Origin of the sequence: Oculatella sp. FACHB-28 (assembly GCF_014696015.1) — a bacterium.
Classification (GTDB): domain Bacteria; phylum Cyanobacteriota; class Cyanobacteriia; order Elainellales; family Elainellaceae; genus JAAUTN01.
Map to the genome: position 1 here is coordinate 1 of NZ_JACJPJ010000041.1, position 115,343 is coordinate 115,343.

92 protein-coding genes, 1 tRNA gene and 1 pseudogene (1 of these 94 running past the window's edge) are annotated in these 115,343 nt (G+C 49.5%); 49 read left to right on the forward strand and 45 right to left on the reverse strand.

All coding sequences use genetic code 11. The annotated features are described in order from the left end of the window. The 3 genes and pseudogenes from H6F88_RS33140 to menD all read left to right on the forward strand — a co-directional run. Positions 1-97 (forward strand): annotated as a pseudogene (locus H6F88_RS33140) (IS982 family transposase); the annotation flags it as partial. 273 nt (positions 98-370) lie between these two features. Continuing rightward, on the forward strand, positions 371-4,714 hold the full coding sequence (locus tag H6F88_RS04890) for a DUF2157 domain-containing protein (protein ID WP_190641631.1): 4,344 nt from the start codon (positions 371-373) through the stop codon (positions 4,712-4,714). 32 nt (positions 4,715-4,746) lie between these two features. After that, entirely contained in the window at positions 4,747-6,471 is a 1,725-nt protein-coding gene (gene menD, locus H6F88_RS04895) for a 2-succinyl-5-enolpyruvyl-6-hydroxy-3-cyclohexene-1-carboxylic-acid synthase (RefSeq protein ID WP_190641857.1), read from the forward strand. Positions 6,472-6,484: 13 nt separating this feature from the next. Here the strand turns inward: menD and H6F88_RS04900 are convergent, their stop codons facing one another. Continuing rightward, complete coding sequence (locus tag H6F88_RS04900) at positions 6,485-8,113, reverse strand: ATP-dependent DNA helicase RecQ (protein ID WP_190641632.1); 1,629 nt, start codon at positions 8,111-8,113, stop codon at positions 6,485-6,487. Between the two features lie 139 nt (positions 8,114-8,252). Here H6F88_RS04900 and H6F88_RS04905 point away from each other — a divergent pair, with 139 nt between their 5' ends. From H6F88_RS04905 to H6F88_RS04935, 7 genes are all read left to right on the forward strand, one after another. Next, complete coding sequence (locus H6F88_RS04905) at positions 8,253-9,608, forward strand: lipid-A-disaccharide synthase (RefSeq protein WP_190641633.1); 1,356 nt, start codon at positions 8,253-8,255, stop codon at positions 9,606-9,608. A gap of 104 nt (positions 9,609-9,712) precedes the next feature. Beyond that, positions 9,713-10,435: a rhomboid family intramembrane serine protease gene (locus H6F88_RS04910; protein WP_190641634.1), complete on the forward strand. Its 723-nt coding sequence runs from the start codon at positions 9,713-9,715 to the stop codon at positions 10,433-10,435. Between the two features lie 81 nt (positions 10,436-10,516). Continuing rightward, positions 10,517-10,714: a 50S ribosomal protein L35 gene (gene rpmI, locus H6F88_RS04915; protein WP_190641635.1), complete on the forward strand. Its 198-nt coding sequence runs from the start codon at positions 10,517-10,519 to the stop codon at positions 10,712-10,714. A gap of 111 nt (positions 10,715-10,825) precedes the next feature. Then, on the forward strand, positions 10,826-11,194 hold the full coding sequence (gene rplT / locus H6F88_RS04920; RefSeq protein ID WP_190641636.1) for a 50S ribosomal protein L20: 369 nt from the start codon (positions 10,826-10,828) through the stop codon (positions 11,192-11,194). 124 nt (positions 11,195-11,318) lie between these two features. Next, the gene (locus H6F88_RS04925; protein WP_199333465.1) at positions 11,319-12,071 is read left to right on the forward strand and encodes a transporter substrate-binding domain-containing protein; all 753 of its coding nucleotides are present in this window, start codon (positions 11,319-11,321) and stop codon (positions 12,069-12,071) included. 103 nt (positions 12,072-12,174) lie between these two features. Then, a complete protein-coding gene (locus tag H6F88_RS04930; protein ID WP_190641637.1) occupies positions 12,175-12,708 on the forward strand; it encodes a tetratricopeptide repeat protein in 534 nt (177 codons plus the stop codon). Positions 12,709-12,788: 80 nt separating this feature from the next. Beyond that, positions 12,789-13,688 carry an EamA family transporter gene (locus tag H6F88_RS04935; RefSeq protein ID WP_190641638.1) on the forward strand — a complete coding sequence of 300 codons (900 nt, stop codon included), beginning with the start codon at positions 12,789-12,791 and terminating at the stop codon, positions 13,686-13,688. Here H6F88_RS04935 and lexA read toward each other — a convergent pair. Next, positions 13,685-14,314, reverse strand: coding sequence for a transcriptional repressor LexA (gene lexA / locus H6F88_RS04940; RefSeq protein ID WP_190641639.1), 630 nt, complete (start codon positions 14,312-14,314; stop codon positions 13,685-13,687). The two genes, H6F88_RS04935 and lexA, sit on opposite strands and share 4 nt — an antisense overlap. A gap of 99 nt (positions 14,315-14,413) precedes the next feature. On the opposite strand from lexA, the gene H6F88_RS04945 reads away from it, so the two are divergent. The 3 genes from H6F88_RS04945 (at position 14,414) to ilvC (ending at position 17,010) form a co-directional block, all read left to right on the forward strand. After that, positions 14,414-15,355, forward strand: a complete 942-nt coding sequence (locus tag H6F88_RS04945; protein WP_190641640.1) for an SH3 domain-containing protein — start codon at positions 14,414-14,416, stop codon at positions 15,353-15,355. Positions 15,356-15,530: 175 nt separating this feature from the next. After that, on the forward strand, positions 15,531-15,863 hold the full coding sequence (locus H6F88_RS04950) for a hypothetical protein (RefSeq protein WP_190641641.1): 333 nt from the start codon (positions 15,531-15,533) through the stop codon (positions 15,861-15,863). Between the two features lie 151 nt (positions 15,864-16,014). Beyond that, positions 16,015-17,010, forward strand: coding sequence for a ketol-acid reductoisomerase (ilvC, locus tag H6F88_RS04955; protein WP_190641642.1), 996 nt, complete (start codon positions 16,015-16,017; stop codon positions 17,008-17,010). A gap of 68 nt (positions 17,011-17,078) precedes the next feature. On the opposite strand, the gene H6F88_RS04960 is transcribed toward ilvC, so the two are convergent. Together H6F88_RS04960 and H6F88_RS04965 are read right to left on the reverse strand one after the other, a co-directional pair. Beyond that, positions 17,079-18,488: an amidase gene (locus tag H6F88_RS04960; RefSeq protein ID WP_190641643.1), complete on the reverse strand. Its 1,410-nt coding sequence runs from the start codon at positions 18,486-18,488 to the stop codon at positions 17,079-17,081. A gap of 265 nt (positions 18,489-18,753) precedes the next feature. Continuing rightward, the gene (locus H6F88_RS04965) at positions 18,754-19,149 is read right to left on the reverse strand and encodes a CU044_2847 family protein (RefSeq protein WP_190641644.1); all 396 of its coding nucleotides are present in this window, start codon (positions 19,147-19,149) and stop codon (positions 18,754-18,756) included. A gap of 201 nt (positions 19,150-19,350) precedes the next feature. Here H6F88_RS04965 and H6F88_RS34315 point away from each other — a divergent pair, with 201 nt between their 5' ends. Next, positions 19,351-19,533, forward strand: a complete 183-nt coding sequence (locus H6F88_RS34315) for a hypothetical protein (RefSeq protein ID WP_347277263.1) — start codon at positions 19,351-19,353, stop codon at positions 19,531-19,533. After that, positions 19,530-19,745: a hypothetical protein gene (locus H6F88_RS04970; protein WP_190641645.1), complete on the forward strand. Its 216-nt coding sequence runs from the start codon at positions 19,530-19,532 to the stop codon at positions 19,743-19,745. Before H6F88_RS34315 ends, H6F88_RS04970 begins: the two co-directional genes overlap by 4 nt. A 44-nt stretch (positions 19,746-19,789) precedes the next feature. Here H6F88_RS04970 and H6F88_RS04975 read toward each other — a convergent pair whose 3' ends face one another. Together H6F88_RS04975 and H6F88_RS04980 are read right to left on the reverse strand one after the other, a co-directional pair. Then, complete coding sequence (locus H6F88_RS04975) at positions 19,790-21,127, reverse strand: glycosyltransferase family 1 protein (RefSeq protein WP_190641646.1); 1,338 nt, start codon at positions 21,125-21,127, stop codon at positions 19,790-19,792. Positions 21,128-21,135: 8 nt separating this feature from the next. After that, positions 21,136-24,678, reverse strand: coding sequence for an NB-ARC domain-containing protein (locus H6F88_RS04980; protein ID WP_190641647.1), 3,543 nt, complete (start codon positions 24,676-24,678; stop codon positions 21,136-21,138). A gap of 217 nt (positions 24,679-24,895) precedes the next feature. On the opposite strand from H6F88_RS04980, the gene H6F88_RS04985 reads away from it, so the two are divergent. Continuing rightward, positions 24,896-25,282: a hypothetical protein gene (locus H6F88_RS04985; protein WP_190641648.1), complete on the forward strand. Its 387-nt coding sequence runs from the start codon at positions 24,896-24,898 to the stop codon at positions 25,280-25,282. 211 nt (positions 25,283-25,493) lie between these two features. Continuing rightward, entirely contained in the window at positions 25,494-25,787 is a 294-nt protein-coding gene (locus tag H6F88_RS04990) for an NfeD family protein (RefSeq protein ID WP_190641649.1), read from the forward strand. Positions 25,788-26,082: 295 nt separating this feature from the next. Here H6F88_RS04990 and H6F88_RS04995 read toward each other — a convergent pair whose 3' ends face one another. The 6 genes from H6F88_RS04995 to H6F88_RS05020 all read right to left on the reverse strand — a co-directional run bounded on the left by H6F88_RS04995 (position 26,083) and on the right by H6F88_RS05020 (position 33,048). Then, a complete protein-coding gene (locus tag H6F88_RS04995) occupies positions 26,083-26,418 on the reverse strand; it encodes a hypothetical protein (RefSeq protein ID WP_190641650.1) in 336 nt (111 codons plus the stop codon). Positions 26,419-26,506: 88 nt separating this feature from the next. Further along, entirely contained in the window at positions 26,507-27,844 is a 1,338-nt protein-coding gene (locus H6F88_RS05000; protein ID WP_190641651.1) for an ABC transporter substrate-binding protein, read from the reverse strand. 307 nt (positions 27,845-28,151) lie between these two features. Continuing rightward, positions 28,152-29,150, reverse strand: a complete 999-nt coding sequence (locus H6F88_RS05005; protein WP_190641652.1) for a DnaJ C-terminal domain-containing protein — start codon at positions 29,148-29,150, stop codon at positions 28,152-28,154. Between the two features lie 50 nt (positions 29,151-29,200). Next, positions 29,201-29,785 (reverse strand): AAA family ATPase, encoded by a 585-nt coding sequence (locus H6F88_RS05010; protein WP_190641653.1) that lies wholly within the window; start codon positions 29,783-29,785, stop codon positions 29,201-29,203. A 345-nt stretch (positions 29,786-30,130) separates the two neighbouring features. Continuing rightward, complete coding sequence (locus tag H6F88_RS05015) at positions 30,131-31,420, reverse strand: glucose-1-phosphate adenylyltransferase (protein WP_190641654.1); 1,290 nt, start codon at positions 31,418-31,420, stop codon at positions 30,131-30,133. 428 nt (positions 31,421-31,848) lie between these two features. Then, complete coding sequence (locus H6F88_RS05020) at positions 31,849-33,048, reverse strand: quinone-dependent dihydroorotate dehydrogenase (protein ID WP_190641655.1); 1,200 nt, start codon at positions 33,046-33,048, stop codon at positions 31,849-31,851. Between the two features lie 522 nt (positions 33,049-33,570). Here H6F88_RS05020 and H6F88_RS05025 point away from each other — a divergent pair. The 5 genes from H6F88_RS05025 to H6F88_RS05045 all read left to right on the forward strand — a co-directional run bounded on the left by H6F88_RS05025 (position 33,571) and on the right by H6F88_RS05045 (position 43,350). Continuing rightward, positions 33,571-36,396, forward strand: coding sequence for a GAF domain-containing protein (locus H6F88_RS05025; RefSeq protein ID WP_190641656.1), 2,826 nt, complete (start codon positions 33,571-33,573; stop codon positions 36,394-36,396). An 880-nt stretch (positions 36,397-37,276) separates the two neighbouring features. Then, a complete protein-coding gene (locus tag H6F88_RS05030; protein WP_242050401.1) occupies positions 37,277-38,704 on the forward strand; it encodes a glycoside hydrolase 100 family protein in 1,428 nt (475 codons plus the stop codon). Between the two features lie 618 nt (positions 38,705-39,322). After that, positions 39,323-40,108 carry a Uma2 family endonuclease gene (locus tag H6F88_RS05035; protein ID WP_190641657.1) on the forward strand — a complete coding sequence of 262 codons (786 nt, stop codon included), beginning with the start codon at positions 39,323-39,325 and terminating at the stop codon, positions 40,106-40,108. Between the two features lie 206 nt (positions 40,109-40,314). Continuing rightward, positions 40,315-42,936, forward strand: a complete 2,622-nt coding sequence (gene clpB, locus H6F88_RS05040) for an ATP-dependent chaperone ClpB (RefSeq protein ID WP_190641658.1) — start codon at positions 40,315-40,317, stop codon at positions 42,934-42,936. Between the two features lie 150 nt (positions 42,937-43,086). Continuing rightward, positions 43,087-43,350: a helix-turn-helix transcriptional regulator gene (locus H6F88_RS05045; protein WP_190641659.1), complete on the forward strand. Its 264-nt coding sequence runs from the start codon at positions 43,087-43,089 to the stop codon at positions 43,348-43,350. Between the two features lie 235 nt (positions 43,351-43,585). Here H6F88_RS05045 and solA read toward each other — a convergent pair whose 3' ends face one another. Beyond that, the gene (solA, locus tag H6F88_RS05050) at positions 43,586-44,734 is read right to left on the reverse strand and encodes an N-methyl-L-tryptophan oxidase (RefSeq protein ID WP_190641660.1); all 1,149 of its coding nucleotides are present in this window, start codon (positions 44,732-44,734) and stop codon (positions 43,586-43,588) included. A gap of 120 nt (positions 44,735-44,854) precedes the next feature. Between solA and H6F88_RS05055 the strand changes: the two genes are divergently transcribed. After that, complete coding sequence (locus H6F88_RS05055; protein ID WP_190641661.1) at positions 44,855-45,871, forward strand: fatty acid desaturase; 1,017 nt, start codon at positions 44,855-44,857, stop codon at positions 45,869-45,871. A 281-nt stretch (positions 45,872-46,152) separates the two neighbouring features. Then, entirely contained in the window at positions 46,153-47,031 is an 879-nt protein-coding gene (locus tag H6F88_RS05060) for a hypothetical protein (protein ID WP_190641662.1), read from the forward strand. Positions 47,032-47,035: 4 nt separating this feature from the next. Here H6F88_RS05060 and H6F88_RS05065 read toward each other — a convergent pair whose 3' ends face one another. The 4 genes from H6F88_RS05065 to H6F88_RS32585 are packed head-to-tail and all read right to left on the reverse strand — an operon-like array spanning position 47,036 to position 54,780. Further along, a complete protein-coding gene (locus H6F88_RS05065; protein ID WP_190641663.1) occupies positions 47,036-49,381 on the reverse strand; it encodes a CHASE2 domain-containing protein in 2,346 nt (781 codons plus the stop codon). A gap of 11 nt (positions 49,382-49,392) precedes the next feature. Then, positions 49,393-51,045, reverse strand: a complete 1,653-nt coding sequence (locus H6F88_RS05070; RefSeq protein WP_190641664.1) for an EAL domain-containing protein — start codon at positions 51,043-51,045, stop codon at positions 49,393-49,395. 2 nt (positions 51,046-51,047) lie between these two features. Further along, on the reverse strand, positions 51,048-51,428 hold the full coding sequence (locus H6F88_RS05075) for a response regulator (RefSeq protein WP_190641665.1): 381 nt from the start codon (positions 51,426-51,428) through the stop codon (positions 51,048-51,050). Further along, positions 51,418-54,780: a PAS domain S-box protein gene (locus H6F88_RS32585; RefSeq protein ID WP_199333456.1), complete on the reverse strand. Its 3,363-nt coding sequence runs from the start codon at positions 54,778-54,780 to the stop codon at positions 51,418-51,420. Before H6F88_RS32585 ends, H6F88_RS05075 begins: the two co-directional genes overlap by 11 nt. Before the next feature lie 279 nt (positions 54,781-55,059). Here H6F88_RS32585 and H6F88_RS05105 point away from each other — a divergent pair, with 279 nt between their 5' ends. From H6F88_RS05105 to H6F88_RS05130, 6 genes are all read left to right on the forward strand, one after another. Continuing rightward, positions 55,060-57,876 carry a response regulator gene (locus H6F88_RS05105; protein WP_190641666.1) on the forward strand — a complete coding sequence of 939 codons (2,817 nt, stop codon included), beginning with the start codon at positions 55,060-55,062 and terminating at the stop codon, positions 57,874-57,876. Between the two features lie 102 nt (positions 57,877-57,978). Continuing rightward, positions 57,979-59,019, forward strand: a complete 1,041-nt coding sequence (glpX, locus tag H6F88_RS05110) for a class II fructose-bisphosphatase (RefSeq protein WP_190641667.1) — start codon at positions 57,979-57,981, stop codon at positions 59,017-59,019. Positions 59,020-59,561: 542 nt separating this feature from the next. Next, positions 59,562-60,854, forward strand: coding sequence for a glutamyl-tRNA reductase (locus tag H6F88_RS05115; RefSeq protein ID WP_190641668.1), 1,293 nt, complete (start codon positions 59,562-59,564; stop codon positions 60,852-60,854). A 169-nt stretch (positions 60,855-61,023) separates the two neighbouring features. Next, positions 61,024-64,020 carry a UPF0182 family protein gene (locus tag H6F88_RS05120; RefSeq protein WP_190641669.1) on the forward strand — a complete coding sequence of 999 codons (2,997 nt, stop codon included), beginning with the start codon at positions 61,024-61,026 and terminating at the stop codon, positions 64,018-64,020. Positions 64,021-64,142: 122 nt separating this feature from the next. Continuing rightward, positions 64,143-65,321: a cysteine desulfurase family protein gene (locus H6F88_RS05125; protein WP_190641670.1), complete on the forward strand. Its 1,179-nt coding sequence runs from the start codon at positions 64,143-64,145 to the stop codon at positions 65,319-65,321. Between the two features lie 332 nt (positions 65,322-65,653). Continuing rightward, entirely contained in the window at positions 65,654-66,409 is a 756-nt protein-coding gene (locus H6F88_RS05130) for a DUF4142 domain-containing protein (protein ID WP_190641671.1), read from the forward strand. 88 nt (positions 66,410-66,497) lie between these two features. Here the strand turns inward: H6F88_RS05130 and H6F88_RS05135 are convergent, their stop codons facing one another. Then, positions 66,498-67,919, reverse strand: coding sequence for a BCD family MFS transporter (locus H6F88_RS05135; RefSeq protein ID WP_190641672.1), 1,422 nt, complete (start codon positions 67,917-67,919; stop codon positions 66,498-66,500). 333 nt (positions 67,920-68,252) lie between these two features. On the opposite strand from H6F88_RS05135, the gene H6F88_RS05140 reads away from it, so the two are divergent. After that, on the forward strand, positions 68,253-69,215 hold the full coding sequence (locus H6F88_RS05140) for an aldo/keto reductase (protein ID WP_242050402.1): 963 nt from the start codon (positions 68,253-68,255) through the stop codon (positions 69,213-69,215). 29 nt (positions 69,216-69,244) lie between these two features. Further along, positions 69,245-69,757 carry an isoprenylcysteine carboxylmethyltransferase family protein gene (locus H6F88_RS05145; protein ID WP_190641674.1) on the forward strand — a complete coding sequence of 171 codons (513 nt, stop codon included), beginning with the start codon at positions 69,245-69,247 and terminating at the stop codon, positions 69,755-69,757. Between the two features lie 24 nt (positions 69,758-69,781). Here the strand turns inward: H6F88_RS05145 and H6F88_RS05150 are convergent, their stop codons facing one another. Then, on the reverse strand, positions 69,782-70,966 hold the full coding sequence (locus tag H6F88_RS05150; protein WP_190641861.1) for a metallophosphoesterase: 1,185 nt from the start codon (positions 70,964-70,966) through the stop codon (positions 69,782-69,784). A 193-nt stretch (positions 70,967-71,159) separates the two neighbouring features. Here H6F88_RS05150 and H6F88_RS05155 point away from each other — a divergent pair, with 193 nt between their 5' ends. After that, on the forward strand, positions 71,160-72,380 hold the full coding sequence (locus tag H6F88_RS05155; protein WP_190641675.1) for a hypothetical protein: 1,221 nt from the start codon (positions 71,160-71,162) through the stop codon (positions 72,378-72,380). 74 nt (positions 72,381-72,454) lie between these two features. On the opposite strand, the gene dprA is transcribed toward H6F88_RS05155, so the two are convergent. From dprA to H6F88_RS05180, 5 genes are all read right to left on the reverse strand, one after another. Next, on the reverse strand, positions 72,455-73,576 hold the full coding sequence (dprA, locus tag H6F88_RS05160; protein WP_242050404.1) for a DNA-processing protein DprA: 1,122 nt from the start codon (positions 73,574-73,576) through the stop codon (positions 72,455-72,457). Positions 73,577-73,619: 43 nt separating this feature from the next. Beyond that, on the reverse strand, positions 73,620-74,276 hold the full coding sequence (locus H6F88_RS05165) for a DUF2301 domain-containing membrane protein (protein WP_190641676.1): 657 nt from the start codon (positions 74,274-74,276) through the stop codon (positions 73,620-73,622). Between the two features lie 102 nt (positions 74,277-74,378). Beyond that, positions 74,379-75,179 carry an SAM-dependent chlorinase/fluorinase gene (locus H6F88_RS05170; RefSeq protein WP_190641677.1) on the reverse strand — a complete coding sequence of 267 codons (801 nt, stop codon included), beginning with the start codon at positions 75,177-75,179 and terminating at the stop codon, positions 74,379-74,381. 156 nt (positions 75,180-75,335) lie between these two features. Beyond that, positions 75,336-75,833, reverse strand: a complete 498-nt coding sequence (locus tag H6F88_RS05175; RefSeq protein ID WP_199333457.1) for a GNAT family N-acetyltransferase — start codon at positions 75,831-75,833, stop codon at positions 75,336-75,338. A 33-nt stretch (positions 75,834-75,866) separates the two neighbouring features. Next, positions 75,867-76,112: a hypothetical protein gene (locus H6F88_RS05180; protein ID WP_190641678.1), complete on the reverse strand. Its 246-nt coding sequence runs from the start codon at positions 76,110-76,112 to the stop codon at positions 75,867-75,869. A gap of 221 nt (positions 76,113-76,333) precedes the next feature. On the opposite strand from H6F88_RS05180, the gene H6F88_RS05185 reads away from it, so the two are divergent. Continuing rightward, the gene (locus tag H6F88_RS05185; protein ID WP_190641679.1) at positions 76,334-76,660 is read left to right on the forward strand and encodes a hypothetical protein; all 327 of its coding nucleotides are present in this window, start codon (positions 76,334-76,336) and stop codon (positions 76,658-76,660) included. 134 nt (positions 76,661-76,794) lie between these two features. Here the strand turns inward: H6F88_RS05185 and H6F88_RS05190 are convergent, their stop codons facing one another. The 7 genes from H6F88_RS05190 to H6F88_RS05220 form a co-directional block, all read right to left on the reverse strand. Then, positions 76,795-77,193, reverse strand: a complete 399-nt coding sequence (locus H6F88_RS05190; protein WP_190641680.1) for a PIN domain nuclease — start codon at positions 77,191-77,193, stop codon at positions 76,795-76,797. Further along, the gene (locus tag H6F88_RS05195) at positions 77,180-77,392 is read right to left on the reverse strand and encodes a type II toxin-antitoxin system VapB family antitoxin (protein WP_190641681.1); all 213 of its coding nucleotides are present in this window, start codon (positions 77,390-77,392) and stop codon (positions 77,180-77,182) included. The genes H6F88_RS05190 and H6F88_RS05195 overlap by 14 nt, the downstream gene beginning before the upstream one ends. 494 nt (positions 77,393-77,886) lie before the next feature. Beyond that, a complete protein-coding gene (locus H6F88_RS05200; protein WP_347277666.1) occupies positions 77,887-78,210 on the reverse strand; it encodes a PIN domain-containing protein in 324 nt (107 codons plus the stop codon). A 14-nt stretch (positions 78,211-78,224) separates the two neighbouring features. Then, a complete protein-coding gene (locus tag H6F88_RS05205) occupies positions 78,225-78,473 on the reverse strand; it encodes a hypothetical protein (protein ID WP_190641682.1) in 249 nt (82 codons plus the stop codon). A 287-nt stretch (positions 78,474-78,760) separates the two neighbouring features. Continuing rightward, positions 78,761-79,060: a hypothetical protein gene (locus H6F88_RS05210; RefSeq protein WP_242050405.1), complete on the reverse strand. Its 300-nt coding sequence runs from the start codon at positions 79,058-79,060 to the stop codon at positions 78,761-78,763. A gap of 189 nt (positions 79,061-79,249) precedes the next feature. Further along, the gene (locus H6F88_RS05215) at positions 79,250-79,804 is read right to left on the reverse strand and encodes an SHOCT domain-containing protein (protein WP_190641683.1); all 555 of its coding nucleotides are present in this window, start codon (positions 79,802-79,804) and stop codon (positions 79,250-79,252) included. A gap of 344 nt (positions 79,805-80,148) precedes the next feature. Then, complete coding sequence (locus H6F88_RS05220; protein ID WP_277882144.1) at positions 80,149-81,051, reverse strand: AAA family ATPase; 903 nt, start codon at positions 81,049-81,051, stop codon at positions 80,149-80,151. 1,305 nt (positions 81,052-82,356) lie between these two features. On the opposite strand from H6F88_RS05220, the gene H6F88_RS05230 reads away from it, so the two are divergent. Continuing rightward, a complete protein-coding gene (locus H6F88_RS05230; RefSeq protein WP_190641686.1) occupies positions 82,357-82,752 on the forward strand; it encodes a hypothetical protein in 396 nt (131 codons plus the stop codon). Between the two features lie 57 nt (positions 82,753-82,809). On the opposite strand, the gene H6F88_RS05235 is transcribed toward H6F88_RS05230, so the two are convergent. Further along, on the reverse strand, positions 82,810-83,058 hold the full coding sequence (locus H6F88_RS05235; protein WP_190641687.1) for a hypothetical protein: 249 nt from the start codon (positions 83,056-83,058) through the stop codon (positions 82,810-82,812). Positions 83,059-83,616: 558 nt separating this feature from the next. Between H6F88_RS05235 and H6F88_RS05240 the strand changes: the two genes are divergently transcribed. The 4 genes from H6F88_RS05240 to H6F88_RS05255 all read left to right on the forward strand — a co-directional run bounded on the left by H6F88_RS05240 (position 83,617) and on the right by H6F88_RS05255 (position 88,821). Then, positions 83,617-84,222 (forward strand): hypothetical protein, encoded by a 606-nt coding sequence (locus H6F88_RS05240; RefSeq protein WP_190641688.1) that lies wholly within the window; start codon positions 83,617-83,619, stop codon positions 84,220-84,222. A 106-nt stretch (positions 84,223-84,328) separates the two neighbouring features. After that, positions 84,329-86,236 (forward strand): excinuclease ABC subunit UvrC, encoded by a 1,908-nt coding sequence (gene uvrC / locus H6F88_RS05245; protein ID WP_190641689.1) that lies wholly within the window; start codon positions 84,329-84,331, stop codon positions 86,234-86,236. 60 nt (positions 86,237-86,296) lie between these two features. Beyond that, on the forward strand, positions 86,297-87,190 hold the full coding sequence (locus H6F88_RS05250) for a DUF4351 domain-containing protein (protein WP_190641690.1): 894 nt from the start codon (positions 86,297-86,299) through the stop codon (positions 87,188-87,190). Between the two features lie 224 nt (positions 87,191-87,414). Beyond that, positions 87,415-88,821 (forward strand): toll/interleukin-1 receptor domain-containing protein, encoded by a 1,407-nt coding sequence (locus H6F88_RS05255; protein ID WP_190641691.1) that lies wholly within the window; start codon positions 87,415-87,417, stop codon positions 88,819-88,821. Between the two features lie 180 nt (positions 88,822-89,001). Here the strand turns inward: H6F88_RS05255 and H6F88_RS05260 are convergent, their stop codons facing one another. Next, entirely contained in the window at positions 89,002-89,484 is a 483-nt protein-coding gene (locus H6F88_RS05260; protein ID WP_190641692.1) for a GNAT family N-acetyltransferase, read from the reverse strand. Positions 89,485-89,700: 216 nt separating this feature from the next. Between H6F88_RS05260 and H6F88_RS05265 the strand changes: the two genes are divergently transcribed. From H6F88_RS05265 to H6F88_RS05275, 3 genes are all read left to right on the forward strand, one after another. Then, entirely contained in the window at positions 89,701-90,255 is a 555-nt protein-coding gene (locus H6F88_RS05265; protein ID WP_190641693.1) for a diheme cytochrome C, read from the forward strand. Positions 90,256-90,376: 121 nt separating this feature from the next. Next, positions 90,377-93,190: a preprotein translocase subunit SecA gene (gene secA / locus H6F88_RS05270; RefSeq protein ID WP_190641694.1), complete on the forward strand. Its 2,814-nt coding sequence runs from the start codon at positions 90,377-90,379 to the stop codon at positions 93,188-93,190. 168 nt (positions 93,191-93,358) lie between these two features. Next, positions 93,359-93,445 (forward strand) — tRNA-Ser (locus tag H6F88_RS05275). 60 nt (positions 93,446-93,505) lie between these two features. Here H6F88_RS05275 and H6F88_RS05280 read toward each other — a convergent pair. Then, on the reverse strand, positions 93,506-94,774 hold the full coding sequence (locus H6F88_RS05280) for a glycosyltransferase (RefSeq protein WP_190641695.1): 1,269 nt from the start codon (positions 94,772-94,774) through the stop codon (positions 93,506-93,508). A gap of 444 nt (positions 94,775-95,218) precedes the next feature. On the opposite strand from H6F88_RS05280, the gene H6F88_RS05285 reads away from it, so the two are divergent. The 5 genes from H6F88_RS05285 (at position 95,219) to H6F88_RS05305 (ending at position 102,556) form a co-directional block, all read left to right on the forward strand. Then, positions 95,219-95,686, forward strand: a complete 468-nt coding sequence (locus H6F88_RS05285) for a nuclear transport factor 2 family protein (protein WP_190641696.1) — start codon at positions 95,219-95,221, stop codon at positions 95,684-95,686. A gap of 482 nt (positions 95,687-96,168) precedes the next feature. Next, the gene (locus tag H6F88_RS05290) at positions 96,169-96,528 is read left to right on the forward strand and encodes a PadR family transcriptional regulator (protein ID WP_190641697.1); all 360 of its coding nucleotides are present in this window, start codon (positions 96,169-96,171) and stop codon (positions 96,526-96,528) included. Between the two features lie 652 nt (positions 96,529-97,180). Beyond that, positions 97,181-99,721, forward strand: coding sequence for a fibro-slime domain-containing protein (locus H6F88_RS05295; protein WP_190641698.1), 2,541 nt, complete (start codon positions 97,181-97,183; stop codon positions 99,719-99,721). Between the two features lie 205 nt (positions 99,722-99,926). Continuing rightward, positions 99,927-101,825: an iron uptake porin gene (locus H6F88_RS05300; RefSeq protein ID WP_199333458.1), complete on the forward strand. Its 1,899-nt coding sequence runs from the start codon at positions 99,927-99,929 to the stop codon at positions 101,823-101,825. A gap of 350 nt (positions 101,826-102,175) precedes the next feature. After that, the gene (locus H6F88_RS05305; RefSeq protein WP_190641699.1) at positions 102,176-102,556 is read left to right on the forward strand and encodes a hypothetical protein; all 381 of its coding nucleotides are present in this window, start codon (positions 102,176-102,178) and stop codon (positions 102,554-102,556) included. 176 nt (positions 102,557-102,732) lie between these two features. Here H6F88_RS05305 and H6F88_RS05310 read toward each other — a convergent pair whose 3' ends face one another. Continuing rightward, positions 102,733-104,763, reverse strand: a complete 2,031-nt coding sequence (locus H6F88_RS05310) for a GAF domain-containing protein (protein ID WP_190641700.1) — start codon at positions 104,761-104,763, stop codon at positions 102,733-102,735. 458 nt (positions 104,764-105,221) lie between these two features. Next, positions 105,222-105,371, reverse strand: a complete 150-nt coding sequence (locus H6F88_RS05315) for a hypothetical protein (protein WP_190641701.1) — start codon at positions 105,369-105,371, stop codon at positions 105,222-105,224. A gap of 73 nt (positions 105,372-105,444) precedes the next feature. On the opposite strand from H6F88_RS05315, the gene H6F88_RS05320 reads away from it, so the two are divergent. After that, on the forward strand, positions 105,445-107,163 hold the full coding sequence (locus H6F88_RS05320) for a sensor domain-containing diguanylate cyclase (RefSeq protein ID WP_190641702.1): 1,719 nt from the start codon (positions 105,445-105,447) through the stop codon (positions 107,161-107,163). A gap of 129 nt (positions 107,164-107,292) precedes the next feature. Next, positions 107,293-108,753, forward strand: coding sequence for a phosphoglucomutase/phosphomannomutase family protein (locus H6F88_RS05325; protein ID WP_190641703.1), 1,461 nt, complete (start codon positions 107,293-107,295; stop codon positions 108,751-108,753). A gap of 109 nt (positions 108,754-108,862) precedes the next feature. Here H6F88_RS05325 and H6F88_RS05330 read toward each other — a convergent pair whose 3' ends face one another. From H6F88_RS05330 to rpsK, 9 genes are all read right to left on the reverse strand, one after another. Further along, complete coding sequence (locus tag H6F88_RS05330) at positions 108,863-110,134, reverse strand: metallophosphoesterase (protein WP_190641704.1); 1,272 nt, start codon at positions 110,132-110,134, stop codon at positions 108,863-108,865. A gap of 33 nt (positions 110,135-110,167) precedes the next feature. Next, on the reverse strand, positions 110,168-111,277 hold the full coding sequence (gene prfA, locus H6F88_RS05335; protein ID WP_190641705.1) for a peptide chain release factor 1: 1,110 nt from the start codon (positions 111,275-111,277) through the stop codon (positions 110,168-110,170). A gap of 104 nt (positions 111,278-111,381) precedes the next feature. Then, the gene (gene rpmE, locus H6F88_RS05340; protein WP_190641706.1) at positions 111,382-111,633 is read right to left on the reverse strand and encodes a 50S ribosomal protein L31; all 252 of its coding nucleotides are present in this window, start codon (positions 111,631-111,633) and stop codon (positions 111,382-111,384) included. Positions 111,634-111,726: 93 nt separating this feature from the next. After that, the gene (gene rpsI, locus H6F88_RS05345; protein WP_190641707.1) at positions 111,727-112,140 is read right to left on the reverse strand and encodes a 30S ribosomal protein S9; all 414 of its coding nucleotides are present in this window, start codon (positions 112,138-112,140) and stop codon (positions 111,727-111,729) included. Next, the gene (rplM, locus tag H6F88_RS05350; RefSeq protein ID WP_190641708.1) at positions 112,140-112,592 is read right to left on the reverse strand and encodes a 50S ribosomal protein L13; all 453 of its coding nucleotides are present in this window, start codon (positions 112,590-112,592) and stop codon (positions 112,140-112,142) included. Before rplM ends, rpsI begins: the two co-directional genes overlap by 1 nt. Before the next feature lie 56 nt (positions 112,593-112,648). Further along, on the reverse strand, positions 112,649-113,557 hold the full coding sequence (gene truA, locus H6F88_RS05355; protein WP_242050406.1) for a tRNA pseudouridine(38-40) synthase TruA: 909 nt from the start codon (positions 113,555-113,557) through the stop codon (positions 112,649-112,651). 9 nt (positions 113,558-113,566) lie between these two features. Continuing rightward, positions 113,567-113,917, reverse strand: coding sequence for a 50S ribosomal protein L17 (gene rplQ / locus H6F88_RS05360; RefSeq protein WP_190641709.1), 351 nt, complete (start codon positions 113,915-113,917; stop codon positions 113,567-113,569). A gap of 74 nt (positions 113,918-113,991) precedes the next feature. Next, entirely contained in the window at positions 113,992-114,939 is a 948-nt protein-coding gene (locus tag H6F88_RS05365; protein WP_190641710.1) for a DNA-directed RNA polymerase subunit alpha, read from the reverse strand. Between the two features lie 126 nt (positions 114,940-115,065). Further along, on the reverse strand, positions 115,066-115,343 hold the 3' portion of the coding sequence (rpsK, locus tag H6F88_RS05370) for a 30S ribosomal protein S11 (protein ID WP_190641711.1). It continues 118 nt past the right edge of the window; the window shows 278 of its 396 coding nt (coding positions 119-396); the start codon falls outside the window, past its right edge — the gene reads right to left on this strand; its stop codon occupies positions 115,066-115,068.

Here is a 115,343-nt window from a genome sequence, read left to right on the forward strand (position 1 = left end):
CTGCCTGGTAAACTTAGTCTGTGGCTTGATCGCCTACTGCCACCAACCCAAGAAGCCCTCCCTGCTCATTGACACTGCTCTGCCTGCGTTTGCTTAAGCCGAATTGACGTTAAATAGAGTGACACAGTGAGAAAAGCGGGTGACAGTTGACAATTTGGAATTGAACTGACGTGAGCTACATCTATTCCCCAGCATGATGCAGGTATTAATTGCTGCGTGATTAGCAGTGTGGCGAAGCTACGCTACCATTCACGCTTCACAACGTGCTTTACGTAGGAATTGATTTAAACGCTGCAAACCGCAAGCAATTGAATCGATCGTTTATAGCCACAATTCCGCTATACATATTCTTTTGGGTGAGCGTCGGAGTATGTCGTTTCAACCAGACCGATTGATTGAGCTAAAACTAGTAACTCAAGCCCAAGCAGAATTATTGCAAGGTCTGGAAACCTGGTTGAGCCTTGACTTGATTTCTGCTGATGATATCGAGCTGACGCTCCTTTTAGGGAAAGTTCCAACTCGGTCAGAGCTATCTCAGCCAGCCATTCAGCTTGACTTTAGCACTCAGATTTCGCCTCAAAAGCTGCTGGAAGGATTAGACGCATGGCATCGCTTAGGGTTGCTGTCAGGTCAGGTTGAGGTAAAGCTTTCATGCTTGGCTCACTCCAATCTGCTTAAGGGGTTAGAGGTTTTGCTAGAGCTAGGGCTACTCTCTGAAACCCAGGTTAAGGCGTTGGGTCAGGCAAATCTTGCCTGCGATTTACAGAAGGCGGATTTACAGAAGGCAGATTTACAGAAGGCGGAGGCAGATGATTTTGCGCCGCTTGCCCCTCCTCAACCTGTGAAATCGCGAAAACCCGCCCCTACCCCAAAGCCACCTGAACCTGCTGCGCCTGGTCTAGTCGCACAAATGCTGCATTCGCTGATGGCGGAACTCAGCGTCCTGTGGCTATTGCTGCTAGGGATGTTTTTGGTGGTGGTTTCCTCTGGCGTGTTGGCAGCTAGTCAGTGGCAGCGATTCCCGGCAGCGGGACAGTACGGCATTTTGTTGTTTTACACGCTGGGCTTTTGGGGTGCGAGCATTTGGGCAGGAAAGCAGCAAAACTTACGGCTAACGGCTCAGGCGCTACGGGTGGTGAGTCTGCTGTTGCTGCCCGTGAACTTTTTAGCGATGGATAGCTTTGGGTTGTGGAGAAGCTTGCTGGGAGCAGGAATTGCAGCGATCGCCACTCTCACCCTCACCGCGCTCACAATCTACCATTTCCGGGCAAATCGTCAGGACCCCCAGCAGACTCAACTGACATTGGCAAACCATCTGGGGCTAAGTTACTTGCACTGGGGCTGGGGGTTACCTGGATTTGCCCTGATTGCTGTCTATGCGGGCGTGATCGCAACAGCGGCGATTACTTTGCTTCAACGTCGCCAAGAAACTTCACTAGAGCGTCCGTTCCGTCCATTCAGCCTGAATCGAGCGCTGATTGTTTATGCCCTGGCAATTTTGCTGATTCGAGCGATCTTCATTGCTGAGGTAGAAGTTGAGCGTCTGGGTTTAGCGGTCGGCATCTGCGGCTTCTTGCTAGCATGGCTAGCTCGGCAGGAAATTGCTCAATCGGGGCGATCGCCCCTCTCCCCGATTCCCTCTCCTCCTCCCTTTCAACCCGCAACCTGGGAAAGTATTGGAGGAATTTTGTTGGGGCTAGGCTGGCTAATCTCAGTTGGATCAGTTCCCTGGCAGGCACTTGGAGTCAGCGGACTGGGGCTATGGTTCTTTGGCGATCGCCTCTACCGTTTTCGACACCGCCGCGATCTGGTGTTCCTGTTCCTAATTGGGTTACAGATGCACTGGCTGGCTTGGCGGTTGCTGCCCTTGGTTGTGCAGCAGCAAGCTGTAACACTAGCAACACAGCTTACCGGAACTCAATCTAACCCTGATGTGCTGCTCTGCCTGGGACTGTTTCCTTACTTAGTCTTAACGGTCGTAACAGCAGATTGGCTAGACCGCCGACAGCAGCGAAATTTGACAGCCTGCGCCGATCAAATTGCCATTGGGTCTGGGGTAGTGCTGCTGTTGCTGAGCTTGTTTAGCCCCATCCTCAGAACGATAACCTTTGCGCTTTCTACCTCGACGTTAGCGATCGCCAATCACCAGCGCTGGAGCAGAGGCAGTGCTCTCCTCTCTTTGCCAGAAAGCGCTAAAGTCAGCGAACTCATCCGCATCGGTAGCGCAACTTCTGGACCGTTACCCTCTACCTCCTCCCGATCCACGCCTCCATCCTTTCTCGCCTCGCACCGCTCCTTGTCTTATCTAATCCACTTGGGAGGACTAGCTACCGTTCTGTCGGCTGTTGACTGGATTCTACCGACGCTGAATCTAGGCTTCTGGGCAGGCATTTTGCTAGTGCTGTCAGTCAGTGAACTGGTGCTGAGCTTGGGAATTCACACCACAAATCGGCGGAGTGGGGAAGGAAATAGGAATTGGGCGATCGCCTTCTGGACGCAAAACCGCCCCAATCGACTTCATTCTGCCTACCCGCCTGCACTCTGGCGACAAAGTTTTTGGACATTCGGTTTCATCTTGGCAGCTTTGAGCTTTGGACTCTTCTGGTTAAACAATCTTTTGCTGTCGGGTGCAGAGACAAGCTTTGGGCAACACGGGGTCAGTCCAAAAGGGTGGGGAATGCTCTGGCTAGTAGTGCCACTGTCTCTCACTTGGATTGCCAGTCTCACCCGTCCGCCCCATCGTCAAACGGCAAGTTGGGCTGGCGTTTGGACAGTAATGTTGGTTCAGGTGCTAACCCTGCCGTTGCCTACGCTTCGACTGATTGGATTGGGACTGGCAACCGGGCTAATGGTGCTGCACACGCGCACTTTGCGGCATTTAACTGCTGCTGCGATCGCCGTTGGCTTTGGCTTGGGGTTTGTCGTGACGCTCCTAGCAGAAGGATTGCCCGGATTTCCGCAGCTTTCGGCACGAGACTGGCTGCTAGTGGTAGCGATTCTGCTGACCGTGCTTTGGGTCTGGCGCAGTGTCCTGTTGCGCCGTCTAACCCCATTGTCCCAGCTTTACGCCAGAGCAACGGATGGATGGGCGATCGCCCTCTACCTAATTGAATTACTCTGCCTCACCTTTGACTCGCTCGGTGTTTATTGGGATCTCTTGCCTGCCTCTGTCTTGGCGATTAGCTCCGTTGCGGTGATACTGGGGGCGATCGCCTACCGAAGCTGGCAAAATCCCACTAATTGGGCAATTTACGGCTTTGGCTGGGGTTTAGAAGTTCTAACGATTGAAACTTTGGGATTAACGGGTCGCTCTATAGCGGCACTGGCGATCGCCAATCTGGCGTTAGGGTTAGCCTCCCAACTGGTTGGTGACTGGTGGAATCGCCGCTCTGATAACCGTCAAATTCTCAGCAGTTGGCACGTCATGCCGCTTGTCTACGGAGCATTAGGTGCAACTCTGCGTTGGGGAATTGTTGAAGACTGGACAGGCTTAAGCACGCTGGGTCTATCGCTGATTGCCATTGGCGTAGGTCGCCGCAAGGAATCCTTTAAGCCGCTGATCTATCTAGCGTTAGCAGGTCTGTTTGCTTCGGGCTGCGAGATTCTGCTCTACCAGGTTGCTGGACTCAGAGCCGGGGATCAACTCGTGGCGATCGCTGCCCTCGCAACCAGTTTCGTCTACGTCTACCGCATTCTGACTCCGTGGCTGATTCCCTTCCTCCGGCTGAATGCAGACGAGCTAGAAACAGTTGCTCACCTGCATTGGGCGTTAGGCAGCATTTTCCTGGTTGCCGCAACTCAACACCCAGTCTCAACCTACGATCTGCTAGCAGTGGGAACGGGAATATTCCTTGTGCGCTATGCCCTTGCTCAAGGACGCATTCAGGACAATCCTAGAGACGCTGACGGTTGGGTTTACGCAGGCATCTTAGAAGCAGTGGGAATTGCGGTGTACGGACTCACGCTATTGCCCGACGATCTGCTAGCTCAAATCTTGCCCTGGCGTGGGGCGATCGCCACTCTTTTCGCCTGCATCCTGCACCTGTTGCCCTGGCAGGAATGGGGTTGGCGATCGCAACCCTGGCAGCGATCGGCATACGTTTTACCCCTGGCGGCTTTGATCTTGAGCAATGCCAGCATTCAGCCGCTTAGTTTAGTCATTGCTGCAGCGGGTTATCTTTTATTTGCCCAAACCCAGCACCAGATTCGCCTGACGTATCTCAGCTTGCTGTTAGTGGAATGGGCGATCGCCCTCTGGCTAACTGACACTCAGCGCACCTTTGACTTGCTCTATCCCAGCCTGGTTGGGCTATTTACTCTTTATGTCGCTCAAGTTGACCCAGACCTAAAGCACCCAAACGCGCATCGCCTGCGCCACCTCTTGCAAACGCTGGGATCGGGCATCATTTGCCTATTTGCCCTGCTGTTTCATCACCAAACGGGAATCTTGCCCAGTATCATCAGCTTAGTGACACTTTTCGCAGGACTTTCCCTGCGCGTCCGAGCATTCCTTTACGTCGGAACGATTATCTTCCTGGTCAATGCCTTTTACCAACTGGTCATTCTGATCTTTGACTACCCGCTGCTAAAGTGGATCGTTGGCTTAATGGTCGGAATCGCCTTTATTTGGCTAGCTGCCAACTTTGAAACTCGTCGCAGTCAGCTTGGTTCCTTCTTGAGAAACTGGTTTACCGACTTGCAGGGATGGCAGTAGCTGCAAGTCATAAACCGCTACCACCCCCCTTCATGTCAATCAATTTCAGCAACACCAACTCCGTTTGGGCATCGGTTTTCGTGGAAACGCTCAGCCGACTAGGACTCAAAACAGCAATCATCTGTCCGGGATCACGCTCCACCCCCTTAACACTAGCCTTTGCAGCACATCAGGATATTGAGGCGATCGCCATTCTAGACGAACGTTCCGCTGCTTTCTTTGCTTTAGGAATTGCTCGCAAATCCGGTTTACCCGTCGTCCTGGTCTGCACCTCCGGCACCGCAGGCGCAAACTTCTACCCTGCCGTGATTGAAGCCAGAGAAAGCCGCGTCCCACTGCTCATTCTCACTGCCGATCGCCCTCCCGAACTGCGCGAGTGCAACGCCGGTCAAACCATTGACCAACAAAAACTCTACGGCACTTTCCCAAACTGGTACAGCGAAATCACTCTCCCCTCGCTGGAGCTAGACATCCTCGCCTACCTCCGCCAAACGACCCTGTACGCCTGGGAAAAAACCCTTTACCCTATCCCCGGACCCGTCCACCTCAACCAACCCTTCCGCGATCCCCTCGCTCCCCTTCCTCAAGCCGCCCCCCAATCGCTTCAAGCTCAGTTCCCAAAAAACTTCTTTGCGGCCCTTACTCCCTTACTCCTCAACCCTAATCCCCAAACCTCAATCCCCAAACCTCAGTCTTCAAAAGGCATCTTGATCGCTGGAATTGCACAACCTCACTCGCCCCGACGTTACTGTGAAGCGATCGCCCACCTCGCTAAGACCCTGGGCTTTCCCGTTCTGGCAGAAGGGCTATCGCCGGTGCGAAACTACGCCGACCTCAACCCCTACCTAATTTCCACCTACGACCTGATCTTGAGGAATTCGCAGTTTGCCGAAAAACTCACTCCAGAACTGGTGATTCGCATTGGAGAAATGCCCACCAGTAAAGAATTGCGTCAGTGGTTAGCAAAAACCCAACCCACCCAGTGGGTCGTGGATGAGAGCGATCGCAACCTCGATCCGACTCACGGCAGAACCACCCATCTACGCTGTTCCGTTGAACAATTTGCCGCAGGACTACACCAGGAATCCACTCCGCCCAACTCCTACCTTGACCATTGGCTTACAGCCGAAACTCAGGTCAGACAAACTCTGGATAAAACCTTAAGCCAGACGGAATCCTTATTTGAAGGAAAAGTTGCCTGGTTGCTGTCGCGCTGTTTACCTGAAGGCACTCCTTTATTCATCGCCAACAGTATGCCCGTGCGAGATGTGGAATGGTTTTGGCAACCCGGAAACCGCCACATTCAGCCCTGGTTTAACCGAGGTGCAAATGGCATTGACGGAACGCTTTCCACTGCTCTAGGAGTGGCTCATCGTCACCAGAGCAGCGTGTTACTCACTGGAGATCTGGCGCTGCTGCATGACACCAACGGCTTTTTGATCTCTCGTAAGTTTATTGGACATCTCACCATCGTGCTAATCAATAACGACGGTGGCGGCATTTTTGAGATGTTGGCGATCGCCCAATTTGACCCACCCTTTGAAGAATTCTTTGCGGTTCCCCAGTCCATCCACTTCAGCCAACTTTGTGCCACCTATGGTGTTGAACATGAACTAATTCAGTGCTGGGAACAGTTGCAGCAGCGGTTAAGCTTTCTTCCCGAAACGGGTATCCGAGTTTTAGAAGTGCAAACCGATCGCAAAATCGACTCAGCTTGGAGAAAAGAACATCTGGGGCAGTTTGCAGCAGAACTGTAGATCATCTTGGAGATCATTCAACACTTCGGAGTAATCCTTGCTCTAACACCAGATCTACCCCTAATGTTTTGTATCCCGCATCGTCAAAAAGGATAACCATTTTGTCTCCCTCGTAGCGCATCACCATTCCCTCACCAAGTGACTGGTGTTTCACACGACTGTTAAGTGGAAAGGGTTGTTTTGCATCTTCAATGGTGATTCCGGCTTCGCAGCGATCGCACTTCCCACAAGGCGCATCAAACTCTTCCCCGAAGTAGTTGAGCATATATTTGCGCCGACAGTCTTGTACTTCGGCGTAACCACGCATCATTTCTAGCCGCGATCGCTCATACTGTTGATGACGCTCTTGCACCTCAATCGCTTCTGCTGCAACCTGGTCTAAATTGAGAGGTTCGGTTGCAGTAACTTCCCCAGAAGGGAGAATGGCGATCGCATCCACGGCTTCTAAATGTCCCAAGGCCGTCTGCACCTTGGATTTAGAGAGATTAGTTTGAGTTTTTAGCGTCTTCAAATCAATGGGTTCCTTCTGCGCTTGAACCACAGTCGCAACTTGTTCTACTTGCTCCAGGTCAATTTGTCCACTGCTGGCAAAGAAGCGGCGCAGATTCAAATCATCCGGGTGATAAAACAAGATTGCTTTTGCAGACTCACCATCCCGCCCTGCCCGACCAATCTCCTGATAGTAAGCATCGACTGAATCGCTGATACTGTGGTGAAACACAAAACGCACGTTTGGCTTATCCACACCCATACCAAAAGCAGTCGTCGCAACAATGACTTCTGCCTCATCTCCCATAAAGGCAATTTGTGCTGCTTCCCGATCTTTTGCTTTCATGCCAGCGTGGTAAAAGATGGCATTAATGTTTTGCGCCTGAAGTAACTCCGCAACTTCTTCTGCCTGTTTGCGAGTTGCAGCGTAGACGATACCGGGCTTCTCAGCTTTCACGACTGCTTTAATGAGTGCCTGCTGTTTCTCACTTTTGTCTTCAAACCGCAATGCTCCTAGCCAAATATTGGGGCGGTCGAATCCTTGCACCACAATGTGCGGATCGCGCATCTCCAAACGCTCAACAATCTCTGCTCGCACGGGTGGTGCAGCCGTTGCAGTAAGTGCTAACACCAGTGGATGATCTAACGCTTCAACAAGAGTGCCTAACCGCAGATAGTCAGGGCGAAAGTCATGTCCCCACTCACTAATACAGTGAGCTTCATCGACCACAAATAGAGAAGGTTTAACTGCCTGTAGCTTCTCCAAAGTTTCTGGATTGTTGAACTGTTCTGGAGCCAAAAACATAAACTCCAAATCGCCTTTTTCCAGGTCTTCAAAGGCTTCAGTGCGATCGCTCGCTTTCATCGTAGAGTTTACCTGAATCGCACCGCCCACATCCTGTGCTTCTATTGCATCTACTTGATCTTGTTGCAACGCAATCAAAGGCGAAATCACCACCGTTGCACCCGGAGTCAACAGTGCTGCAATCTGATAAATTGCAGACTTCCCTGACCCCGTTGGCATCACCGCCAGCGTATCGTGACCGTTGAGCAAAGCCTGAATTGCCGTCTCTTGCCCACCCCGCAACGTCTCATAGCCAAACCGCTCCTTGGCAACCCGCCGCACTCGCTGAACATCCTTTTTGCTTGCCATCGTTCCCTTTCCTGTACGGATTGCCTTTGAGAAATTGCTATAGACGAAAGTAACGAGTGTCGCTGTAGCAATCCGTCTGTCTAGAGATATGGCTTTAAGATGAGATTCTGAAGACACCAATAGAGAGTTCAGGATAGACGTGACGGAAGCTAAAAACAGGGAAACTGCCGATATTTTGATTCTTTCAAATGGGCCAGGCGAGTTAACAACCTGGGTGCGACCTGTGGTGAAGGCGTTACGGCAACAGTTGGGTAAACGTGACGAGGTAAGAATCTCACTAGTCTTATCCCCCTGTCCTAATGCCAGCGGTCGAGAAGTGGCGATCGCCCAACGCTACCGTGAAATCGATCGCATTCAAGCCGCCGAACACTTTTTCCCGTTTTTGCTCTGGGGCAAAACTACCGAAAACTGGGACTGGCGCGATCACGGTGTGGTCGTATTTCTGGGTGGCGATCAGTTCTTCCCGGTGGTGATTGGCAAACGCTTAGGCTACCGCACCGTCATTTATGGAGAATGGGATACCCGCTGGCACCGCTGGATCGATCGCTTTGGGGTAATGAAACCGGAGCTAATTGACCGGGCATCCCCTCAATATGCTGACAAATTTACCGTTGTAGGGGATTTGATGGCAGATACGGCAACCGTCAGGAATTTACCTTTGCCAGAGAGTATCTTATCCCAAGCCCCCAACCCCCTAAGTGCTTTAAAGGTTGATTCTTCGGACGCTTCGTCCACTAACAATCAACTTTTAAAACACTCCCCAGAGACAGAGCTAATTGGAATGTTACCTGGGTCAAAGGCAGCAAAGCTGGCTCAAGGTGTACCGCTAGCATTGGCGATCGCTCGTCACTTGCACGCTGCCCGTCCCCAAACCCGGTTTGTCATTCCGGTTGCGCCCACTCTGGAACTGCAAACCCTGGCTCGATTTGCTGACCCTCAGCAAAACCCGGTCATTCACCAGTTGGGTAACGTATCGGCTGAACTAATTACCAGCCAGGGTCAACCTTTCCTCAAGACTTCGGATGGACTACGGATCGAGCTATACACCGATTCGCCTGCTTATGATTTGTTGACCCAATGTCGCCTTTGCCTGACCACCGTAGGAGCCAACACAGCAGAACTGGGTTCATTGGCAGTGCCCATGATTGTGTTGTTACCCACCCAGCAACTCGATGCAATGCGAGCCTGGGATGGCTTACCCGGATTGCTGGCTAATCTGCCGGGAGTCGGGTCCGCTTTCGCCAAACTGATCAACTGGCTATTTTTGCGGAAATCTCGACTGTTGGCATGGCCCAACATTTGGGCAGGGGAAGCCATTGTGCCTGAACTGGTCGGACAACTTCAGCCCCAGCAAATTGCTGACCTTGCGCTTGATCTGCTCACCCATCCTAAGAAGTTAGAGCAAATGCGCGATCGCCTGCGTCAAAGTCGAGGCACATCGGGTGCAGCAAGCAAACTAGCAGCCTTAGTGATTGAGGAACTGAATCAAGATTGAGGAACTGAATCAAGGGAGATCATCAAACCTTCCGTAAGTCAGAAGACAGATTTGGAACAGGCAGGGTAAGTTACGATTCTAAACAAAACTATCAGGACAAGCCTGTGGTTCCTCTACGTGACGATAATCCAACACAAATCACTCCATACGTAACCTACGGGCTGATTCTGCTCAATATCCTGGTTTTTTTCTATGAAGCTAGCCTATCGCCACCTGCGCTAGAAGCATTTTTTCGAGGATGGGCAGTCGTCCCCGCAGAACTGACCGCAAGCTTTCAAGGACAAGCCACTTCTGCTACTGGACCTGAGTGGCTCACACTGATTACATCCCAATTTCTGCATGGCGGTTTCCTCCACTTGGGGGGCAACATGCTTTATCTGTGGATCTTTGGCAACAACGTTGAAGAGCGGTTGGGACGAGTCAAATACCTTATCTTTTATCTACTGTGCGGTATTCTGGCTTCTCTAGCACAGTGGTATTTTGCTCAAGGGTCTAACATTCCCTCTCTTGGAGCCAGTGGGGCGATCGCAGGTGTAATGGGAGCTTACATTCTTAGATTCCCTCAAGCTAAAGTGCTAACGCTGATTCCCCTCGGCTTTTTGCTGTACCCAATTCGCATTCCGGCCCTCTTTTTCCTGGGAATCTGGTTTGGGCAGCAGGCGCTTTATGGTTTAGTTAGCCTCAATGCCCCCACCAACATCGGCATGGAAAGCGGCGGCATTGCCTACTGGGCTCATGCCGGAGGATTTGTCGTAGGTGCAGTGTTAGGGCCATTATTTGGCTTGTTTAGCGATGCAGGCAAAGCTCCAGCCCGTCGCTATCGTTAAAGTCGATGCTTGAAAAGCAATGCTTGCAGTGTAACGCGGATCAGTATTAAGATTGTAGACTGTGTCGCATTAAGCTAAGTCATGCCTAAACTCAAAACTCGCAAAGCTGCTGCAAAGCGTTTTCGGCGCAGCGGCAGCGGTAAGCTGATGCGTCGGAAAGCATTCAAGAATCACATGCTTGAGCACAAGAACGCAAAGCGCAGAAGCCGTCTTTCTAAAATCTCGCTGGTTGACGAGCGTGATGCTGAAAACGTTGAACTGATGCTCCCCTATCTCTAGGGGTTAGGAGCTAGGGGCTAAGGGCTAGAAATGCTCTGAATCCTTAAGCTCACTTCCCACAACCGCCCCCAAGTATTTCGCGTACATCGATATCGATAAGGATTTCTAACAATGACAAGGGTTAAGCGCGGGAATGTGGCTCGTAAACGCCGCAATAAAATTCTGAAACTCGCTAAAGGGTTTCGCGGCTCCCATTCCAAGCTATTTCGGACTGCTAACCAGCAAGTAATGAAGGCATTGCGAAATGCCTATCGCGATCGCCGCAAGCGTAAGCGTGATTTTCGTCGGCTGTGGATTACTCGCATCAACGCAGCTGCTCGACTGCACGGTATGAGCTATAGCCAACTCATCGGTAATCTGAAGAAAGCGGATGTCCAGATTAACCGCAAGATGCTGGCACAAATGGCAATCCTCGATCCAGCAGGTTTTGGCAAAGTTGTTGAGGTAGCTGCGGCTCAAACTCAACGCAAGTCTGCTTAAGAACAAGACACTGTAGGGGCTTGGCAATGCTAAGCCCCTATCAATTTCAGACCTATTTCATTCTCAAGCCAGGTAGATTTCTACTGTGCGAAATCCGATTCTTCATCTCAGTCTTGGTCTTGGCTTGAGCATTGGGCTGATTGCAGGGAATTTTTGGGCTTCTCAGCTTGCTGAGGCAGCAGAGCTAGAAGAAATTCAGGAACGAGGCTACCTGATCGTAGCGGTGAAAGACAATGTGCCGCCGCTAGGGTTTAGAAACGAGGCAGGCGAGCTGGCAGGGCTGGAAGTTGATCTGGCTCGTCGATTAGCACAAGAGCTTTTAGGCAGTTCAGATGCGGTGGTGCTGCAACCTGTGGCAAATCAGGACCGGTTGGCTGCGGTGCTGCAAGGTGAAGTAGACATGGCGATCGCCAGAGTCACTGTTACCGCTTCTCGTTCCCGCATTATCGACTTCAGCCTTCCCTACTATTTGGATGGCACTGCTCTCATTACGCCAGATCCGGCTGTGCAGCAGTTTGCAGACTTGCGGGGGCAAACAATCGCCGTCCTCAATGGCTCCAGCACCATTTCTGTGGTGCGATCGCGCCTTCCTTCGGTGCGCCTGACGGGTGTTGAATCTTACGAAGCAGCTCAGTCTCAACTGGAATCGGGAGAAGCGATCGCTTTCGCCGCCGATGCTAGCGTTCTCAGCGGTTGGGTACAGGAAAATCCTGATTATCATTTGCTGCCGACGCTGCTATCAGCAGAAGCATTATCTGTCGTCATGCCCAGAGGCGTACAGTACGACGATTTGCGCCGCCGAGTAAATGAAGCGATCGCCCGCCTACACGAAGAAGGCTGGCTAGAGGAACGCGCTACTTACTGGGGACTGCCGTAGAAGACAACGTATAAATGGGTTTTCTTTTTCACCCCTCATCCCTCATCCTTCTGCTGTACCCTGAGAAAGTAAAGACAAAAGATTTTTCAGTTGATGGAAGGTTATGGACGATAGCATTCTTCCAGTTGTCTATCTCAGCATCCTGGTGGTTTTGCTGTTTGGTGCAGGCATAGCGCTGTTTCGCCAGGTGCTTAAAACTCGGCGGGTTGAAACCACGCTCTCACGATTGCAAAACAAACTTAACAAAGAGAAGGGCACTGCCCAGGAATATTACGAGTTAGGCAGCATTTTTCTCGATAAAAAGCTGTATTCGCAGGCGATCGCCCAGTTCCAGAAAGCCCTCAAAGCAAAAGACTTGGAACCGGGAGAGAATGCAGCGCTGGTGCTTAATGCGCTGGGGTTTACCTACGCGGCTCAAGAGCAGTATGACCTGGCAATTCGGCAATACAAAGATGCGCTAGAGCAAGACCCAGGGTACGTGACCGCCCTGAACAACATGGGCTTTGCTTATGAGAAAAAGCAGTTGATTGCCCAGGCAGTTGAAGCTTATGAGGCAGCCTTGGAGAGAGAGCCTAAAAATTCGATCGCCAAACGACGCGCTGAAGCCCTCAAAAAGCGGATTGCCTCACCTGCTTAAGTCTGGTCTGGCATAATCGTTGGTCATTCGCTCCCCATCCCAGCTCGCGGCTAGCGCCTGACCAATGACCCCAATTAACCATGATTCAAAATCAATCTGCACAACGCTCTAGTACCGTTGGGGCTGCACTGGTGATGCTTTCAGCCAGTGGGTTTGCGACGCTGCCAATCTTGGGAAAGTTTGCCTACGCAGATGGGCTTGATTTACCTAGCACTCTGTTTTGGCGATTTGCCGGAGCGGCGGTTGTGCTGTGGATGTGGATGCTATGGCGGGGCAATTGGCGATTGCCCGTGCAGCAAGCGATCGCCTCTACGCTTTTGGGGGCAATTGGGTTTGCGATCCAGTCAGGCTTGTTTTTTGCAGCGCTGAACTATGCGGGGGCAGGCATTACGTCGCTGCTGCTTTACACCTATCCGGCCTTTGTCACCCTGCTGGGCTGGAGGATAGAGGGCGATCGCCCCAGTTCTCCCCAGCTCGTTGCCCTGATGCTGGCGTTTGTTGGTTGCTTGCTGACCATTGATTTGAGTGGGGCAAGCGCTACACCAGTGGGGTTGGGATTAGCGATCGCATCTGGAGCGTGGTATGCCCTTTACCTGACTTTTAGTGCTCGCGTCATTCGTTCCGTTCCACCTGTCACCATGACTGCTTACCTATCAACAGGGGCAGGCATTTCGTTTATCAGTATTGCCTTGTTAGGAAGCGGGCTGGATTTTCCCTACAGTGTGCCATCAGGGCTGACCCTCACAGGCATTGTCCTGATTGCGACCGTCATTCCCATCATTAGTATATTTGAAGGAATTCGGCGACTCGGAACCTCTCAGGCTGCAATCCTTTCCACCTTAGAACCCATTGTTACAGTTCTGTTAGGCATTGCTTTTCTTAATGAAGCAATGTCAGTCAAGCAAATTCTTGGCGGCTTGCTGGTCATTTCCTCTGTCATTGTTCTACGGGCTTCTCCGCAAAAAAGTCCTGACAGTTAGATCAAATCCCGTACCAGCCCAACATAAATGCCCTGAATATCCACAAGAGAAACATTCACATCGGTGGGTGGATACATCGGGTTAGCGGGTTTCAGTGTCACAGTATTTAACTTGCGAAAAAAGCACTTTAAAGTTGTTTTTCCTTCAACTCTGGCTGCAACGATTGTGCCATTCTTAATTGCTTTTTGGTCAGAAAGCGGCTTCATAATGACGACATCACCGTTGTCAATCAATGCGCCAATCATGCTGTCTCCCCGCACTCTTAAAGCAAAACATTGAGAGACTTCGTAGACCGACATTCTTCTAAATTGCGGAAAACAGAAAAGGTTGATTCGTTCAACTTCCTGATCGGGAAAAACCTCGGTCAAACTGTGGGCTGAAATCGTTCCCCAAATTGGCACCATCCCCACTTTGGGAGAAAGCAGTTGATAGGCACGAGAATGGCTCCCGCTCCAGTCTAACCATCCTTTTTCTCGCAGCTTTTTCAAGTGATAGCGTACCGCAGACACAGATTTCCAGCCGATCGCCTCTCGCAACTGTCGAGTTGAGGGAGAATAGTTGTGCTGAAAAATATATTCTTCAAGCCAATCTAGAAGTCGCTGCTGAACTTCGGTGAGAGGTTCCATAGGGGTGTGCAAGACTAGAACATTTGCACTACTATACCTGTAATCTCAACTGATAATGCGGCTGAATCTGAAATTTTCGCTTCATTTTCTATAGCAAGGGTGATTCACCAAGGACGGGGGCGATCGCATAATACTCAATGGCTCGTTAACCTGGAATTTACTCAAAAAGAGGCTGCTGTGATTCATCCTGGTGTGACTAGAATTTTGCTGACTGGGGCGATCGCGCTAACGGGAATAACCCAAATAGCTTGGGCCATTCCACTCACCTCAACCCCGCAACAAGATTTGGCTCAGGTTGAAGTGAGCGAAGACAACAGTACACCCGCTGCCACACCTTCAGAAACGGCACCCAGCGACCTCAACGGAACTCAACTACTACTGACCGATCAAACAGAGCAATCTCCTGAGTTCTCGCAATTTTTGTCCCAGGTGCAGCAAGCAGTGCGCGATCGCAATGCCGACTTCATGCGCAGTATCATCACGCCTTACACCCTATTTGGAGACGATGGTGACTTGGTTCGATTTGAAAACTTTAACCTCGATAGCCCCACCGACCCTTTCTGGTTTTACATGGAGCGAGCCCTTTCAGACGGCTGTGTAATTGAAGCAAATAACTTACAGCCTGTTTGGGAAGCTGACCAAACCTGGCTCTGTCCCATTGCACTGTCTGCTTTTGATGCAGCACTCGCAGAACAGCTAGAGTTAGACCAACCCAGCATCACTCCTTACGAAGAACATGTCGTTGTAATTGGGCAAGACGTAAGTGTTCGCACCCAGCCCAATATCAACAGCCCTGTGATTCAAACCCTTTCAAATGAAATTGTGCGGTTAGATCGCCAAACCTTTCAGGCGGTTCCTTTCCAGTCACAAGCAGAAATCTTTAGCTTCAACAACCCCGTTGGCTGGATTCCAGTGATTTTGCCGGACGGGCAGAACGGCTACGTCTCTACTCAAAATGCCTACCAACCCATCGGTACACGAGTTACATTTGCTGAAGTGGAAGGCGTTCTGAAACTGCAAATGCTAACAATAGTTGATTAAAGTTAACTAAAATTTATTTATTGTTGTCCTATCGTGTAAATGCGCAGTTTAATAGCATAGGGTCATGGAGGAGGAGACACATCTTCCTTTTGCTTTTTAAAAATCAATCGCTATAGCTAGACGGAAATGACTGCATAGCAAATAAATTATGTAAAAGCAACACCAAGAAATTGCTATGGTTCATATTCCTGACTGCATGAGCGGCAGAGCGTTATTCTGGTTTTGGATTCAGTTTGTGACAGTAGATCAACAAGAGGCTGCAAGAAACAACTTTTTGCGGTTTGTGGTTTCTGTAGAGTTGATCGCCCAGTACCAACAGTGGATCGCCGCTGGCATAGATGCTGACGACTATGTTTTAGAGTCCACCAGAAGACAGCTAAACAAATACAATCAAACCTTGAGAACCCGCAGCCAAATCTTACGGGCTAAGAGCCGTCTTTACGTTGGTAAAAGTCAATTGCTCAGAGCGCGCAGCAAACAACTGGTTCAGAAGAATCAGTTGACGTAACTAAGTTGTCGCCGCAATTCTCATCTGCAGGTAGGCTCAGCAGCACCTAGAGAAGCATGAGATAGGTCAACGATTGAGTATGCGTGCAAAATCTGCGGTAAGATTAAAGGCTGCATAAAATCACCACGCCTGCCGCAAAGGAGATAACCCTATGGCTCGTATGTATTACGACGCTGACGCAAACTTAGACCTTTTATCTGGAAAAACTGTTGCCATCATTGGTTATGGCTCTCAAGGTCACGCTCACGCCCTCAACCTCAAAGACAGCGGCGTTAACGTCATCGTCGGTCTATATGCAGGGAGCCGTTCGGCAGCCAAGGCAGAGGCAGAGGGGCTAACTGTCAAACCAGTTGCAGATGCAGCCGCCGCAGCAGATTTCATTATGATCTTGCTGCCCGACGAAGTGCAAAAAACGGTTTATAAGCAAGAAATTGAGCCACATCTGACCGCTGGTAAAGTGCTGGCATTTGCTCATGGCTTTAACATTCACTTTGCTCAAGTGGTGCCTCCCGCTGATGTGGATGTAGTGATGGTCGCCCCCAAAGGCCCCGGACACTTAGTGCGGCGTACCTATGAGCAGGGAGAAGGTGTTCCCTGTCTGTTTGCTATCTATCAGGACGCAACGGGACAGGCTCGCGATCGCGCTATGGCCTACGCGAAAGGTGTCGGTGGCACCCGCGCCGGAATCCTGGAAACTACCTTTCGCGAAGAAACCGAAACTGACCTCTTTGGCGAACAGGTCGTGCTCTGTGGTGGCTTGAGTGCCCTCATCAAAGCCGGATTCGAAACCCTGGTTGAAGCTGGCTATCAGCCCGAGCTGGCGTATTTTGAATGCCTGCACGAGGTCAAACTAATCGTAGACCTGGTAGTTGAAGGCGGCTTAGCCAAAATGCGCGATAGCATCTCCAACACCGCTGAATACGGCGACTACACCCGTGGCCCACGCATCGTCACCGACGACACCCGCGCCGAAATGCGTCAAATTCTCAAAGAAATCCAAACTGGACAGTTTGCCCGCGAGTTTGTCCTAGAAAATCTCTCTGGCAAAGCTGGTTTTACCGCAATGCGTCGCCGCGAAGCTGAACACCCCATTGAAGAAGTGGGTAAGGATTTGCGTGCGATGTTTAGCTGGCTGAAGAAAGTGTAGAGAAACCAATTGAAAGGGTTGATTTTCGTGCTGCAAATCACACTAGAATCAACCCTTTCAAGCAGAATCTAATCCTCTAACACTGGACGTTTCTCACTCCACTGATTCACCGACTCGATCTGAGCTGCCAGGGCAATGATAGTGGCTTCGGCAGCAGGACGACCTACGATTTGTACGCCAACGGGTAAGCCTTCTGGAGTGAAGGTTGCGGGGATGGCGATCGCAGGCTGTCCAGTCGCGTTGAATGGCGGACAGGGCGCAATCCAGTGAATGATTCGCTGGAGCGTTTCTTCAGGAGTTAAGCTTGCAAATTCGCCGATGCGGATTGGGGGATGCAGGTAAACAGGCAATACCAACACGTCATAGTTTTCAAAAAAAGCAACGATGCGACGAGCGATCGTCTGCATTGCCCAGACTGCCCTTAAGTAGTCACCGCTGGAGTCATTGTGAGACAGCAGCCAGCGGTTAAATGAACCAAGCGCTTCAGCAGGAATACCTGACGCAGCAACACCTGCCCGCCAGACCACGCTAAATGGCTCAATCAAATCGCTGCAATCAGGACAGGCTTGCTCAACGGTATGACCTAATTCTTGAATGAGAGTAGCTGTTTCTAACACGGCTTGCTGTCCCACCGGATCAGCTTCCCCAATGGGATGAATTCCCGTACTGAAGGCGACTTTGAGCGGCTGAGCTAGTCCCTGCTGTGAGGTTTCGATGAATAGTGAACTGGGAGTCGGCAACCAGTAAGGGTCACCCGTTTCATAGCCTGCTATCACGTCCAGTAAGGCGGCTGCATCAGTGACAGTGCGGGCGAGCGGACCGTTAGTAGCAATGCCGCTTTGACAGTCGCCTACAGGCGCATAAGAAACTCGACCGCGTGACGGTTTGATGCCTACCAAGTTGCAGCAGGAGGCAGGACCCCGAATTGAGCCACCCCCATCAGAGCCTTGAGCAATCGAGCAGAACCCGCTGGCAATCGCCGCTGCTGCCCCACCACTTGACCCTCCTGGCGTGTAGTCTAAATTCCAGGGGTTGCGCGTCGGCGGGAACCCTTCCGGCTCCGTATAGGGAAGTGACCCTACCTCAGAAGCCGCCGTTTTGCCCAAAATAATGAATCCGGCTTGCTTCATTCGACTGACAACCGCTGCGTCATGGGTGGCAATCTGATCCTTGAGCATCGGGTTACCGTAGCTACAGGGTACACCCGCTAGCGCATTCAGGTCTTTAATTGCTGTGGGCACACCAAAAAAAGGCGGAAATTTTTCCTCTGGGTCTGCCTCAGCCAGCGCTTTAGTCTTAGCTTTTGCATCCTCTAGCGCCAAATCAGCAATCACCGTGAAATAGCTGCCAATCCGAGAATCTAGCCGTTCAATCCGCTCTAGATAAAGCTGCACCAGTTCTAGCGGCGAAACTTCCTTCTTACGAATTAATCGAGCCTGTTCAAGTGCAGGGGCAAATGCTAAATCAACTGGGTTCATAATCCTATCCACGAGTCCTGATGCTGACTTTATCAGCGAATGGTAAACTTCGGACGCTAAGAGCTACCACATTGGAAATTGGCTAAAGAACTTTTTAGCACGTCAAAATTAGAACGTTGGGTTGCGCTGCGCTTCACCCAACCTACCAAATTACAGGCAGTAGACCTGTAGGTTGGGTTTCGCTCTGCTCCACCCAACGCTTTAGTACTTGCCGCACTCCTCCCTCAGCACGGCGATCGCCCCATTCCATCCAATTACTTTGAGCCTATGGTGCAGGTGGAAGTTCAGACTTTGGTTCTGGGAAGGCACACTCCACCGTAATTTTGATGTTGCAGCCAGCCGTACCAGAAGCAATGTAGGGTACACCGCCCACACCTGTGACGTTTACGCCAAACTCCAGAGTTACTTTCTTGACCTCGGCGATCGCCAACTCTTTAAACGCCTTTAGCGTATGTGATGTATATGTGCGAATCGTACCCTCGATCGCCTGAAAGCTTCGTGCCATCTGCTCTGGCGGTTTAGAGAATGCTCCCTTTGCGCCCCCTCGTCTCACTTCTCCCTCAGTCTCTTGCGGAACGGTGATAGGCGTTTCTACTTCCTCAGTTGCCTCTACATAAATCACCGTGTTTTCGTCAACCTGAATTGCCTGAAGTCTGCTCATGTGAATTTTAGATAAACGCTAGCTGGATTATTCCCGGATTCAAGCTTAGGGTAGTGAGCAGAATCATCACACGGTATTTCACCCATCACTTCAGCCCATGCGAAACAGCTGTGTCAAAACTGTGATCACGACATCAGCTATTTCGTTTTGGCGATCGCCCTTCTGGTAAGCTACATTCGGCGTAACTATGGGAGTTGTAGCTTGCCAACGCAACAACAATCCAATACAGCAATCTTTCTTTGTCAGTTGCTATCCAATCTGTACCAGCCTATTCAGGTTTTCCGTTACGACCAGAAATTGAAGACAATTTACATTCAAGCTGGGGGAGCTGACGAGATCACGTTGATAATTAAAGAAGATGGCAATTGGGATTTTGTCCTATGACACAAGACCTGTATCAAATGACCAATGCAGAACTAAAGCAATTTATTTCAGCGCATCGAAACAATGAAGAGGCATTCAGAGCAGCATTGGAAGTACTGATGAGCCGTCGTGATCCCAATGCTCCATATCAACCTTATCCCTTTGACCTGACTGATCCTGAGGGTGAGGTACAGTCCATTTTTGAAGAGAAGCTTAGAAAGACTGAGCAGTAGCAGTTCAATAGAATATGTCTTCAACGGCGATCGCAAGATGCCAGCTATTGGGAAATCTGTTGTGATAGCAGGAGTTGATAGAGTTCGCTAAGCTGGCTGACGATTTTATGCCAACTAAATTGTTTGCGAACTTGTGCTGATCCACAGGCACCTAGCTGTATTGCCCAAACTTTATTGATTAAGAGGCGATCGATCGCCGTTGCAAAAGCTTCTGTATCTTGAGGCAGAACCCGTAAGCCCGTTTGCTCGGATAGTACTGTAGACTTCAAGCCACCTACATCGGAAGCAATGACAGGGGTGCCACAAGCCATGGCTTCGATCGCGACTAACCCAAACGGCTCGTAGTGGCTGGGAACCACACACACATCAGCCGCTGCATAGTAGAACGGCAACATGTTGTGCTTCACTTGACCTGCAAATAGAGTTCTCTCATTCAGCCCGATTTCTTGAACAATTCGTTCAATTCGGTTGCGCTCTTGTCCGTCGGGTTGATCTGGGCAACTGCCTCCGACAATGATAAGTCTTAACCGACCTGCAGCAAATGCCTCAGTTTTGACACTAGCGCGAACTAATGTTTCGATTCCCTTGCGAGGATCAAACCGTCCTACATACAGCACAATCTGCTCATCTAAGTTCAATCCTAATCTGGCTCTGGCTTCGGCTTTAGGGATAGTGTGGAAAATCTCAAGGTCAGTTCCATAAGGAATAATTTCTACTCTTCCCTTACTACATACCAGGGTGTGAAGATACTCCTGTTCTTGGGGACTGGTTGCAATGACGCAGTCTGCTTGCTCAAGAATTTGTTTTTCAACCGCAAGTCGAGTGGGGGCGATCGCCGGTTGATGAGCCAGCGTTTGATACTTAACAGCTCCCAATGAGTGATAGGTGTGAACAAGCCGCACAGGATGACGAGCTTTTAACTGCAAGCCAATCCAGGCAGAAAGCCAGTAGTTTGTGTGGATGAGAGGATAGTGAACTCCTTCATGACGGCCAAATGCCTCAAATGCTTCTACAAATTGGGGCATATACTCAAAAATTTCATCTCTAGGAATAAACCGCTCCGGTCCCGCAACTAGACGAATGGTGCGGCAATGAGCAGAATGCTGAACAACAGTAGGATCGTCTGGTTTCACTTTGCGAGTGAACATATCCACCTGCCATCCCAGCTTCGCTAGAGTTTCTCCAACATAACGAACATAAACGTTTTGACCGCCTGCTTCTTCAAATCCAATTTCGGCTGCGGGGTCACCGTGGTCGGAGATTAGCGCAATTCGCTGCCTACTTGAGCGTGAATGACTTGGACGATTAGCGTCGCATCCTATATCAAAAGATTGGGGAATTGCCTGACAAACTCTGTTTGAGTAGTAAATCTCACTGTCCATTATTTTATTTACTCAAATGCTCCCAGCGCTTTTAATGAGGCTTTTTGCGGGTCGGTAATGCCCGTAGCTCCGGTGATTTTCGTGTCCTGATAGGGTTTTTCACTGCTCAGAAGAGTGAGACGTGTTCCCGTTTTAACATCCCAAATAATGATGGATTCGTCATCACTGCCGCTAGCGATCGTTTCACCAGTGGGGCTAAAGGCGATCGCCTTCACCCAATTGGTATGACCTTCTAAAATCTTGAGACATTCGCCCGTTTGAGTGTCCCAAAGCCTAACTGTTTTGTCGCCACTACCACTGGCAAAAATGCGTCCATCTGGGCTGAATGCTATCGACCGGAGAGGACTGCTATGTCCTGCTAAAGCACTGTATTCACCGGAATCAATATTCCATAATCGGGCAGTACAATCCTCATTTCCACTCGCCAAAATACGACTGTCAGGGCTAAAAGTGACAGACCAGACCCAGTTATCATCTTCAAGCGTTTTAACACATTGCCAAGTGCGAACATCCCACAGTCTGACAGTTTTATCATCACTGCCACTGGCGAGGAGCAAACCATTTGGGCTAAAGGCAACTGAACGCAGACGACTCGTATGTGTATTCAATGGAGGGATACATTGCCAGGTGCGAACATCCCATACCCGAATGGTGCAGTCATCACTGCCACTGACAAGCAACATTCCATCTGGGCTAAAAGCAACTGTAGAAACCCAATTGGTATGAGCTTTCAGAATTTTGATACATTGCCAGGTGCGAACATCCCATATCCGAATAGTGCAATCATCACTGCCACTGGCAAGCAACATTCCATCTGGACTAAAGGCAACCGTTCCTACCCGGTTTGTGTGCCCGCCTAAGGCGGCAGAACTTTTGCCAGTGCGACAATCCCAAATTCTCACTTTGCGGTCATCACTGCCGCTGGCGAGAATAAATCCATGCGGGCTAAAAGCAACAGTTCCGATGCGATTGGTGTAACCGTTGAGGATTTTGAGGCATTTGCGGGTATTTGTTTCCCATAGCCGGATCGTTTGATCTTCACTGCCACTGGCTAGCACGTTGTGGTTGGAGCTGAAGGCGATCGCCCCAACCCTATTTGTGTGTCCTTTCAACGTCGCATCACAAGTGCCATCAGCAACATTCCATAGCTTGATCGTGTGGTCGTCACTACTGCTAGCCAGCACCGTTCCATCGGGGCTAAAGGCAACTGACCACACCCAGTTGGTATGCCTTTCTGTTGCCTGCCCAAACACGGTTAGACACTTGCCAAGCCGCACATCCCACAGGCGAACACAACAGTCTCCACCACCACTGGCAAGCGTGATACCGTCTGGGCTAAAGGCAACGGATGCAATCCAGTTTTGATGCCCCTCCAAAGTGTGAATACATTGTCCGGTGCGAACGTCCCACACGCGCACACTGTGATCCTCGCTGCCACTAGCAAGAAGGACACCATCAGCACTGAATGCAACTGACCACACCCAGCCTTTATGCCCTTTTAAGGTGTTGAGACATTTGCCCGTATTGACATCCCATAGCCTAGCGTGACAGTCATCTCCTCCACTAGCGAGTAGGGTGCCGTCCGCACTAAAGGCAAGCGATCGCACCGGACCACTGTTTTTCACTTTGTAGGTACGCAAGCAAATTCCTTGATTCACATCCCACAGTTTGATGACCTGATCACCGCCACTGCTGGCGAGACGTGTGCCATCCGGGCTAAAGGCTACAGTTCGCACCCAGCTATTGTGTTTTCCCTGCCATGTTAAATGATGTTTACCGTCCGCGATGTGCCACAACCGAACTTCTCCATCTACATCTCCTGTGGCTAACTGTTGCCCATCAGGACTAAACATGAGTGACAAAATACTGCTCAACGTTTCAGAAAAAACAGATTTTGCCAGATCAGCGCCCGCCAAATTGACATGATGTAAGCTAACAAATCGCAGATCGGCTTGCCAAACCGCAATATCAGAAAAATCATACTCACCACCAATCACCTGCTTAATTTGGCAGAGTAAGTTGATAATATTTCCGCCTGCATATCCTGGTGTGATCGCTCGTTGTTTGGGTAGAGCCCCAAGAATTCGCTTAAGCTGCTGTTCTACCCCTTCTGCACCACCAAAAATGGCAAGTAGTCGATTGATGATTGGTTGAAGAATTGAGCGAATTTGCAAGGCTTTAACATAGTCTTTGGACTCCGCTTTGAGCAGAGCATAGCGATTAAACAGATCGATTTTCTCAGTCTTAATTTCCTGGCAGACCTGTTCAATTAGTTGATCTGTCATGTATTCCATGACCACGGGCTGTAGTGTAAAGGATGAGCGTTGCTCAACCTCAATCAGCGATCGCCGCCTCAAAGACTCGATAATTTCTGACAATTCTCCAATAGAAATAGGTAAAACCGTGTCTCTTCGCAGTTCCGCCACTGAAACGGGTTCCAAATTGATGGTGAACCAGTACATCACATCTTTCTCTAACTCAGAAAGGCGCTCAAACTGCTGATCTAACAGGCTACGAATATCTCCTAAAAAGATCGAATCCTCTTCCTGTCCTAAAAAATCTGAAATGTTGCCACCAAAGGTTTCTTGAATTGTGGTTGAAACAATTTTTAAGGCTAATGGGTTTCCTCGATACCGTTCGATCAGTCTCTTGCACTCATCTAGCTCATGTGTTGGAATGGACAAACCTCTCGATTGCAGTAGTGCTTGTGCATCTGTCGCGTGTAACCCTTGTAGTCGAAGCGATCGCACCGTTGATCCTGCTGCTTCTAATAGTGCAACTTCTTTGGGTTTCTCTCGGCTGGTCAGCACCAGGCAGCTTTGATGAGAACTAACTCCTACCCTCGTGAATAACTCACCATAATCCTCATACTCATCTTTATAAGAACCGACCAGCACACCCTGTTGCAGAATTGCCTCTACATTGTCCAGGATTAACAAATAACGATGGCTGTTTAGCCAATCGATGAGTTGTACTAGTCTTCCTTCTACATCTCCAGGCAGTTTAGTTGCGGGTAGATGAGCTAAATTTTGCAGGATATCAGATAAGACATCTTTGAGGAGGGGGGTGTTACGCAGCGATCGCCACAACACCCCTTCAAACTTGTCTTGCGATCGCTCTACTAACTTTGCGGTCAACGTAGTTTTTCCAATCCCACCCATGCCCAACACAGTCACTAAAGCGCAGTGGTCTACGGTAATCCAGCTTTCTAGCGTCTGTAGCTCAGCTGTGCGCCCAAAGAAAATGGGAGCGCTAGGAATATCTTCTAAACCCGAAGGCAATGCAGTAGACAACGGCTGAAAAGAGCGTTGCTTCTCCAACAAAATTCTTCGCAGCGCCTCTAACTTTCCAGGTGTGCCGCCCGGTATCGCAAATTTGTTGTAGACCGAACCCAACCGTTTACGGACAGCAACCGCGCTAACCCCCAGCGTTTTTGCACTTGCCTCTGCCGTCTGTCCTGCCAGAGCATGACGTAATGCTAGTAGCTCAGCGCTTGATACTTTGTGGGCAACGGCAATGTTATTCAGGAAATCTTCAGGGAACTCGGTCATACAAGAACACCTCTGCACAGGTTCTCAGAGGGCCATTGATTTGAGCTACGACCGAGGAGAACCTAACTGACTATTTGATAAATCCAATTCTACCGATTGACAAGTCAAATTACCAACACTATACTCATATTATCAACTTGATAAGTCATCTAGAATTAGTTGATAATTCGGTGTGAGGCTGCGTGGCTAAGACACAACCTGATGTAGAGGTATATTGATGTACCTACAGCCCGGTACTCCTGATTCCCTTGATGCACTGTTTGCATCATTAGAGAATGGCATTTATCTATGTCACCACTCTAAAAATGGGGAAGTTGAACTAAATGTTAAAAAGCTGAGTGCTAGTGAAATTGAGATCAGCGTTTATTCGTACTGCGGTTCAATGCGCTGTTCGCCCGACGTGTTGAGAGAGTATTTGGAAAGCTGGACAGATAATGCTAGCAGCGACATTGTTAATCACTGCGGTCATCTCAGACGAGAGGTGCTTAAGGCTTTACCTGAAGGTTACTTGTCTGCAAAGCTGGACTTCTCCAAATGTAAGAGAAGCAATATCTCTCCTGTGCTTTACCTAACGGCTTCTTACCTAACCGATCACAGACGTTGAAATGAAAACTACTCTGTATCAACAATACTAAGTGGCTGTTACAGCTACTAGTTTTGCAATCTATAACTGAATAACTTTTCAGCCAGGAGAGTTTAGTCACTAGCTACAAAGGCTGACAGTAAGATATTGCTGTCAGCCTTTTTGATTAGCACTTGAACTTTCCTTAAAGTCAACAATCACAAAGGATCACAACGTTTGAGAGGTGCATCAAATGGACTTATTTCTACCCGATCGCCCTGAAATCTTTTCAACTCCAACCCAGGGCAAAGTTGATCAAACCATTACTCAAAATCGCCCTGGAAGGGTCGAATGTTTTGGCACCTGTTGGGCTGCACAGCTTTATCCGACAGATTGCATTACAGCGATTTTTCCCGGACAACTTGTCAAGGTAATTGGGCGTAAAGGAATCACGCTACTTGTAGTACCGAGTAACTATCGCATGGATGAACTTGAAGATTTGATTGAATCTATTTCGATTTGCGATCGCCAAGACATTTCGTGCTGAAGCATTTTCCAATCAACCAAAACGGAGATTAGTCATGAAACGGATTAGCTTTAAAGCAACGCAAGTACTTTGCATGGGATGTTTAAGTTTGGCGATCGCCGCTTCCCCTTCTATCCAAGGAACAAAGGCTTTTGCTGTATCGGACTCGGTAAGTTCTAGTTACTCAGTGAATACGTTGTCTGTTAACAACAGACCAATAACAAACGAACCCCAACCCACTCTCTCCTCTGAGGTGACCGGTGGTTTCGTGTTAGGTATAGGAGCAGTACTTGGAATAATTCTGCTCCTTGTAGCATCAAGCCGAAGCAACAGCGGTCAGGCAGGCAACAGTGCTCATCTTGCTCATCCTTCGAGGAGAAAGAACCTTGATTCTGCTGACTTTTGGAGCACCATGCAAGCTACCAATGACCTGAGCAGCAGCAACAGTACGAGCAGTGATTGTAGTAACAGCACTAGCAACAGCAGCACTAGCGGTGACAGCGGCAGCACCAGTTGGAGTGGCGGTGACTGCAGTGGTGGCAGTAGCTGGGGCGGTGACAGCGGTGGCGGCAGTTGGGGTGGTGGTGATTGCGGTGGCGGCGGTGGTGATAGTGGTAGCGGTAGTTAGGGCAGTGGTTACTAGTATTTCCAAGCGGAATCTGGGAACAAGAAGATAAAAAATGGCACATTTAGTTAGATGTGCCATTCTTGGATTTTTGGGTCAGAAGGGAGATCGCCTCTTATTCACCTTCGCCCAAAATCACCTGGTCAATCACTTCGATTTGACCTGCATCAGTGACAGTCCAGACATCGTAGTTGCCGACCACGTCACCGTTTTCATCAATGTCAACGTTGCCGCTAGCGCCCTGGTAGTTGATGTCTTCACCGTTTCGCAGTGCTTCTAACCCAGCGCAAACGTCAGTGACTTCGGTGCCGCCTTCTGCCACATTACGGAGTTCAGCGGCGATCGCGCTTCCCTCGTTCGAGCCAGCCGCCTCAGCCGCCAACATCAGCAAAGCCGCAGCATCCCAAGTGTGAGGCACAAATGCTCCGGGTGGTTCGCCCTTAGCGTCTTCCCACTTAGTGGTAAAGTCTGCTAGAGCAGGGCCGCCTGCACCAGGTACAGTCCCGATCGCTCCTGCCAGAATATAGCTACCGTCAGCAGTTTTACCCACTGCTTCAGGAAACTCTGGAGTTTGCACCCCGTCAGTTAACAGAATCTGCACCCCTTCAGTCAAGCCCTGTTCGTAAGCTGATTTGAGCAAGAGGCTACCCGTCTCAGCGTAGAGAACGGCAACAACTGCGTCCGGTTCACCACCAAAAGCCGCCGCTGCTTCAGATTCAAAGGTGGTAGCTTTGGGGTCATACCGGGTGGGGTTGTCTTTGTTAACAACTGTGCCGCCACGCTCTTCAAATTCTCTGACAAAGGCTTGCTCAAATCCGACTCCATAGTCGTTGTTGATCACAACAGTAGAGACGTTTTGCCAGCCTTCATCGATCGCCAGTTGAGCTAGCGCTTCTGCCTGATAGGTGTCCGGTGGAGCAGTCCGGGCCCAGAAACCATTAAAGTCGCCTGCTGCTGCTTTCTCGGTAAAGACGGGGCTGGTGCTCCCTGGAGACACCATTGGCACCTCAGTCCGAGCCGCGATATCGACTGCTGCGGTAGACACACTGCTAGCAAAAGCTCCTACAACTGCGCCGACCTGGTCTGCTTCAACCAGTTTGGTCATTGCTTCTGCACCAGCAGTTGGGTCAGTCTGGTCATCTTCAACCACCAGGGTGACATCTGCATCGTTGACACCACCGCATGCGTTAACCTCTTCCACAATCAGGGGAAGAGCATCTAGCATAGGCTGACCGATAGAGGACAGGTCGCCCGTTGCGGGGAGGAGTGCGCCGAGCTTCAGACCGTCTCCGCTAGCAGCAGCGGTTTCTTCTGTTGCAGGAGCTTCGCCCTCAGCAGCAGATTCGGTTGGGGCTTCTTGACAAGCCGCAGCCAGGAAACCAACGGTTAAAGTGGCGATCGCTAAATTAATTGCACGAGGCTTAAGAGTGCCTTTGAAATCAAACTTTTTCATCTGAAAATTTTACTCCTCGACTTGTCAAAGGAATGACAGATGGATGACCTGATCAAATCTCAGGTTCCTCCAAATTTCTGTATCTAAGTGAGCCTAATCATAAAACAATATTGAGGAAAAAGTAATCAAATGAAGGGTGACAGGCGAAGAAGCCTATGCTAAACCTGCAGCTATTTGTCGCTACAGTACTGCCCCTTATAGGGTTGCTGATCCACCAGGACGGATATCCGACAGATACAAAGAGGGGCACAGACCAATTCCTTCATCGCTCCTCTTCGCTTATAGCTCCGACTACACGGATCGATTCCTACAGACTCACTCGTTTTAGGTTGCTGCGTGGGTCAAAGGTACGGCTGCTGCGAATTTTTTCGTAGTATTCTCGCTCGGTGGCGCTTAGCTCTGGTGGGGCGACGATCACAATTCGTACCAATTGGTCACCGCAATCGCCTTTTGGCTTCGACCAGCCTTTGCCGCGCAGTCGCAGCGTTTGTCCAGAGCGGATTCCTGCCGGAATGTTCATCGTCACATTGCCGTCAGGGGTGGGAACCTCAATCGAGCCTCCTAGAACAGCCTCATCTGGGGCGATCGGCACCTCACACACCAGGTTATCTCCCTCAAACTTGAAGAAAGGATGGGACTGAATTTCCACATTCAGGTACAGGTCGCCTCTCTGTTGCGTGTAGGGGCTAGCCTGTCCCTTGCCTTTTACCCGAATTCGGCTCTTGGGCTTGGCTCCCGGTGGAATTCTTACGTCAATGACTTCACCGCCCAGGTTGAGCCGCTTCTGAACGCCTCTAAAAGCTTCTGATAGCGTAAGTGACAGCGTTGATTCTAAATCTGTGCCTGCGGACATTGAGTCGTCGAACCCAGACGCGTCCTGAAAGCCACCAAAGCCACCGAACGGGGAACTGCCGCCCGGACGGTAGGAGTAGGTGCGTCGTCCCCCTCCTGCTGGCGCACCGCCAAAGCGACCTAGCAATTCGTTGATGAAATCGTCAAAGCTACCGTACTGGCTGAAGTCAAATCCGCCAAAGTCGGTTCCAGCGCCGGACGGCCAGCCACCACTGCCAGCCTGTTTCCAATACTGTCCAAACTGGTCGTATTTTTGCCGCTTGTCAGAGTCAGACAAGACTTCATACGCTTCACTGACTTCTTTAAAGCGGGCTTCTGCAGATTTGTCGCCAGGGTTCATATCAGGGTGATACTGCCGCGCCAACTTCCGATAGGCCTTTTTGATTTCGTCAGCGCTGGCAGTTTTGTTTACTCCCAAAATGGCGTAATAGTCTTTGAAGTCGGTCGCAGCCATCAACCCGTTTCCTCCATAGGCTCTGATTCTAAGCTACCAGGCAGTCAAGTTTAATGCGGTTCGGTTCCTGCCTGATGTGCGATCGCAATTTCCACACCCTCGACCACCATAACCTCTGAATCAAGCTGATCAGCCGTCTTGAGCAACTTATAACTCGCTTTGTGAAAGGCAGAATAGCGGAGCAAGTCGTGCATTCCCTCCTGCACACTGGGTATTGCACCCATTAAACAGCGATGCATTCGCAAGATTACGTCTTCGGGCACATGGCGATCGCGGTTGCGGCTGCGCTCCAGACACGTTTCTAGATCGGTATCCAACCACAGTCCTGTAATTCGGGTAAAACCTGCAACTTTGGCTGCAACAATTACCTGCCGCCGATTTCGCCGCACTGCATTAGTTGCGTCAAAAATTGCCGATCGCGCCTTTCCCTGATTGATTTGATCAACGGCTTGCTGAAACTGTCGCTGCACCTCTGCCCAAATTTTAAGCCAGGAACCCTGAATCGCCTCATCGCCAAAAAGCTGTTCTCGAATTGTGTCGGTTGAAATCAGCAAAGCTCCCGACTCAGCAAGCCGCCGCGCCAAGGTAGATTTTCCGCTTCCTGGTAATCCAATCAGAAGTATGAGTTGGGACATACAGATAAGGCTACCGTGTATACGCAAGCCTTATCTAAGCCCAAAATGCTGCATTTCGCCCCAATCCCCGAAATCCAGGACTTCTAACCCCTAGCTGACTGACAAATCTTCTAATGTAGTAGGGCGTCAAGCTTAGAACGTTGGGTTACGCTGCGCTTCACCCAACCTACCCAACTTACGAATAGTAGAACCGTAGGTTGGGTGGAGCAGAGCATAACCCAACACTTACCTAGATTTCGTTGGGTTAACATACTCGCTTCACCCAACCATGGCATAACCCATAGTTTTGGGAGTTTTGGGAGTTTTGTCAGACAACCAGTTTCCAAGCATACAAACAGGAGGGTGTTAAATCACTGTCCCATCAGGAATAATGGCATTCTTGTGAATCACAACAATGCCGTTGATGATATGAAACCCATCCTTCTCACGGTCTGCTTCTTCAACGTGGTCTTTGTTAATAATTTGCACATCACAACCAATATGAGCATTTTTGTCAACGATAGCGCGACGGATGGTGGTGTTTGCGCCGATTCCTAGAGGAACGTCGGTGCTAGAACAGTCACTCTGCCGCTCCGCGAAAGGTTGGTAATAGTCCGAACCCATAATCAGCGTGTCTTGAATCACGCCGCCTGCTTCTACGCGGGTACGAATTCCCAGCACTGAATGATGGATCTGGCAGCTCTTGAGAATGCAGCCATCGCCAATCATCGACTCCGTCACCTGGCAATCCAACAGCTTGGTTGGAGGCAGGTAGCGGGCGCGAGTATAGATCGGAGCACCTTCGTCGTAGAAGCTAAAAGGTGGTTGTGGCTGTTGAGTCAGCGCCAAATTTGCGTCATAGAACGACTCGATCGTTCCGATGTCTTCCCAGTAGCCCTCAAACAGATAAGCCTGAATGTTGTGGTCTTTAGCAGCGGATGGAATGATCTCTTTGCCAAAGTCGGTTTGCTCAAGCGATCTCTTCAAAAGCTTGATCAAAACATCTTTCTTAAACACATAAATGCCCATGGAGGCAATGTAGGGGCTTTCTTTAGCCTGCTCTGGCGTCAGTCCTAGCGTTGTGGTGTCAACCTGCATCCGCAGCAGGTCTTCGCCCTTAGGTTTCTCAGAAAAGCTGACGATCCGCCCAGAGCCATCAATCTTCATCAAACCAAAGCTAGAAGCCCGCTTTTCATCAATTGGCACCACCGAGAGGGTAATGTCCGCATTGGTTTCCCGGTGCCGCTGGACAAACTGGCGATAGTCCATTCGATAGAGATGGTCGCCCGACAAGATTAAATATTCGTCAATATCCCACTCTTCTAGCAGCCAGAGATACTTTCGCACCGCGTCTGCCGTTCCCTGAAACCAACTGGGGCTATCGGGAGTTTGCTGTGCTGCCAACACCTCTACGAAACCGTCTGAAAAGCCTGGAAAGGTGTAGGCACGAGTAATATGGCGATTGAGAGAAGCGGAATTAAACTGAGTTAGAACGTAAATTTTGAGAATTTCTGAATTGATGCAGTTGCTGACGGGGATATCGATCAGGCGATACTTTCCTGCTAAAGGTACGGCAGGTTTTGCCCGCTGTTTTGTCAACGGATACAAGCGGGTACCCGCGCCGCCACCCAGAATAATTGACAATACGTTTTTCACAATGACCTCTTAACTGCCTCTTAACTGCCATTCCATTCCCAAGTCCAGTGTCCAATTGTGAGTGGCAGTTTGCAAGGGGATCAAGGAAGAAAAAGGCTCATTCTTTAGATAGAGGCGGTTTTTTTGACAAAATTTTCCAGAGGATAGATCATTTGCTCTCGCAAGATCACTAAAGATTGTTGATTCTTCGCCTCCGGTAGCTAAGCTTTAGTCGCAAGGCTTCGTATCCCATAAGCGAACATGATTGAATCAAGATAAAAATTTTAGGTTGGGGGCTTGACCCTGCTAATGTCAAACCCGTCTGTAAAGCATCGGTATCGGTAGGGCGAAGCATTCGGTTACAATCCTTTGCCCCTGAAGCACAATTCTTTTGCCGAATGCTTCGTCCGTACATCGGATAGGGCTTCTTCACAAAATGGCTTCCGGGCTCAATCCACATTTCTGAGTCCGATCGCCTCATGAATGTGGGTTAAGCCATGTTCCTCTAGTTTTTGTACCAGCCCTTCCAAAATGCGGCGCACCATGGCTGGACCTTCATAAATCCAGCCTGTATAGACCTGCACCAGACTGGCTCCAGCAGTAATTTTTTCCCAGGCATCTTCTGCGGTAAAGACACCACCAACGCCAATAATGGGAAGCTTTCCCTGAGTTTGCTGGTAAACAAAGCGAATCACTTCGGTCGAACGCTGACGTAGGGGAGAACCGCTAATGCCGCCTGCTTCTTCAGTGACGGGCTTACCGGTTTTGCTAATAATTTGGGTTTTAAGCCCATCGCGGCGAATGGTCGTATTGGTGGCGATAATGCCCGCTAGTTGGTGTGCTTGCGCCAAGTTCAGGATGTCGGCGATCGCTTCCCATTCCAAATCGGGCGCAATTTTGATTAGAATTGGCTTGCGCTGGTCATTTTCTTGCTGTAGCACCTGCAAGATTGGTTCGAGTTGTTCTGTTGCTTGAAGCGATCGCAACCCTGGCGTATTAGGAGAAGACACATTCACGACAAAATAGTCTCCCCAGTCTTTCAGCAAACGAAAACTGCCCAGATAATCTGCGGCAGCCGACTCTAGCGGTGTTAATTTAGACTTACCTAAGTTAATGCCCAAAGGAATGTTGGGGCGATCGGCAACCAGCAAGGAACTAGAACCCTCATTTCCTTGCCCTTTTACCCTAGTGGCGATCGCCTGTTTATCGCCCATTGCCTCCAGCCTTACCGCCATTGCAGCTGCGCCCTGGTTATTAAATCCCATCCGATTGAGAGCCGCCCCATCTAGAGGCAGGCGAAACAACCGGGGGCGCGGGTTGCCAGGCTGCGGCTGCAGCGTTACCGTTCCCAACTCAGCAAAACCAAAACCAAAACCAGACCAAATGCCAGCTGCCAGACCATCTTTATCAAAGCCAGCCGCTAACCCGACCGGGTTTGTGACCTCCAGATCCCATAGCTTTTGCTTTAGGCAAGGATGTTCAAAGCAGTAGGCATTCTGAATTTGCTGATAGAGCCAGTGCGGAGGGTCATGATCGCGATTTTGGCTCAGCCAGCTAAATACTTTAATTGTTTGCTGATGCAGCCATTCTGGATCTGCCTTTAAGCCGGAGAATAGAAGAGGACGGATGCCCGTTTGATAAATGTCCAAATTGCCAATTTTGTCGCTAATTCGACTAAAGAATTCAGCTAAAGTTCAGGAGATGTCGAAATGTCTATCTGCCCAAACCAGATGCTCTAACTTCAGAATACCAGTCTATATCAGTCAACTTGACTACATTAGATTGTTCAAACTAGATCGTTCACAACATTTTGCCCAGCATCAAATTTAGGATAAAAACCATCAGTCAAAAATCTGAGCGTAAGGAACTGCGGGAACGATGCAGAAGCCTTGCTACGCCAGAAAGTTCAAAAAAAGTTTAAAAATTGGGGTGCTTTGATTCAAGCAGATCGGGTAAAGGAAAAAGGGCAACCGGGAAAGCAAAACCATACCTTCGACGGGACGCAGCCGAACCAGATGGCTGTAGCAGTTCTACATCATCTGTACTGCGTGTTGGCTTGGCTGCTTTTGGGTAAGATTTTTCCAATCACTTTTCTTTCACTATTCTCAATTTTCTCGATTCAAAGTTAACTTGCATTAGGGGCAGCCCGGACAGAACCGGAGTTAGGTGACATGGGCCAACAAAAAGAGCCATCTGCTTATGAGAGACAACTTGTCGCCTTGGGACGAGCGCTGCAAGTCTTGCGTGAGGAGGAAGATGCAGACGTTCTGATTGAAACGACTCTGACTTATCTCCAGGCTGAATTTGATTATGCGCTGATTTGGATCGGGCTATATGATCGCCTGGATCATCGTCTGCTGGGCAAAGGAGGCAAGACTCCCTTGGGCGATGTCGCTCTACTCAAACAGCGACTTGCCCTACAGCCCGGTGACTTGCTGGAGCAGGTTGTGATTCAGCAGCGGCTTCTGGGTGTGCCCGATTTAAGGGAAGAAGCACGGGCCGGAGAATGGCGCAAGGCAGCTCAAAAATTTAACATTCAAGGCACGATTATTTTTCCGATTCGCTACAAGGACCGATGCTTTGGGGTAGCGCTGTTAGGGTCACACCTGTGGGGCGTTTCTCCCCACTCTGAGGAAAAGGCAAGACTGTCGATGATGCTGGGCGGGCTGGGCGCAGCACTTTACCAAATTGATGCAGACTGGCAGCGACAACAGACGAAGCGGCCAGGGACTCCTCTCCTCACCCTGCTGTCACGGATGCGATCGCTCCCTGCCCTCGATCAGCGGCTAGAGGCAATCGTCACCGAGACACATCAGTTTATTGGCTGCGATCGCACTAACATTTACTGGTTTGAGCCCAACCAGCGCTTCTTTTGGCGCAGAATGGGCAGACAAAAAAGCACCCTGGGTACGCCAGACGTAAACCCACCTGCCGCTGAGATTACGGTGCAGGAAGCACCCAACTTTTACCAGGCACTTGCTGCCGACCAGATTGTTTCCATTGGCGAAGCTCACAGTTCCCTCAAAGCGGACACAACCGGGCGACTGATGCAGCAAATTCGGGCGCGATCGCTCCTGGCTGCACCGATTTTATTTCAAGACGAACTGCTCGGTTTCCTGGCATTAGAGGGCAACGGCGCTCGAATTTGGCTAGAGGAAGAAAAAAACTACGTGCGCGGAGCCGCCCAACTGGTTGCCCTGACCTCGCCGCTGGAAAACATGGAAGACACCGTTCAGCAGGTCAAAACAGACCAAACCCTGACTGCTGAAGTTGCCTATGCCATCTACAGCGATGAAGACTGGGTCTCGACCCTGAGAAAGTGCGCTAATCGCCTCTGTGAGCGGCTTCAGGCAGAACGATTCATCGTCCTGCTTTACGACGCAGACCAGGAAATTTTTGAAATTTGTTTTCAAAGTCAGCCCCAAAATCGCCGTCCTTTCTCTGCCCCCCTGGAAGCCCTGAATGAAGTAGACTGGCAGATGCTCCAGCGCAGCACCGAAGCCGTCGGGGTAGAAAATCTTGATGATGACCTGAAGCTGATGGCGTGGCGGGAGGTCTTGCTTGAACAGGGGGTGCAGTCCCTTCTGGTATGCAGTACGGCGATCGGTCGGCCGCTAGAAGGACTGTTGGTAATTGGGCATGAGTCAGCCCGTACCTGGAATCGAGCAGAACGAGAAATCATTCGAGTGGTAAGCCAGCAGATTGGCTTGATCCTGCGGCAGTGGCAGCTTCAGCGCCAGATCGAGCAACAGCAGAAAGTTCACCAGACGATCCAGTGGGGCTTGACCACGATGCAGCAAACCCAGCAGCTAGAGCAGTTGGAGCGATCGGCTGTACAGCATATTTCTCAGGTCTTACAGGTACCATTGGTAACGCTGGTGACATGGTCGCCAGGGCGAAAGTCTGCGAAAGTTGCAGCCATGTTTTCGAACAGTCAGCCGTTTTCGGTAGCAACCGGCATGGAGATTCCGGTTTACACCGATACGCTGATCCAGTGGGCACTGCAAACGGATGGGCTATTGCCACTGAGCATCAATGATATCGCCCCAGAAACTCGGCAGTGGCTAAACGGGGAAGGCATTGGACAAATTTTGGTGATCGCCATGCGGACCGCTCCAGAGCATGAGCCTGCCGGAATTGTACTAGTTGCCGATCGCCTGGAACGCTACTGGCCCGAGCGACAGCTTAATGCACTGGGAACGTTGGTCAGTCAACTAGCATGGTCACGCCGTTACCTGATTTTGACCGATGCCTTAACCGCCCAGCGCCAGGACTTGGAGCGATTGAACTGGTATAAGCATCGGCGGCTTGAAGAAGTGTCTCGATCACTCAGCGTTGGGCTGAGACGGCTAAACGAACTGAGCCACCAAAAAGATGCGCTTGCCAGTATGCGCTATCACCAAATTTTGCGGCAGTTGAGCAACACGCTCTCGACCATGTCCCCACTGCTGAAGAACGAGCAGTGGCAGTTGCATAGCGAGCAGGAGACGATTCCTTTAGCCAGTCTGCTGAAGCGATCGCTAGAGCGGGTCGAGACTTTGATGAAGCAGCGCCAAATTTGGTCTCAGGTACATAACGAAGGAACCGTCACTATCGGTGGCGATATCTGCAAAATTGAGTTTGTGCTATGTGAGTTGCTCACCGTTGCCTGTCGGCGATCACCCATCAGCGGTCGAATTGACATCTGGTGCCGTACCCTTGACCCACACTGGCTAGAACTATCCATCACCGACAATGGCGTGATCGAGCCGCGTTTATTAGAGGAACTGCACACAGGGCGATCGCAAGACCTACTAGCCCCCTCCACCCTCGACCAACCCCCCGGCTTGCACCTATTCATCTGCCAATCCCTCATGCAGCAAATTGGCGGCGAATTTAACCTCTACAAGCTGGAGGACAGCCGCATCCTCAGCCGTCTAATCATTCCAATTTCCGCCGACAGCAGCAGTGCCAACACGGTCATCGTCCCAAAGACTAGCATCCAGGATGAGTGGTGAAGAGAGGGGTAGGGGTTGGGGGGCTAGGGACGAGCAGAGCGCTGAGAGAGTAAGGAATCATGGAACTGGCAGCAGTCCCTCATCCTTCGTCCTTTTTCCCTACGTCTCCGCTCTAATCTTCACTGCTTCTAAGACAGTCCCTACCTCCGCTTCATCAAGAATTCACTCTGCTGAGGCATTATTGTGATTATGCTGAGATCACGCAGCGAAAGCGGCTAAATTCTACGTGGTTTCCTTGAAACCGGTATAGATTCTTGTATTTCTACTGAACCAAGCAACAAAAGCGACTGCCAGCATGATTAGCCCCTTTGATGAGTTGAACCCCTTGCGCCGCGAGACTTTCAAGTCATCAAGCTAATCGCACAGCGATGGCATCAGCTGATCCAGGTTGTCAGACAGACTTAGACGGAATCCTTCCGACTTACAGGCTTTCCTGGAAGTCTTCGCTTGGAAAAAAACTTAAGCAAATTTAGGTTTTCTCAATAGTCTGACTAAGTTTTGCCTGGCAAGCTGCAACTTTCCTTGGTTTAAGTTGTCAAATTCCACATAAAGCAATCGTCAACTCAGGGTGCACAGTTGGAATGCCATTTGAATAAGGTTGAGGTCTTTTGGTTGACAACAGCCATTCTTTCTTTCTAGAGCAACTTCATCACGAAGCAAGAGGTTTGAAGTGTAAAGACTCCGGTTAGCAGTCTTCCGCTTCATTATTCCTTAAAACTTCTTGAGCTAGATGTTGTCATAGATCTGCTGTTGATTTTTGAGAAGGCTTACAGCACAGCCATGCCTTAAATCACAGCAGGCTTAGAAAGAGAGTCCTTAACCTGGTGGCAAGACGATCACTTCCACAACGATTTGAATCAACCGGGGAGACGGTTAAACGATGGGAATGGGAAGCGACCTGGGGCACGATTTGGTTAAAAAGGCTTGGGAATTGCTCGAAGACTCGATCATCTATTATGGCGATCGCCCAGTTGGTACGGTGGCTGCACGCGATCGCGAAGTCGAAGCCTTAAACTACGACCAATGTTTTGTGCGAGATTTTGTCTCGTCCGCTCTCCTCTTTTTGATCAGCGGCAGAGCAGAAATTGTGCGTAACTTTCTGATTGAAACTCTGGCGTTGCAAAGTCACGACAAGCAGATGGACTGCTTTAATGCAGGACAAGGACTCATGCCTGCCAGCTTTAAAGTCGAATCTTGGAACGGGCATCAGCACATTGCCGCTGACTTTGGCGAACATGCGATCGGCAGAGTCACTCCCGTTGATTCTTGTTTGTGGTGGATGATTTTGCTTAGAGCATACGTCAAAGCCACTGGGGACATTGACCTGGCCCACCAACCCGAATTTCAGCGCGGCATCGTACTCATTCTCAAACTTTGCCTTGCCGATCGCTTTGATATGTATCCCACGCTTCTGGTTGCAGATGGGGCGTTTATGATCGATCGCCGCATGGGAGTCTACGGACATCCGCTGGAAATTCAAGCGCTCTTCTACGCTGCCCTGCGTGCTGCACGAGAACTGCTGCTTCCGGGTCGGCGCGGCGACATTTATATTCAGGTGATTAACCAGCGCCTCAGCGTTCTCAACTACCACATTCGTGAGTATTACTGGCTTGACCTGAAGCGGCTCAACAATATCTATCGCTATAAAGGCGAAGAATTCGGCATCGCCGCTGTCAACAAATTCAACATTTACCCCGACTCCATTCCCTACTGGCTCACCGAATGGATGCCTGAGCGAGGCGGCTATTTGGCAGGCAACCTTGGCCCTGCCCAAATGGATTTCCGCTTTTTCTCACTGGGCAACCTGATGGCGATCATCTGCTCTCTCGCCAGCGTCGAAGAATGCCAATCTATCATTGATCTGATCGAGCAGCGCTGGCACGACTTGATTGGCTACATGCCCATGAAAATCTGCTTTCCTGCTGTCGAAGGCTTGGAATGGAAAATTCTTACAGGCTGCGATCCCAAGAACGTACCCTGGTCGTATCACAACGGCGGCAACTGGCCTGTCTTACTTTGGACGCTGGTAGCCGCTGCCCAAAAAACTGGACGGACAGAACTTGGCTGGAAGGCGATCGAGATTGCCGAAAGACGACTAGCCGAAGACGAATGGCCAGAATACTATGACGGTCGCAATGGTCGCTTAGTCGGAAAGGCTTCTCGAAAGTATCAAACCTGGACAGTTGCCGGATACCTTTTAGCCAAAGAGCTAATGGCAAACCCTGATCACATGAAGCTGATCAGTTTCGATGAAGATCCTGAAATGCAAGAGCTACTTGGCATTCTTTCAGAATATCGGTGTGGATAGGGACCTGGTTGACTGACAATCTCCTGATGTAGTAGCGCGGCAAGCCTAAAGGGTTGGGTTCCGCTCTGCTCCACCCAACTTATGGTTCTACTGGTTGTAGTTAGGTAACGTGAGTTCGGGATAAGAAATCGTCAGAACCCCTGATTTTTCGTACCTCATTTCGTTGCAGTGAATCAAGCTATTGTCAGCAAGGTCCACAGATGCAATTTTTCTCAATAAACAACCTTATTGAGAAGAGCCTACAGCAATACCCTTTGCCTAAAGCCTTTTATACCAAACCTTGCAGCGTTTAGCTTAACCCGAACTCACGTTAGGTAGGTTGGGTGAAGCGCAGCGAAACCCAACGTTCTAAGCTTGACGCGCTACTACGACATACCCATAGTTCTGGGAGTTCGTCAGTCACAGGGATAGCGAAGACTCCTATTAAGGGCGTAGCGGGGCAAGGACTCTGGGACTACTCCAGGGCTATCTGCCGAATGCTACGCCTCTCACAGATTTTGCTCGCTACCAAATTTCTTACAAAACTCGTTCCCAGAGTTTACCTTGGGAACAAGTTTTGTCGTCCCGCAAACGCTAAATGATTACAATACAAAGCAAACCCACGGTGCAGGTGTTGCGATGACTTCTGCGTTCACAGATCCCGTCAAATTTGAGCCGCCGCCCGACCACACCCAGCTTCCTGAGTCGGACGGTACGTTTGTAAAAAACTTTCAGGAGCATCCCCAGAGCATTTTGCTGACGGCATCGATTTGGTCCACCCTGGAACGCCTGCACCCCGAGGCCCAATTCTGTATTGGTCAGGACTCTGGCATTTACTGGCGGATCACTGAGCCACCCGAACGCGGCGCAGAAGCACCCGACTGGTTCTATGTACCCAACGTGCCACCAACCCTGAATGGAGAAGTTCGTCGCTCCTATGTGCTGTGGCAAGAACACATTGCCCCTCTAATCGTGCTGGAATTTGTCTCGGGTAACGGCTCTGAAGAGCGAGACAAAACGCCCTGGAAGGGCAAATTTTGGATTTATGAACAAGTTATTCGCCCAGCATTTTACGGCATTTACGAAGTGAAGCAAGCCAGCGTTGAGGTGTATCACTTCATTGAAAATCACTATGAGCTATTGCCTGCAAATGAGCGAGGACACTATGCCTTGCCGCAAATGGGTGTAGAACTGGGCATTTGGCAAGGGCAATATAGAAATCTAGATCTACCCTGGTTGCGCTGGTGGGATGACCAAGGAAACCTGCTGTTGACCGGGGAAGAACGGACTGAACAAGAGCATTTGCGAGCTGAACAAGAGCATTTGCGAGCTGAACAAGAGCATTTACGAGCTGAACAAGAAAGCCAACGGGCTGAGCATTTGGCGGCTCAGTTAAGAGCTTTGGGTATAGAGCCAGAAGTTTGAATCAAAAGGAGAATTGGGCGGCAATACCCCTCTAAGCAGGCGTGAACACCGATCCTAGCGATCGCCCCTTACTTCCTACAATTAATTCATACGCTAGTGAGAATGATCTGGAGTTTTGAATTTTGAGTTATGAATTTTGAATTGCTTCTAAAACTCAAAACTCACTACTCAATTCCGCTCTTATAGTTCCTGACTCCCGAACGCCTATGCAACCTACTAACCCGAATCAATTTACAGAAAAAGCATGGGAGGCGATCGCCCGCACTCCCGACCTGGTCAAGCAGGCGCAGCAGCAGCAGATTGAGACGGAGCATCTGATGCGATCGCTGCTCGAAAAAGAAGGACTCGCTACCAGCATCTTCAACAAAGCTGGGGTGAACGTTGAGCGGCTGCGTGACTATACTGAAGAATTCGTTAACAGCAAGCCCAAAGTGTCGGGGAGCGGCACCTCAGTGTATTTGGGGCGATCGCTTGATACCCTGCTCGATCGGGCTGACGAAATCCGCAAAAACTTTGGCGACGAATACATTTCCATTGAGCATCTCTTGCTAGCCTATGCCAGAGACGACCGCTTTGGAAAGGCTCTGTTCCAAGAGTTTAAGCTAGACGAAGCGAAACTAAAGACCATCATCCAGCAGATCCGGGGGAACCAGAAAGTGACCGACCAAAATCCAGAAGGCAAATACGACGCGCTGGAGAAATATGGGCGGGATCTCACCGAATATGCCCGTCAAGGTAAACTCGACCCCGTGATTGGTCGAGACGATGAAATTCGCCGCACCATTCAAATTCTCTCTCGCCGCACCAAAAATAACCCAGTGCTGATTGGTGAACCCGGTGTGGGTAAAACTGCCATTGCTGAAGGTCTGGCTCAGCGGATTGTCAAAGGCGATGTGCCGGAATCCTTGCGCGATCGCAAACTGATCGCTCTTGACATGGGAGCACTGATTGCCGGAGCCAAATATCGGGGCGAATTTGAAGAGCGTCTGAAAGCCGTTCTCAAGGAAGTCACCGACTCTCGCGGTCAGATCATCATGTTTATTGATGAAATTCACACCGTCGTCGGCGCAGGTGCAACTCAGGGCGCAATGGATGCCGGAAACCTGCTCAAGCCAATGTTGGCACGGGGCGAACTGCGCTGTATCGGTGCAACCACCCTGGATGAGTACCGCAAGTACATTGAAAAGGATGCTGCCTTGGAGCGCCGTTTCCAGCAGGTTTACATTGACCAGCCGACGATTGAAGATACTGTCTCAATTTTGCGCGGGCTGAAAGACCGCTACGAAACGCACCATAACGTCAAAATTTCTGACAGTGCATTGATTGCGGCGGCGACGCTTTCCACCCGGTACATCAGCGATCGCTTCCTACCTGACAAAGCGATTGACCTGGTGGACGAAGCCGCCGCCAAGCTAAAAATGGAAAGCACCTCTAAGCCTGATGAACTGGACGAGGTCGATCGCAAAATTTTGCAGCTCGAAATGGAAAAGCTATCGCTGCGAAAGGAAGTTGACCCCGCCTCCAGAGAACGGGTAGATAGGCTCGATCGCGAACTGGCTGACCTGAAAGAAGAGCAAAGCGCCCTTAATGCCCAGTGGCAGGCAGAAAAAGAAGTCCTGGAACAGCGCAAATCTTTGAAAGAGGAAATCGACCACATTGTTAACGTCGAAATTCCCCAAGCAGAGCGCGACTATGACCTGAACCGAGCCGCAGAACTGCGCTACGGCAAACTCACCGACCTCCAGCGCAAGCTCGAGGAAACGGAAGAAAAACTGGAGTTGACCCAAAAGACCGGGCGATCGCTGCTCCGTGAAGAAGTCACCGAAGCCGACATTGCCGAAATCATTTCCAAGTGGACAGGCATTCCTGTTAGCAAGCTGGTCGAATCCGAGATGCAAAAACTTCTGCAACTGGAAGACGAACTGCACCGTCGGGTAATTGGTCAGGAAGAAGCCGTCACTGCCGTAGCTGACTCAATCCAGCGTTCTCGTGCCGGACTAGCTGACCCTAACCGTCCCACTGCTAGCTTCATCTTCCTCGGTCCCACCGGAGTCGGCAAGACAGAATTGGCTAAAGCCCTTGCTGCCTATCTGTTTGACACCGAAGAGGCAATGGTGCGAATCGACATGTCCGAGTACATGGAGAAACACGCCGTCTCTCGCCTAATCGGTGCGCCTCCTGGATACGTGGGCTACGAAGAAGGCGGACAGTTGACCGAAGCAATTCGTCGTCGCCCCTACGCCGTGATTTTGTTTGACGAAATTGAGAAGGCACACCCCGACGTGTTTAACGTCATGCTGCAAATTCTTGATGACGGCCGCGTCACTGACTCACAAGGCCGCACAGTGGACTTCAAAAACACCGTGATCATCATGACTAGCAATATTGGCTCTCAATACATTCTTGATGTGGCAGCCGATGATGCCCGTTATGAAGAGATGCGATCGCGCGTCATGGAAGCGATGCGAACCAGCTTCCGTCCCGAATTCCTCAACCGGATTGATGAAATCATCATCTTCCACAGCTTGAAGAAGTCGGAACTGCGCGAAATCGTCAAGCTCCAGGTACAGCGGTTGGCGAAACGGTTGAGCGATCGTAAAATGTCCCTGCGTCTCTCCGAATCTGCCCTCGACTTCCTCGCCGAAGTTGGCTACGACCCCGTATTTGGTGCCCGTCCGCTGAAGCGAGCCATCCAACGCGAACTCGAAACCCAGATCGCTAAACACATCCTGCGCGGCGAATTTATTGACAACGACACCATCTTCGTAGATGTCGAAAACGAGCGGCTGGCCTTCAAACGCCTGCCTGCTGAACTGGTGACGATGTAATTATCTACGCCAAAATTTTCAACAGTGTTAGAGGGTGGTTAATGACCACCCTTTTTTAGTCCCCAAAAACTGAACTGGAGTACCTTAAAATCTGTGCATTCTTTTGCACAAATGGCTCAAAGCGTTTGCCTCTCTCATAGGATTAAAGACATGAGGGAAGCAAACTTTAACGCCATTTTTGAAGAGCTAACGCCTCGACAGCGCAAAGTCCTGCAAGGTTTTCTGGCAGGAGAGACGGACGAGGCGATCGCCACCACACTCTGTGTAGAACCTTCAACCGTTCGCCGTCATCTTGCCAATATTCATAAGGAATTTGGCTTGAGCAACCTGGAAGGAGAACACTATTCTCGTCGAGATGAGTTAATTGAACTGTTTACTCGCTATAGAACCCATTTGATATCCTTCGGGAGTTGAATTAAGGTGATGAGAAGAGTTTAGTCGAGTTAACTATACCCTATCTCATTAGGACTTGGACGGACTGCTACAACGGGGCTGTAGCTAGTTGCGACCTTATTTTGCTCATAGTAATGGCACTTCTGGTGCTAACAGTGAGGAAGTCCGTCAGATGTGTACCTTCAATGATTCAAATGGGTAAGGGTTTTGAGTAAGTGTAATTTGTCCTCAGGCTTTCTATGATTAATTTGTGACTTTAGAAGCGAGAAAGTTTGAATAGGCTTACATCGTGGTCAGTTTTACCTGCGATCGCCAACTCCATCAAAATCTTGCCCACTAATGTACTGAACTTAAACCCATGCCCTGAAAAGCCTGCACTAATGACGATTTGAGGATAGTTAGGATGGCGATCGATTACAAAATGTTTGTCTGGAGTCACAGTGTAAAGACAGCGACGGGTAGAAACCAGTTTGCCATTGGCACCAGGAATGTAGCGACGGGGAAATTCTCGTAAGCGTTCAATCCATTCCAGGTCGGGCGTGTAATCTACTTCACTCGGATCGCTAACAGTCTTCCAACCGTAAAACGGAGTAATTTTTACGCCAGAGCCTTGATAAGTAGGAATGCCGTAAGGAGTCTCACCATAGTCTGCGTTCAGGTGAGCGATAAATACCGGAAAGCGTCCTGGCTGATAGTCTGTCGGGTTATCGGGTTCAAAAAAGACGAGTTGGCAGGGCATTACTTTGAGCGGTAGATCGATTCCCTGTTCTGCCAATATTCTTTTTGCCCAACTGCCTGCTGTGATGATCAGGCGATCGCCCCCATAACTTCCCCTAGCGGTTTGCACCTCGACGCGATCGCCCTTCACCCCAATCCGACTAACCGGAGTTTGATCTAGCACCGTTGCGCCACTTGCCTGAGCCAAGCGAATATGGGTCAACACGCAGCGGGAAGCAGCCAAAAAGCCTGTGTATTCCTGGTAAATCACCTCCATTCCCTCGTCAAACCGAAACTGGGGGAAAAGCTTTTGGGCTTCGCGGGTAGAGAGGCGATCGTGCGGTAGATTAGTTTGCTTCAGGCTGGCTTTCAAGTTTTGCATCGTTGGTTCTGAGGGCAAGCCAAAATCAATTCCTCCCGTTTTGAAATAGAGCTGTTCTCCGGCTGCTTCTTGCAGCGCAAACCAGAGCGGATAGGCATCGCGCATCAGGTTCACATAAATTGGATTGTCGTAGGAATAGCGAATGACCCGTGACAGTCCATGAGAACTGCCCTTCTGATGATCCAGTTCAAACTGGTCTAACAGCAAAACGCGCTGTCTAGCCTGAGTTAAGTAATAGGCTGCGGCACTACCCATCGCGCCTGCACCCAGCACGATCGCATCAAATTCGTTAACGTTTGCAGACATAAGGCTATTAAGTCAGGAAACGGTGACTCGATCAGTGGACTGGTTTATCTACAATACAGGCACAATGTGTAGAACTCTTTTAGTGTTCTCAAAAAGATGGAGTCCAGCGTTTAACAGCTTATGGTTACTCTTCCTGCAACTGTCAACGTTAATCTATATGTGCATCGCCAAAAGCCACTGTGGAATGCGATCGCCATTCTCTACAGCTTGTTGAGCTATATCGGTGGAATCTCTCTGCTGCTGTTGCCTAGCGGTTGGACTAATGCCGCCGGGGTCGTGCTGTTGACTCACGGCTTAGTCTTCTCAGCTTACCTGTCACACGAATTCATGCACAGTACCATTTTTGGGAATCGGCGCTGGAATGCCATCTTTGGCACCCTAGTGCTGTGGATTACGGGTGGCTGCTACGGGCGCTTTGACAAGCTAGCAAAACGTCACATCGCTCATCACATTGATCGGGTGGATTTTTCTGCGTTCGACCTGGCTGAAACGCTGGAACAAATGCCGAAGCTGTTGCGGCAAACCATCCTCGCATTGGAATGGCTTTACGTTCCAGTGATCTCATTCTGGTTGCAATGGCGCTCTATTTTCAACACATTTCAAGATCCTGAACGTCAGGATGAGCGGTTACGTGTGGCTGCGCTACTACTGATTCGTGGCAGTTTGTTTACACTATTGGCAATTGTTTCACCGAAAGCACTGTTACTTTACTTCTTGTCTTACATTGGCATGATTACAGTGTTGCGGTGGATGGATGCATTTCAGCATACCTATGAGGTTTTTCCACCCGGAACGCCTCTACCAGAGCGCGATTGCGCCCATGAACAGGCAAACACTTTCTCGACACTACTTTCTCAACGCTATCCCTGGCTGAACTTGCTGTTGCTTAACTTTGGTTATCACAATGCTCACCATGAACTGATGAAATGTCCCTGGCATTCATTGCCTGAACTGGATGCAGAACTATTCAGTGGTGAAGAAGTTCACTACGTTTCCCTAGCTCAACTATTGGACAACTATCATCGTTTCCGAGTGACCCGTATCTTTTCAGGGCAAGGACAGGCGGTAGACCATCAAGGAAGCCCTACACCAGATACTTTCTACGGTGCAGTTGGCGTTTCGTTTTTAGTTTATTGATGGATGTGAGTAAAACAATGTGCAACCTGGCACTTACTTGAGTTTTGTCGGGTCCCGCTTTGCTTCAAATCAACAACGCCGATGGTAATTCTGTAAGTGAATAGATTATGCAGAGGGATACGAGATTTCGTGTCCCTTCTTTATTATCCCAATTTTCAGCAATACACATCACCCGCTTAGGGGCTTGGCATTGTCCTGCATTATGCATAACGTTGATAACGGGTTCAATTCAACGTTGCACTAACACATAACCCTAGAATATTTCTACAAATGGAGCCTTTATGCCTCAAAAGATTGCAGTCGCGGTAATTCACGGCATTGGAGAAGCAAATCCTGAATTTGCTCAAAAAGATAGCCCCAAATTTACTAGTGGATTTGCAAAAAAGCTAAAGTCAGAGCTTGCCGAAGTGTTAGATGAGGAAGTTGACACGATTGACGTAAAACTGGTGATCGAGCCAATCTACTGGGCTGAGGTAGTGCAAACAATTCAAGATGAATTGTGCGATCGCCTCCAGATTGAAGGCAAGCTCAAAAAATTCTTCCGACTCGGTGAGTTTATTTTTCACTCCCTATCCGACAGCGTTGCCTATCAAGTGACTTCTTCCTCCGCAGCCTCTGACCGCCACATCTACGACGGCATTCACCAGTGTTTTGCCGATACTTTAAAGAAACTAGCTACCAGTGCTGGTGATAAAGCACCACTGTGCATTGTGGCTCACAGCTTGGGTTCTACAATCGCCAGCAACTACATTTGGGATTTGCAAAATAACCAGGCACAGATATCCATAGGCAACACGCCTTTAGAGAAAGGTGAAACCTTATCCCTGTTTTACACCTTTGGTAGTCAAATTGCCTTCTGGTCATTGCGCCACAAAGACTTTGGCACCCCAATTACTGTTCCTTCACCTAAACTTTCACAGCATTACCCCAACCTCAGAGGGGAATGGGTCAACTTTTACGATGAAGATGACTTATTAGGTTATCCAATTCAAAACATTAATGAGAAATACAAGCGGGTCGTGAAGGATAAAAAAGTGAATGCGGGCGGGATGTTGCAAAATTGGAATCCCACATCTCACAATGAATATTGGACTGATGGTGAAGTCATCAAACCGATTGCCAAAACGTTAGCCGATACGTGGCGATTGCTCAATCCCTGAGCTTCTACACATCCATTGTTCCTGGCAGCATAACGTAAAAAGTACTACCCACGCTCAACTGGCTTTCCACCCAAATTTTGCCGTCATGCTGTTCTACAATCGCACTACAAATCGGTAGACCCAGTCCCGTTCCTCCCTTTTGACGAGCATCAGACACATCAACCTGCTGAAATCGCTCAAAGATTAGATCGAGTTTGTCGGCCGGAATGCCGCGTCCCTGGTCTTTGATGCGAATCAGGAGGGTGGGGGTTGGCGATTGGGGGTTGGGGGTTGAGGGTTGGAGGGGAACAGGTGGGGATTGAATTGCAGTTGTGGGCTGATGTGTTGTTGCACATTGGTTTTGGATTTCGGCGATGAGCCAAACGGTGCTGCCTTTGGGGGAGAATTTGATGGCATTGCTGAGCAGGTTAGTAAAGACTTGCAGCAGGCGATCGCTATCTCCCATAAACCGAACCGATACCGCAGAAACTAAAAGCGTCACTCCAGCAGTGTCAGCCATTGTCTGCATTGTTTCGGCAGCTTGATGGATCAGGTCAGCTAAGTCACAAGGTTGCTTGGACAGAGTAATCTTGCCAGATTCGATGCGCTCCAGGTCAAGAATGTCATTAATCAGGCGAATCAAGCGATCGGTGTTGTTGATCGCAATTTCTAACATGCGCTGCCCTTTGTCGCTCAAGCTGCCCAGTTTACCCGTTCCCAATAACCCCAGTGAGCCGCGAATTGAGGTAATCGGGGTACGCAGTTCATGACTGACGACAGAGACAAATTCATCCTTCATCCGGGCGATCGCCTGCCGCTCAGTGATGTCATTCAACACCAGCAGCAAGCCATCTAGAGGTGATGTGGGTTGTGTGGGAGCTGCCGCATAGACCAGCGGTTCTAGCTTAATTTCTAACCAGCTTTCTCCTCGTTCTAGCTGCCTGGATTGAGCAAAGCCAGACATTTTTAGGCTATGCAGGTCAACCTGCCATTCTGCCTCGCTCAGCCAATGGGGAATCAAGTGAGAATGCAGGCGATCGCCCACTTGCACTCCTAGCCACTTTGCTGCTAAAGGATTGCAAAACCAGATTTGCCCGTCCAGGTCTGCCGCTAAAAGCCCAATAGGTAAACTACGAGCAATCGCCGCCTGAGCCGACTGAGAGCGTCCAAACTGCTCTGCCAATCCTGCTAATTGAGTGACTCGATGCAAAGCAGCAGGACTCTCAGGTAAATCCGAAATCGGCAACGTGTCTTTGCGAGAAACTACTACATCCTGATAGTGACTTTGCCAGAGATGTTCAATTTCTTGCTGGAGTAAGCGATTCAGTTGGAGGCGATCGCCCACCGCCACCACCACTACCGTTCCAGTAAAAAGACCAATTGGTGAAGCGATCGGCAACCAGTAGTTTGCTCGAAACATCAGCAAGCCAAAGATTGCCCAAATCAGACATAGCGCCACCCATGCAGCTGCCTGTAGCTCGGTTCGCCAGTGACTCAAACACCAGCTTAAAACTGGACCCGCAACGAGCAACCCAAACAGCACCCACCGCTGAGCAAATACATGGAGGAAATTTCCTTGTAGCAGATTGTTGATTGCCGTTGCCTGAAGGTAAACCCCACTCGTAGGCAAATCCTGATCAAATGGTGTCACTAAAGGATCTAAGCCCGTTGCGGTGACTCCAACCAAAACAATTTTGTCTTGAAACGCCTGTAGTGGCACTTTGCCTTGAATTACATCTACAAATGCATAGTGAGGAGCTTGCTCAACTCGACTCAGCCAATTTATTCGGAGTGGTTGGTTTAAGTCCGGCAGATTAATCGGCTCCTGAATCAGGCTGTAAACCTGAAGCACTGAAACCGATAAAGCAGGCTTCTGCTGAATTTGCAGATTGATAGCATGAGTCAAGCCATCCGGGCTACTGTGCTTGAGAATGTGCCCCGTGGCGATCGCCCCCGCCTCCAGATCAGGCGTAGGGGATAGCGGTAAACCGAGCCCATCCCAGGCTTCTGCCAACACAACTAGACCATGACGCTCCATTGCCGCCTTAAGCTGCAAGTCGTTTGGACTTGGCTCTGACCAAATCAGGTCAAACGCCACAATGTTGGGCTGCGCCTCCGATAATCGATCTAAAAGTTGGACATAGCGCTGTCGCGAAAATGGAAAACGCCCTAGTTGCCGCAGACTCGCATCATCAATTTCAATCACAACCACCTGGTCATTCCAGGGCAGCGCCCCTCGCAGCCGAAACAACGCCACATAGGCGGCTTGCTCCAGCGGTTGCCAGCCTCCCCACATTGCCAAAAACACGACTGCCAATGAGGAGATTCCGCCTGGTAATAGTCGCCACCCCATCCGCCGAAGTCGCCTCATACCTGCCCAGATTAAGCTCGAATTACTAAACCTTGACGCAGTAGTGCTTCTGCCATCGTTCGATCAAGCGGCTTAGAAAAGAAAAAGCCCTGCACATATTCACAGCGCAATGCCTTAAGTTGCGCTAGTTGCGATGCCGTTTCGACCCCTTCAGCAATAACATCCATGCCCAGATTCCAGGCTAATTTGACGATAGCTCTAACGATTTCTAGCTGCTCCCCTTCAGAATCAATCCGGGTAATGAAAGAACGGTCAATCTTCAGCTTATCAATCGGTAGACGATGCAAATACGCTAGAGAAGAATATCCCGTGCCAAAGTCGTCTACGTAAAGCTGTACCCCAAGCGCCTTGAGCTGTTCCAGTACGGCAGTCGCAGTTTCAAGACTGTGCATAATCGCACTTTCTGTAATTTCGATTTTCAGACTTTGTGAGTCTAGCCCCGTCTCCTGGAGAATTTGCTGCACCTGCTCAGGTAAGTCTGATTTTGAAAACTGCTGGGCAGAGAGGTTGACGCTGATAGTCAAGGGTGGCTGACTCGGAAACTGCTGCTGCCACTGGTGCAGTTGGGAGCAAGCCTGATGGAGAACCCACTGGCTAATCAAGCTCACTAGCCCCATTTCTTCTGCCAATGGAATGAATTTTGTTGGAGTTACCAGCCCTCGCTGTGGATGTCGCCACCGAATCAGCGCTTCAAAGCCGCTGATCTTACCGGTTGCGACCGCTACAATCGGCTGATAGTAAAGCTGAAATTCTTGGCGCGCTAGGGCTAACCGCAGGTCAGTTTCTAGCCGCAGTCGAGAGGATGCTTTGACTCGTAGCTCAGCATCAAAGAGTTCATAACGAGCTTTGCCTAGCGCCTTTGCCTGATACACAGCGGAGTAGGCGTTGTGTAGCAAATTTTCAGACTGATCATGCTTTGTGCCTGTCGCGATGCCAATGCTCACTGAGAGGAATACGTCTTGACCATTGAAATTAAAGGGTGAGGCAAAGGCTTGCTGAATTTTTTCGGCAACGGCGATCGCCTCATTCGTATCCTCAATCTGTTCTAGAAAAATGCCAAACTCATCTTCACGCAGGTGAGTAATCGCCTGCACTAGAGGTAAATTTAGAATCAGTCGTTGAGCGATCGCCCGCAGCAATTGATCGCCGACTTCCCGTCCTAAGCTGTCATTGATTACATTGAAGCGATCGACATCAACTAGCAAAATTGCCAGCGTTTGATCAGCTTGGGCAATGGCGATCGCCTGCCTCAACTGCCGCATGAACACCATTGGCGTGGGTAAAGCAGTTAACTCGTCATTACAGAGTTTTTGCTGCCAACTTAATGCTGCTAACTGATGCAGCAAAGGTTCTGATCCTGACAGTTGATGAAAAGCAGTAAATTCACCGTCTGTTTCCACATCAGACTCCAGCACATCAACCAAACGCATCAAGCGCTCTGTATTGCTAAACGCAATCTCCAACATTCGTTGCCCTTTTTCTGGCAAAGTGCCGAGCATTCCGGTCAACAGCAAACCCAGTGCCGCCCGAATCGAGGTCAGGGGTGTTCTTAGCTCATAGCTGACGGCTGAAGCAATGTCATCTAGCTCTGAATCCAGCTCTGGCGAAAAGCCACGCACTTCTTCAGAAAATTGAGAGTTTGACTCAACGTTTGGCTCAACCATTTCTAGAGACTCCATCCCAGCACTGCGGCAACCTGACCAGCCAACGCAACGGGGTCAAAAGGTTTAGACAATACAGCCGTCACTCCCAAATCGGCAAATCGGCGCTGATCAGCCGCCTGCACCTTGGCAGTAAGTAGCACAACCGGAATCTGGTGCGTTGCAGGCATGGACTGGAGCTTTTGAAACGTAGTCGGGCCATCCATGTCAGGTAGCATGACATCTAGCAAGATCGCATCAGGCTGCTCCGCTTCAGCTAGAGCCAGTCCTTCACTGCTAGAACTAGCAGTAATCACCTCCCATCCTCCCATCATCTCAAGACTCGCTTGAGCAACTTCCCGAATATCATCCTCGTCATCGATAATTAGAACTCGCTTAGTTGCCACCAGCTATACCTCCGCTAACTAAATTAAACCGCTCACCACCTGCCGTCGCTCGATTGAGTAGTCGCATGATTAGCGCTTCTAACGCTTCTGGAACAGCCCGGCTTTTGGTAATGAATTCTGTTTGACCCAGGTGACTCAGGTGTAGACGCGATCGCTCCACATCTCCTAATTCTTGGGCAGTGTAGATTATCAATGGCATTTGGCAGAAGTGTTCTTGCTGGCGCAACCACTCTACAACGGCAAATCCACTTCCCTTTGATAAAGTCAGGTCTAACACGAGCAAGTCAGGAATGAAATGCTGGCACAGTTCAATGGCGGCTTGCTGAGTTTGAGCATATGCAGTTTGAACCTGATGGCAACCAAGCATCGCAGCCAAAACTCGCGTTAAGTCTAGGTCATCTTCTACAATTAGCACTCGCCCAACCTGTCCTTGCTGCATCGCGAATTGCTTCAGCATTTGAAACAGAGAAGCATAATCAGCCGATTGATAGACCCAACCCATTGTGCCCAATAGTTCAAACTCAACTCGTGAAGAGGGGGTACTGAAAATGATTAGGGGAATATCTGGAATGCTATTGCGCTGTTTTAGCAGCGTCAGCAGTTCCCAGTCATCCGTCTTAGGATTATCTAAGTCCAGCAAAATCGCCGTTGGCTGCAAGGCTGCTGCTCTGGCGATCGCCTCTTTCACCGACTTAACGACAACCACCTGATAATTCTGTTGCTCCAGCAAACCTTGCAGCGTCTCAAAATGAGTTGACGCATCGTGGCACATCACAATGGATTGCTTGTTGCCAACAATCAACCCTTTCAACCCATTGGACTCAGCTAGGGGCAACGTCAGATAAAAGCAACTCCCTTCACCCAACCCACTTTCTACCCAAATTTTGCCGCCGTGTTGCCTGACGATATTGCGGCAAATCGCCAACCCTAGCCCTGTTCCGCCTTTTTGCCGTGAATCAGAAGCATCAACCTGCTGAAACCGCTCAAAGATAGACTCTAGCTTTTCTGGAGGAATGCCACGCCCCTGATCTTTGACCGAAATCAGAAGCATAGGAGGTTTGGCACTACTGTCTTTTGATCCCGGTGGAACGTAAGTTTCTGCGGTCAGCCAGACAGTGCTACCCGCAGCCGAAAACTTAATCGCGTTGCTAATTAGATTGGTAAAAACCTGAATCAATCGATCAGGGTCAACATTGATGCTGACCGAAATGCTGGAGCAGCAGAGAGTCACGCCTGCCCTTTCAGACATGGGCTGCATCATTTCAGCTACCTGTCGCAGCAAATCAGCCGCATTACAAGACTGCTGATGCAGGGTGAATTTATCAGATTCTAGACGCTCCAGGTCAAGGATGTCGTTAATTAGGCGAATCAGGCGATCGCTATTGTTGACAGCAATCTCTAACATGCGATGCCCTTTTTCAGTTAGGGTGCCCATTTTGCCAGTCAGCAACAACCCCAGAGACCCTCGCAAAGAAGTCAGCGGTGTGCGGAGTTCATGACTGACCGTAGAAATAAACTCATCTTTCATGCGCTCTATAGCAGTGCGATCGCTAACATCTCGCCCAATCATCGAAGCCCCCGTAATTTTGCCAGTCTGGTCTTTTACTGGAGACAGGGTTAGAAATACGTCAATCAGCCTGCCATCTTTACGCCGATGTCGGGTTTTGTAGTAATCAAGGTGGGTTTGCGGTTGCAGGCTCTCAGGAATGGGCGATCGCTCATCTTCATTAGGCGGCAGCAGCAATGATGTAACGGTTTGCCCTAGCGCTTCCTCGGCTGAGTAGCCGTAAATTTTTTCTGCCCCCAGGTTCCAGCTTGTAATCCGAGAGTCGAGGCTGGTGCTGAGAATAGCATCATCAGAAGATTCAACAATTGCAGCCAGTTGAGCTAGCGCCGCCTCAGCCTGCTTGCGATCGCTGATGTCTCTGACGATTACCAGCACTTCGTCTTCACCGCTAACTACTATTCGAGCTTCTTGCGTGTGTAGTACTCCAGCCATCTGAAACTGAAACTCATAAATCTGCATCTCACCTGTTTGCAGAGCGCGATTTACATACTGCATTCGTTGATGAGCCAGCTCAAGTGGTATGCACTCGTAAACATTCCTACCCTGCATTTTGTTAAATGGGGCAAACTTTGCTCCATCTTTAGCTGAGACAAAATCTAGGTATGTGCCGTTTCGATTCATCCGAATCAACAAGTCGGGAATTACTTCCAGCAAGGCGTGAGTGGTCGTTTCACTCTTTTGTAGGGCTAACTCCGCCTGACGGCGTTCGGTGATGTCAATCCCAGTTCCAATGATGTATTCCACCGCCCCTTTTGGATTCAGCAGTGCAGTATTTGACCAGGCAATTAGCCGCTGCTCTCCCCATTTGGTCAACCAATAATTCTCGTAGGTGTTTGGAAACTGACCTACCTTTAAGCTGAAAAATTCTGCTTTGACGGGTTCTATCTCTTCAGCAGTCAGAAACACGTTCCAAAAGGGCTTATGTCTAACTTCCTCAAAAGCGAAGCCCGTTGTTTGGACGCAGCGGTTGTTAAAGCGAATAATTTCCCCTTGAGGGTTGAGAACAACGACCAGAGCTCCAACAGTGTCGAGTACTGCCGCACTAAAGTCACGCTCTTGCTCTAGCTTGACTTCTATTTGCCGATGTTTAGCCATCTCCTGACGAATCAGAGAGAAAAACAGCGTTAAAGCTCCAATGTTAAGAGAAGTGATCAGCAGAAATTCACCTCGGTGGGCGATCGCACTCATTCCAATTGCCAGTGCTGCAACCACACCAAACCCTAACGCTAGCCTTTGCCGAAAAGGACCGTGGCGCTTTGTTTTCCTGCGCTCGATCGCCATTCGTTCTAGGTCGGTCAAGTTTCGACGTAGTTCAAGTTGCCGAGCAGCCTGTTGTCCTAAAACCTTCAGTGCCTCCACCTGCTCGGCGGTTAGCTCCCGTGGCACCCGATCCAGTACACACAAAGTTCCGAGAGCGTATCCTTCAGAGGTCAGTAGCGTCACCCCAGCGTAGAATCGAATGTGGGGATCGTTTGTCACCAGCGGATTGTCTGTAAACCTTGGATCAGCCAAGGTATCCGGAACAATCAGCATTGATTGCCCAATAGTGTAGCTACAGAAAGCAATATTTCGGGGTACCTGGGGCGTTTCCAAACCAACTTTGGACTTAAACCATTGGCGATCGCCTTCTAACAAACCGACCAAGGCGATCGGAGTCTGACAAATTTGGGCAGCGAGTTGGGTAATGTCATCAAACCCGCGTTCCGCCGCAGTATCCAAAATTCTGTACTGGTGAAGCGCTTGCAGTCTATCTGACTCGTTAGCAGGTAAGGGAGCATTGACCATATTCTTGAGAACTATCCTGAAGCTCACCAGCGCAAAGGTGCAGGTCTGTATGAATGGTTTCGCAAAATTTGCACAGCTTTGGATTTAGCATTCCCTAAATTAGCGATTGGAATCCTGTCCGATTCTTCAAATAGTTGCGGTTGTGAGGGAGTTGGCTTCGTCCGCTCCTACAACCACAATCCATAGAGTTGCAATGCCAGCTATAAATTGTCAGTATCGCTGATTTTTAGGGAATCCTTGTGGTGCGGATTGAGTTTCTAGGCTCAGTGATGGATGTCCATGAGAATCTTACTGGTTGAAGATGATGAGCATCTTGCAGAACTGCTCACCGACACGCTAATCGAACAGCACCATACGGTCGATCGAGCCGAGGATGGATTATCAGGCCTGACCCTTGCAGAAGAGCTAGCCTATGACCTAATTTTGCTGGACGTAATGCTGCCCAAGTTGGATGGCATCAGTTTTTGTCGTCAGTTGCGGACGAAGGGCAGTCAAGTTCCAGTCTTGCTCATGACTGCCAGAGATACCAGTACCGATAAAGTCATTGGGCTAGATGCCGGGGCAGACGACTACCTGGTTAAGCCGATTTCTCCTCAAGAACTGCTGGCTCGCATGAGAGCACTGTTGCGACGGGGAACTTCCTCCCGATCGCCCCTTCTAGAGTGGGGAGAACTATGCCTCGCCCCCAGCACCTGTGAGGTAACTTACAGCGGCACGGTGATGCACTTGACTCCTAAGGAATACGCCATCCTAGAGCTGCTTTTGCGAAATAATCAGCGCGTCTATAGCCGCAGTGCCATTTTGGATCAGCTCTGGGGATTTGAAGACCTGCCCGGAGAAGACACCGTTAAAGCTCACATCAAAGGACTACGGCAAAAGCTCAAAGCAGTTGGAGCAACGGATGTTATAGAAACGGTCTATGGTTTGGGCTATCGCTTAAACATGAATTACTTGAAAAATCCACCGCTGGAAAAGACTGCATCTTTGGTCACCCCTCTTCCCTCAAGCCCGGAGCAGCAAACGCGATCGCTCGTCGCCAAAATTTGGGAAAGAGCCAAAGCCAAAACCCTTCAGCAGATCGAAGTTTTGGAAGCAGCAGTGGGTTTAACCCCAATGCCAGACAAGAGCGATCGCCTATGGAAACGCGCCAAACAAGAAGCACACAAGCTGGCAGGTTCTTTAGGAACGTTTGGTCTGGCAGAAGGCACCCAGCTAGCCCGTCAAATCGAGCAGCTTTTGCAGCTTGAAACGGCACTCAGCCCCGACCAGCAACAGCAGATTCAACAGCAGGTGGTAGACCTGCGCCAACTGTTAGAGGCGGCAATTTGCCCTTCCTTGCCAAAGCAGCCTGAACCTGTAGCAGAAGTTAAAACATTGGTCAGTGCAAATACTCAGGAACCTCTCCTGATGATTGTGGATGACGATCAGACATTGGCAGAACTCCTGAGCGCAGAAGCCCAAAACCGGGGATTTAGAACAGCAATCGCCCCTAACCCTGACATTGCTAGAGTCGAAATCAACCGTAACTCCCCTGATGTGTTGCTGTTAGATTTGTCTTTTGTAGAGTCTGATGAAACAAAATCTAACCACTCAGAACTGGATGAAGCTGGGCTAAAGCTTTTAGCAGAATTGAGTCAGCGCGTTCCTCCCATTCCCGTCCTCGTGTTTACTGGAAGAGGGCAAGAAGTCGATCGGGTTACGGTTGCTCGCCTTAAAGGCAGACGCTTTCTACAAAAACCGACGACTCCCACCGAAGTTTTAGAAGCCGTGACTGAAGTTTTAGCCCAAGACAGAAAAGTAGAGTCGAGCGTTTTGGTCGTCGATGATGACCCGTTAATTTTGCAGGCGCTTCAGACTTTGCTGCAGCCTTGGGGGTTACGGGTAGCAACACTAGATAACCCGTTGCAGTTTTGGGATGCCCTAGAAGCAACCAAACCCGATTTGCTCGTCCTTGACATTGAAATGCCAGAACTAGATGGCATTGAATTGTGTCAGACCCTACGCAACGATCCTCACTGGAATTGGATGCCTGTGCTTTTTCTGACTGCCCATACTGATGCAAGCACAATTCAGCAGGTGTTTGCGGTTGGGGCAGACGATTATGTCAGCAAACCAATCATTGCCCCAGAACTGATTACCCGCATTCTGAACCGCATTGAACGAACTCGACTCCTACGAAATCAGACAGAAACAGACGCACTTACGGGTACGGCGAATCGACAACAATCTACTCAAGAGTTAAGCAAGCTCCTACAACTGGCACAGCGCTCTCAGCAGCCCCTCTCTTTGTCTGTCTTGAGGCTGGATCACTTGAAGCAGATAAACAGCCAGCATGGGCATCGGTTTGGCGACCAGGCATTGCGGCAGGTAGCGCAACTGCTGCGACAAAAGCTTCGCATTGAAGATGTGGTGTCTCGCTGGAGTGGGGCAGAGTTTGTGATTGGCATGTATGGCATCAACCGCAGCGCTGGTATAGAGTGGCTGGCAGAAATTCTAGAAGCCCTGCGGCAGATAGAAATTACGGTCGAAGGTAAAACCTCTCTTCCGATCACGTTCAGTGCAGGAGTGGCTCAGTATCCCGAAGATGGTCTGCTGCTGCGCGATCTGTATCAGTCAGCCAATGCAGCTTTAGAGCGGACTGAAGCAACGGGAGGCGATCGCGTTCTCCCCGCTTACTGGCAACCAATTCAGGCTGAAGCACTACTCAAAACCGATGTGGTGCTCGTGCATCCTGACGCAAGCTTTGCTCAACCACTGCTGTATGCGCTGGAAACCAGGGGATACCACAATCACTGGCTACAGGATGGCGAGACAGCGATCGAACTTCTAGCGGGAAACGAGCCTGAGGTGCGATCGCAAATTATCTTGATTGGGAGAAACTTACCGGGAATAGACGGACTCGAACTGCTCAAGCACCTGGCGCAAGGGCAGGTGACGCGCCACTCAAAGCTAATTATGCTATCGCTGCCTCCGAGCGAGGCAGAAACGGCTTTAGAACTCGGAGCCTTTGACTACATTTCAGACCCTTACCGCTTGCCTGTTGTGATGCAGCGCTTACGACGAGCTTTTGTGGCTACAAAACTTGACATAAGTTGAATTATCAACTGGCTTTAATGCGATCTCCCCATTCTGATAGACTTTTAGACTGAGGCTCAGTCCGCAAAACGTCGCAAAATCAGTAGTTGGGAGGCATGCCTGGTGGAAAATACACTCGGTTTAGAGATTATTGAGGTGGTGGAGCAGGCGGCGATCGCCTCTGCCCGCTGGATGGGTAAAGGTGAAAAGAACACTGCTGACCAGGTTGCAGTGGAGGCTATGCGAGAGCGCATGAATAAAATCTACATGCGTGGGCGCATTGTGATTGGAGAAGGAGAGCGGGATGACGCGCCCATGCTCTACATCGGGGAAGAAGTGGGAATTTGTACCCAACCCGATGCCAAAGACTTCTGTAACCCCGATGAGCTGATTGAAATTGACATTGCCGTTGACCCCTGCGAAGGCACCAACCTGGTTGCTTATGGTCAGAATGGCTCAATGGCAGTGCTGGCTATTTCTGAAAAAGGCGGATTGTTTGCTGCACCCGACTTTTACATGAAGAAGCTGGCTGCTCCACCCGCCGCTAAGGGCAAGGTGGACATCAACAAGTCAGCCACCGAGAACCTGAAGATTCTCTCGGAGTGCCTCAACCGTTCTATTGAAGAATTGGTCGTGGTAGTGATGAAGCGCGATCGCCACAACGAATTAATCAAAGAAATTCGGGAAGCAGGCGCACGGGTTCGGCTGATCAGCGACGGTGATGTATCTGCTGCCATTTCCTGCGGGTTTACGGGCACCAACATCCATGCGCTAATGGGCATCGGTGCGGCTCCCGAAGGGGTGATTTCCGCAGCAGCAATGCGCTGCCTGGGTGGTCACTTCCAAGGACAGTTAGTCTACGATCCGGCGATCGTTAAAACGGGCTTGATTGGCGAAAGCAAGGAAAGCAACATCGAGCGCCTGACCTCGATGGGCATCACTGACCCCGACAAGGTTTACGATGCTGACGAGCTGGCTTCCGGCGAAACCGTATTGTTTGCGGCTTGTGGCATCACCCCCGGAACGCTGATGGAAGGCGTTCGTTTCTTTCATGGCGGTGCCCGGACACAAAGCTTGGTTATTTCTAACCAATCTCGCACGGTGCGCTTTGTTGATACGATTCACATGCTGTCTGAAGAGGCACCCTCTTTGCAGTTGAGATAAGTCAACTCCTCCCCGTTCTTGTAGAGATGGAATTCATCAAGTCTTTTCCTGATGAGTCCCATCCCTGCAAGAACAAATCCCCAGATTCTTGAAGAGTCTGGGGATATTAAATTCTGCGTAAAAACGACCGACCGTTTTCGTCTACAGATTAGGTACAACAACCAAATTCTTCCCTCGACTTCGTGAGTGTGCCTCTACGAGGTGCATTAGCTGTGTGGAGTTAAAGACGGGCAATCTGAAGAATTGTATCTCAGGGCAATTCATAAAAATTCATGCAGAAAAGTGCGATAGAAGCGGCTTTGGCGCTTTAGCCGCCTACCTTAAGTTGATAAACTTCTTTTAGATTGCTGACTCTTATGGGTTAGTTGTTTATATTACGAAAACTTGATTAATCTCTAGTCTGGCTGATGTTCAAATGCAGTTGTTAGGGTTGAAAAGAGTCGGCTGTTAAAGCGCCTTGTTCGACATACCTAAAAAGACCCCTTTCAGCAGAAGGGCAACCTACTTATCAGCAGACCCGTTCAAAAACTTTGGGAGGAACGATGAATATTGCCGTTGTGGGACTGAGCCACAAAACAGCCCCGGTAGAAGTGCGAGAAAAGCTGAGTATTCCGACTCCGCAAATGGAAGCGGCGATCGCCCATCTCTGTAGCTATCCCCATATCCAGGAAGCTACCATTCTCAGCACTTGCAATCGTCTGGAAATCTACGTTGTCACCAGTGAAACTGAGCATGGAATGCGAGAAGTGGCTCAGTTTTTAGCGGAATACAGCAAATTGCCGATTTACCAGTTGCGCCCTTATCTGTTTACGTTGCTGCACCAGGATGCCGTAATGCATCTGATGCGGGTAGCGGCAGGGCTAGACAGCCTAGTGCTGGGCGAAGGGCAAATTCTGTCGCAGGTCAAGCACACCCACAAAGTTGGGCAGCAGTACAAAGGGATTGGGCGAGTTCTCAATCACCTGTTCAAGAAAGCGATTGAGGCAGGAAAGCGTGTTCGCACTGAAACCAGCATCGGTACAGGGGCTGTTTCCATCAGTTCCGCTGCGGTAGAACTGGCGCAGATGAAGACGCAAAACCTGGCAGCTTGTCGGGTGGCGATCGTCGGTGCAGGCAAAATGTCACGGCTGCTGGTGCAACACCTCTTACCGAGAACACCTGCTCAAATCTGCGTTCTGAACCGATCGCTAAATGGTGCTCAGGAATTAGCCAATCAGTTCAAAGAGGCAGATTTGCGGCTGCATACGCTGGCAGATTTGCACACGGTGCTAGCAAATTCTGATGTGGTGTTTACCTGCACTGCTGCAACTGAGCCACTGTTAGACCGCGCCAAGCTAGAGATGATTCTGGAGCCAAATCAGCCATTGATGTTGTTTGACATCTCGGTGCCGCGCAACGTCGATGCTGATGCCAACGATTTGTCTCATGTCCAGGCATTTAACGTAGATGACTTGAAAGCAGTAGTGGCGCAAAACCAGGAAAGCCGCAGGCAGATGGCAATGGAAGCGGAAGCGCTGCTGGAAGAAGAAGTTGAGGCGTTTGAGGTGTGGTGGCGATCGCTTGAAACCGTTTCCACCATCAGCAGCCTCCGAGACAAAGTCGAAACTATCCGGGAGCAAGAGTTAGAGAAAGCGCTGTCCCGCCTGGGAACAGAGTTTGCCGAAAAGCACCAGGACATCATCGAAGCCCTTACCAGAGGTATCGTCAACAAAATTCTGCACGACCCGATGGTGCAGCTTCGTGCTCAGCAAGACATTGAGGCACGACGCAAGGCAATGCAGACGCTGCAAGTTCTGTTTAACCTGGAAGGTGCCTCGAACGAGCAGTATAGTTAGGGGCTAGGAACTAAGACTAGGGGCTAGAAACTTAAGTGTTTAAGCCTTTTTTAGAGGGGTGAATTCTTGGGCTGGTTGCTGTTTTGGAGCCAGCTCAAGAATTCATCCCTCTGTCGCATTAGGATTGGGTTAGGCAATCCTGCCCTAAAGCGATCCCAGAGCAGAATCTATGTTTAGCCACAAGCATCTTCTACCCCAGAAAAAGGCAGACTACTGGCGCTGGGCTGTCGGGTTGTTTAGCATTCTGTTTCTGCTGGATCTGGTCAGTTTTCTGATTGCTGAGGGGTTGTGGTTTCAGACGGTTGATTCTCTCCAGGTGTTTTGGGTGCGCGTGCAAACTCAAGGTCTGTTGGGGTTGCTCGCGTTTGGACTGAGTGCGAGTTTGCTATTGAGTAATTTGGCGATCGCTCGTCAACACGCCTGGTTAAAACCGCCCGATGATGCTGATCAGTCAGCCCCGGCAAGAATGGGGTTATTGCAACTTCTGCCATTGACTTTGAGTCTGAGCTTGATTATCGGCGTGATGCTGCTCTATCACGGGCAGTTGGCGGTGAGTTACTGGCATCCTCGGCTCAGTTTGTATAGTGATAATTCTCAAATTCCAGTTAAGTTTCAGCCAGAGTTAGTTTGGCAGATTGGGCAAGAGTTAAGTACTCATCTCTGGCAGGTGGGGTTTATGGTGGGGCTGGCGATCGCCCTGTTGATTTACCCACAGCCACTCCTAGTGGGAGCGGCAATTCTGATGAGTCTTGCGTTTGGACTGGTGATTTCAGAACATTGGGCAAAAGTCTTGCCCTACTTTAACCCGACCTCGTTTGGAGAAGTCGATCCACAGTTCGGACAAGATATTAGTTTTTACATATTCAAACTCCCCGTCTGGGAATTGCTGGAGTTTTGGCTGATTGGGCTATTAACTTTGGCATTTGTTTCAGTTTTGCTGATTTATCTGCTGTCGGGAGATAGCCTCAGTCAGGGCAGGTTTTCTGGATTTTCGGCAACTCAGCGGCGACATCTTTATGGATTGGGCGGCGGACTGATGTTGGCGATCGCCCTCAGCTATTGGCTCGATCGCTACACCTTGCTTTACTCCAGACAAGGCGTTGTCTATGGCGCAAGTTACACCAACGTCACAGTCCAGCTTCCTGGTTACACCATTCTTAGCCTTTTGGCAGCCCTGATTGGCGCATTTTTGCTGTTTCGCACCCTCTTCTGGACAGCGGCAAGGAGCAATATTTCCCAGCGAGTGTCAACCCGTCAAACGGCATCCCGCAAATATCCAGCTTCAACCCCGTCTCGCCCTTTACCCCTCGTTCTCGTCGGGTACCTGCTATTGGCGGCAATGGTCGCGGTGCCTCTGCCGCTTGCCGTACAGCGATTTGTCGTGCAGCCAAATGAGCTAGAGCTAGAGCGACCTTTCATTCAGCGCACGATCACCCTGACGCGCAAAGCGTTCAATCTGGATCAGATTGAGGTTGAAACTTTTGTTCCAGAAGACAACCTGACTACTGAAGAAATTCAGCGAAATGATCTAACGATTAGCAATGTTCGGCTGTGGGATACTCGCCCACTGCTACAGACGAATCGGCAGCTTCAACGAATTCGACTGTACTACGAATTTCCGGGGGCTGACATTGATCGCTACACCTTACTCAACGAAGCGGGTGAAACCGAACGACGGCAAGTGCTAATTGCGGCACGGGAGCTAGACTACAATTCGGTTCCAGCAGAAGCTCAAACTTGGGTCAATAAGCACCTGATCTACACACATGGTTACGGCTTTACGCTCAGTCCCGTGAACACAGCCGGGCCAGGTGGCTTACCTGACTATTTTGTTCGAGGAATTGAGCAAATTCCCAGCAGCGATCGCATTCGTGACAGCATTCCCCTGGATAATCCTCGAATTTACTACGGTGAATTAACTAATACCTATGTGATGACGCAAACGCGGGTGAGTGAGCTAGACTTTCCCAGCGGCAGTGAGAATGTCTACAACAGCTATGACGGTCTAGGCGGCGTCGACATTAGCGGCTTTGGGCGACGACTGATTTTTGCTAAGCACCTGCGCGACTGGCAAATGATGCTGACTGAAGATTTTACGCCCCAAACTCGGCTGCTGTTTCGGCGCAACATCATGAGTCGGGTAAGAGCGATCGCCCCCTTCTTGCACTATGACCGTGACCCTTATCTGGTAGTGGCAAACGCAGGTAATGGGCTGGGAATAGACACTGCAGACTCAACTCCTAACTACCTGTATTGGGTGATTGATGCTTACACCACGAGCGATCGCTACCCCTATTCCGACCCTGCCGACAATGACTTCAACTACATTCGCAACTCCGTCAAAGTCGTTGTGGATGCCTACAACGGCAAAGTACATTTCTACGTTGCAGACCCCGAAGATCCCATTATCAACACCTGGGGCAAGATTTTCCCCAATATGTTTCAGCCGCTCGATCAGTTGCCCGCTGCTTTACTGAGTCATATTCGCTACCCACAGGATTTTTATCGCGTTCAGTCTGACCAGTTGATGACCTATCACATGACTGACCCGCAAGTGTTTTACAACCGGGAAGACCAGTGGCGTGCGCCCAACGAAATCTATGGAGATGAGCAACCGTTGGTAGAGCCTTACTACCTGATCATGAAACTGCCTGCGGAAAACAGCGAAGAATTTATCCTGTTGCGCCCCTTTACACCGGTGCAGCGCAACAACATGATTGCGTGGCTAGCAGCTCGTTCAGATGGGGCTGGCGAATCCTCACCTAACCTTAATCGCTATGGCAGACTATTGCTCTATCGTTTCCCCAAGCAAGAACTGGTGTACGGACCAGAGCAAATTGAAGCGCGAATTAACCAAGATCCAGTCATTTCTCAGCAGATTTCGCTCTGGAATCGGCGCGGCTCTAGGGCAATTCAAGGAAATTTGTTGGTGATTCCGATTGAACAATCTTTGCTCTACATCGAGCCACTTTACCTGGAAGCAGAGCAAAACCAACTGCCCACGCTCGTCAGGGTGATTGTTGTCTATGAAAATCGGATTGCGATGGCAGAAACGCTGGAACAGGCACTAGCAGGAATTTTTCAGCCTGATACAAGCAATGCACCCACAATCGTGCGTCCTGTAGGAGAACTCTTGCCGCCCGAGGGAGGAGCTTTGTCGCCTTGACAGATTACTATGTTTTCTGAACGTGAAACCTTCTGTTCGTGTTCAAAATTAAACACATCTCCATTCAGCAATGCCAGCTGAGGCGCTATATGCTGAGAGAAGGAGCCGCTGAGCAATGACCTATGCAAATTTACCTGGACTATAGTGCCACTACACCCACTCGCCCAGAGGCGATCGCCCAAATGCAGCAAATCTTCACGCAGCAGTGGGGCAATCCTTCTAGCCTGCATGAGTGGGGGCAACGAGCTGCGACTGTAGTGGAGCGAGCCAGAGTCCAGGTAGCGGATTTAATCAATGCAACGCCGGATTCTATTATCTTTACGGCTGGCGGCACCGAAGCAGACAACCTGGCAATTATGGGTATTGCACAGCAGTATTCAGTGCCTCAGCATTTGATTATCTCCAGCGTGGAGCATTCTGCAATTTCAGAGCCCGCACGCCTGTTAGAGCAATGGGGTTGGGAGGTGACGCGCCTACCCGTGAATGCTCAGGGACGAGTCAATCCTCAAGATTTGCAGGCAGCACTACGGGCGAACACGGTTCTGGTTTCAGTCATTTACGGACAGAGTGAAGTCGGAACCCTGCAGCCCATTGAAACGTTAGGACGAATCGCTCAGGCTTACGGAGCGCTGTTTCACGTAGATGCAGTGCAGGTAGCAGGGCGATTGCCGATTGATGTACAGCGGCTACCCGTGGATTTGCTCTCTCTGTCGAGCCATAAGATCTATGGTCCCCAAGGAGCAGGGGCACTGTACGTGCGTCCGGGCGTTGAACTCATGCCGTTGCTAAATGGTGGTGGGCAAGAATTTAAGCTGCGCTCTGGGACGCAGGCGGTTCCATTGATTGCCGGATTCGGCATCGCAGCTGAACTCGCGGCTGAAGAGATGGCAACCGAAACGCCTAGATTGATTCAACTGCGCGATCGCCTATTTGACCAACTGGCAGACGTACCGGAACTGATGCCCACGGGCGATCGCCTGCATCGACTACCCCACCACGTCAGTTTTTGTTTGCTCAATGCCGATGGCGAAAAGCTCAGCGGTAAAACCTTAGTACGGCAGATGAACCTGGCTGGAATTGGCATCAGTGCCGGATCAGCCTGTCATAGCGGCAAGCTCGTTCCCAGTCCAATTTTGGTAGCAATGGGATATGGCGATCGCACCGCTAAGAGCGGCATTCGCCTCACGCTTGGACGACAGACTACTCTTGAAGACATCGATTGGACAGCCCTGGCATTAAAACAAATCTTGCAGCGAGTCGCCCCTGCTCCCGTTTGTGGCGCTTGCTCTGGCATGTCATGAGGTGGGACTGTGCCCCTGGTATGGCAAGCAACTTGCCCTTTCGACAGAGGCTCAGAGAAATTGCAGCAATTACGCTGCATATCAGTAGAAGGATAAGACTCGGGTAGACAACTGGGAGCTTTACCCACCCAGGGAAAGCAGCTTCAGATTGATCTGTTAGCTGCATCGGATGCGGTAGCATCTTTGATTTAAAGCCCTCAAGAGCCTCCAGCTTGGTGTAAAGCTCCCAGATTACTTTTATTACCCTAAAACTTCTTGCCTGACAGAGTATCTTCAGGTCTGGCTAAGAAGCTTATCTTGAGCTGGAATTTTAACATCAAGGTTTCCTCACCATGAATCGACTGAATTGCAAAGGTTTAATCAAAAAAGCAACTGGCGTTGTTGGCGCTGCCACACTGACTTCCCTGATTGGTCTTCCTGGACTGGCACAAGTCAATCCCAGACCTAGCATCCTTAACGAAGCGCCTTACAACAACAACGCTACTGGGGCAACAGGTGAGTTAAATCCTAATCCCGGTGTTTTTAATGAAGCCCCTTACAACGGTTCCACAACTCCCGGAGCCGTACAGGCTTCTCCCGCAACTACACCTGCCAGCCAAACTCCAACTGCTCTATCTGCGGCTCCTGTCAGCAGCTTAGATCAGCAATTCATGATCATGGCTGCTCAAGGCAACAATGCTGAGATCCAAACTTCGCAGTTGGCGCTAGACCGTTCTGAAAACGAAGAAGTGAGACAATTTGCTCAGCGGATGATTCAGGAACACACTCTGGCAAACCAGCAGCTACAGCAAATTGCTTCCCAGTATGGAACGAATTTGCCTGCTGACCCTGGTCCATTGAACCAGGCGATCGCCGAGCAACTGGCACAGCTTTCTGGCTCAGAATTTGATCGGGCTTACATGGGTGCACAAACTAACGCTCACCTGAGAACGGTCGCCCTGTTCCAAACCCAAATTCAGCAAGGACAGGAAGAATCCCTGAGACAGTATGCAACCCAATTGCTGCCATCGGTCGCAGACCATTACGAAATGGCAAGCACCATGGTGCAACAGTACCGCGCTGACGAGCCTAGCCGTCCGCTTCAGTAGTCCCAGAGACTCAGCCTGATTTAATCTGAATTTAAAAAGCTGCGCTCCTGTGGAGCGCAGCTTTTTACCTTTCATTTACCTTTCATCCTCAATCCAGGTCAGTTTGTAAGACAGCGGCGATCGCCTTCGATGCCTTTGTGCGAAACTCCTGCACATCCACACGGCTCAGTAGCCAAACTGCGACAAGCATTCCGATCGCCTGACAGGCAAAAACCAAACTAAAGGCAGGGAGCGGACTTTGAAACAAATTTCGTCCCAAGTCGAGCAAAGCTCCTCCTGCGACCGTTGCAGTTGCTTGAGATAGAGCTTGGGACAATCCCCAGGCACCCACAAATGTCCCAGCAGTTTCTGCTGCGGTCAGGTCTAACATCAGGCTCACCGCACCGTTTGTCAAAATGCCAGAAGCCAGCCCAAACAGCATCACCGCACTCTTGAGCATGACTTGTGTCTCAGTTAAGCCTGACAAAATTACCAGCACAAAACAGCCTGCGGTGAAAAGACAGCCTAATTGGGCAGTTCTTTGCTTACCTAGACGCGGCACGATGACAAAACCTGAAATTGCCATGCCCGCGAGAATGCCATAGCCCCAAAACTGGTTGAGCCCAGCGCTTTCACCAAGCGTCATGCCAAACACTTCACGAGCGTAAGGTTCCAGTACAGGCTGCTGTAAAAATAGGCTGATTGTCATCACCATCAGAAAGGTGAAGAAAATTGCCGTTTGTCGGGAAGCCGTGAGAACTTTAAGGGCTGCACCAAGGGTAATTCGATCTTCCCGTTCGGCAATCGTGGAGCGCGATTGATAGTGGGAATATTTCTTTTCAATCCCAAAGGTTGCCAGCACTCCTAATCCCACAACGGTGATCGGGAAAATAGTAAAGAGACGATTAATTGAAGGCTGCAACGTCTCTGGAGTGATGCCTTCAAGCATTTTTTCGCCTGCGATCGCCCCCGCTACAATACCCACGATTAGCATTGCCCAGACAATGCCAACCAGTTTTGAGCGGTTTTCTTCCTCCGACACATCCACCAGCAGCGCTGTAAATGGAGTCGAACTGGAGCTAATGCACAGCCCATATAGCGCAAACATAAACGCCAGCAACGCTGCCCAACCCGTACTTTGGGCCGTCCAACCCACAACAGTACTGGCTCCCAATTGCCAAACCACCTGTACTGCTAGATACAAGCAAACCGCCTGAAGCGCCAGCCCAAGCCAGATATAACCAGTGCGGTGGTGTCCCAAAATGGGTTTGGAGTCTGACATGTACCCAAACCAAATTCGCGCAGGGGCAACGAACTGATACATGGCGATCGCCCCCGCCGCGATCGTTCCTGGAATTCTTAACTCCGAAATCAAAACCTGGTTTAGTACACCCAGCGTCAATAATGACAGCAGCCCCAATCCCATTTGGAATAATCCCAGGCGGAACATCGTAAACAGCCCGATTTGAGGAACTGCCCTATTTGCTGTGGGTTGAGCAAGCTGCTCATCTGAAAAATTACCTGTCGCCATATTTATAAAACTTCAGTTCTAAAGTTATCAATCTTTGCTAGAGGAGCATCCTGTGGAAGCGTTTCTCTACTCCTTACGATAGAGAATGTTCACATCCTTGTTAAGAGGCGAACGATCAAAGTTAACTTTCGCAAGGAACAAAACCATCCATGAGTTTGTTAGGAAACATTATCTGGTTAATCTCTCGCCAAACAACACTTTAAACTGCTGGTTATTGCTCTACTTCCCTTCGGACAGGACTTGCGTTAAAAAGCGGTTCTCAAGGTAGAGGCAAGATAAAGTTTTGTAAAGTTACACTCATAGATATCTAACTCTAATTAAATGGAGGATACTTTGAGTACACAAACCGCACAAACCATTACGCTTGGTGCCAATGGCCCAACAGTAGCCGCCCTATGTATTGGGACCTGGGCTTGGGGCGATAAGCTGTTTTGGAGCTATGGCAGAGATTACGATGCAGCTCAGCTTCAAGAAGCATTTAAAGCAGCCTTGGATGCTGGAGTGAATTTCTTTGACACCGCTGAAATCTACGGCTTCGGTGAATCTGAAAAACTGCTGGGACAATTTATGCAGCAGGCATCACAGCCTGTACAGATTGCTACTAAATACATGCCGTTTCCCTGGCGGTTTAGTGGAGATGCGATCGCCAATACTTTAACCGAAAGCCTCAAGCGCTTGCAGGTTGGTAGCATTCCGCTCTATCAGGTACACATGCCGTTTGACTTTTTCATGAGCAAAAAGACGCTCATGGAAGCTCTAGCAGCAGAGGTCAAACGCGGTCGAATCGGGGCGATCGGTGTCAGCAACTACTCAGCTAGCCAAATGCGAGAAGCACATCAACTGCTGGCAGCACAGGGCGTTCCTTTGGCGGTCAACCAAATGCCCTACTCGCTCCTGGGTCGGCAAATCGAGACAAACGGCGTGATGGATGCGGCGCGTGAGTTGGGAGTAACGATTCTGGCATACAGTCCTTTAGCTCAGGGATTGCTGACCGGCAAGTACACACCAGAAAACCACACCACACCGACAGGGGCACGTCGGATTGATCCTCGCTTCAGCCGTGATGGGTTAGAAAAAATTGCGCCTTTGATCAACTTACTGAAGCGAATTGGGGAAAAGCGCGATCGCACCCCTGCTCAGGTTGCACTTAACTGGCTGATCGCCCAAGGTAATGTGATTCCGATCGCAGGAGCAAAAAACGCAGAACAGGCGCGACAAAATGCGGGTGCGTTGGGCTGGAGTCTCGACGAAAACGAAATTGCCGAACTCGACCAAATCACCCGCTCCTACCGATAAAGTTAAGTGTAGGATTTGGTCTTTAAGACATGAAGCTTTGGTCGGACTGGGGATTTAGCCGCACTGGATGGCGCAATAGTCAGCGGGGTGAATATTGGGTTGTGGCGCAAGCGTTGTTGATAACAGGTTTTGTGCTGCTGCCCGTCTACCGCCCCCTTGAGCTAGCTCTATCTCCTGCATGGCTTTACTTCAGTTGGGCAATTGCGGGGATTTTAGGAGTGGGGGCGATCGCCTTCTTCATCAAAGGCATTCTAGACCTGGGCAATAGCCTTACCCCGCTCCCTTATCCTAGAGAGGACGGACAGTTAGTTCAGACAGGCGTATATGCGATCGTGCGTCACCCGCTTTACAGTGGACTGATTTTGGCAGCTTTGGGCTGGACAGTTTTTCAGTTCAGTCTGCCTCATCTGGTTGGCGCGCTAATGTTTGTTCTATTTTTTGATGCAAAAGCAGCCCGTGAAGAAAACTGGCTGATGCAAAAATATCCAGACTATGCAACCTATCGTCAAACCGTAAAGAAGCTGATTCCCTGGCTGTATTAAAGTGCCTCAACTTTACAACAACCCTTAAGAGCTAGGAGTGTATTGCAGCGATCGCTCCTCTGCGGTCAAGTTCGCCTCATTTACATCCCGTCGTAGCACCTGCCCAGTAGGGCTAGCAATCAAGCGGGGAAGCTGCTGCATATCCACCAGTTCCATCGTTCTCATGTCATAGGTAGTGTAGATCGTTTCCTGTGAGTCTAAACCGACATCAACCACCGTTAATGTCTTTTGTGGCGCTAAGTTGCCGTTGAGCAAGCGACGGGCACCAGAACCCAAAAGACCGGAATACAGTAACTCAAGCTGACCCCGATGCCCCGGATAGTAGGCATGATTGTGTCCACTAACGTAAGTGTGAACGTTGTGACGCTCCATTAGGGCGCGCAGCTCTTCTGCTCCGCTCAGATATTCCCCTGGTTCATCTCGCCCGACTGAGATTCCATACAGTGGCAAATGCCCTATCGCAATCCGCAGTTTGGCAGCTTTTGCCGCCTCTGATTCTAACGCTTGCTCAGCCCAAGCCAGCTGTTCTGCCGGGATAGTTGCCGATGATGCGTCCCAAGTTAAGAAGAAAACACCATTTTGTTGAAAGGTGTAATAGAAAGGGAAACCCGCTCGATCGACAAATTCAACCCCCGGATCATGGCTAGGATTGTTCCAATAAGCAGCAGCGATATCCCGGTCCTGTTGGTAAAGTAGCGTCCCGTCGCTGGCGATCGCCCCCGATGCATCGTGATTACCCAAAGTGAAACCGTAGGGAATGTTTGCATTTCGCAGTGGCGCAGCGACATGCTGATCAAATGCTGACCACATTGCTTCAACCTGGGCACGGGGCAAAGACGCATCCTGACCTGCAATCATGTCACCACCACAAAGAACCAGGTTGGGTGCCCAAAAGGGAATCAGCGAAATGGCTTTGTCTACTTCAGGTTCGTAGTCGGTAGAGCCATACTGACTGTTAAGGTCGCTGATCACGACAATGCGGGCATCGCCTCTAGGCGGATTAAACAATCCTTCGCTGCCTGGGACGTTTTGAGATACCGGGGTTGGAGTCGCCTCACTCACAGGGCTAGGAGGTTGAGCTTGGGAGGTTTGGGAGGTGACGGGCTGCTGCTCAGTGCTACTGGCAATGATGCGATTGACCAACAGAGCCAGACTACATCCGCCAACGGCTCCACCTAACACCAAGAACTGACGACGTTTAAGACTCATATTCCCAAAGCTAAACCTGTTGCGACCCAATCCTACCTTACTCACACTGCCACTCAAGTTTAAGGAGGCTGCCATAGTGATAGATTGACGTGAGGGGCAACGATAAGACCGATCGCGTCCGACTGCTTTTTGCTACGCTGAGTTGCTGCATTCGTCGTCGCCCTTAAGCATTGCTGCCCACCAGGGAGGAGTTATGACACCGGATCAGTCAAAGCGTCCAAAGCCAAACCAGCAAAAATTTTGGCAGCAAATCCAGCCTGTCCTTAAAACTCAAAGTCTTCGAGCTTTGCGAACTACGATCCAGGTGCTCGAAGGAATTGTAGAAGAGCTGGAGAAAACACCTGCACCGACTCAGGCAAAATTGTCACCCCCTACAAAACAATCTGCATCTGGAATCAAAGCTGCTCCGGTTGAAACCCTAGAATTTCCAGCTGCACCAACCATGCCAGCAGCTGAGCTGATCGCTAAGCCAGACGAAATTGCTTCAACGCCACCGGAAGTTAAATCTCTTGAAGATGACGATGACGATATCTGGGGCATGGACGAGAGCTTGTCCTTGGATGAACAATCTACTTTAGGTAAACCGACAGAGGCGATCGCCCCTCCCACACCTGCTCCTTCAGCCACTCCGCTAACTAGCAGAGCCAATACACCACTGCCTGCTTCTCAAGGTAGCTTGTGGGCAAAATGGGTAGCGGTGCTCGATTGGGCGCGCGATCGCCTCCCCGATTCGATCAGTGACAGACTATCGGACGCTGTTCTGACTAGTATTGCTGGCGGAGTTTTGGTGCTGCTGGTGTGGACAACGTCTGCCCTGCTACCCAATCAGGCTGAAGAAATAGCTCAAGCACCTCCCGTACAATCGTCTCCCGTAGTTAAGCCCACGCCTTCTCCCCAGCTTAAACCCACACCTTCTCCTCAGCTTAAACCCACACCTTCTCCTCAGCTTAAACCTACGCCCTCTCCTCAACCCAGCCCGCCAAAACAGGTTGCTCCGGCTCCGACACCCATCGTTGTTCCACCTACCCCAAAACCCACTCCTTCTCCTTCCCCTGTCGTCTCACCGCCTCCAGCTCCACCTCCTTTAGAACTAACTCCCGAACAAAGCTTGATTGCGGCAATTCAAGACCAGGTGGCAGAAGTCACAAATCGCTACGCCAATGGGTTTATTCAATCCATTCAGGCAAACTTCCGTGAGAGTCGGCTAATCGTCAAGGTTAGTATGGGCTGGTATGAGCTAAGTGGCGATCGCCAAAACAAACTGGCTGACGAAATGCTGAAACGAGCACAAGAACTTGACTTCAGCAAATTAGAAATTACTGATTCTCAGGGCATACTGCTTGCCCGCAGTCCCGTTGTTGGTCCAAGCATGATCATTCTTCAAAGGGAAATGAAAACTAGACTTCCTGCATGAATCATTTTTTGAAGTGTGAATGGTAGTGTGTCTTCGCCACACTACCATTCACGTAAAAGATTTACTGATCAGGTCTAGCCTCTCTGGTAGCGCATTCCGGGTAGTTGAGAGACAAAGCCCATGAGTTCCAGTTGCACCAGGGCACTGAGAACTGAACCGGTGGGTAGCCCAGATTCCTGAGCAATTACATCAAAAGACGTGGGTTCTGATGGAACTGCCTCCAGGACTTGTTTAATCTCAGGTTCCAGGTCGGTCAACTGTTCGTCCAGAAGCGAGAGTTGGGAAGGAGGGGAGGGCATGACGTGCAGCCGTGGCATTGCACCCAGCATTTCTAGCAGATGACTTTCACCCAAGATGACGTGAGCGCCTGTATTTAGCAATTCCAGGCAACCTTTGGAACGAGGGTTATCCAATGATCCGGGGAGGGCGTAGACATCGCGGTTATAGTCAGTTGCCAGTCGAGCGGTGATCAAGGCTCCCGATCGATGGGGCGCTTCTAGCACCAGAATGGCGCGGCTGAGCCCGGCAATGATGCGATTGCGGCGTGGGAAGTTAGCTCGATCGGGCTGGGTACCTGCGGGATATTCGCTAACGAGGAGTCCCTGTTCGGGAATTCGTTTGGCTAGATTGCGGTTTGACCAGGGATAAACGACATCAACGCCTGTCCCTAAGACGGCGATGGTGCGTCCACCTGCGTTGAGGCAGCTCTGGTGAGCTTCGGTATCCACGCCATCAGCCAAGCCGGATACGACGATGAACCCTGCCTGTGCCAGAGAATCGCTAAGTTTACGAGTCCAACGTCTGCCGTAGTCTGAAGGGTCACGGGTGCCAACGATGGCGATCGCTGACACCTTCCCCTGGTTCTCTTCTGGGACGACGTTACCGCGATAGTAAAGCACGGGTGGCGGATCGGGAATTTCTAGCAGCAGTCTCGGATAATCGGCATCGGCAGGCGTCCAAAAGTAAGGATTTACCTTTTCATGCTCTTGCAAAATCTCATCAGGATGAAAGCGCGATCGCCTGCTTGCCACGACTGTCGCAGTGTGAGGTCCAAACCCTTCCACCTGCTCTAGTTGTTTGGGGCTGGCTTCCCAGGCTTCTGCCAGACTATCGAAATGGTGATGGAGGCGCATCAGGAGAGTTGGCCCCACTCCTTCAATGCGTGACCAGGCTAGCCAGAATGCACGTTCCCCCAACTGACGCTCCTTAAATGTGACTGAGTCTCAGAAAATTAAAGATTCACTCAACTGCTGCCTGCTGCTTTAAATAAACGAAAACGCTCTTGTCACCAATGTCAGGCGGAATGGGTTGAACTACTTTGCGTAGCGCAAACACGACAAATAAAGCAGCCCAAAGCCCCAACAGAACTTGCTCTAAAGGAACTGACAAAATTCCAAACAGGTGCCCTAGCAGCAACAAAGGAACCAGAGGGGTCAGCAGCTTGGTTTCAAGACGGTTAAAGCAAAATGCTTCTTTGAAGAAGATACCCGTCAGAGCCGCAAAGATAAAACCGATGCCCAAAATCGTGATGGGTTGGTGGTAGACCGCCAGAGCAAGAGGTTCGCTGTGAGTGAGGGCAATGGCGATCGCCGCCACGGTGCCAGCCAGCCAAAAAGCCTGCAATGCTCGGTGCAAGGGTGCGAGGTAAATGTGAATCGTTAGCAGACTCACCGCTAACCCTATAGAAAAGCAGATATAGAGAACGTTCAAAGCGACAGGAACAAAGGCATAGCTAGCGAATTTCAGCACTAGAAGAGTTCCTAAAGCAAAGCTGAGGGCTGCTGCCATCAGCCCTGCCCGATAAATGATTACGCCCTGGCGATCGCTCTCTGTGATCGTAAATTCGCCAAACTGCCCCTGATAAACTTCTGAATCAGCATTCTGGATAGTGGTCATTGTGTTCCCTCTTCGCAGTGCATCTGTTGTAGCGAATCCTGGTTTTAGGCTCTGCCTGTATTTTAACCAAGTAGAAGGGACAGAATTTTGCTTGAAGGTTGCTTAAGCGTAGAACACAAGCTGCACAGAGCTTCCAACAGGCAAATGTAGTTGAGCATCAGCGCTGCCGCCACTGACAGCAATTTCGACCCAACCATGACTGCCAATCAAAGCCAACAAACTGCCAGGAGGACTATCTGCATAGGTTTGTTTCCCTAGAATCGTCAATTCTGCGATCGCCACTGACCAATTCTTATTAAGAATTTCATATCCAGGAATGTTGGTAATCAGATTGCCAAAATGGTCAATGTGCTGAATTGTGCCTGCGATCGCCCCTTCGGTCCTTATACAGCTCGCTAAAGGGAATTGCTTGAGGGAAGCTAGATCAATTGCAGTTCCCAGTTTCTCTAAAGGAACACCTGAGGCAAGATGTGCCCCCACCGGGGCAAAGATGTCACGTCCGTGAAATGTTGCGCTTGGCTCAGAGGTGCGCCAGTAATTAGAATTCGTTAGCTCAACCGCAGCGATCGCCAAATGCTGATCGAGAACGCCGCTAAACAAACCATTGTCTGGACCTACCAAGAATCCATCTTGAAGCTGAATAGCGATCGCCCTTCTCTCACTTCCCACACCCGGATCGACGACCGCTACATGCACTGTTTCTTTAGGAAAGTACGGGTATGCGTTCAGCAAATGAAATCTTCCCGCTGCAATATTTTGGGGTGAAATTTGGTGAGTCAGGTCAACGATGGTTAAGCTTGGGTTAACTTGGGCGATCGCCCCTTTCATCACTCCCACATAAACATCCTGCAAACCAAAATCACTCAGCAGCGTGACTAATCGCCCTGGCAACACCTCATTCATAGGAAGGCTTGAGAAACGGCTTCTGTGCTGATTCTATTGGTTTCCAGCTTACTCAAACAACTGACGCATTCTATTTAGAGAAATGCAATTTGGTGTCCCTGACTCCTCTACACCCCGTTCTGAGTCAGCGAACAAATCTGCGATCGCCGCGTTACTCTACACTTCGTTGAGGTGCTTTTCGTACAAAACCTCATAGGGCTGATATCCAGATCTTTGATAAAACTTAGCTGCAGATTCGTTACTGCATAGTAGACCCACTTTGACAGTTTTTAGATGCAAGTCAAAAAAGTGCCGTTCAGCCGCTCGCATCAATTCAGCCCCTGCCCCGTGTTTTCGCATCGTAGGGACAACATACAGATCGGAAATATAACCGTACTCCCGCTCTTGTTCAACAATATGGAGGTCGCCTTCATCGAGTTTTTCAACGAAACAAACGACAAAGCCGATGATGCCCTCCTGAGACTCTGCTACATAAATCTGACCATTTTGCTGTTCAACGGTTTCTTCGAGATACGCCAGATGAGCATCACCCATCTCAGAACCTGGTGTCCTGTTGGGAGATAACTCACGTTCAGCATCTTGAAGTGCTGCCATTAACGTAACGAGAAACAGTCGGTCTTCAGATTTAGCAGTACGAACCGTAAAACTAGACAATAGCCATGCCTCTCAACTCTCATACAAGATAGTTCAGAGAGGACTACCGCACTGAGCCTGTAATTGACTTTCTGATAAACCAAAGTTTTGCTGGCGACAGAGCAGCACTTGTGCCATGCGCTGCTGAACGTATAGGCGGTGTGCAAACCAGCCAAGGGGCGCACCTAGAAGGATTGCACCAAGGGCAACACCAATCAGCAGGCTGTTGAGCAAATCTCGCCGCCGAATCCGTTCTCTCTCGTGATGATCATGCTCTGGAGCAACTGTTGAACGTTCCATCGGAGTTATCCATCGGGGTGATAAACAGATCACCTTCTAGCTAAACAACTAAAACTTGAAACTTTATCTCTCTTAAGGTGAAGGTCGTTCGCGCAATAGACAGAGCTTAGACTCAGTCCGCTTCTACGCTGTAAGAGTCTGGTTAATCTAACGTCAGATATAGGTGCTGCTATTCGAGACAGCATTAACATGACTTTCAGTTGTATTTTTGGATAGAGCAGATGACCTCTCAATTGAACCGTGACTTAGAGAAAACTGAAGCGAAGGGAGCCTCACTATTTGATCGCACCTTTCGAGACAGCGAAGGCAACATTGTAATTGCTCAGATGCCCAATCTGCCTATTCTGCTTGGTTCAGCAGCAGCTTTCCTTCAATTTGTGCTGCCCAGTGGCAAAATCCAAACCGCGTTTGCTCTAATCGCGTTCGGCACTCTGTTCACCTGGGCATGGCAAGAACTGTTTGAGGGAGTTAATTATTTTCGGCGATCGCTTGGTTTACTCGGATTAGTCAGTCTGATCGCGATAGGACTCAACCTCATGGGAGTGTGAGTCTCTGAAGCGAACTCACTAAGCGAATCGCCCCACTCACACTGCGATCGCCACTCAACAGTTTTATTACTCACGTCCTGGATTGCAATCTGCAAAACCTAATGCCTGTGTATCGAGAAAACTTGCGATCGCACTCAAGGTTGAAAGCGGAGGTGCTGAAGCGATCGCACTTGAGCAATAGTTTCAAAATCACGATCGTTGTGAATCAAAAGTAAATTGTTTTCTAAAGCTGCTTGAGCAATACAGCAATCAATTGGGCTAGGAACGGTAAGTCCTTGTCGCCGTAGCTCGTAGTAAATGCGGGCAGCCGCTCGCCAAGAATAGGGCGTGAGTTCAACGTAGCTTTGGGCTTCAAGATAATTAGCAAGAAGAGTCCATTCTTGCTCGTTTAAGCTCCCTTGCAGTAATTCAAGCTGAGTGAAGCGGGTCAGTAAAATGTCGTGATTAGCAATTAGAGTCTCAAGCTGCTGACGGATTTGACCGCTGCGATCGCGAAAAACACTAATCCAAACAGATGTATCAATCAGTAACATGACGAGTTTCGCGCAGAGCTTTGTGGTCAAAGTCTGAACTGAACTGAATTTGTCCTGATAGGTCGAGAAGATTTCTCTTGCGGCGCGATCGCACAAGCTCTTGCAGAGCAAGTTTGATCAGTTCTTCTTGAGTGGTAAGGCTAGTAAGTTCGAGGGCTTCATTGACGAGTCCTTCGTCGAGATTTAGAGTGATTTGCATAAGACAACTACTAGGGAAATTGGTTCCAGGAGTGATCAATTTGAGTCTAGTGTAGCTAAACCTCACGCTCTGTTTTTACCATTTCTGTCACGTCATCTGTTCAGGATCTTTCAATCTGCTGCATGTAGCGGTGTGATCGCCTGTCACTAATGCTTCTTACAAAATGACGAACGCACCCTCAAACTGCGATCGCGACTAAACAGTCTTATTTCCCGCGTCCTAGCTTGCAATCTGCAAAACCTAACGCCTCTGTATCGAGAAAACTTGCGATCGCTACTCTTCAGTTATTGGGCATTAAACACCCTTGAAGAAGAGACAGGTTAGTTGTCCAACAAAAGAATGCGTTTGCTTGTTGGCAATGTAGTCTGTGAGATGGCGATCGCACTACCCTGGAACTCTCGTTACTTGTGCAATCGCAGTATCCAATCTTGTGAAGTGATTGGGATTGAGTGTCAAAAGCTGGTCTGCGGATACTTTAAGGGCAGCTTGAGCAATCAACGCATCAAAAATTCCGCACCAGGAAGATTGAGGATTGTCATTTGCGCGATCGCAGCTTGATAATCTGCGGTTTCTAATGAAACTGCTTCCAGATATTGCAGGCACCTCTCAAGCAGACTTTGGGCTGTTTGGGGAGATATTCGAGGTTGACTCGGCATTCGAGTCATTACAGAGTAAACTTCTGCCAAGCTATGAGTAGAGAGATAACCCTGAATTTGTCCCAATTCTGCTGCTTGTAGTTGAGCGAAGCAAGGAGTATGATTTGGGTGCTTTGGGAGCAGCGCAGCAATAATAACGGACGCATCGAACAAAACTTTCACAATTTCGTTTGCTCCTAAGCACGCTCTTCACGGCTTTGAGCAATGAGTGTGTTGAAGTCAATATGGTCGAGAGATTCTGTTTCAAAAACTAGAACACCCTCTTTCTCTCTTAATCCAACCTGAGGGGGTGAAGGATTTGAAACAGGTGATTGAAGGCTTCTGATTTTCTCAGTCAAAGCTTGAACAATAAACTCTTCTGGCGAAATGCCTTGTTTTATAGCAATTTGTGCGATCGCCTCTTGTAGGTCTGGAGAAAGGTTCATGGAAAAACCTTGAAACGCAGTACCCCTAGTTTAGCGTTTAACCTTACTGCCTATTACCGCTTTAACTATGTAAACAGTTTCGTATTTTGTGCAATCGCCATCTCAGCAGTTGCTTCAATCGGATACTCAATTTCAGCAGCACGAGCAATGATAGCAGATCGCTACTCTTTAGTAATTAGGCATTAAACATTCTTGAAGAGAAGACAGGTTAGTATGTCCAGCAAAATGGTGCGTTTGCTTGTTGGCAATGTAGTCTATGAGATGGCGATCGCACTTGGCAAATAATCCTATTCTTTGTTAAAAGACTGCTCTAGATGTTCAAAGGCTTTTAACATTGCAGTCTCACCTCCCCAAGCTCGTCTAACATCATTGGGATCTAATATTCGACAATTACCAAGTACCCAATTTCTTTGAAGTTTCCATCCATTGATATCAGCAACACTAGTCCAGAAAACGGGACCACCCATTGTTTTTGTTGGTAGATTCGGCATCGAACCCATTTGTTCAACCAATCTCCCAATCATTTGAGGATCTTGTGCAATTCGAGTTAGAACGCTAATGGCTAACTGCTCTGAAATGCCTAACATGACTTATTACCTTAATGGGGGTTTTTAAGCTGAGGGTTCCCGAATTAATGCAAGAAGCAGCGATCGCAAATGTGGTCGCTGCCTTTAATAATCGGGCATTAAAGATTTTCAAGGAAGGGACAGATATAATACGCTCAGCAAAATGGTGCGTTTACTTGTTGGCATGTAGTCCATGAGATGGCGATCGCACTATATTTCGTCAACTATTTTCTTACGTTTCTCTTCATATTCTTCTTGAGTTAGTAGACCCATTTGATATGCTTCGCTAAGCTTCTCCAGAAGTACAAGAGAACGGCTAGCAGTTTGGACTGTTTGATTAGATTTCTTGGTAGGGGAAAGCGATTTCCTCTGAGACTTCAAGGTCTTCAACTCATCCTTCAACAAACTAATTTGAAATTGAACTTGCCGAACTACCTCTTGGGCATTCTGCTTCCCTTGTTTAATCTCAGCACGTTTTGCAGCTACCTTGCGAGCAATGCCTGCATTTGCACTAGCTGCAGCCCTTCGGCATGAAGCTCGATATCCTGATCCAAGTAATACTCCTCCAAGACCTCTACCCAGTGATTGGGTTTCAGCCCTTGCCTTTGCAGCAGATAGAGATAAAGAAGAATTTGCATCTACCCACTCTTGTACATCTCTTTTAGCATTCTCAAGCCTTATAACAAGTTGAGATATTTGAGTTTCCGTATTGGCTATTTGTTGATCTATGGTGCCTGAAGTTAGGGAGTTGTCTGGTGAAATCATAGTTTAAGCTGAGACAGAAATCTTGATTGCAATTGGAGCTAGCAGTTCACTCTTATTAAGTTCAACTCCCGCCCACAGCAGAAGAGTACCCAAAACTATCTACAGCCTAACCCCACCTGGTTTGACGTTAACAGACATCCGATGTAGGGTGTGTTGCTGTAAGCAAACGCGCCGTCGAATATTTGTTGTCGTTGATAGGTAACTTGAGTAATGAAATAAGTGCCTCTGTGATCGCTGGTCTTCGGTAAGTGGGCACTAAACATTTTGAAGAAGGGACAGATTAGTATGCACAAAAAATGGTGCGTTTGCTTATCAGCAACGTAGCTTAGAAGGTGGCGATCGCACTATATAGACAACTGCGAATCGATGGTGTGCAAGTCAGCAATAATTGAGGCGGCTGACTGCTCGAGGGCATCGTGTCCCCTAGCAACATCAGCATCAAGCCAGCTCATTACTTCCTTCAGTAGCTCACCCTTAGCTCGACGTTTTTCTTGTCGATCTTGAATCGACAGTACCGTTTTGACCTTCTCAGCGAAGACAGTAGGGTAGTAGTATTCAAACTGATCCGCATCGTTGGTTTGGAAGCGGTCCTCGGACCAATCTACGTACTTTGTTCGAAGCTTTGATACGATATCTTTCCCAGGTTCATCATTATCCACACGAACCCAAGTTCTATTTTTATAGATAGGCTGCAAATGTGTAAAAAGAATTAACCGTTGAAAGTCCTCGAGAATCGGTTCAACTTTGTCAATACCTCCTGCAGCAAGCGTCCTAACACGGGCAAGTCGAGGAACGAACCACGGAACAAGGTAATCACGAATAATCCGTTCAGCTGATGACTCTTCGAGTATCAACCATCCATCCCACAGAGCAAAGTCGGAGAATGAGTAACCAAGCTCCTGCAGTACCGAGATTCGAGCCTCCAGCGTTGAGGCAACCTTCTCAACAATTGACTCGGTGGGCAATTTACCTGGCACAGATGTAATCCGTAACAGTTGACTTTCTGGAGTGTTGCACAGATAGCTCACAACAATGTTGGAATGCGTTGAGATCACAAATTGGTTGAACGACGAGCTAATGATGATAAGGTCGAGCAAAGCTTTGAGGGCTTTTGGATGCAGGTCATTCTCGGGCTCCTCGACGAGAAAAAGCTTGTTTTTCGATGTTGCTAAGCTTGTAAGTAGATAGACAATGTTTGGCACACCATCGCCCATTTGCTGAATTGGAACTGAGTCTTGATTTGGCAGGTATAGTCCCGGGTGCTAACCGTTAAGAGATGGAATTGCTGTAACCATGAACCCAAGTATGGATTGACAAGCGTCTGCATATTCCGAATGGGCTGGAAATGCTGGGTTGCTAAGTCGAGAGAGCTTTGCTGCCAGATTACTCATGTTTGGCATAATGGCGAAAACACTCTGTTCGCGAACGTCCTCTCCGTAGCTTGCAGTCTTTCGTTTAGATAAATATGGAACTATAAAGTGGTTTGGTTCAACGTTTGGTAGTTGAAAATCGACGTATTGGCCTCCGGGCATAGAGGCTCGGTGTTCAGAACTTCCTGAACGTCGATCCGCGGTGTGGAGTTTCACCGTATAGGTACACGTATCGAACGAATTTGCTAAGGGCCATCCAACAGTCCCATGTATGTCAACAATATCGATGTCGATCTGTGCTTCGCTGCTTCCAACGCGAACGTCAGCCAAGATGTCTTCTAGTCCTTGTTGAAGTTGATGAAGTCCGCGCAGGATTGATGACTTTCCAGAATTATTTGCTCCGATAAGGACGTTCATCTGTCCGAGCTCGATGCGCCCAGAGTCCACAAATGAGCGAAAGTTTTGCATTTGGAGAGAAGCGACTCTCAATTTCTCACTCCAATTTCACAAGTGTTCACTATTCTTCTACATAGCAAGCTTCTTCAAGCTAATTGGAAAATCTTACAATTAGAACAATGCTCTCAATCTAGTTTAGAAATTTTAGATTGACTAAGCTTTTCACATGCTAACTTCTGCTTAGCGATTTTGTCTAAAATGTTCAGCATTTTTACTCTTTTTCTCATGCTTTTTTGATACCAATTTACTGACAGCGATCGCCCCCGCCCGTCCCAAAACAACCAAAACAAACCGCATCCCTCAACTCTTGCTTCTCTAATACATGGACACAAGCAGAACGAGGCATGAAGCTCCTCAGTTCTTGTCATCACCACAAAAGTTGCTGACATCAAGACAGAAGTTGCTGACATGGTTACAGAAACTTCTGACATCAAGACAGAACTCGCCGACATCAAGACAGAAACTTCTGACATGGTTACAGAAACTTTTGACATCAAGACAGAAACTTTTGCAGGCATGTCGCTATAGTTTTAGTTGACTTCTAGGTAGACCGACTAGAATTTTGTTGAGAGAGCGATCGCTCCACAAAATGCCCTCAGAAGATCCACCTAACTTTATTTAAGCAGCAACAAAATTAGTATGAAAGTTCGGTGAATTGCACACGTATCGTTCCTGAAATTTGCGGGCAATCTATTCCTATAAGCGTTTTATAGGAGTCAAAATTGTATGCCTCGTAAGCGTCGTGCATCTCGTGGTCTTGAGAAAGCTGAGCTTCGTGCTGCTGGCTTGAGAGCGATCGATCCTCAATTAAGTTTTGGCAATTCGGTCACGCTGAGTGAGTTCACCCGAACCATTGACCAACTGCGCCTGAGAATGGAAGCTTATAACACTGCTCTGGCAGTGATTGATGCCTCACAAACTGAGATGGCAGAACTGGAGAAAAAGCTAGGCGAACTGGGCGAGAAACTCATGATTGCCGTTGCCTACACCTACGGCAACGATAGCCGCGAATATGAATTGGCAGGCGGCATTCGCAAGAGTGAGCGAGTTCGCAAAATTAGAAAGGGTCGAACTCGTTCAGAGGCAACTAATTCATCTAATGGTGGTTCTTTAACGGCTTAAGTGAGAACTGTTGGGGCGATCGCCCTTCCCTTCAAAAGCGATCGCCCTCCTCTCTGCTTATCCTTCTCGCTTACGATAGCGGGTCAAGATACTCATCACTTCACCCAGGTCAGGTGCAGGTAAGAGTGGACTCCATGCGCCGACTTCGGCGAAACCACGACGATGTAAGTTATGGATCGTTTCAATCACACCATCACGAGAACCGATCACTAACACCTGCAAGCGTTCGCGTTCTGGAAGTGGCGCAATAGAAGGTTTCTCCTCCACGGGTAATGAGTGAGGAGATTCCAAAAAACAGTGAGACATAAGTTGTGACTCCTTAGGGTTTTCAAGGAAACCCAAAAACCTAGCCACCCCGCATTGATTCACGCGTTGCAATAGTGAGTGAGAGAACCAAAAGTGAGTTTAAACTTTTCACTTTCATGTCCTGAAGGGTAAGCAACGCTTTTTTGACATGACAAGTCGGGGTGGCTAAGGGAGTGTTAAAATTCACCGTTAGCCGCCAGACTGCCGTTAACAGTTTGGGGGTTAGCTGCTCAAGGCTGCCGTTAACAGCTTTGAGTAGCGCTAGATCCTTGGGTATGGTGGGGTCGTCTGCGTGTAAAGTGACAACCTTAACGTGAGAGCATATCTGGGATGTGAGTCTCTCGTCAAGGTGTTGAGCTACGGATTTTTGAACCGAAGATGAGGGAGCGATCGCTCAAAAAAGACAAGTTTTGTCGGTTAATCGAGGAAATTCACTCAAGATTCAAGAAAAGTTGCCTCAAGTGAATTTTGTGTGAACTTGCAATATCTAAATTTGGTGGGTTATGTAGAGAAGCGTCAAACTGTAGCAAAATTAACCTTTCTCAAATGGGGGCAAGGATGACGTACGTCTCTACCGGTAGTGGACAGGTTGGTGTTCTCACCAGTCGCGGTGTGTTTAGGTCGCTCAGAACTGGACCCGTTCTCACAGATATTGCCGAGTCCAAGGGAGGCGCCGTTTTTGGCGTAAATTTTGGCAGTTTGTTTCGAATCAACAGACGATCTGGTGCAGCAACTCGCATAGGCAGCCTGGGAACCAACAACATGAATGCTCTAGAGTTTGATGCTCAGGGCAGACTCTACGGTGCTGGGGGCAATGGCTTTTACCGCATCAACACGAACACGGGCAGAGCTACTCTCGTGTCTCGCATCTCTCGCTTTAATAGCAGCGGTGATATTGCCTATGACGCGCGCCGCAACCGTTTCTTTGCCACCTCCAACGCTCGAACTGCCACAACTGATGACCTGTTTTCCATCACTCCAGGCGGCAGAGTCAGCCGAGTCGGAGCAATTGGCAGGCGCAATATCTTTGGATTAGATGTTAAGGACAATAGGCTGCTCGGCTATACACCCGGTGGGGTAGAGATCACGATTAGCGTGAGAACAGGACGCGGCACGTTTAAGCGAAATTTGCAGATTAGCAGCCCGATTTTCGGAATTGGTTAGATAAACAGTTAGGCTTGGGAGTAAAGTTCGGCAACCAGCACTGCCTATCTACAGTGCATTTGCACTATCCTAAGAAGTGAGTTGAACTTGCTGTTGGCGATCGCTTGTGACTACTTCTCCCAAGCCCCTCACTCTAGTTAAAGACCCCGAACGTCTGGAGACGCGCCTCAAAGAAATTCCTCCAGAGCCGGGGGTCTATTTCATGCGCGACGCAAACGACAACATCCTCTATATCGGCAAGTCTAAGAAGCTGCGATCGCGAGTTCGCTCTTACTTTCGCGACAATCACGACCACAATCCGCGCATTGCCCTAATGGTGATGCAGATTGCCGAGATTGAATTTATCGTCACCGACACCGAAGCCGAAGCACTGGCGCTAGAAGCCAATCTAGTGAAACAGCACCAGCCTCACTTCAACGTGTTGCTGAAAGACGACAAGAAATATCCCTATCTCTGTATTACCTGGTCAGAAGAATATCCGCGCATCTTCATCACCCGCAGACGACAAAAGGGCAAAGGGCAAGACCGCTACTATGGACCGTATGTCGATGTCGGCTCACTGCGACGAACGCTGCATCTGGTAAAACGCATCTTTCCGTTGCGGCAGCGTCCTCAGCCATTGTTCAAAGACCGTCCCTGCTTGAACTACGACATGGGGCGTTGTCCGGGTGTGTGTCAAAAGCTGGTTTCGCCCGAAGACTACCACAAGATCATGCAAAAAGTGGCGATGATCTTCCAGGGACGAACGCAGGAGCTAGAGGACATCCTGTCGGCACAAATGGAGAAAGCCGCCGAAGACTTGAACTTTGAATATGCGGCACGACTGCGCGACCAGATTCGCGGACTGCAATCATTGGGGGCAGATCAGAAAGTGTCGCTGTCAGATGACACCGTGTCAAGAGATGCGATCGCCCTCGTTGCAGACGATCAGCACGCCTGCATTCAGCTTTTCCAAATTCGGGCAGGTCGTCTGGTAGGTCGGTTGGGCTTTGTAGCCGATGCTCAGTCCGGTACCCCCGGAGCAATTTTGCAACGTGCCCTAGAGGAACACTTCCAAACCGTTGATCCAGTAGAAATTCCCTCAGAGATTCTGGTGCAGCACGAACTGCCCGACGCAGAAATTCTGGCAGACGTGCTTTCCGAGAAACGCGGGCGTAAGGTAACAATCATCGTTCCCCACCGCCAAAGCAAAGCAGAACTGATCGAAATGGTTGAGCGCAACGCCGGATATGAGCTAGCCCGAACCCAACGTTTTGCTGACCGCAACAATCAAGCCATGCTCGACCTGGCAGGATTGTTAGACATGCCCGACATGCCCCACCGCATCGAAGGCTATGACATTTCCCACATTCAGGGTTCCGATGCGGTTGCTTCTCAAGTCGTGTTTGTGGATGGCTTACCCGCCAAGCAGCACTATCGCCATTACAAAATCAAAGACCCAACCGTCACGTCAGGTCACTCTGACGACTTCGCCAGTATGGCAGAAGTGATCGGGCGACGATTCCGCCGCTATGCTCAAGACCCAAACCTCAAGCGAATTGGCAATCCTGACTTCCCCGACTTGGTCATGATCGACGGTGGCAAAGGACAGCTTTCGGCTGTCGTCGAAGTGCTGCGCGAAATGAACCTGATGGAAGACGTGAAAGTCGTCAGTCTAGCCAAACAGCGAGAAGAAATCTTCTTACCGGGAGAATCGAAGCCACTACTCACCGATGCAGAACAGCCCGGAGTGCAGCTTTTGCGCCGTCTGCGGGATGAGGCGCACCGATTTGCAGTTAGCTTCCACCGTCAGCAAAGAAGCGATCGCATGAGACGCTCCCGTCTCGACGAAATTCCCGGACTGGGACACTATCGCCAAAAGCAGTTGCTTGCCCACTTCCGCTCAATCGACTACCTGCGCGAAGCAAGCCCCAAACAAATTGCAGAAGTACCAGGAATTGGCGATCGCATGGCTCAACAGATTTATGAATACTTCCACCCCTCCGCTGCCTCTACAGAAGAATCCGTTTCGTAATCCGTTCGATCAAAGCATCCTTCCTCCCTTTTATTTGCATCACCATCCTGCGGAGCAACTGTGGCAAAAAAAGCAGACATCGGCGGTAAGCGGCTGATTGGGTTAGCTCCAACCGCCTGGGTGCAATGGGTGACGCAGCAACCCGATGTCGTTGCTGAGGAAATTCTAGGTTCCGAGTTTCAATGGATCAGCCGAGAAAATGATGTGCTGGTGAAAGTGAGCAGTCCGATTCACGGTCAGTTTCTGGTGCTCAACGAGTTGCAGTTGCGCTACACCTCCAAACTGCCATTACGAATGCGAACCTATGCAGCCCTTGCAGAAGAAAAGTACGCTTTGCCCGTCTATCCGGTTCTGGTCAATATTCTTCCTCCCCCTGCAACGGTGACCATTGCCAATCACTTTGAATCCAACTTTCTAGGCATCCATGCTTATCAGGACTACCGAGTCATCAACCTCTGGGAAGTTGAAGTCGCGATCGTATTTGAGCAGTCCTTAAGTGCTTTACTACCCTTTGTGCCCGTATTGAAGCAAGGGGCAGAAGTTTCCGCAGTACAGCAGGCTTTGACCTTACTCCGTCAAGATGAGCAGCTAATTGAGTTGGAATCTCTACTAGCATTTTTTGCTAGCTTTGTGTTGGGTAGTGAAGTCGTCAGGCAAATCATGAGGTGGGATATGGCAGTGCTGCAAGAATCACCCTGGTATCAGGAGATTTTGAAAGAAGGTGAGCGGATAGGCAGACAAGAAGGCAGACAAGAAGGCAGACAAGAAGGCAGACAAGAAGAGGGGCGATCGCTAATCCTAAAACAACTCACTCGTCGCACGGGCACCCTTCCCCCAACAGTGGTGACACAAATTCAGTCTCTTACGCTGGAGCAGCTTGAGACGTTGGGGGAAGCGTTGTTAGATTTCAGCACTTTGGCAGACTTAGAAGCCTGGCTAGCAGGTCATTTGTAGGGCGATCGACTGTCTCAACTTCAATCAATTAGCGAAGTGGATAAAAATAAGGCAGAGCAAGTTGTTCTTTTGAGAAGATTCACGGTGCTTTCCTTAAGAAGAGATTTACGAACTTTCGTAAAACTGTTTACATCTATCGCCAGATCGGGGGGTGCTATAGTCTGCAGGATGAAGCATAAAGAATAAAAGTTCTTGCTGCTAAAACCCTCATCAGGGGTGCAACGATGTCCACCAGTACACCTTCCACTGCCGCGCAAGCCAATCTGCGCCAAATCAAACCTCAAAACGATGTGTTTATCTCCTACTCACGTCGAGATAAAGCGTTTGTCGAAAAATTAGACGCTGCACTCAGAAGTCTTAACCGTGCCCCTTGGGTCGATTGGGAGGACATTTACAAAGGCGAAGAGTGGTGGAAGGCAATCCAGCGGGGAATCGAATCAGCCAACACCTTCATTTTTGTAATCAGTCCAGATTCCGTCGCTTCGGCTGTCTGTCGGGATGAGGTGACTTATGCGGCGGAGTGCAACAAGCGGTTTTTGCCGATTGTCTGGCGGGAAGGGTTTGACCCAAAGCTGCTGCATCCGGCGATCGCCAGCCACAACTGGCTCTTCTTCCGCGAAACAGACGACTTTAACCCCGCCTTGCAAGAACTGATCCAGGCAATGGATACGGATCTGGTTCACCTTCGTGCCCACACTCGGCTGTTGATGCGGGCACTCGAATGGCAGTCTAAAGCCCAAAACAGTAGCTATTTGCTGCGCGGTCATGACTTGCAAGAAGCAGAGCAGTGGCTCATGCAGGGGTTAAACAAAGATCCCAAACCCACCCCACTGCAAACTCAGTACATTAACAGCAGTAACGAAGCTGAGGCACTAGTTCTTAAGGCAAGACAAAAAGCAAAACGGACGGTCGTATTAGCGACGGTTCTAGTTAATATGCTGCTGGTGACAGGAGCCTGTTTCTGGCTTTACAGCTCAGCTTCGAGTTGGGCTAGACGATGGGTCGAGCGACAATTGCAGGATGCGCTGAATGTGGGACTGGTAGGAATTAACGGAGACGAGTTTGAGGCGATCGCCTACTCCCCCCCCAGTTCAACCAGTGAGGAGTTTTACCAAAACCATCAAGACTGGCTTGTAAAAGTAAACACAGCTCTTCCCAACGCCTTCCCACGCACCTATGCGCCAACTGGAAATCCTAATTCTAATGAGATTATTTGGGTGGGCGACTCTTTTAGAGATCCTGCCCGTGACACCGCCAGTCAGTCAGTCAGCGCAACTCAATATCGTCAGCCCTACACCGTTGATTCTGCTTCTCAATATTGGTTAGCCGCAGGGCTAATCGAGCCAACCCTTACCCGCTCCATTTACACCGACGAATTTGGTAGCTGGCTCTCGATTTGTGGACCAATCCAAAACTCTGCTGGACAAGTCGTTGGTGGACTAAGGGTTGACCTTCGCGCAGACTACGTTCGCCGAATCGAGCAGCGAGTCCGAAATGCGTTGCTCACCGCCTACGTCATCGTCTTCATCTGGCTCTTCATTCTCAGCCTGATCATTCTGCGAGCCACCCGTCTCCCCACAGATTCCTTTGCATTAAAAGCAGCCCCATCTCAGAAAAACCAAACCGAGTAACCATCGGCTTAGCTCAAGAATTTACACAATCAGAAGAAAATAGGCGATCGCCTTGCAGCGACCTCCGGCTAGAGCTATGGTTTTAGCTTATGCCAACTCAGAAATTGGAGCTACAAATAAGAGCAACACCCCGACGAAATGTCACTCTTGATTTGTAAGTCCATTTTTCCTAAAGCGGTGTTACTGAGATACTTCAGCAGTGAGGGGCAAACCGTCTTGAGAAACGGGTTGGTTGTACAGCACCATTGTGGTGGTCGTATTTTCCTCGAAGCCGATACGCTCGTAAAATTTCTGTTGATGCGTGGTCATCAGGTATACTCGCTCAACCCGATTCACATGAGGGTGCATCAGAACGGTTTCAACCAGCTTACGTCCCAATCCTGCGCCCTGATAGTCAGGGTGAACGACAACATCCCAGATTGTTGCTCGATAAATGCCATCGGAGGTAGCGCGGGCAAACCCAATTAGCCTACCGTTATCCCAGACCGTCACAACGGGTTTGCTGTTGGCGATCGCCAATTCCCAATCTTCTAAACGGCGATCGCGTGCCCAGAAAGCCGCAGCTTCAAACAATGCTCGGAGTTGATCAAGGTCAATTTCAGCAGGGCAATTTCCCTGCAAAGCCCCTTCGTGAACACAAAATTGAACGTGGCGGCAATCCATCGCGGTCAATCCCCTTCTTTTATTGTCTAGGCTAGACGAGCAACATTCGTACTGACGTTGACCGTCTGGTAGAGAAATGTAGATGTATGTAGGTGGACTGTTTAGTTTTAATAAGTCCCAAGAACCCAGGATAATCCTAATTTTTTAAATCAGGTCAGGATGGGGATACCTACGTATGGAATTCATGACAAAATCTAGATTGCAAACGAGTTAGGTATGTTCAATTCTTTGAAGCTGTTCCGTCACACTCATCCCACAGTAGTTAAGCCGCGCCGGATTAGGCAGCGGCGATCGCCAATCATCCTGTTCCTGATGCTCCTGCTGTGGAGCCTCGTTTTAGGTTGGGGGCTGGCACAAGCCACAGAAACCACCCCAGGCACCATTGATGTCATAGCGCCACGCTACGAACTAGGACAGGATCTTTACCTAGAGAATTGCGCCACCTGTCATATCGGTGTACCACCAGGAATCATGCCCACCGAAAGCTGGCGACAAATCTTGCAAGACCCGGAACACTACGGAATCCAGCTACCGCTGCTTGTCGATCCACCCCGTCTGCTCGTGTGGGACTACCTGGGGCAGTACTCGCGTCCTGAAGCCGAAGGCGAGCAGATTCCCTTCCGCATCGAAGAATCCCGCTACTTTAAAGCCCTCCACCCCAGAGTCGAATTACTTCAACCTACCCGTTTAGGAAGCTGCATCAGCTGCCATCCCAGTGCAGAGCAGTTTAATTTCCGCAGCTTATCCCCAGAGTGGGAAGACGCACCGTAAAGAGGACAGAATGGGTACTCCGCATCTAGCTCCTAACCCCTAGCACCTCTTCCGCCCCTAGCCTCTGTTCCAAATGATAGGATTAGGAAAATGATGGCCTGTCTATAACGTCCTCCTTACTATGTTGAAAAATCTGCTGGGTGATCCCAACTCACGTAAATTAAAAAAATATAAGCCCGACGTTGTAGAAATTAATCTACTTGAGGAAGAGATCAAACCCCTGTCAGACGAAGCGCTGACCGGAAAGACCACAGAATTTAGGCAACGCCTGGAAAAAGGCGAGTCACTCGATGCCATTTTGCCAGAGGCATTTGCAGTCGTGCGCGAAGCCGCAAGGCGCGTCTTGGGAATGCGGCACTTTGATGTCCAGCTTATCGGCGGCATGGTGCTGCACGATGGACAGATCGCCGAGATGAAGACTGGGGAAGGTAAAACCCTGGTGTCTACGTTGCCTGCCTATCTCAACGCGCTTGAAGGCAAAGGCGTTCACGTCGTCACGGTAAACGACTACTTGGCAAGACGAGACGCAGAATGGATGGGTCAAGTCCACCGCTTTTTGGGACTAAGCGTGGGGTTGATTCAGCAGGGGATGAATCCGGCTGAGCGCAAGAAGAATTACGACTGCGATATTACCTACGGCACCAACAGCGAGTTGGGCTTTGACTACCTGCGCGATAACATGGCTTCCTCCATGCAGGACGTAGTGCAGCGACCCTTTAACTACTGCGTCATCGACGAAGTTGACTCCGTGCTGATCGACGAAGCTCGGACACCGCTGATCATCTCAGGGCAGGTAGAGCGTCCCAGCGAAAAGTATGTCAAAGCTGCACAAGTCGCGAATGCGTTGCGCCGAGGCGAAAAAGATGGTGCTGAAGAGCATTATGAGGTAGACGAAAAAGCGCGCAACGTGCTGTTGGCAGACGAAGGCTACATTGAGGCAGAGCAGCTTTTGGGAGTGAAAGATTTGTTCGACCCGCAAGACCCGTGGGCGCACTATATCTTCAACGCTATCAAAGCAAAGGAACTGTTCATTAAGGACGTAAATTATATTGTCCGCAATGACGAAATCGTGATTGTAGACGAGTTTACCGGACGAGTAATGCCCGGTCGTCGCTGGAGTGATGGACTACACCAGGCAATTGAAGCCAAGGAAAGGGTGGAGATTCAGCCGGAAACCCAAACTTTGGCAACGATTACCTACCAAAACTTCTTCTTGCTCTATCCCAAGTTGGCTGGGATGACGGGTACTGCCAAGACTGAAGAGGCAGAATTTGAGAAAATCTACAATCTAGAAGTAACCATTGTTCCAACTAACCGCACGACCAAACGGCGGGATGTGTCGGATGTAGTCTACAAAACAGAAGAAGCTAAGTGGAAGGCGATCGCCGAGGAGTGCGCCGATATGCACAAAGTCGGTCGTCCTGTCCTGGTTGGCACAACCAGCGTAGAGAAATCAGAAGTGCTGTCTCGTCTGCTGAGTGAGCGGGAAATCCCCCACAATCTACTCAACGCTAAGCCAGAAAACGTCGAGCGAGAATCTGAAATCATCGCTCAGGCAGGGCGCAAAGGAGCCGTCACGATCGCCACCAACATGGCAGGACGGGGAACCGACATCATCCTGGGTGGTAACGCCGACTATATGGCGCGACTCAAGGTGCGGGAATACTTCATGCCTCGCGTCGTTCAGCCAGAGGATGAAAACAGCTTTGCGGTTGCTCGTGGACCCATGGGCAAAGGCAATCGTGGTGGTGGCAAGGGCTTTACACCTGGTGAGGGTAAAGTTAAAACCTGGAAAGCCTCCCCTCAAATTTTTCCAACGGAGCTGTCTCCAGACACCGAGCGCCTACTGCGAGAAGCAGTTGACTTTGCCGTGCAGCAGTATGGAGAGCGATCGCTCCCTGAACTCGAAGCCGAAGACAAAGTTGCCACCGCTGCCGAAAAAGCACCGGTAAACGATCCGGTCATCATGCGCCTGCGTCAGGTCTACAACCTGATTCTGAACGAATACGAACAGTTCACCGAAGCAGAACACGAAGAAGTGGTGCAACTGGACGGACTGCACGTCATCGGCACTGAGCGTCACGAATCGCGCCGGATTGACAACCAGTTGCGCGGTCGGGCAGGACGGCAAGGCGACCCCGGTTCTACTAAGTTCTTCCTAAGCCTGCAAGACAATTTGCTGAGAATTTTTGGGGGCGATCGCGTCGCAGGCTTCATGCAAGCCTTTCGAGTTGAAGAAGACATGCCCATCGAGTCAGGAATGCTCACCCGTGCCCTAGAAGGCGCACAGAAAAAGGTTGAGACCTACTACTACGACATCCGCAAGCAGGTGTTTGAGTATGACGAGGTGATGAACAATCAGCGCCGCGCCATCTACGCCGAGCGTCGCCGTGTCCTAGAGGGGCAAGACCTGAAAGAGCAGGTGATTAAATACGCTGAGAAGACAATGGACGACATCGTCGAAGCGTACATCAACCCCGACCTGCCACCCGAGGAATGGGAACTCGACAAGCTCGTCAGCAAAGTCAAAGAGTTTGTGCATTTGCTCTCAGATATGGAGCCTGACCAGCTAGAAGACTTGACCGTTGGTGAAGTCAAAACCTTCCTGCATGAGCAAGTACGTATCGCCTATGACCTCAAAGAGGCACAGGTCGATCAAATTCAGCCAGGGCTAATGCGTCAGGCAGAACGATTCTTCATCCTGCAACAAATCGACACCCTTTGGCGTGAGCACCTGCAGCGCATGGATGGACTGAGAGAGTCGGTAGGTTTGCGTGGCTACGGTCAGCAAGACCCGCTGATCGAGTACAAGAGTGAAGGCTACGAACTGTTCCTGGACATGATGACCGACATTCGGCGAAACGTCGTCTACTCGCTCTTCCAGTTCCAGCCACAAGTTCCAGCAGCTCCTCAGAAGCCCTCTGAGGTAGTCTAAGCGATTGATTTTGCTGGGAAACCCTGGTTCCAATCCTCAGGGTCCCAGCAAGATTTCAATCGAGACGGCAAAAAACACTGCAGAATTAAAATTTACCCCTCCCAGAGTGAACGAAATTCTGCTAATATAGCGATTCTGTGGCTCTAATTGAGTTGCAGTCGATCTCCAGGAGAGATGGCCGAGCGGTTGAAGGCGCAGCACTGGAAATGCTGTTTGGGCGAAAGTTCAACGAGGGTTCGAATCCCTCTCTCTCCGTTTCATAGCGATATTCACTTTCCAGCTAGCTTGTTTCTAGCTGACCGTTGAACCGTTTCCTCACAATGATGTAATAGATTGAACCTGCTGCTCGGTGCGACAGCTTTCGACCTTATTCTCAATTACATCTGCTGCATATTGAACCCCACCCGCATGGCGAATGGCTCTCTGTAAGCGGACCGCATTTCGTCTGTAAGACTCGTTCATCAGCACCCGTCGAATGACCTGTCGCAACCTGACGACGTTGGCACTAGATAAGGGCAAAAATTCCCCCACTCCGACCCAGGCAAGCCGTGCCGCAACGCCTAGCTGATCGTCGGCTAATGGAATGGCAACCAGAGGCACTGCATTGCTCAACGCTTCTAGCGTTGTGTTTAGTCCAGCATGAGTGACACAGAGGGAAGCCCGCTCTAGCAATTTCAACTGTGGGGCGTATTTAACCACGATTGGGTTGCCTGGTAGTTTCGGTAATGCTTCTGGCTCCAGCCCTCCTCCCAAAGAAATGACAACCTGAGCTTCTAAATCGACACAGGCTTCTGCAATGGCTTGAAACAAGTGTTTAATTTGGTTGCGTGAAGTGCCTAGTGAGATGTAGATGAGACGCAGATTGCTTAACTTCTCAAAGGGAAAGTCCGTTCTAGGACGACCTGTAGAGTTATGGAACGGACCCGTGAAATAGAAATAGGAAGGTAATTTGCGGTAAGGATATTCCAACTCAGGGACATGCTGGCTGATGATTGCCAGTTTGGAAAAGCAGTCGTTGTAGCTTGAGTAGGCGGGCAAGTTCCACAATTTCCGATAGCGCGCTATGACTGATATGACAGGACGACTGATTAGCAGAAGCAACCCGTAAGTAATCTGATTGCGAAGCCGCGCCCACCAGCGAGGGTTAAAAGTCCAGTCTGTTAAGGCAGGTGGAACGTAGCTATCTTGGTAGAGTACCAAAGCGCTACAGATGGTGATGAAAGGCAAATTCAAATGCTCAGCGATGGTTCCTCCTTCAAAGGCAGACATGTCTATAAGTAAAGCCTCAATCCCTGCTTTGCGGATTGCCCTGGGAGCTTCTCGCAGACTGGTAGCTACTCTTATTTTGAAAAAACTGATGCCGCGCCAGAGTGCCTGCAGTCCTGTCAACTCTGCCCGTTTTGGATCGACTCCTGTGTAAGCGATCGCCTCAAAGCCAAGACCTGCCTCTCTTGCTTTTGCTTCTGCACGAGCATCACTCAGAACAGTAACTTGGTGCCCCCGCCGCTGAAGCTCATACCCTAATGGCAGTAGCGTATTCAAGTGTCCCGTTCCACCCAGGCAAAGAATGCCGAAATGAGTCATGCTTGTATCTCTTAATTTTTCTTTGTGAAAGTTTTATAGCAGGTTTCACTAATATTCAGATAGATAGAATGCTGCCTAAATAAGCTTTTTACTCCGGTCTGATTTAGGAAAGCTGAGAATTGCCTTACAAGGCAAGCCACTCTAATCACTTGAACTGCTAAGGTAAAAACCTCTTCTTAATTGAGAACTAAGCATTAGAGAGTATCGAGGTACTGTAGGGTGACTGATTAGTCCAGAGTTGTGACTAATGAGCTGAAGGGCTGTCTAAGCATCGCTATATAGTATGGATTGTCAGTTTTTCTTCACTGAAGCTTCATACTTGAACCAGCGACCTTACTTCACATTTACTTGATAATACTGACCTGCTAATCGTGATTGAGAACTTTTGATGAAATTAATCGTCATGAGTGTTTATGCTTAGGGGAAAAAGTTGAAGGCGGACCTATGAAGCTACTTAAATTACTTCGAAACTCTGTCCTCATCTGGCATCTGACCTGCGGAACTTGTGCGATCGCCTTGGTTGGCAGTTTAACTGTTTACCAACGGTCAGTCCTGGCAGATCCACTCACCATTGTTCAAAATCACTGGGATGCGATCGCCTCTCGAAATGCTGATAGAACTGTCCAGCAATATAGCCAGGATGCTGTCCTGTTATGGACTCACGGTTCACTAAGAGGAAGGTATCAGGGGAGCCAAATTTATCAGAACTGGCAGACCTTTTTTAAGAAATATCAAATTGAAAGCAGTCGTATTGTTGAACAGAACAGTAGCGATCGCACCGTTAAAGCAGAAATTGTGGTTATTTCCAAGTCAAATGCAAGCTCTAATCAACAACTTCATCTTTTCTACGAAGTTCGAATTGATGAGCAAGGAAAAATTCTTTATGAAGTCTGGCAAACGAAGGCTCAATAGGGCAGACGAACGCCTGATCATGTGACTAGAATTGTCTGTAGCGTTCAGCAAACTCATCTACCTTGAGCAGAAGTTAATCTCACTTAAGCTCCATTTCAAAACACGCTAACTCTGCCACGAATCAACCTGTACTATCATGCCCACTCAGCACTTGAAACTGACTTGGAAAAAACCTCTGAAGATTTTTTCAAAGTTCTGTTTAGGTTGCTCTATTTGAGTCGTTGGATGAGTACTGAATTGTTTGTAAGTAAGCTGTGCATCTATTTCATGTTAGAAAGCTAAGGTCTGTTTCCTAAACCATTTAGGAGGGTTTTACACGACGAGGTTAACTCGCAGGCAGTTAGTTTTACCTTCTAAAAACTTCATTGTTTCCCAGATTTTATGCTGTGGAACGCGGTAATGAATGGCCCCCACTCGTCTCTTACTGTGCGTGAAGTAATTGCTTGTTCCTGATTGATTGATCATGGGTCTGGATGAGCCATATGACGTTTGAAGATATCTATCAGTTTTTCCGCAATCCACCTCCGTTTTATCTCAATAAAGAACTGGCGGTTTGCTATGTATTGGCCGTTTTACTGCGACAGGATTCTTACGGCACTGAACTGATTCAACTGCTAGAAACTGAATATCCTGTCTATCGCCTTTCTGATACCGTCTTGTATAGCGCTTTGAAGTTTTTGGAAGACAAGGCTGCAATTACAGGCTATTGGAAAAAAGTTGAAGGACGGGGACGACCCCGCCGCATGTATCAGGTTCATCCCGATTGGACGCACCAAGCTCAAGAGTTGGCTCGTCTCTGGCGCGACTATGCTCTGGGGAAAACGCCAAGCCTTCAGCGGTAGCAAAACCACTGGATTGAGGCAAACTTCTACCACAACGGACGAAACGTATGGTGCGATCGCCCCTTATACCTAAGAGCTACCCGTTCGCTTTTGTGAGGGCTTTGCCGTTCAAAGCCCTTACAAGCGACTTTTTCATTAGAAAGCTTTGTATATAAAAACTTGATTGTTAGGGAAAATTTCCCTATAGTCACTACTACTTTTATCGATCTGCAAATCTAGAGCTTCTTCAACAAAAAGTTCTGATTTCAGCAGCTTATCCTGCTTGTCTAGGTATTCGTCTTAGTCCCTCTAACATCAGGAGATTTTCTATCAGTTTTTATTCCTGTAGGGACAGATCAACGCTTGCCCAGTCCCAAGTACTTCCAGTTAGACGATAGCTCTAAAGATCGCCTTTGGTTCAGTATCTCTGCTGAGCCCTTCAGCAATTGCTACAGACAACAACCCCTTTTATCTGGAGAATGTTGTTCTGGAATGCATTCTGTAGAAAGTCTAAAATTCTTCAAATTCCAGGAATTTTACTGATATTCCTCATCCCCTTAGGAATACATTAGCTGTCCTATTGCAAAGATTACATCCATCCTTTTCCGCAATTCTACGAGTGCGAGTTGTGGTGTAAGTCTAAGCAAATGTTCTTAGCAGAGGTGCCCCCCTAATGACAGAACAAAAGTTAGAAGCAATTGTCCGTAAGTTCGTGCCCCGACGTGGAATGACTCCTGGTGGTACGGCTGATTATGTCAACATTCCAGGTGGACACCCAGATTTTGAGTTTGAGAATGCGCGTACGACTGGTGCAGTTAAAGGCATTGTCAAATCAACGTTACGCAAAAACGAAGAGGATGGCTTGTTTAAGCCTCAATATTCTGGGCAGTCTCAAGGTACAGTCAGCAGCGAAGCAAGCTTCAATCAGTGGTTTACTACCTACGGAGTCACGGATACCAGCTATGGCAACAGTGAACAAAAAATTATCTTGCCCCTAGCGGAGAAAGCTGGGCAACCTGGTGTTTTTGAATACAGTTCTGAAGCTTTTTTCCCGCTGGATGAGGAAAACCTTTTTGTTAGAACGGATCAGGGACAACCTCAGGTTACGTGGCTGAACACAGAGGGCTTTGAGTGGCGACGCATTCCCACCGCCTCAGGTAGCACGTCTCTAAGAACAATATTTGCGGATGCCCGGGGTGGACAGACTGAGTGGCGCGATCGCCAAAACAAACTGTTGCCCCATACCTATCACTTTACGCTTGAGCTACACCACACCTTTGCCTACAAACCAGGAGCCGAAAACTGGACTTTTGAGTTCCGAGGCGACGATGACCTGTGGGTATTTATTGCAGGCAAACTGGTGATTGATCTGGGCGGCGTTCATAGCTCGCTAGATGGACGAGTGCGTCTGGGCGATTTAAAGCTGAACGATCAGGATGAAATTGATCCCAATGGCACTAAGCCTCTCCTGGAGTTTGGCAAAGAATATTCTTTTGACCTGTTTTACGCAGAGCGTCACACGTCCGGAGCTAGATTTAGAATTACGACCTCGATTCCATTTGATCCCAAGGTTGAGATCGAGGCCGGTAAAGATGCTCAGGAGCCTGCACCAGGACAGGTTGCGGTTCCTGCTCAAATGGGCGAATTTACCGTCAGGCTGACCGGAGACAAAACTTCTAACAAACCCCTCGTTGTCAATTTTCAAACTGGCGGACAAGCCACCATCGGTGCAGGTGCTCAAAACAATGACTATCGCCTGAAGCTGAAAGACGCAAACGGTAATCCCCAAGGCGATTGGTTAACGAACAGCGTCACAATTCCAGCGGGGCAAAAAGAGGTCAAGATTGCAGTCGTACCCTTCAGCGATGAATTTACCGAAGAACAAGAAAGCGTAATTCTGACGCTGATTGATGGGCTAGATTATGATTTGGCTGACAAAACAGAAGCTGAGATCAAGATCATTGATTTTGTGCCGCCGCTACCCGTGGTAACGATCCGGGCGACGATTCCTGAAGCAAAAGAGCCAGCCCCCGGACAAGCCGCCCTACCTGAAGATATGGGCGAATTTACTATTAGGCGGGTCGGACAAAATTTGCGAAGACCTCTGACGGTCAAGTTTCGCCCACCCGAAGGGACAGCAACTCTGAACACGGATTATCGTTTAAGGCTTAAGGCTGCTAATGGGGCGCTTCAGGATTGGCTGGCAGCCAATAGCGTCATTATCCCAGCAGGGCAAAGCGAAGTCAGGATTGCGGTAGTGCCAGTTGGCGATCGCAATCAACGCAACCGACCCGTTCGAGAGCCTGACGAAACGGTCATTCTCACACTCAATAATGACCCTGCTTACCAGCGCGGCAGACCTTTGAGGGATGAGGTCGTGATCAAAGATTATGTTGCCCCTTCAAAACCCATCGTCACGCTGCGGGCGATTGATGATGAAGCGGAAGAACCTGCTCCAGGTCAGGCTGCTACTCCGCAACAGGTAGGCGCATTCCTAATTAGCGTTCGGTCGGCAGTTGCCCATTCAGGACTGACAGTAAGATTCAGGTTATCGGGTGATGCTCGTCGGGGCAGCGACTATGTGCTGAAAGATGAATCGGGCAACCTGATTGCGGAGAATACCTTGGCGATTGCTCCTGGCAAAGACAGAGTCAGAATTACAGTCGTACCCCTTGCCGATCGCCTCGGTAGCGAGGGATACGAGTATGTGATCATGACCCTGTTGCGCAGCACAGGTTATGACCTCGGTAGGGAATATGCCGATACTGTGCGAATCAAAGATCGAACCATTTCATCTCGGATGTTGGCAGAGATCGAAGCGATCGACGACAGCGCAGAAGAACCCTTCATCGTCAATGGTCAAGTTGTAGAACCTGGAGACAACGGCACATTTCAGATTCGACTGAGTCAGAAGGCCCCTTCAGGAGGGGTAACAGTCCACTATGCCATTAGTGGAACGACGGAGCGCAGTGACGGCACACGAGATTTCGTTTTAGACCCCAATCGCACCTGGGTACACATTCCTGAAGGCAAACGGCACGACAACATCGTCGTCAGACCCATAGCAGATACGCAGTTTCAAGAAGCTACTGAGACAGTCAGGCTAACGCTCCAACCGGGTTCCAAATACTTCTTACCTGAAAACAAGAAGAAGAAGAGATGGGATGAGGTGTCTATTTCCAACAGGAACCGTGAAGGCAGAATAGGCAGCTAGCACTGAGTCATTGAAGCTGAACGCAAAGCTGAACTGCGTTTCAAACGATTATTACCCTTTGAGTTGCGGAGTATACACAGCGTATACACCGTAGACTCTTTGGGAGAGGAAAAATTGAGGATTTTGGGATTTGGGCAAGGCTTATTCTACGTCCCACTTCCCATTTCCCATTCCACACCCCCTTTACCTGTGAGGTGCTGAACAAATGGCATTCAAATTACTGTGGTCTTTGCTGATTCGGTCGAGCGTTGTTGGAGCAATTTTGTTGGCTGCGACAGGGGCGATCGCCGCTGATATGCCCGTCCCTGCTGAACCCGTCACCGATGCTGAACTCCTGACCTCCAATGGCTCTTCTGAGTCTGAGCAGCCCACAACACCCGCTGCAATCCCTGCTGTAACTCCGAGCGTACAGGTTCTTTCGCCCGTGCCGTCAGAAACTGCGATCGCAGATGACGTTTCTACTGAAGTTAATGAATTTGAGCCAGATTTTGCCGAGCAAGAGCCGGTTGAGCAGAATCTAGTTGAGCAGAATTTGGAGCCGGTGGGCGATCGCTTCGGCAACGACTCAATGGCGCAGATTACCTCCGTCTCTCAGCTTTCGGACGTGCAGCCGACCGATTGGGCATTTCAAGCCTTGCAATCTTTGGTAGAAAGGTACGGGGTCATCGCTGGATATCCTGATGGCACCTTTCGGGGCAACCGGGCATTGACCCGCTACGAATTTGCCGCAGGTCTAAACGCCGCCCTCGATCGGATTAACGAATTAGTGCAAGCAGGTGTTGAAGACCTCCCTACTCAAGCAGACCTGGATGTCTTGATACGATTGCAGGACGAATTTGCCGCTGAATTAGCCACCCTACGTGGTCGCGTTGACAACCTGGAAGCTCGAAGCGCTGAGCTAGAAGCAAACCAGTTTTCAACCACTACGAAGCTGGTCGGGGAAGCAATTTTTTCAGTCTCTGATTACTTTGGCGACAGTGACAATAATCAAACTGTTTTTCAGCATCGAGTTCGGCTTGATTTAGTAACCAGTTTCACGGGCGAAGATGCCCTATATACTCGGATTGCCACAGGTAATGCGCGGCAATTCTCACAGCAGCCAACGCTTCCCGTTGATCTTTCACCGGGCACGCCTGATTTGACGGCCACTGCAGAAGGTTCCCTTACGCCCAGAATAGGCGGAGCAACTGACAACGACTTTGTTTTAGATTGGCTTGCCTACTATTTTCCGATCAGTTCAAACGTGAACGCCTACGTCTCTGCAACCGGTGGAATCCATAGCGATTATGTGTTTAGCACCGTCAATCCTTTCTTTGAAGACTTTGATGGGGGCAGTGGCTCAATCAGCACCTTCAGTCAGGAAAGCCCCATCTATCGAATCGGGGGCGGTGCAGGCGCAGCCTTAAACTTTGCCTTTGATGAAGACGACACTTTTGTATTAAGTCTAGGTTACCTGGCTGAGACAGCTAATGCCCCCAGCCCCGGTAGCGGTTTGTTTAATGGTGACTATGCCGCATTAGGGCAGCTTACGTTTACCCCAAGCGATCGCTTTCAGTTGGGTTTAACCTACGTTCACGGCTACCATTCCTCCGACAATCCAATTTTTGATTTGGGCGTTGGAGATGAAATTTTTGTCGGCACCTCTCCCGCCAACTTGGTGCATATCGACCGCAACGTGCCTGCTATCACGAATTCCTACGGCATCGAAGCATCTCTTCAGCTTAGTCCTCGATTAGTAATTAACGCTTTTGGGGGCTACACAGATTTGACCTTGATTGGCACTGAAGGGGGTGAAATTTGGTACTACGGCTTGGGTATAGCCCTCCCTGACCTATTTCAACCAGGCAATCTGGGCGGCATCTTTGTCGGCGTAGAGCCATATCTGGGTGGACTGGATGGTGGACTCACCTATCGCAGCGCTGGCTTTGAAACAGACACGACCTTGCAAAACGATACTTCACTGCACGTTGAAGCCTTCTACAAGCTACAGCTCAGTGACAATATTTCCGTTACTCCTGGTTTGGTTTGGATTACGGCTCCGGACCAAAATAGCGGTTTGGACGACTACGTCATCGGCACCATCAGAACCACTTTCACTTTCTAATCACGCTAATAATGTGAGTTTGATAGCGCCATTTTAGCCACACCTTTTACGGCTGAAATGGCGCTTTGTTTGGCTTGCTCAAAAGTGCGATCGCTCCCTCCTGATACCGATTTAAGCTGATACCGATTTAAACGAGTTTCGTGACACATCAATTTCTGTAAGGGCGCACTGCGGTTGCCCACCAGCGTTGAGCAAATTGACTAAGACGTGATAAAGATCACTCATTTAGCTCACAATTCTCACATTTTTGTGAGTTGAGAATCACCAGGCTCACCACGGAAAGTTGCGATTCTTATCTGTATGAGAGGAATAACGACGGAGTGCTTTACCACTTACCAGAGGATGCCCCCATGATAAACGTGCTGGATCGACCCTACGTAGAAGAAGAACTCGTCGAGACTGTTGAACCCATCGATGAGGGTGTTGAGTCAATTGAGGTTAAAAAGCTACTACCCTTTGATTGGCGCAAGCTGATGATATTGGGTGTATCGCTTGATGATGCCAAAAGAATCGCAATTAATCTGATTGTGCGAGAACTTGTGCCGGTCTACTGGCGCAAGCTGATCGAGTTAGGCGTACCCATTAATGAAGCTCACGATATTGCTGAGGCGGTCGCCCGCTATGACGCTGCCAAAAAATGCCCCAACCATGAGCAAAAGGAGTTGATCAAGCGCTACTGCCCAACCATCTGCCGGGCTGAACTTTGGCGCTCCAAACTACTCCTGGAGTAACTTTTCTAAGTTCAGGTTCAAATTCAGGGTGCATTAGTCTTGGAATAGTTAACTCAATCGTTGAATCTTAGATAGATACCGAAACAATTTTAATATCCAAACAAATATTGAACAGATACCCGAAAAACAGATGTCTTAAGAGAGTACCGGTTCGTTATTAGGATGTCGTCACGAAATCATGACTGACCTATCAACGGCAATTCAACCTGAAACTCTGCACCTTGTCCAGGCTGACTGATACAGCGAAGCTGACCGCCATGCCCTTCAACTACAATGCGGTGAGCGATCGACAATCCCAAACCTGTACCTTGTCCTACTGCTTTGGTTGTAAAGAAAGGATCAAAGATTCTAGCTTGAATATCTACGGGAACTCCCGCTCCATTGTCCCGAATCGAGACCGTCACAGAATTGGAATCGTGCCAAGTATGGATTGTGATTTCGCCCCTACTGCCTGCTGCATCCAGAGCATTATTCAACAGGTTTAAAAATACCTGATTGATTTGTCCAGCGCGACATTCTACTTTTGGCAACGCACTATAGTGTTTGTCTATCCTGACTCCTGTCCGGAGACGGTGTTGCAGAATGACAAGACTACTTTCAATCCCCTCGTGTAGGTCAACGGGCTTTCGGTCTGCTTCGTCCAATCGAGCAAAATTTCGTAGGGTTAGCACTAATTCTTTTAGCCGATCGGCTCCTATCTTCATAGACTGAAGCAAATTCGGAAAATCTTCTCGGACAAACTCTAGCTCAGATTGAGAGTTGAACTGGGCGATCGCATCCGGTGGGTCTGGAAACGCCGTTTTATACAGAGAAAGTGCCTCAATCATTGAGTCTGCATAAGTTTGAGCGTAAGGCAGATTGGCATAAATAAAAGTAGTGGCATTGTTCAATTCATGAGCAATACCAGCAACCATCTGCCCCAGACTAGACAATTTCTCTGTCTGAATTAACTGCGCCTGCGTTGTCCGCAGATCGTATAGCACTTGCTCCAACTGACGCGCTTGTGCTTGAGCCTGAACGGCTGATTCCTGTACCTGAGCATGCAATTCTGCTTGGTGAATGGCGATCGCCACCTGATTTCCAAGCTGCTGTAGCAGATCCATTTCCCAGTTTTGCCAAATCCTTGGGCTGCAACACTCATGAGCAATCAGCAAGCCCCAAAGCTTTGTCCCAATTAGGATCGGCACAATCAGATTGGCCTGAACCTGTAAGCGCCTCAAAAAGTTGATGTGACAGGAGTCTAACCCTGCTTGCAGAATGTTATTAATTGCTCGAATCCGTCCTCCCTGGTACAGATTGGCATATTCGCTAGAGAAGCAATTGTCCTGTCCCATCTGTCCCAGCACCGATACCCAAGGCTCAGCAACGTCTTCCACCACAACCGAGCCTTGCCAGTCTTGAAAAAATTGATAGATTACAACCCGGTCAGTGTCGAGCAACTGCCGCACTTCTCGCACCACCGTTTGTAAAATTGTATCCAGGTCAAGAGTGCTGCGGATTTGATTAGTTACGAGGCGCAGCAAAGCTTCTCGCTCTACCTGGCGACGAGTCTCACTGTAGATCTTTGCCTGGTTGATGGCGATCGCCACCTGGTTGCCGACTTCTTCTAAAAGCTGTTGCTCCCAGTCCAACCATTCTCGCTCGCGATCGCACTGGTGCAGCCCAATAATGCCGTTGACTTGCCCTCTATACCACATTGCTGTAGCGAGCGTTGAGCGAATTTCTAGCGATTCTGCAATCTGATGCGTTTGCTTGCTTAAACCAGGAAATTCTGAAAAACGCTTCAACCCCAGCGCTCTTGGCTGCTGCATCAACATCCGCAAGTAAGCATTTCCCTCAATCGAAATGCGATTACCAATTTGAGTAGGATAGTCTCTCCGACAATACTCACCCTGACAGATCAGCGTTTTTTGTTCACCCGGTTCTGTAATTAGAATGTCAGCTCGGCTACAGTCAAGCACTTGACACAAGATGCGACAAGCCGAGTTGAGCACCTCGTTCAGATCCAAAGTGCTGCGAATTTCGTTGTTAATCTGGCTCACCAGATTAGACAGTTGAACCTGCCGTTGCAACTGCAGTGCAACAACCTGTTCACCATCGACTATTTGTTGTAGGCGTAAGCTTTGACTTTCTGTGCTCAGGTCAAAGGGCTGAATGGGCTCAGTCACGGATAGCTGACTCAAAAACCAGGGTGTTTCAGGAGACATAAAATTGATGATAGGTACCCTGCATTGGGATCAATCCATTGCAGTATCAGTGTAAATCTCAGCCAACGCACCCCAGCTAAGCAATCGCATCTTGAAGTAAATCTACGAGTAAACTCTGATTAGAGCATAAGCAAAGCGGACACTCGTCAGCATTTTGGCTTAAACTCTCTGTCACCGCTAGCCTTAAATGTCAGGCAACACCAGCAGGGAACTCAACCGTCTTAAGTCTAATCGAAAAGTTAGGCTTAAGACCTCTTGACTAACCCAACAACTTTCCGGTTTTCAGCACTGCTAAGTGTACTTTTTGCGACTTTTGATCCACTCGCCACACTCCAATAATTAAAAAAAGCCACCGCTCAGAATAGAAAACCCTGTTTGAGTTAGACTGGTTGCTTCTATTTCAACTTTTGTCTATCCCAATTATGGATTGATGCATAGCGTAGCTACTGCAAACACGATTAGGAATCCACCATTAGACAGAAACGTGAATATTTGTGTTCCAACAAGGTGACTAACCAGAAACTCTCAGCGGACGATTCTGAGCGATCGCTGTCGGGGCTAACGTTCTCCAATTCTTTAGCTTGAGCCTGCAATCTCATTGGCTCCATTTAGCAGGTTGCTGTCGCATCAAATGCAAGGGGGTGCTACCAGTGTCAAAATGAATTCAAAGTACTTCAGAATATGTCCACTCAATCAACCTGGAAGCAAATTTACCCCTCAATTAAAACAGCAGTCGCTTATCTAGAGCCAATCGATCTGCTGTTAACACAAGCTGTCAGAACTCTTGCTGCGTTCTACCAGACAGATTGTTTGCTGTGGGCAGGGTTAGAGACAGAAAATCCAGATTCATTTCAAGTTTACGCAACCTCGGGAGCACGACACTTCGTTACAGGACGTGCCGTTCAACAGTCTTTGTCTCCAACAGAGCTAGTTCTCAAAGACGATTTATCCTTAAACGATTCATTTCCGGCGGTTTGGCAAATTTATCCAGAGACTCTACCGGAGTGGCTGGTCACACAACAGCGACTTCCTCAAGTAACCCAACTAGAAACAGGTGAACTGATTGTACCTGCCACCCACAACGGGCGTTTAAGTGCTGACTTTACCGGCAGTTTTAGCGTTGGGGCGGTCGCCACCAGTGCAGACTCGGTTCGTTCACTCCAGCTTGTACTCTTGCTCAATCGACCGTTGCCTTCCCAAGCGACTGAAGCAATAAGCAAAACTGACCCTGCGGACCCTGCATCCCCTCAAGGTTGGTCTTTAGCAGAAGTTGAGTCCTTAGAAGTTGTCTGTAGCCAGTTGGGATTAGCTTACAGCGCCCTATATTGGCAACAACGCTTAGAACAAGCCCGACGGCAGGCATCTTTAGTAGGACGCATCGTCCGGTTGCTGAACTCCAATCTTAATCCTGATGAAATCGTTGGGCGAATTGTTGCAGAGTTAGGGCAAGGGTTAAACTGCGATCGCTGTATCCTGATCGATTTACGCAGCACCCCACCGAGCATTTTGGCAGCCTGGGAACACCCAGACCAACAGTTGCCGCCGCTGGAACGACAGGTGGATCTCACCCGCTGGCAAAGCGTCATCGACGTATTCATTCAAGATGGGGTTTCTTACCTCGAAGTAGAGCAAGACGGAATTAATTCTGACCCCTTACAAGATTGGCTGCACGCAATTGGGGCAGTTTCAGCGCTGATTGTACCGTTGTTTATCCAAGCAGAATTTTTTGGGGCAGTTTCGCTGTTGTCTTATCAATCTGACAAGGTTTATCAGCTAGATGAATTGCAAACGATTCGCCAAGTGGCAGATCAGGCGGCGATCGCTCTCACCAATGCCCAGCACTACCAGAGCCTCTGGCATAAACAAGAAGCGCTGCGAATGCAAAACAATTCAGTTCAGCTAGAAATCGTTCGCGATGATCTCACCCAGTTGATGAATCGCCGTTCTCTAGAACGAGAGCTAGAACAGTTTAGTACCAAAGCAGTTTGGGCTGTACAAGAAGATTTCTGTGTCATCATACTCGACATCGACTACTTCAAATTGGTCAATGACACCTACGGGCACTCAGTTGGGGATGAAGTGCTACAACATCTAGCTCAACGGCTCCAGCGCCAGTTGCGGAAAGAAACAGCTATCTATCGCTATGACGGCGAAGAATTTGTGGTGCTATTAGCCGAAACGACGTTAACCGAGGCAGTCGATGTTGCAGAACGATTACGGCAGGCAATTCGGGCGGCTCCGATGAAAACAAGCGCAGGTGAAATCAGCATCACGGCTAGCTTTGGCATCGCTCAGCAAAATTCAGCCCAGGATCGCAACGCTTGGGATGTTTTGCAGCGGGCTAATCGGGCACTTGATCATGCCAAACGCCAGGGGCGCGATCGCGTCAAAACCCTCTAAAAGAGCCAACATTACTAAACCAGCATTGCTCAATTTGAGAAAGTTCAGTCACCTTTAAACTGGCGGAGCCAGTGACTCCCCGGATAGACTCGAAGCGGCGTTAAAGTTTTCATTTGAGGCAGAACGTGTATGGCAGTTCACCCTTCCCCCGCTTCTCTGGCCACTAAACCCATTGCATTTGGGACAGATGGCTGGCGAGGCTTGATTGCAGCCGATTTTACTTTTGAACGCTTAGTTCATGTTGCGCCTTTGGCTGCAAAAGCGTTGGAAAAAGAATACGGCAGCAAGGTGGGCACCCGTACCATTGTGGTCGGGTACGACCGCCGATTTCTCTCAGAAGAGTTTGCTCAGGCAACCGCTGAGGCAGTTCAATCCGCAGGGTTTGATGTGCTGCTGTCAGAAAGCTACGCCCCAACTCCGGCTTTCAGTTGGGCAGCAAAGCAGCATGATGCATTGGGTGCGCTCGTCATTACCGCAAGCCATAATCCAGGTGGCTACTCTGGGTTAAAAGTTAAAGGGTGCTTTGGCGGCTCCGTTCCACCTGAAGTCACTAAGCAGATCGAAGCAATGTTGCAAGCAGGTGAAACGTTTACAAATACCGCCGCCGGAACCTTACAAACGTTCAACCCATGGCAGAGCTACTGTGAAGTTCTTCGCAGCAAGGTTGATATTCCAGCCCTGCAAGCGGCGATTGCAGGGGGCAAACTGACTGTCTTTGCCGATGTCATGCATGGAGCGGCAGCAGGAGGGTTGGGTCAACTGCTAGGAGTTCCCATTCAAGAACTCAACAGTAACCGCGATCCCTTGTTTGGGGGTGGCGCTCCAGAACCTCTACCGCGTTACTTGTCTGACCTGTTTCAGCAGATTCGCTCCTATCAGCGAAACATACCGGGTGGTCTAACCGTAGGATTGGTGTTTGACGGAGACAGCGATCGCATCGCCGCTGTAGACGGACAGGGAAATTTCCTCAGTTCTCAAATTCTGATTCCAATTTTGATGGATCACCTGGCGACCCAACGCGGTTTCACCGGAGAAATTGTCAAAACAATCAGCGGCTCCAACCTGATTCCGCTGGTCGCCAAGATGCACAACCTATCCGTTCATGAAACTCCCATTGGCTACAAGTACATCGCTGACCGAATGCTCGAAACTCCTGTGTTGCTGGGCGGTGAAGAGTCCGGTGGCATCGGCTACGGCAATCACATTCCCGAACGAGATGCGCTGCTTTCTGCACTGTACGTGCTAGAAGCAATTGTCCAATCGGGAATGGATTTAAGCGACCTCTACCAAAAGCTTCAGGAAAAGACAGGCTTCACTGCTGCCTATGACAGAATTGACCTACCTCTTGCCAGCATGGAGGTGCGATCGCGCCTACTAGAGCAACTCAGAACCCAAACCCCTAAGGAAATTGCGGGTGCTGAGGTAACTGACTGTCTTGCAATTGATGGTTACAAATTCCAGCTTGCTGACCAAAGCTGGCTGTTGATTCGATTCAGCGGTACGGAGCCTGTCCTGCGTCTCTACTCTGAAGCCGCCACCTTGGAGCGAGTCCACCAGATTCTTGGTTGGGCAAAAGACTGGGCAGTCTAGGAAAATGCACGCTTAAGGGGGCACGACATACAGTGGTGGTGTACCATGCCACTGCTGTATGTCGTGCCACTGAGAATTGCCATAGCTCAAGCCCTTTGCTTGTTCAAGATCAGGCTTGTTCCTCGTCAGGTATCAGTAAGGACTGCACAAATTCATATAACTCTGCTTCCAATCGCCCTTCTAGCTGTAGATCCTTCAGGTTAATCAATCCCTGAGCGAGTTCTGGCGATCGCTTCTTATAAAGATTATTCGCCGCTAGCAAATCCATAAAGACTTCCTGCTCAATCTGCGTCCGGCTAGCCTCTTCAGAAAGCGGGGAAGCGTAAGCCACAGCCTCCACTTCATACTTGAGCAGAAAAATAATCGCACCGCTGAGCCGTTGAAGCTGTTGCTGGAGCTTTCGCACATCCAGGTCTAATCGGTCAAACCCAACCTGCCCTTCAATCCGCAGTTCCACAATCGGCTTCTGAGACGGATCAAGCTGTTTGGATTGGATAGCCTCTGTAACTTTGGCGATCGCTTCCTGCTCCACCTCTTCCTGGCTTTCCTGACCCCGGGTCATAAACCTCAAGCGCACAATCGGACGCTGATAATAATCCTGCTTCAGCTCGGCTTGAACGCCAGAACCATTCATCTCGACCAGGTAAACACCCCGCTCATAACGAGACTCCTCAACGCTGTTTGCCTCCACCGAACCGGGGTTAAAAATCCACCCTTCTACTTCATAGTTCTTGTGAATATGCCCCAATGCCAAGTAGTCAACACCAGCCTGCTTCAAAGGCAACAAATCTGCATAGCGTAAGGCTCCCGCATAACGAGCGATCTGCCCCTCCAAACCATGATGAAACAGCATCAGCGTATGCATCGCCCCAGACGGTAATGCCTCAATTGCAACCGCAATTTGCTCAATCGACTTAGGCGCAGCCGCACCATACCAGTTAGATCCCAGCACCCGCACACCGCAATCTAGGTCAATATAGCCGCCCCGCCGACTCTCCAAATCCCAAGGCTGATAAAACGGTTCTCCCGCCGAAATATCGCCTGGTTCTAGCAATAACAACAATTCCCAATCTGCTAAATAGCGCAGCCAGCTTGTTTTAGTGCCGTAGGGACGATTATCGTGATTACCCTCGATTGCCAGTACCGGAATTCCAGCTTGCTTCAGCATTTGCAAGCACGTCTGAGCCTGGTTTAAAGTTGCAGGTTGAATGTTGCGGTGTTCGAACAGATCCCCCGCGATGACAACAAAATCAACATCTGCGTCAACTGCGTACTTCTCTAATGCATCGTTAAAGGCGTAGAAAAAATCTCGCGTTCGCTCCTTGCTGTCGTAGCGATCAAAACCCAAGTGAACGTCAGCTAGGTGCAAAAAACGAGGCACAGCTTAATTCCTACACAGCGAAGATCAAGTAGTTTAGATCGAGACAGGAGAAGAAGTTGAAGCTGCCAGTTCTTCAAGTCTTTCCTGTTGATCTTGGGAAATACAAGACTGAATCATCGTCTCTAAATCACCCTCCAATACCGGAACTAGAGTGAAATTCTGCCCCAGGCGATGGTCGGTAACGCGATTGTCTTTGTAGTTATAGGTACGAATTTTTTCAGAACGAGCGCCCGTACCGACCTGCGATCGCCGCATAGAGGTCACTGCCTCCTGCTGTTCTCGCAGCTTCATCTCGTAAAGCTTTGCCCGCAAGATCTGCATTGCCCGCTCTCGGTTTTGCAGCTGCGATCGCTCCTCAGTACAGAAAATCCTAATTCCAGTTGGCTTATGGAACAGGTCAACCGCTGTTTCTACCTTGTTAACGTTTTGCCCACCGGCACCGCCTGATCGTGCCGTAGTCAATTCGATGTCTTTGGGGTCGATCTCAACTTCCACATCGTCTACCTCTGGCATAATCGCCACTGTCGCCGTAGACGTGTGAATGCGGCCCCCCGCCTCGGTTACCGGAACTCGCTGTACCCGGTGAACCCCAGCCTCAAACTTAAGCTTGCTGTAAACGCGATCGCCCTGAATCTCCAGAATCGCTTCTTTAAAGCCGCCCATGTCGGCCAAAGATTCACTCACCAGCTTGACTCGCCAGCTTTGAGTCTCCGCATAGCGCGAATACATCCGCACTAGATCTCCAGCCCAAATACTAGCCTCGTCCCCTCCGGTACCTGCCCGGATCTCCAGCATGATGTTCTTGTCATCATTCGGATCGCGGGGCAGCAACAGAATCTTTAAGCGAGTCTCCAGTTGGGCAGTCTTCTCTTCCAACTCTTCCAACTCCAGAGCAGCCATTTCCCGCATCTCTGGATCACTACCTGCCTCCTTAAGGATCTGCTTGGTTCCAAGTAATTCCTCTTGAGTGGTCTTCCAATCCTCAAAAGCCATTACTGTCTCTTCTAAGGACGAACGAGCCCTTGCCACGCGCTGAAACTCGTTGGGATCGGTTGCCACATCAGGATCAGCTAATCGACGAGTCAACTCATGGAAAGTCTGTTCAACAGACTTTAACTTTTCTAGCAGATAGGACTCAGCCATCGGAAAACCTTCGCATTATCCAGGTAGTAGGGATCTGAACAGTTCTCCATATTCAACCTCAGTTGCATACAGTACAACCAGGCTAAATATGACAGCCAGCATCTCTACTTTTCCTTTTCCTGGGGTGTCTCAGAAGTAGATTGTTGAGTATCCATCATGCCGTATTTCCGCAAGAACCGCTCCACTCGACCCTCAGTGTCAATGATTTTCTGAGTTCCGGTGTAGAAGGGATGATTGCCCGACCAAACGTCTACATGAAGTTCTGGCTTAGTAGAACCAACGGTCATCACGAATTCACCGTTGCAATAAACCTTTGCCTCTGGATACCACTGGGGATGAATATCAGCCTTAGCCACAGCTTTTCTCTGTCCTAATTGATTACTTTGTACAATTCTAACTTTTTTGCATTAGCCTTAAGCGCTATGACGCTATAGACATCTAGCCAAACTTTAGCGCTTAGAGTATTGAGGAGCCTTACGAGCCTTGTGCAAGCCATATTTTTTCCGCTCTTTAGCACGAGGATCACGGGTTAAATATCCTTCAACCTTAAGCGGCTTACGGTTCTCTGGGTCTAGCTCACACAACGCACGCGCAACTCCGAGGCGAATAGAATCTGCCTGTCCAGTCAAGCCACCGCCTCTCGCGTTCACGAGGATGTCGTACTCGTTCTCCAAGCCCAACGTTTCAAGCGGAGCTTTAGCTGCTGAAAGATACGCAGGATTGAACTGAAGATACAGGTCCCCAGGCTTACCATTGACTGTAATTTGACCACTTCCTGGAACCAAACGAACTCGCGCTACAGATGACTTGCGTCGCCCCGTTCCCCAATACACAACTTGATTTGACTTTTCGGTGGCTTGCATTACTCTTCTCCTGGAATGGTCTTAATTTGCAATACTTCGGGCTTTTGAGCTTGGTGAGGATGGTCAGGGCCTACGTAAACTTTGAGCTTCGTAAACAGTTGCCGGCCCAATGTGTTCTTAGGTAGCATCCCTTTAACGGCTTGCTCAATGATTCGCTCCGGCACACGGGCTTGCAGCTTTGCAAATGTCTCAGTTTTCATTCCACCAGGACGACCCGAATGGCGACGATAAAGCTTTTGTGAATACTTCTTGCCAGTAACGCTGACTTTTTCAGCGTTGACCACAATCACAAAATCACCTGTATCCAAATGAGGCGTATAAGTTGGCTTATTCTTACCTCGCAGAACCATAGCAATCTCGCTGGCTAATCGCCCTAGACGCTGCTCAGCAGCGTCTACGACGTACCAGTTTCGTTCTAGAGAAGCTTTTTCGGGGACGTATGTTTTGTTCACAGCTCTAAATATCCTTCAATCATTCAGTATAGAAAATCAAATTGAGAACTTATGATCTAACCGAGCAAATGTTCGAATCTCAACTCATCCACAGTAGGCAAGACAAACTTGGGCTGCGTATCAAACCAAAGCTCAGTAGGAAAAGGGAAGTCGGGGTAGCCAACCCGTAACAAACAAAGACCATGCGGGGGAGCGGCATATCTAACTTGGTCTCGCCTTTCGGAAATCCAAAGCTCGGTAAATTCAGCAGGCGATCGCAACCCTCGCCCAACCTGCACCAGCAGACCCACGAGCAACCGCATCATCCCATACAAAAACCCGCTTGCTTGCAGCTCAATGTGAATAAACGCTCCATCGCGGCTACATTTCGCTGTTTGAACCTCCACCCAAGAATGAGGACGACTTGATCCTGCTCGATGGAAAGCTGCCAGATGATGGCGTCCGATCATCGGCGTTAGCGCCTCTTGCATCAAACCCTCATTCAAAGGAGCTTGATAATAATGCCAGGAAAAGGGGCGCACAAACAAGTTGGGACGCTTGTCAGTATAGAGCGAGTAACGGTAGCGTCGCCACAAAGCTGAAAATCGAGCGTGCCAATTGGAATCAACCGCGGCCGAAGCTCGAACCACAATATCTGACGAAAGCCGATGATTGAGGATATCTGCCCATCGATGGGTTGGAACAATTGCAGGCGCATCAAAGTGAGCAACCTGTGCCGCTGCATGTACTCCAGCATCAGTTCTACCAGCCCCATGCAACGTGACTGAGTATCCTAATACAGACTGCAATGCATTTTCGATTTCTTCTTGTACGGTCCGCTGCTGAGGTTGACGTTGCCAACCATGAAAGTGAGTGCCTAAGTATTGAATCACCAAGGCAACTCTCTGTAACTTTTCCGGTGTTGGTTCAACATCAGAACTAGGAGCAGCTGTTACCCATGAAGACTGCATAGCAGGTGTAGACATGACAACAGCTTAAGTCAGTTCAATAATTGCCATTTCAGCATTATCACCTCGACGGTTAACGGTGCGAAGAACGCGAGTGTAACCTCCTTGGCGATCTCTGTAGCGCTCTTTGGCTTGCTCAAATAACGCATGAACGAGTTGCTTATCGTAAAGATAACCCAACGCTTGACGGCGAGCAGACAGAGAGCCGTCCTTAGCCAGAGAAATCATTTTGTCTGCTTCAGAACGAACTGCTTTAGCCCGTATCTTGGTCGTAGTAATACGACCGTGACGAATCAACTCAGTAGTTAAAGCTCTTAAGAGAGCTTTACGCTGGTCAGCGGGTTTTCCAAGCTGATGAACACGACGACGATGACGCATGATACCAATGTAGAAATAGAAGATGAATTTGAAATCGATTTGACTGCTACAGAAACTTAGAACTGCAATTGAGATTAGCTAGTCTTAGCTGGTTTCTCATGAGGCAGAGTAATGCCAAGCCGAACTTGCAGTGCTTCAATTACTTCTTCAGCCGACTTAGCACCGAAATTCTTGATTTCCAAAAGATCCTCTTGGCTGTAATCCAGAAGATCCGCCACTGAATTAATCTGTGCCCGTTTCAAACAGTTGTACGCTCGAACCGACAGCTGAAGCTCTTCAATAGGAATTTGATTGGTTGGATCTTCGTCCTCTGGGAAGTCATCCCTCAACGGCTCAAAAGTGACATCCTTGAGAGGATTGAATAGATCAACTAGAATGCTTGCGGCTTGACTCAATGCTTCCTGAGGAGTTAAGCTTCCGTTCGTCCAAACCTCCATAATCAGACGGTCTTTTTCAAGGGAACCGCCGACTCGAGCATCTTCAATCGTGTAATTGACCCTACGGACAGGCATAAAAACTGAATCGATTTGAAGAAAGTCCAAAGCTGCCGTTTCATCGCGTCCCTTTTCAACAGCCCGGTAGCCAATGCCCTTCTCAATCCTAAATTCCATTTCTAGAGTCGAGTTAGTTCCAACTGTGGCGATATACTGAGTCGGATCAATAATCTCAACTTCAGAAGGAAGCTCGAAATGTTCCGTTGTGACAGTCGCAGGACCTTGGACGAGCAAGCGCCCAATTTGAGGCTGAGAGGAGTAACTCTTCAGCACAATCTCTTTCATGTTCAAGATAATGTCCAAGACATCTTCACGGACACCAGGAATGGTCATGAATTCGTGCGTTACCCCAGCAACACGCACAGCCGTTACTGCCGCTCCTTCTAAATTCGAGAGAAGCACTCGACGCAAAGCATTTCCGACTGTAATGCCTTGACCTCTTTCCAACGGTTCTAGAATGAATCGCCCATAAAGATTTCGATCATCAACATTATCTGTTTCTACGCACTCGACCTGAAACTGTGCCATAGACCAACCTCCCTCTTCCCTAGCATTGGAAAGGCAAACAACACTTTCCTGACTCAATTCATCTCCCGGTAGGTTACCGGATGCACCGCTCTCAATATCTCTCGAACTGTTTACTTCCAGTTCGCCTCAAACCCGCCGTCGCTTAGGAGGACGGCAACCATTGTGAGGAATGGGAGTAACGTCACGGATAAGCGTAATCTCTAGTCCAGCGCCCTGTAGGGCTCTAATTGCGGTTTCCCTGCCAGATCCTGGACCACTTACCATAACCTCAATCTGACGCATACCTTGATCAACAGCCCGCCGAGCTGCACCCTCAGCGGCTGTCTGAGCAGCAAACGGTGTACCCTTCTTGGCACCTTTAAAGCCACTAGAACCAGACGAAGCCCACGAAATAGCTTCCCCAT

Excerpts from the sequence above, each read along its gene's own strand:
- H6F88_RS05170 (WP_190641677.1), bottom strand. The coding sequence starts at position 75,179 with ATGAATGAGGTGTTGCCAGGGCGATTAGTCACGCTGCTGAGTGATTTT.
- H6F88_RS05135 (WP_190641672.1), bottom strand. The coding sequence starts at position 67,919 with ATGGCGACAGGTAATTTTTCAGATGAGCAGCTTGCTCAACCCACAGCA.
- H6F88_RS04960 (WP_190641643.1), bottom strand. The coding sequence starts at position 18,488 with ATGAACCCAGTTGATTTAGCATTTGCCCCTGCACTTGAACAGGCTCGA.
- menD (WP_190641857.1), top strand. The coding sequence starts at position 4,747 with ATGTCAATCAATTTCAGCAACACCAACTCCGTTTGGGCATCGGTTTTC.
- H6F88_RS05305 (WP_190641699.1), top strand. The coding sequence starts at position 102,176 with ATGATAAACGTGCTGGATCGACCCTACGTAGAAGAAGAACTCGTCGAG.
- H6F88_RS04930 (WP_190641637.1), top strand. The coding sequence starts at position 12,175 with ATGGACGATAGCATTCTTCCAGTTGTCTATCTCAGCATCCTGGTGGTT.
- H6F88_RS05145 (WP_190641674.1), top strand. The coding sequence starts at position 69,245 with ATGAAGCTTTGGTCGGACTGGGGATTTAGCCGCACTGGATGGCGCAAT.
- rplQ (WP_190641709.1), bottom strand. The coding sequence starts at position 113,917 with ATGCGTCATCGTCGTCGTGTTCATCAGCTTGGAAAACCCGCTGACCAG.
- H6F88_RS05365 (WP_190641710.1), bottom strand. The coding sequence starts at position 114,939 with ATGGCACAGTTTCAGGTCGAGTGCGTAGAAACAGATAATGTTGATGAT.
- H6F88_RS05105 (WP_190641666.1), top strand. The coding sequence starts at position 55,060 with ATGAGAATCTTACTGGTTGAAGATGATGAGCATCTTGCAGAACTGCTC.
- truA (WP_242050406.1), bottom strand. The coding sequence starts at position 113,557 with ATGTCTACACCTGCTATGCAGTCTTCATGGGTAACAGCTGCTCCTAGT.
- H6F88_RS05295 (WP_190641698.1), top strand. The coding sequence starts at position 97,181 with ATGACAGAACAAAAGTTAGAAGCAATTGTCCGTAAGTTCGTGCCCCGA.
- H6F88_RS05185 (WP_190641679.1), top strand. The coding sequence starts at position 76,334 with ATGACCTCTCAATTGAACCGTGACTTAGAGAAAACTGAAGCGAAGGGA.
- clpB (WP_190641658.1), top strand. The coding sequence starts at position 40,315 with ATGCAACCTACTAACCCGAATCAATTTACAGAAAAAGCATGGGAGGCG.
- H6F88_RS05000 (WP_190641651.1), bottom strand. The coding sequence starts at position 27,844 with ATGAAAAAGTTTGATTTCAAAGGCACTCTTAAGCCTCGTGCAATTAAT.
- ilvC (WP_190641642.1), top strand. The coding sequence starts at position 16,015 with ATGGCTCGTATGTATTACGACGCTGACGCAAACTTAGACCTTTTATCT.
- H6F88_RS05045 (WP_190641659.1), top strand. The coding sequence starts at position 43,087 with ATGAGGGAAGCAAACTTTAACGCCATTTTTGAAGAGCTAACGCCTCGA.
- H6F88_RS05240 (WP_190641688.1), top strand. The coding sequence starts at position 83,617 with ATGACGTACGTCTCTACCGGTAGTGGACAGGTTGGTGTTCTCACCAGT.
- lexA (WP_190641639.1), bottom strand. The coding sequence starts at position 14,314 with ATGGAACCTCTCACCGAAGTTCAGCAGCGACTTCTAGATTGGCTTGAA.
- H6F88_RS04975 (WP_190641646.1), bottom strand. The coding sequence starts at position 21,127 with ATGGACAGTGAGATTTACTACTCAAACAGAGTTTGTCAGGCAATTCCC.
- H6F88_RS05325 (WP_190641703.1), top strand. The coding sequence starts at position 107,293 with ATGGCAGTTCACCCTTCCCCCGCTTCTCTGGCCACTAAACCCATTGCA.
- secA (WP_190641694.1), top strand. The coding sequence starts at position 90,377 with ATGTTGAAAAATCTGCTGGGTGATCCCAACTCACGTAAATTAAAAAAA.
- H6F88_RS05215 (WP_190641683.1), bottom strand. The coding sequence starts at position 79,804 with ATGATTTCACCAGACAACTCCCTAACTTCAGGCACCATAGATCAACAA.
- H6F88_RS05195 (WP_190641681.1), bottom strand. The coding sequence starts at position 77,392 with ATGCAAATCACTCTAAATCTCGACGAAGGACTCGTCAATGAAGCCCTC.
- H6F88_RS05285 (WP_190641696.1), top strand. The coding sequence starts at position 95,219 with ATGAAGCTACTTAAATTACTTCGAAACTCTGTCCTCATCTGGCATCTG.
- H6F88_RS05055 (WP_190641661.1), top strand. The coding sequence starts at position 44,855 with ATGGTTACTCTTCCTGCAACTGTCAACGTTAATCTATATGTGCATCGC.
- H6F88_RS05035 (WP_190641657.1), top strand. The coding sequence starts at position 39,323 with ATGACTTCTGCGTTCACAGATCCCGTCAAATTTGAGCCGCCGCCCGAC.
- H6F88_RS05150 (WP_190641861.1), bottom strand. The coding sequence starts at position 70,966 with ATGAGTCTTAAACGTCGTCAGTTCTTGGTGTTAGGTGGAGCCGTTGGC.
- solA (WP_190641660.1), bottom strand. The coding sequence starts at position 44,734 with ATGTCTGCAAACGTTAACGAATTTGATGCGATCGTGCTGGGTGCAGGC.
- H6F88_RS05060 (WP_190641662.1), top strand. The coding sequence starts at position 46,153 with ATGCCTCAAAAGATTGCAGTCGCGGTAATTCACGGCATTGGAGAAGCA.
- H6F88_RS05025 (WP_190641656.1), top strand. The coding sequence starts at position 33,571 with ATGGGCCAACAAAAAGAGCCATCTGCTTATGAGAGACAACTTGTCGCC.
- H6F88_RS05320 (WP_190641702.1), top strand. The coding sequence starts at position 105,445 with ATGTCCACTCAATCAACCTGGAAGCAAATTTACCCCTCAATTAAAACA.
- H6F88_RS04990 (WP_190641649.1), top strand. The coding sequence starts at position 25,494 with ATGGACTTATTTCTACCCGATCGCCCTGAAATCTTTTCAACTCCAACC.
- H6F88_RS05205 (WP_190641682.1), bottom strand. The coding sequence starts at position 78,473 with ATGAACCTTTCTCCAGACCTACAAGAGGCGATCGCACAAATTGCTATA.
- H6F88_RS05210 (WP_242050405.1), bottom strand. The coding sequence starts at position 79,060 with ATGTTAGGCATTTCAGAGCAGTTAGCCATTAGCGTTCTAACTCGAATT.
- H6F88_RS05125 (WP_190641670.1), top strand. The coding sequence starts at position 64,143 with ATGCAAATTTACCTGGACTATAGTGCCACTACACCCACTCGCCCAGAG.
- H6F88_RS05260 (WP_190641692.1), bottom strand. The coding sequence starts at position 89,484 with ATGGATTGCCGCCACGTTCAATTTTGTGTTCACGAAGGGGCTTTGCAG.
- H6F88_RS05280 (WP_190641695.1), bottom strand. The coding sequence starts at position 94,774 with ATGACTCATTTCGGCATTCTTTGCCTGGGTGGAACGGGACACTTGAAT.
- H6F88_RS05155 (WP_190641675.1), top strand. The coding sequence starts at position 71,160 with ATGACACCGGATCAGTCAAAGCGTCCAAAGCCAAACCAGCAAAAATTT.
- H6F88_RS05065 (WP_190641663.1), bottom strand. The coding sequence starts at position 49,381 with ATGAGGCGACTTCGGCGGATGGGGTGGCGACTATTACCAGGCGGAATC.
- H6F88_RS04965 (WP_190641644.1), bottom strand. The coding sequence starts at position 19,149 with ATGAGCAGACTTCAGGCAATTCAGGTTGACGAAAACACGGTGATTTAT.
- H6F88_RS05255 (WP_190641691.1), top strand. The coding sequence starts at position 87,415 with ATGTCCACCAGTACACCTTCCACTGCCGCGCAAGCCAATCTGCGCCAA.
- H6F88_RS32585 (WP_199333456.1), bottom strand. The coding sequence starts at position 54,780 with ATGGTCAATGCTCCCTTACCTGCTAACGAGTCAGATAGACTGCAAGCG.
- H6F88_RS05300 (WP_199333458.1), top strand. The coding sequence starts at position 99,927 with ATGGCATTCAAATTACTGTGGTCTTTGCTGATTCGGTCGAGCGTTGTT.
- H6F88_RS04985 (WP_190641648.1), top strand. The coding sequence starts at position 24,896 with ATGTACCTACAGCCCGGTACTCCTGATTCCCTTGATGCACTGTTTGCA.
- rpsI (WP_190641707.1), bottom strand. The coding sequence starts at position 112,140 with ATGCAAGCCACCGAAAAGTCAAATCAAGTTGTGTATTGGGGAACGGGG.
- H6F88_RS04950 (WP_190641641.1), top strand. The coding sequence starts at position 15,531 with ATGGTTCATATTCCTGACTGCATGAGCGGCAGAGCGTTATTCTGGTTT.
- rplT (WP_190641636.1), top strand. The coding sequence starts at position 10,826 with ATGACAAGGGTTAAGCGCGGGAATGTGGCTCGTAAACGCCGCAATAAA.
- H6F88_RS05115 (WP_190641668.1), top strand. The coding sequence starts at position 59,562 with ATGAATATTGCCGTTGTGGGACTGAGCCACAAAACAGCCCCGGTAGAA.
- H6F88_RS05230 (WP_190641686.1), top strand. The coding sequence starts at position 82,357 with ATGCCTCGTAAGCGTCGTGCATCTCGTGGTCTTGAGAAAGCTGAGCTT.
- H6F88_RS05235 (WP_190641687.1), bottom strand. The coding sequence starts at position 83,058 with ATGTCTCACTGTTTTTTGGAATCTCCTCACTCATTACCCGTGGAGGAG.
- H6F88_RS05030 (WP_242050401.1), top strand. The coding sequence starts at position 37,277 with ATGGGAATGGGAAGCGACCTGGGGCACGATTTGGTTAAAAAGGCTTGG.
- prfA (WP_190641705.1), bottom strand. The coding sequence starts at position 111,277 with ATGGCTGAGTCCTATCTGCTAGAAAAGTTAAAGTCTGTTGAACAGACT.
- H6F88_RS05070 (WP_190641664.1), bottom strand. The coding sequence starts at position 51,045 with ATGGTTGAGCCAAACGTTGAGTCAAACTCTCAATTTTCTGAAGAAGTG.
- H6F88_RS05310 (WP_190641700.1), bottom strand. The coding sequence starts at position 104,763 with ATGTCTCCTGAAACACCCTGGTTTTTGAGTCAGCTATCCGTGACTGAG.
- H6F88_RS05010 (WP_190641653.1), bottom strand. The coding sequence starts at position 29,785 with ATGTCCCAACTCATACTTCTGATTGGATTACCAGGAAGCGGAAAATCT.
- H6F88_RS04970 (WP_190641645.1), top strand. The coding sequence starts at position 19,530 with ATGACACAAGACCTGTATCAAATGACCAATGCAGAACTAAAGCAATTT.
- H6F88_RS05190 (WP_190641680.1), bottom strand. The coding sequence starts at position 77,193 with ATGTTACTGATTGATACATCTGTTTGGATTAGTGTTTTTCGCGATCGC.
- H6F88_RS04890 (WP_190641631.1), top strand. The coding sequence starts at position 371 with ATGTCGTTTCAACCAGACCGATTGATTGAGCTAAAACTAGTAACTCAA.
- rpmI (WP_190641635.1), top strand. The coding sequence starts at position 10,517 with ATGCCTAAACTCAAAACTCGCAAAGCTGCTGCAAAGCGTTTTCGGCGC.
- H6F88_RS05165 (WP_190641676.1), bottom strand. The coding sequence starts at position 74,276 with ATGACCACTATCCAGAATGCTGATTCAGAAGTTTATCAGGGGCAGTTT.
- H6F88_RS05120 (WP_190641669.1), top strand. The coding sequence starts at position 61,024 with ATGTTTAGCCACAAGCATCTTCTACCCCAGAAAAAGGCAGACTACTGG.
- H6F88_RS04980 (WP_190641647.1), bottom strand. The coding sequence starts at position 24,678 with ATGACCGAGTTCCCTGAAGATTTCCTGAATAACATTGCCGTTGCCCAC.
- H6F88_RS05180 (WP_190641678.1), bottom strand. The coding sequence starts at position 76,112 with ATGGAACGTTCAACAGTTGCTCCAGAGCATGATCATCACGAGAGAGAA.
- H6F88_RS04935 (WP_190641638.1), top strand. The coding sequence starts at position 12,789 with ATGATTCAAAATCAATCTGCACAACGCTCTAGTACCGTTGGGGCTGCA.
- H6F88_RS05290 (WP_190641697.1), top strand. The coding sequence starts at position 96,169 with ATGACGTTTGAAGATATCTATCAGTTTTTCCGCAATCCACCTCCGTTT.
- H6F88_RS05005 (WP_190641652.1), bottom strand. The coding sequence starts at position 29,150 with ATGGCTGCGACCGACTTCAAAGACTATTACGCCATTTTGGGAGTAAAC.
- H6F88_RS05130 (WP_190641671.1), top strand. The coding sequence starts at position 65,654 with ATGAATCGACTGAATTGCAAAGGTTTAATCAAAAAAGCAACTGGCGTT.
- H6F88_RS05265 (WP_190641693.1), top strand. The coding sequence starts at position 89,701 with ATGTTCAATTCTTTGAAGCTGTTCCGTCACACTCATCCCACAGTAGTT.
- H6F88_RS04900 (WP_190641632.1), bottom strand. The coding sequence starts at position 8,113 with ATGGCAAGCAAAAAGGATGTTCAGCGAGTGCGGCGGGTTGCCAAGGAG.
- H6F88_RS05315 (WP_190641701.1), bottom strand. The coding sequence starts at position 105,371 with ATGGAGCCAATGAGATTGCAGGCTCAAGCTAAAGAATTGGAGAACGTT.